Source organism: Providencia sp. M-27 (assembly GCF_011077905.1).
GTDB classification, from domain to species: Bacteria; Pseudomonadota; Gammaproteobacteria; order Enterobacterales; family Enterobacteriaceae; genus Providencia; species Providencia huaxiensis.
On record NZ_JAALBT010000013.1, the window covers coordinates 1 to 95,642 of the forward strand.

A 95,642-nucleotide genomic window follows, 5' to 3' on the forward strand; every position below is an offset into this window, starting at 1 on the left:
CATGTAAAACTAAACTCATTAGCATGTGAGTATGAATTATAATTCATTGTAATAACTAATTTTTTTGGATTAGGATCCAGTACTGATAGTACTCGAAGACGAATAAATGCTCAATGCGCGTTATATTTCGCACCGTCGCGTTGTTGGCTGCATTTGCCAACCCTAGTCACATACTTGTGTATGCTCCTAGGGATTGGCTCATTTTGCCGCCTAGCGACAGCACGAACTATTTAGCGCACTATATGAGTCATAACGTATTAAGATACTGAACAGATAATAACTTTGTGCAAATAACATGATTTGTTTATTATTTATACTGTGCGAAGTTAATTAGGTAAAAACTATTCGAATTGAATATTAAAAGGGCTTGCTAATGGGCCGGCCCGTTTTGAGGAACAGAAATGATTAATAGTACTTTAGGTAATCAAGTTGATAACTCACTGGTTTCTAACGCATTTGGTTTCTTACGTTTTCCGCTGAATTTTCAGCCTTATAGCTCAGATGCAGAGTGGGTGATCACCGGTGTACCGTTTGATATGGCAACCTCTGGTCGTGCTGGTAGCCGTCATGGGCCAGCTGCAATTCGCCAAGTTTCCACGAATCTTGCGTGGGAAAGCCACCGCTGGCCATGGAACTTTAAGTTAACTGAACGTTTAAATGTGGTTGACTGTGGTGACGTGGTATTTGCTTTCGGTGATGCACAAGATATGAGTGACAAACTGCAAGCCCATACTGAAAAACTGCTTGAATCAGGTAAACGTTGCTTGACCTTTGGTGGCGACCACTTCGTTACATTGCCATTGCTGCGTGCTCATGCGAAACACTTTGGGAAAATGGCCTTAGTTCATTTCGATGCACATACAGATACTTACGGTAATGGTAGCAAGTTTGACCACGGAACCATGTTCTATCATGCGCCAAAAGAAGGCCTAATCGACCCAACTCATTCAGTGCAAATTGGTATTCGTACTGAACATGACAGCGACAATGGTTTTACTGTACTGGATGCAGCTCAGGTGAATGATCGCAGTGTGGATGACATGGTTGCACAGATCAAAGAGATTGTTGGCGATATGCCTGTTTATCTGACTTTCGATATTGACTGCCTTGACCCTGCCTTTGCGCCGGGAACGGGAACCCCTGTTATTGGTGGTTTAACGTCAGATCGTGCATTGAAATTATTGCGTGGAATACAGTCATTAAATATCGTGGGTATGGATTTAGTGGAAGTCGCTCCCGCTTATGACCAATCTGAGATCACAGCATTAGCCGCCGCATCTATCGCATTAGAAATGTTATATATTCAAGCCGCTAAAAAATAAACAATTTAACGTTTACGCGAACAAAAGCCACCTACTCGGTGGCTTTTTTATATTCAAACCTCATTAAATTGTTTATTAATCGTACAAAGTTAAAGGAATAGCATTTTTTGTTTATCTTATTGAGAATGATTTTTATTAAAGATTATCTTCGAATTTCATTATTCATACCTTTTTCTTTGGTAAATAAAAAATATTCACAGCCCCAATAGTGAAATGTTTTTTATTAGTTAGGAATAGTAGGTAAAAATCATTACTTTGTAACTTGTTGTTATTATTGTTAACTTATGAGGATTGGTGGACTAGTCAATTTGGCTATTATTCAGTAGGAGATAAGTATGGCGTTAAATAATAAAGTTATTTTAGTTACTGGTGCAGCGCAGGGTATTGGTCGTGGTATCGCACTGCGTTTAGCGAAAGAAGGGGCTGATATCGCACTGGTGGATTTGAAAAAAGACAAACTCCAAGATGTTGCCAAAGAAATTGAAGCATTAGGCCGTAAAGTTACCACATTTGCTGCAGATATCAGTCAGCGTGACCAAGTCTTTGCCGCGGTGGCTCATGCAGAAGCGGAGTTAGGTGGTTTTGATGTAATGATTAACAACGCAGGGATTGCACAAGTTAAGCCAATCGCTGATGTTCGCCAAGAAGATATGGATTTAATCTTCAAAATTAACGTAGATGGCACCATGTGGGGTATTCAAGCCGCGAGCGAGAAATTCCAAGAACGTAAACATAAAGGGAAAATCATCAATGCATCCTCTATTGCAGGGCATGATGGTTTCGCGATGTTAGGTGTGTACTCTGCAACTAAATTTGCGGTTCGTGCGTTAACCCAAGCCGCGGCCAAAGAATACGCAAGCTCAGGTATAACGGTGAATGCGTATTGCCCTGGTATTGTTGGTACTGATATGTGGGTGGAAATCGATGAGCGCTTCGCTGAAATTACAGGCGCGCCAAAAGGTGAAACTTACAAAAAATATGTTGAAGGGATCGCGCTTGGTCGTGCTCAAACCCCTGATGATGTCGCGGGTCTAGTGGCATTCTTAGCAAGCGATGACTCTGACTATATTACTGGTCAATCTATTTTGACTGACGGTGGGATTGTCTATCGTTAATTCACTCATGTGAATTTAGGGTGTAAATAATAGCCGCGATGAATAACTCATCGCGGTTTTTGCTTATGCAGCATGCTGCTGAATATCGGCTAAAATAGCTTCCGCTTGTGTCCAAAGTAGTGAGCCTCCCTCATCGCTTAATAAATGATGTTGGCAATTGGGAAAACGGCTGGCTAATATTTTGCCAAAATCAGGGGAATGGACTGTGCTCATATCGAGTTCGCCATACCATAAAGAGACGGGCACGCAGGTCGTTTCAGGGGCGAATTCCCATTTCTGCAATGCAATTAATAAGTCTTGAACATATCCTTGGTTGCCTTGGGCGAAAGCACGTCGCATGCAATGGCTATATGCCTCAAGGAAATGTTCTTCATTGTAGAGTTGTTGGTCGATTTCTGCACTGCAATTAAGAATAAACGCCAATAGCCACTCACCAGTGACATTTTTTAATAGCCAGTCAGACAGCGCTTCAGGGCTGTTAAGGGCTTGCTCTTGCATGTTCACGATATCAGCACTGAGTATTGCGCGAGTTGCAGGGTATTCAAATTGGTCTTGCCCTGACACAATAGACAGTGAGATAGGTTGGCAATAGTGAGCGATAGCCATGGCAAAAACAGCACCTTGAGAAAAACCGATGACAGAATATTGAGTAATGGACTGCTTATCTAACAGTGCTTGAACATCCATAGCAAAATTTTTTAATGATTTTTCAGGGTGAAATGTTGACTCACCAAGCCCCGCACGTTCAGGAACAATCAAACGAATATTCAGTTGTTCGAGTAAATCCAAACCAAATCCTAATGAACCACTCATACCCGCACCGGTACAAAAAATAACAGGAAAGCCTGTTTTAGGGCCCGACTCAAACCAGCAAAATTGACGGCTATCAGGTAATTGCATCGTGTGTTGATGTGGGTTGGTCAGTGGCGCGTTATACATGGTGAATTCCTAACACAAAGCAGGTACAGATGGGTGATAAGATAGGTCAGTTAATAATTATTAAAACTGGCATTGTTATAGTTGCAATTTTAAAGTATTAAATAGGTAAAATGCAAAATATTCGCTTAATAAATATCAATTCATTCACAAGAGGATCGTCAAATGGCATTTTCCGAATCAGAAAAACAGATTTTATTGGCTGTCAAAGGTGTTGGCCCCATGGTGATTAGCCGTTTAGAACAAATGGGGTTTAGTTCACTCGCACAATTAAGTGAAGCCTCCTATGATGAAATTTTAATTTCTGGAGCCGCATTAACAGGCTCAAGCTGCTGGAAAAATAGCCCACAAGCAAAAAAAGCGGTAGAAGGGGCTATTTTAGCGGCTAAACAAGCGGTTAGATTGCCATCTTAATCAGTTTGGTTTCTGGTTTTCCATTTCTTACTGCGCAAGATATTGAGAACTTGCACTGCCATAGAAAAAAACATAGCAAAATAAATGTAGCCTTTAGAAACATGGACTTGAACACTTTCAAGCAGCAATGTGAAGCCAACTAAAATCAAAAATGATAAGGCCAAGATTTTTACGGAAGGGTAACGTTCAACAAAGTCGCCAATGGGTTTGGCCGCAAGCATCATAATGAGTACAGCGATGACCACTGCTGCCATCATGATAAATAAGTGGTCTGAAAGCCCCACTGCGGTGATCACTGAATCTAAACTGAAGATAATGTCTAATAAAGCAATTTGTACGATAGCGCCCCAAAATGAGCTCACTTTCTTATTGGCTAGATTATTTTCACCTTCTCTTTCAATGGTTTCAAAAATTTCTTGGCTTGCTTTCCAAATAAGGAATATTCCACCTGCGCATAATATGAGATCGCGTGCAGATACCACATGGTCAGCAACTGTAAAAAGTGGGGTGGTAAGGCGTGATAACCAAGCAATCGAAGCCAATAGCGCAAGGCGCATCACCATTGCTGCAATAAGGCCTGTCCGTCTGGCACTATTTTGCTGGTGGCTCGGAAGCTTGCTCACCACAATACTCAGAAAAATAATATTATCGATGCCTAGGACAATTTCTAATATGGTTAGGGTGGCAAGTGCCATCCATGCATTGGGGTCGAGTATCCACTCAAACATCTGTGCACCTTCTACAATGAAACAGTGATAAATTTTTATCGTCTGCTTTGGTACAGGCGACACCTTGTTGATTAAGATAAACTAAAATGCCGTGCTAACAGCGGGCCTGTAAAATCCTTTTTTAGATAAAAGCCACGAGGTAGCGTCATAATAGGTTGACCAAACTCACCAATAGCTTCAGTTAATGCTTTATTGTTCGCCGCTTTAGGGCGGATCTGTAATACCTGCCCATGACGTGCAGTGATACTTTCCACTTTGCCTAACACAATGAGATCCATTAACTCTTCCCAATCTTGTCGTAGTAACTGCTCTTCTAAGGGGGAGGGGCTCCAGATTAATGGGTTTGCGACTCGGCGCTGTGAGAGCGGAATTTGCCTTTCCCCTTCGATAGGAAACCATAAAATACGGGATAGTTTGCGGCGAACATGGCTATTTTCCCATGTTAAGCCGCTATTTCCCGTTAACGGTGCAACAGAAACAAAGGTGGTTTCGAGTGGAGCACCATGACGGTCAATAGGAATAGTTTTTAATTCAATACCAATATGGGCGAAATCTTGCTCTGCCTTACTTCCCGCGTTCGCGCCTAAATAATATTCCAATAACATGCCAACCCAGCCTTTGTCTCGCTTGAGATCAGGAGGAATAGGGATCGCTGCATGTTGGGCGAGTTCACCAAGCGTGTAGCCAGCAAGAGCTTGCGCTCGGGCCATTAAGGTCGCTTCGTTATCTGGTGGTGGCGGTGCAATAAATGGCGTCATGGTTTGAATAGTAATGTATAAAAAGTAGCTAGTGGAAATACATATAACTTAAGAAGTATAACACTTTTTCTATGGTATTTTTAACCATATGATATATATGAATATAATGTTATTTATTTATCTGAATTATAAATTATTACAGAGGTTATTCAAGTTCATCCCAAGATAATCACAGGATCATGCACTAGGTTATCCACAGGATTTCTGGATAACTGTGAAAAATCGAGATTACTGTGTGTATTTACAGCCTTGACGAAACGGTTTTTATGACGAGAGTCACAGAATATGAGTAAGTTAAGCACATATCTTGTGGATAAATACAACGTTGTTTGATCTTTGCTCAGTTGAAGTCTTAGGCATTTTAGTAAAAAAAATAGTCAGTGGATAAACTGATTTTTCGTTATTTATTTATTTGATTTATCAGTGATTATTTAATTTTTCTTTTTTCTGATAAAAAAGTGATTTGGGGATATACCCTGATTACCATGAGGTTGTTCACATGGATATCCACAGAAAAAGTGAATAACATCCTTATTATTCATTTTATCTGTTCATAACTATCAATATTTTGTTAGGTTATCCTCAGAAGGTTTAAACCAGGCGGATTTAAAATCAAACCAGCCAAAGGTGTTCATCCGTACACCGCGCATGGTGTTTTGGCCTTGCAGTTCGAGCCAATGATGAAAGATGGGGTGAAAAATTTGTGAGTCAATTAAGCTTTCACACCAAGCTTCAACATCTAATTGGTTATTACGCCATAGATTGAGTTCATCACTGAGGGGGTTATTAAGGCACTGACGTAACAACGGCATTTCGTACAAGGTTGCAAAAATGGAAAACTCAAGAGGTTTAAAAAAGTTAGCGGTTGTTAACCAGATATCACTTTGCCCATTGCCATTAAACCAATCATCGTAATCAATAATATTGATCTTGAGCTCCACACCTTGTTGCTGCAACACGCGTTTCATGATTTGGCTAATCGCATAGAACTCATGGTGGTTGCGATAAAAAGTGACAGTTAGCTCTGTTAAATCTTCAGGCTTAGGGAACAAGGTTAGCATTTTACTGTGGTGCCAATGGAGTAACAGGCCATAAGCAGGGGCCCAATGGCGCTGATAAAACGGCTCACAGTGGGCAAGCAGGTTAATTGGGGTTAAAAAGCTACACAACCATTTACGGACATCTTCACGCTGAGTAATGGTTGAACGCTGGTCCATTAACAGAAAATAACAGCCTTCTTCCATACGGCTTTCGAGCGAGCCATTATGGTGCTTATCACCATCCATTTTTAATGTCGTACAAACCATTTGTTCTGAGAGTTCAGGAACCACCCAAATAGTCACTTCATCAAGCAGCGCACGATAACCAAAATAGCGGTCAAAAGCCGTAATAGTGAGTTTTTGTGGCAAGTTTTTTTCCACTTGATAAGGGCCCGTGCCGATTGGGCAACGGCTAAAATTTTCTAAGCTCTCCCACTCCTTCGGTAAAATAGCCGCATGATGGCTGCCTAACAACCAAGGCAGTTGTTTATCAGGCTCACTTAACGTGATATCAATAACATAAGGGTGTGGTGAGCTGACGGATTGTATATGAGAGAACAGAGGCCAACAGGTTTTTAAGCGTAAAAGGGAATAGATAATATCGTCAGCAACCATTTCTCGCCCATGATGGAAATAAATAGCGGGGCGTAAATAGAAACGCCATTGGGTCTCATTGGCGGACTGCCAATGGTGGGCAAGGCCATTTTCCACTTCCCCTTTTTCCTCATTTATATGGGTAAGGCCATTAAATATTTGGCTCATTAAGTGAATTTCTGAGCGGCGCATTGGCGCACCGGGAAGCAGTGTCGGAAAATCACGATAATAAATAATCCGTAATAAGTTTTTACCTTGTCGATAGCTGCGTTCCAGTTCAGACAATACCATTTGGCGAATGGTTTCCTTATCACCAACCAGTGCAACCAATTTCTCAATACTTTCTTCTTTGAGTAATTGTTCAGCCTGTGCCTGTTGTAGCTCTAAGCCATTAACATGGAAAATAAGAGTGGAGCGCTTTCCTCGACCAGACTCTGCTTGCCAGCTAAGCCAACCGTGTGATTGCATATTATTAAGCAGTGTCCGAACATGACGGCGAGAGCAAAACAGCGTATCAGCGATATCTTGCAGCGTTGTTTCACTGTCTTGGCCCTGAAAATGTTGCCAGAGACGAATAAATTGGGTTTGTAATCGCGAATTAGACATAAAAGAGGAACTCCGGCAAAAAATACATCAATTTTAATTTCCTAAAATCTCACGATAATAGAAGGCAGTAAGTAGCTCGTTTGGTCTGCATGTTGCCGACCGACTCCCCCATTTAGAGTAATGGTGTTTATCACCGAGCCGGTTTTTACCGGCTTTTTTTTATTTTTTCGTCATATTTTGCGCCGTGGCTGTGTTGGCTTCACTCCGCTACCCTAGTCACATACTGGTGTATGCTCCTAGGGATATCCTCGTTTGCCGCCTTGCCACAACACAAACTATTTAGAAAAAATAGTTAAGCCAAAAGCCAAAAGTATGTAATTTGTAGTGGTATTGGTGTCGTCGAAAGATATTTGAGTTAATTATACAGGAAGAATTTAATGGGGAAGTACTTTTAGGTCGTAAATTTGTTAATAAGGATTAATTCCGCATTTTTGGTGCGAAGTAGGCGGTTTAGTTGGAGAATTAGAGCTAAAAGAGGAACTACGCCCACCAAAGTAGGCGTAGAAAAGAATTTACTGCATAAAAGATGGGATCTTGCTTTCGAAATCTTTGATTTGGTCGACATGTTGCAGTGTCAAACCAATGCTATCCAAACCATTCATCATGCAGTGGCGGCGGAAGCTGTCGATTTCAAAATGATAGGTTTTATCTCCTGCGGTCACGGTTTGGGCTTCTAAGTCCACCGTAAATTGGCAACCTTCATGGCTATTAACATAATTAAACAGCTCATCCACTTCGGTTTCACTTAATTTAATTGGTAATAATTGGTTATTGAACGAGTTACCATAAAAAATATCAGCAAAACTTGGGGCGATAACCACTTGAATACCAAAGTCAGTTAATGCCCAAGGTGCGTGTTCACGAGATGAGCCACAACCAAAGTTTTCGCGAGCTAATAAAATACTTGCCCCTTTGAAAACCGGTTTATTTAATACGAAATCAGGATTAGGCTGTTGCCCGTTCTCATCTAAAAAACGCCAGTCATTAAACAAATGTTGGCCAAAACCCGTCCGCGTGACTTTTTGTAAAAATTGCTTAGGGATAATGGCATCAGTATCAACATTTGCTGCATCTAAAGGAGCGACAATCCCGACGTGTGTAATAAACTTTTCCATCATTTTCTCCTTAGATTTGAATATCACGTACATCAGCAAAATGGCCATTAATCGCCGCAGCGGCTGCCATTGCTGGGCTAACCAAGTGAGTACGACCAGCACGACCTTGGCGGCCTTCAAAGTTACGGTTGCTGGTTGATGCACAGCGCTCGCCTGGGTTTAAACGGTCATTATTCATCGCTAAACACATGGAGCAGCCCGGCAAGCGCCATTCAAAGCCTGCTTCAATAAAGATTTTATCCAAACCTTCTTGCTCAGCTTGGGCCTTAACAGGGCCAGATCCGGGAACAACAATGGCTTGTACGCCATTCGCCACTTTTTTGCCTTTGGCAATTGCAGCGGCAGCACGTAAATCTTCAATACGTGAATTCGTACATGAGCCAATAAAGACTTTATCAATTTTGACGTCAGATAATTTAATGCCAGACTCTAATCCCATGTAAGCTAATGCTTTTTCAGCAGATGCTCGCTCAACGGGGTCTGCAAATGACTCAGGAGCAGGGATCGGTTGGTTGATGGCAATCACCTGCCCAGGGTTGGTTCCCCAAGTAACTTGTGGTGCGATGCTACTAGCCTGAATTGTAATGATTTTATCGAACTTAGCATCGTCATCGGTTTTTAATGTTTTCCAATAAGCAACTGCATCGTCCCATTGTTGGCCTTTAGGTGCAAATTGGCGGCCTTTCATATAGGCAAAGGTGGTTTCATCCGGTGCGATAATCCCGGCTTTTGCGCCTAACTCGATAGCCATATTACACACAGTCATACGGCCTTCCATACTCAAGTTTTCGATGGCTTCACCACAAAATTCAACAATATAGCCAGTACCGCCTGCGCTGCCAGTTGTACCGATAATGGCTAACACGATATCTTTTGCGGTAATACCTGCTGGAGCTTTGCCTACGACTTCAATTTTCATTGTTTTAGCGCGTGCTTGTTTCAGCGTTTGAGTCGCCATCACGTGCTCAACTTCAGATGTTCCGATACCAAAGGCTAATGAGCCAAATGCACCGTGGGTTGCGGTGTGGGAATCGCCACATACAATGGTCATACCGGGCAAAGTAATACCTTGCTCAGGCCCCATCACATGGACAATACCTTGGTATGGGTGATTCAAATCATACAAAGTTACGCCGAACTCTTTACAGTTCTTCATTAATTCTTGCATTTGAATGCGGGCCATATCACCACAAGCATTGATATCTTTGGTTTGTGTCGATACGTTGTGATCCATTGTTGCAAATGTTTTACTTGGCTGATGCAACGGGCGGTTTTTAGTTCTCAAACCGTCAAAGGCTTGAGGTGATGTCACTTCATGCACCAAATGGCGATCGATATAAATCAAAGGGATTTCATTTTCGACCTCACGGACAACGTGGGCATCATACAATTTTTGATATAAAGTCTTGGCCATGTTAAACCCCTTCTGCAATATAACGAGCAATAATATCGCCCATTTCACTGGTACTTATTGACTGACCTGCACCTGCTAAGTCTGATGTTCTATAACCTTCTTCTAAGGCTTTATTGACCGCATGTTCGATGGCATCTGCGGCATCGGCTTGGTCTAAGCTAAATCTTAGCAGCATGGAAGCAGATAAAATTTGTGCGATTGGGTTAGCAATATTTTTTCCAGCAATATCTGGTGCAGAGCCGCCCGCAGGTTCATACAAACCAAATCCTGCTTCATTCAAGCTCGCAGAAGGCAGCATGCCCATGGAGCCAGTGATCATCGCACATTCATCAGAAATAATATCGCCGAACAAGTTAGAACATAACACCACATCAAACTGAGATGGGGCTTTGATCATTTGCATGGCCGCGTTATCAATATACATATGGCTGACTTCAACATCTGGATATTCTTTTGCGATTTGATTGACCACTTCACGCCATAATACTGAGCTTTGCAATACGTTTGCTTTGTCAATTGATGTGACTTTGTTATTACGTTTGCGAGCCGATTCAAACGCAATACGTGCAATGCGCTCGATTTCATAGCGGTGATAAACTTCAGTATCAAATGCATACTCTTCTTGGCCTTCACCTTTACGGCCTTTGGGTTGACCGAAGTAAATCCCACCGGTTAATTCACGTACACAAAGAATATCAAAGCCTTGAGCTGCGATGTCTGCACGTAATGGGCAAAATGCTTCTAATGCTTGATATAAACGAGCAGGGCGTAAATTACTGAATAATTTAAAATGCTTACGTAAAGGTAATAATGCACCACGCTCAGGCTGGCTGTCGGGTGGCAAGTGTTCCCATTTCGGCCCACCGACAGAACCAAATAAGACAGCATCCGCTTCCTCACAACCTTTTACAGTGGCCTGTGGTAATGGCTCACCGTGTTTGTCGATTGCCGCACCGCCCACATCATACTCAGTGGTGTTGATTGTTACTGCAAAACGTTTGCTGATAGCAGCTAAAACCTTGTGAGCTTGCGCCATCACTTCTGGACCGATGCCATCACCCGGTAATACGGCAATTTTATAACTAGACATTGTTAAACAGCTTCCTTTGTGTTTGATTGTGATTCTTGATTTATTTTTTGTTTTTCTTTTTCAACTTGCTCTGAGCGCCAAATGCTATTCAACACATGCACCATGGCTTTTGCTGATGATTCGACGATATCTGTCGCTAACCCCATCCCGTGGAACTTACGGTTATGGCACTCAACCACGATATCCACTTGGCCTAATGCATTTTCACCGTGGCCTTTAGCCGATAACTGATAAGAGACTAATTTCATAGGGAATTGGGTAATGTTGCTGATGGCTTGATAGATGGCATCAACAGGGCCATTGCCGGTTGCCGCTTCAGATTTTACTTCATCGCCACACTGCATTTTGACTGTCGCTGTTGCGACGATACTTGAGCCTGATTGTGTACTGAAATAGTCCATGACGAAGTGGTCAGTTTCATCTTGTTGTTTTGTGAAGAAAGCCAAAGCTTCTAAGTCATAGTCAAAGACTTGGCCTTTTTTATCGGCTAAATTCAAAAATGCAGTATACAATTCATCCAATTTGAAATCTTTACCTTCGTGATACCCCATCTCCTCCATACGGTGCTTAACAGCGGCGCGGCCAGAACGTGAGGTTAAATTCAATTGCTGTTCTTTTAAACCAATGGACTCTGGCGTCATAATTTCGTAGGTTTCACGGTTTTTCAGCACACCATCTTGGTGAATTCCTGATGAGTGAGCAAATGCGTTGCTGCCGACAACCGCTTTATTGGCTGGGATTGGTGTATTACATAATTGGCTAACTAATTGGCTGGTACGGTAAATTTCTTTGTGATTAATATTGGTATGCACATTCAACATTTGTTCGCGCAATTTAATGGCCATAATCACTTCTTCTAATGCCGTATTACCTGCGCGTTCACCTAAGCCGTTGATGGTACCTTCTACTTGGCGGGCACCGGCTTGCACGGCACTGATTGAGTTAGCAACGGACATCCCTAAATCATCATGGCAATGAACAGAAATAACGGCTTTATCAATATTAGGCACTCGGTTATACAAATCAGTGATAATACCACCAAACTGGTAAGGTGTTGTATAACCGACAGTATCTGGAATGTTAATCGTGGTTGCGCCTGCATTAATCGCGGTTTCTACAATGCGGCACAAATTGTCGGGATCAGTACGGCCGGCGTCTTCACAGGAGAATTCAACGTCGTCGGTATAGCGTCTAGCGCGCTTGATGGAGTTGATTGCCATATCCATTACACCATCAAATGATTTATTTAATTTTTTCTCCATATGCAAGTTGGAGGTGGCTAAGAAAATATGAATACGGAAAGCTTCGGCAACTTTTAATGACTCGGCGGCCACATCAATATCATTTTCAATACAACGCGCTAATGCACAAATTCGGCTATTTTTTATTTCTCTCGCGATAGTTTGAACAGATTCGAAGTCACCCGGTGAAGAGACTGGGAAACCAGCTTCAATGATATCAACGCCTAAACGCTCTAATGCGAAGGCGATTTGTAATTTTTCTCTGACTGACAAACTTGCCTGTAATGCCTGCTCACCGTCGCGTAAGGTGGTATCGAAGATAATGACTTGGTTGCTCATATTGTGTTCCTCATATCGAATTTTGTTTTTACTTAGCGTTATGTTCTTCCAAAGCCGCAGGCATAAAAAAACCCGCGGGTTGCGCGGGTTCTTCATGTTTGTGGACAGTTTATTTCTATTTTTCGTCCATAAGCATACCGCGCAAATTTAATGCGAGTAGTAGTAGGCTTAGTAGGCGAATAGAAAATGTCATTTTAACTGTCTCTCTTGAGTATCTTAATCAAACTGTATTTATTGATACGTTATCTTAAAGTTAATGTCAATCATAGATTTTTAGCATATTTTTACCAATCATGAATTATGGCTCGCGCTTGGTGGTTGTTGCTATTTTTTTGGTGTATCTCTTCTGTTTTATCTGGATTTCTATGTAGTTATAAGGGTAAAATTCTTTCGTTAAGTGTGGTTGAGTGTTGTTTTGATTAAACTCATTGATTTTTATGTGGTTTTTATTGTTTTGATGTGAAATGAGACTCAATACAGGGAATAAATCATCTTCGCCAATGCTTTTTAATTAAGTTAATTATCTAATAAATGAGTATTTAAAAAATAATCTGATAATGAGAATATTTATTGATTCTAAATGCGATTTATTATGATTTCTTGCAAAAATTGCTTTATTATTTTTATGGTGAGTGAGCGAAAGGCTAATAAGTGGTTATCATTCATTATGTTGATGAATATTTACGTTTTATAATGATATTTATACTGCAAGTTTAATTAATAGGTTAAGTAATATAAACGTCGTTTTAATAAATGCAGGGAAAGCGAAATAGCTTATTATCTATAAGTTGTTTTAAGAATAATATTTAATGAATTTATATATTCGTCGGTTTTTAAGATGAATGACTCTTTTCGTTAATGAAAAATGATAAATATATTAGTGGAGTAAAAAATGACTGATTTTGATACAATTTCAACAGCTAAAAAAGACAGTAGCGATATTCATTTGCGTAATGTTGACCTCAACCTATTAACGGTTTTTGACGTAGTGATGCAGATGCAAAACGTAACAAAAGCGGCGCAAGTTCTAGGGATGTCTCAGCCAGCAGTGAGTAATGCAGTTTCACGTTTAAAATCAATGTTTAATGATGAATTGTTTGTGCGCTATGGGCGTGGTATTCAGCCGACATCTCGTGCTAAGCAACTGTTCGGGCCTATTAGGCAAGCATTACAATTAGTTCATAATGAGTTACCTAGTGCAGGCTTTAATCCGCAAAATAGTGAGCGAGTATTTAATTTATCTATTTGTTCGCCATTAGACATTCGTCTGGCTGCTATTATTGTCGAAAAATTTAAGGTAGTCTCGCCTAATATTAATATAGTTATCCACTCTTTCATGGATAATAAGATTGCTCATCAATTAAAATACCAAGAAATGGATTTTTTCCTTGGCTATAACCAATTAGAAAAGGCAGAGTTCCAACATCAAGTTTTATTTGATGATGAATTGGTCTTAGTAGTTGCAAATCATCATCCACGTATTGGTAATTCAATTTCTGAAATTGAACTAAATAATGAACGTCATGCCATTATGTCGATGGATAACATGGGGTCATTTAGTAAACCTTATTACAATAATACTGAGTTATCGCATACGATTAGCTATCAAGGTACTGACTTAAATAGTGTATTGAGCATTGTTGCTCAAACGGATCTCGTGGCTATTGTACCCAAATGGCTAGTAGGTCATTACTTTGGCCAACTGAAATTACGTACATTAACATTACCTTGGCTTAGGGACTCACTACCTTGCTATTTAACGTGGCATGAATCAACGGTTAGAGATAAAGGCCATCAATGGATGAAATCCCAATTTAACCAATTGATTGAAGAACTCCCTGAACAAGCCGCAGCAGCGTAGAACGCCTATTTAAACATTGTGAGAGGTTGTAGGCTGTCCTAGACATGATGAAAAATAAATAGTCATTTTGTTAAGGCTTACAATCTCTATGTTCTTGCAGACGCACTTATAAATATACACACCAACAAGGTAATTAACTCATTATAGTTAGCCCTATGATGTGTTTTGTTGCAGACATAACATTTGCAAAAAATTTACATATAAATGCTTTTCACGCATCTCTTTAGTCGATACACTGCGAATATTCAGCTAACACTTGTAAGCTGAAATAATAAGAATGGTTAAGTGCTTGTGAATGTGCCGGGTAACTTATATCGATAATGACTTATAGGGAATACACTTTGATTACTGAAAATCTATATCCATACCACTTGGTTAATCGCTTACGTAGCAGGGTCACTGCACACGAATCAGCGAACCGGATAGCTTTCAGTCAATGGGATAACGGGCAACGAAGCTCATTAACGTGGGGTGAGGTAGGCGATCGTACATCAGCGATTTCTCTGCGTCTCTTAGCATTAAACGTTATCGCACAAGAAAATATTGGGTTATTTGCCCATAACAGTATGAACTGGTCATTGGTTGACTTTGCCGCGCTACAAATTAGGGCAGTCACGGTGCCACTTTATGCAACTAGCAGTATCGAGCAAGCCGCGTATATTATTAATGACGCGAATATTAGAGTGCTGTTTGTTGGGGACGATGCGCAATATCAAGTTGCATGCCAATTACCCGCTCTTTGCCCTCAATTAACGACGATTGTTGTGATGAATGACAATGTTGAGTTAGCTGATATCTCAATCGACACATTGCATTTATCCACCTTTATGGCGCAATCACAAGCGACATACCAAGCAGAACTTGATGAACGCATCGCTGCACATAATCTCAGTGATTTATTCACCATCATCTATACATCAGGCACCACCGGAGAACCAAAAGGCGTTATGTTGGATTACTACAACATGGCTGCGCAACTGTATCTCCATGACGAACGATTACAACTAACTGCTGATGATGTCTCTTTAAGTTTCTTACCACTTTCACATGTTTTTGAACGTGCGTGGAGCTTTTACGTTATGCACGTTGGCGCACTAAACGTTTATTTAACGGACACGAATCAGGTCCGGGAGGCGTTAGCTGAGATAAAACCAACAGTGATGTGTGCGGTTCCTCGTTTTTATGAAAAAGTTTATTCAGCAATACAAAGTAAAGTAGCAAAAGCGCCTCTAGTGCGTAGAGCGCTATTTCGCTGCGCAATATCTCTTGGCAAGCAGCGTGTGAAAGCCTTAGCCAAAGGCCGCAAACCCTCTTTTATTAACCGCGCTATTTTCCCGATAGCCGATAAACTGGTACTCAATAAAATTCGTGAAGGATTAGGTGGACGAATTCGCTTCATGCCAGCCGCAGGCGCTCGTCTAGATGACGATGTGATTGCGTTTTTCCTTTCCGCAGGGGTAAACATCAAATATGGCTATGGTATGTCAGAGACCTGCGCCACGGTATCTTGCTGGGAAGAGGGCAAATACCCATTAGGCTCGATTGGTACACCGCTATCTTCTGTTTCAGTGCGTATTGGCAGGGACGATGAAATACAAGTGAAAGGGCCGGTGGTTATGAAAGGCTATTACAACCGCCCGATTGAAACCTTAGATACGTTTACAGCAGATGGCTGGCTTAAAACGGGTGATGCAGGGAAAATTGACGAACAAGGCAATTTATATATTACAGATAGACTAAAAGATTTAATGAAAACGTCTAACGGAAAATATATTGCACCACAAATGATTGAAGGCGTATTAGGGCAAGACAAGTTTATTGAACACATTGCAGTCATTGCTGATGCACGCAAGTTTGTTTCAGCGCTGATCGTACCTTGCTATGAGAGCCTAGAAGAATATGCGAACTCAATAAATTTGAAATATCGGGATCGTTTAGAACTCTTAAAAGACTCGAATATTGTGGCATTATTTGAAAACCGTTTAAGAGATTTACAGAAAAATATCGAAAACTTCCACCAAGTTAAGCGCTTTACTTTGTTACCCAAAACTTTTTCAATGGAAAAAGGCGAATTAACACCGACTTTAAAGCTGCGACGTAAAATTATTTCTGAGCGCTATCAATTAGAAATTGAATCAATGTACAAAGAATAATTTATAACTTAAGTAACCTGGCTTACCCGTATTATGGGTAGGTTGGGCCTTGTTTTTGTTCTATTTTTATCAATTTATTCAGATAATCGCTTAATATCACAATTTTAACGGTGCCAACTAATTAAATTGGCACTGTATTTTCATTCATACCAGTCATTTTTCCTCCCATTATTTTTATCTGCAGTCAATTTATCTATCAAATACCCATGTTCAAGATGATGTGAAAGTTTCGTGATCCTTGCACTGAAATGGTGTTTGCTTCGTTTCAGCCAGAGCGATATGTTAATAGCACGAATTTCATAATTTAAATGATAAAAATAAAGGGGTAGATCATACCTCTTCACTTGCAAATAATGTCTGGGGGCAAACTCATGGAGATGTTGTCGGGAGCGGAAATGGTCGTCAAATCGTTGATTGACCAAGGAGTAAAGCACGTGTTTGGTTATCCAGGCGGTGCAGTATTAGATATTTATGATGCACTTCATACAGTTGGCGGGGTAGAACACATATTAGTGCGTCATGAACAGGCTGCGGTGCATATGGCTGATGGTTATGCACGTTCAACAGGGGATGTGGGGGTCGTGTTAGTGACATCCGGCCCTGGGGCAACGAATGCTATTACTGGTATTGCGACCGCGTATATGGATTCTGTACCGATGGTGGTGTTATCGGGGCAGGTTGCAAGCTCGCTAATTGGTAATGATGCGTTCCAAGAGTGCGACATGGTTGGGATCTCAAGGCCAATAGTTAAACACAGTTTTTTAATTAAAAGCGCAGAAGAAATTCCTGAAACTATTAAGAAGGCTTTTTATATTGCGGCAAGTGGGCGCCCCGGTCCTGTAGTGATTGATTTCCCTAAAGACACCGTTAACCCTGCCTTAAAGTTTGCTTACCGTTATCCCGAAAACGTTTCTTTGCGTTCTTATAACCCAACGTTGCAAGGCCACAAAGGGCAAATCAAAAAAGCATTAACCAAATTGGTTTCGGCAAAAAAACCAGTTTTCTATATTGGCGGGGGTGCGATTAACGCGAATTGCTCTGCTGAACTTATTGAGTTGGCAGAAAAACTGCAATTACCAGTGGTATCAACCTTAATGGGGTTAGGGGCTTTCCCAGAAACTCACAAGCAGTCTGTCGGGATGCTTGGAATGCATGGAACATACGAAGCCAACAAGGTTATGCACAACTCTGATGTGATTTTTGCCGTTGGGGTTCGTTTTGATGATAGAACAACGAACAATTTAGAAAAATACTGCCCAAATGCGACAGTCATTCAAATTGATGTTGACCCAACGTCTATTTCAAAAACAGTTAATGCGGATATCCCAATCGTGGGTGATGCGAAACTCACATTAAAGCAAATGTTAGGTCAGTTAGACCAAGCTTCAGCTAAACAAGATAGCCAAGCACTCACCTCATGGTGGAAAGAAATTGAACAATGGCGTAGTAAACAATGCTTACGCTACGAAACAAGCCAAACCAAAGTTAAACCACAACAAGCCATTGAAATGATTTACCGTTTAACAAAAGGTGAAGCCTATGTGACGTCTGACGTTGGGCAGCACCAAATGTTTGCGGCATTGTATTATCCCTTTGATAAACCTCGCCATTGGATAAACTCAGGAGGGCTTGGAACGATGGGATTTGGTTTGCCTGCTGCATTAGGGGTGAAATTAGCGCATCCAAAATCGACCGTTGTCTGTGTGACGGGGGATGGCAGCATCCAGATGAACATCCAAGAGCTTTCAACCGCTCTGCAATATGGCTTACCGGTTTTGGTTCTCAATTTAAACAACGGTTTCTTAGGTATGGTAAAGCAGTGGCAGGATATGATTTATCAAGGCCGTCACTCACAATCCTACATGCAGTCATTGCCTGATTTCATCAAGTTAGCGCAAGCGTATGGCCACGTTGGTATTTCAATATCAACACCTGATGAACTGGAAGAAAAACTAAAACAAGCCCTTGTTGAAGTGAATGAAAATCAGCGATTAGTCTTCGTTGACGTCAATATTGATGAAACTGAGCACGTTTATCCAATGCAGATCCGTGGTGGTGCAATGGATGAAATGTGGTTGAGCAAAACAGAGAGGACCTGATCATGCGTCGTATTTTATCCGTTTTATTAGAAAATGAATCAGGTGCTTTGTCCCGTGTCATCGGTCTGTTTTCTCAGCGTGGTTATAATATTGAAAGTTTGACCGTTGCACCAACAGATGACCCAACCTTGTCACGTATGACTATCCAAACGAAAGGGGATGCAAAGGTTCTTGAGCAAATTGAGAAACAACTGCATAAATTGGTTGATGTGTTGCGTGTCAGTGAGCTGACGGCGTCAGCACATATCGAACGTGAAATCATGTTAGTGAAGCTACAAGCCTCTGGATATGGGCGTGACGAAGTGAAGCGTTGTGCGGATATTTTCCGTGGACAAATTGTTGACGTCACTCCAACGCTTTATACCGTTCAGCTAGCGGGAACAAGCGAAAAACTGGATGCTTTCATCGAATCAGTACGTGGTGTTGCTGAAATTGTTGAAGTTGTACGTTCAGGGATCGTCGGTGTTTCACGCGGTGATAAAATTATGCGATGAAAAATTTATCATCCGAAGGTAGAATAAACGCGTTTAAGGCCCCGAATGACTCGGGGCTATTCCCAAAATTGTAAAGAGGTTAACGTGAAACTGGATGAGATAGCCCGTCTAGCGGGTGTTTCCCGCACAACGGCTAGTTATGTGATCAACGGCAAGGCCAAGCAGTATCGAGTCAGCGATAAAACTGTAGAAAAAGTGATGGCAGTCGTCAGAGAACACAATTACCATCCAAATGCAGTTGCTGCGGGGCTACGAGCAGGGCGCACCCGTTCGATTGGGTTAGTGATCCCTGACTTGGAGAATACTAGCTATACCCGTATAGCAAATTACCTTGAAAGGCAGGCGCGTCAACGTGGTTATCAATTGCTGATAGCATGCTCGGAAGACCAACCCGACAATGAAATTCGTTGTGTTGAGCACCTTTTACAGCGGCAAGTTGATGCGATTATTGTCTCGACAGCATTACCGCCAGAGCACCCGTTTTATCAGCGTTGGGCGAACCGTTCGTTACCGATTATCGCACTTGATAGAGCCCTTGAAAAAGAACACTTTATTAGTGTCGTTGGTGATGACCAAGAAGATGCTTTCATGATTTCAGCAGAATTACGCAAATTTAAAGCTGAGTCAGTGTTGTATTTAGGGGCGTTACCTGAACTGTCAGTCAGTTATCTACGCGAACAAGGTTTCCGTAAGGCGTGGAATGAAGACCCGCGCAAGATTGATTACCTGTATGCAAATAGCTATGAACGCGATTCAGCCGCAGAGGTGTTTGCGCATTGGCTGGATAGCGGTAATGAGATGCCAGACGCGTTATTTACAACATCATTTTCCTTACTACAAGGTGTCTTGGATGTTGCGTTGAAGCGCAGTGGTCGTTTACCTGAGCACATGGTTGTTGCCACATTTGGTGATAACGAGCTATTAGATTTTCTTGAATGCCCAGTGTTGTCCCTTGCACAGCGTCATAGAGATATCGCTGAACGTATCTTAGAACTGGTACTTGCCAGCCTTGATGAAAAGCAAAAACCAGAAGCGGGTATTACTCGTATTCGTCGTGATTTATGTCGCCGCGGAAGCTTAGGTCGTAAGCAGTAATAAAATAGACTTAACTTTAATCGAATAGTGAATATTTACACGATAATGAGTGATGTTAGTCACAATAATGAGTAATATAACGGCCCCTATCTTGTAGGGGCTTTTTTTTTATAGGCTAAAAATAGGTAAATATTTAACTTTAGGATTTATCTTAATATATTTATTGCTGATTTTAAAATGAAAGCTAAATTGGATTATGAAATTAATACAAATTTATTGTGGGTGTATTATTGATTCGTGCGATAAATATTTAAAATTGAATACTGTTTATTAAAACAGTTATTTATTGTGTTGATATTTAATGATTTTATTTTTCTTTCGAGGTGATTTTATCATCACTAGATATTAACGATTATTTGAGGACTCAATAAAAGTAAATTACCGGTACAAGATATACTGATTAAAAATGAGACATAAGTTGAATTTATGATGATTTGTATGATTTTGCAGCAATCTATAGTGATCACGCTTATTTAAGTTGCACTCTATAAAATATATTAATTATATCAACCTGTTATTTCCCATTTTCTTTCCAAGTTATATTTTACCTATCCTTATTTTTTCTGAATTGTTCTGTAAATAAAGCTAAAGCTGAGTGCGACTGGCTTGACAACGTTTTCATACCATTCGTAAACTTTATATGTGGTGAATTGTGGGGTAAAGTGGGTGAGTTGAAAATAAAAGGGGTATAATCGGGTATGTTTCGTGGGGCAACACTGGTTAATCTCGACAGCAAAGGGCGTCTAACCGTGCCGACTCGTTACCGAGGTATGCTGAACGAGGAATCGAAAGGGCAAATGGTCTGTACCATTGACCTTCACCAGCCGTGCCTACTGCTTTATACCTTACCGGAGTGGGAGATTATCGAAGAAAAGCTTTCTCGGTTATCGACGATGAACCCAGCGGAACGACGCGTGCAACGGCTGTTACTGGGCCATGCAAGTGAATGTCAAATGGACAACGCGGGGCGTCTTTTGTTAGCCAATACATTGCGTCAGCATGCAGGGCTAACAAAAGAGGTCATGTTGGTTGGCCAGATTAATAAATTTGAACTTTGGGATGAACAAACTTGGTATCAGCAAGTGGAAGATGACATTGCCGCTGAGCGCCTTACCAATGAACCACTTTCAGCCCGCTTACAGGATTTGTCACTTTAATAATGACGCAACAGCAATTTAAACACGTAACAGTATTACTGGATGAAGCCGTGAACGGCTTAAACATTAAACCTAACGGTATCTATATCGATGGCACATTTGGGCGTGGGGGCCATTCAAGGCTGATATTAAGCCAGCTTGGCGAACAAGGGCGGTTGATCGCCATTGACCGTGACCCAGAAGCGATAAAAGCAGCTCAAGCAATTGATGACCTTCGTTTTATGATTAAACACGGCCCATTTTCTGCGATTGCAGAGTATGTGGAAGAAGAAGGTTTAGTTGGGCAAATTGATGGTGTATTGCTGGATTTAGGCGTCTCTTCACCGCAGTTAGATGACCCAGAGCGTGGCTTTTCATTTATGCGTGACGGGCCGTTAGATATGCGAATGGACCCAACCAAAGGGCAATCTGCACAGCAATGGTTGATGGACGCAGAAGCGGATGACATTGCTTGGGTTTTAAAAACTTTTGGTGAAGAGCGTTTTGCGAAACGAATTGCGAGAGCGATTGTTGAGCGTAACCATAACCCAGAAGAAGAGCCATTAACACGCACACGGCATCTGGCTGAATTAATCGCAAAAGTTAGCCCGATGAAAGATCGGCACAAACACCCAGCGACGCGTAGCTTCCAAGCCATACGGATTTATATCAACAGTGAATTGGAAGAGATAGAAAAAGCGCTAGAAGGCGCAATGAACGTTTTAGCTCCACAAGGTCGTTTATCGGTTATCAGCTTCCATTCTTTGGAAGACAGGTTAGTAAAGCGGTTTATCCGCAAAAACAGTAAAGGGCCATCAGTACCAGCAGGTATTCCGCTAACTGAAACGCAGATTAAAGCATTAGGCGCAGCGCAGTTACGTGACCTAGGCAAGATGAAACCTTCTGAAAACGAAATTGACGAAAATCCACGCGCACGGAGTTCTGTGTTGCGGTTTGCTGAAAAGGCGGCGGAATAATGGTTCCAGAAAGGCACAGCCTAGCACGCGTCATTGGGCGTGATTTATTTCGTTATGGCATCGTTCCTTTGATTTTATTGTCTGCAATTATAATTAGTGCCGTTTTTGTCGTGACTACCGCACATGAAACGCGTTTGTTAACGGCCGCAAAAGATAAATTGTATGAAGAAAAAGACTTATTAGATATCGAATGGCGCAATCTGATCCTTGAAGAAAATGCCCTTGCGAGCCATAGCCGAATAGAACGTTTATCGGTTGAAAAATTACAGATGGTACAAGTTGAACCATCACAAGAAAAAATTATTGTTTCTAAGCAATAAAAAGGTTCCTAATGAAAGCACCAAAAACAGCGAAAAATAAGAAACAAGAAGAAAGCACCAGCTTTGTCCGCTGGCGCTTTATTTTGCTGTGCGGATGCATTGTCTTGGCGTTAGCAGGGTTGCTAACTCGGGTGGCTTATCTGCAAATTATTGCGCCAGAGAAACTGGTGAAAGAAGGCGATATGCGCTCTTTACGAGTGCAAGAAGTTGCAACCTCTCGAGGTATGATCAGCGACCGAGAAGGGCGGCAACTGGCGGTAAGTGTGCCAGTCAATGCGATTTGGGCAGACCCCAAAGAGGTGTTTGAAAAAGGGGGGATTAGCAATGACGAACACTGGAAAGCACTGGCAGACGCACTTGAAATTCCACTAGAACAAATTACGAGCAAAATATCGGCCAATCCAAGAGGCCGTTTTGTGTATTTAGCGCGCCAAGTTAACCCCTCTATTGGTGACTACGTTAAAAAATTAAAAATACCAGGTATTTACTTACGCAAAGAATCTCGTCGTTATTACCCATCAGGCCCAGTTACCGCTCACTTATTGGGGGTAACAAACATTGATGGTGAAGGGATTGAAGGGGTTGAAAAAAGCTTTGACCGTTGGTTAAAAGGTGCTCCGGGCGAACGTACTGTCCGCAAAGACCGTAATGGGCGAGTGATTGAAACGATTTCGTCTATTGACAGCCAAGCTGCGCATAATTTGACATTAAGTATTGATGAACGAATTCAATCGATTGTTTACCGTGAACTAACACGTGGCGTGCAGGAAAACAAAGCTGAATCGGGTGTGGCAATTTTAGTGGATGTTCATACCGGTGAAATTTTAGCTATGGCGAATAGCCCATCCTACAACCCAAATAACTTAACCGGTACATCAATGGATGCAATGCGTAACCGCGCCATTACGGATATTTTCGAACCGGGTTCGACGGTAAAACCGATGGTGGTAATGAGTGCGCTACATAACAGAATTATTAAAGAAAACTCAGTAATTAATACTTATCCATATCGTATTAGCGGCCATGAAATCAAAGACGTAGCACGATATGCAGAGCTAACAATTACTGGGATTTTACAGAAGTCGAGTAACGTAGGTGTTTCAAAACTTGCGTTAGCGATGCCTGCCACTGAGCTGGTGGATGTGTATAGCCGCTTTGGGTTTGGCAAGCCGACTAATCTGGGGTTAGTCGGGGAAAGTAGTGGCATCTTTCCAAGTAAAAAAACACGGTGGTCTGATTTAGATAGGGCCACCTTTTCTTTTGGCTACGGGCAAATGGTAACACCGTTACAGTTAGCGCGAGCCTACGCAACCATTGGTAGTTTTGGTATTTATCGGCCGCTATCCATCACAAAAGTTGATCCTCCTGTGTCAGGAACACGCGTTTTTCCTGAACCAATCATGCGAACAGTGGTTCATATGATGGAAAGCGTGGCTTTACCCGGAGGCGGGGGAGCACGAGCGGCAATTAAAGGCTACCGTATTGCGATTAAAACAGGGACTGCGAAAAAAGTGGGTCCTGAAGGGCGTTATATTAATAAATATTTAGCTTACGCTGCTGGTGTTGCTCCTGCGAGCAATCCACGCTATGCGTTAGTGGTGCTTATTAATGAGCCAAGCGCGGGTAGTTATTATGGTGGTGCAGTATCTGCACCGATATTTGGTTCGATTATGGGAGGCGTTTTACGGTTGATGAACGTTGAACCCGATGCATTGCAACCAAATGAACAAAATGAAATTGTAAATAGTCAAAAAGAGGTTAAAAGTGGCAGATCGTAATCTTTGTGATCTACTCTCACCCTTTGGTGTGAGCACAACTCCAATCTCACTACGTGAGATGACGCTAGACAGCCGAAAGGCTGCCGCGGGCGATCTGTTTATTGCAATAAAAGGCCATCAATCGGATGGGCGACACTATATTCCTCAAGCGATTGCTCAAGGGGTTTCCGCTGTGATAGCGGAAGCAGAAGGTGAAGCCGTTGAAGGCGAAATTCGTTTTGTTCACGGTGTACCTGTTATTTATTTAAATGACCTGAATAACCGTTTATCAGCTCTTGCGGGTGAGTTTTATCAGCAGCCATCAGCAAATATGAAACTTGTTGGCGTGACCGGTACTAATGGCAAAACAACCACGACACAATTAATTGCTCAGTGGGCTCATGGACTAGGGGAAACTAGCGCTGTAATGGGAACTGTGGGTAATGGCTTATTAGGCCATGTATCACCAAGCGAAAACACCACAGGCTCTGCGGTAGATATCCAACTTGAATTGACTCAGTTATTAAACCAAAAAGCGACATTAACCGCGATGGAAGTGTCTTCTCATGGCTTAGTGCAAGGTCGTGTTGCCGCTTTACAGTTCGATGCCGCTGTGTTTACTAATTTAAGCCGTGATCACCTTGACTATCACGGTGACATGGAAAGTTATGAAGCCGCGAAATGGCTATTGTTTTCTACACATAATGCAAAATCGCAAATCATCAATGCAGATGATGTTATTGGCTTGAAATGGCTACAACGTTTACCACAAGCCTGCGCTGTTACGATGGAAAATCGTATCCCAGCAAACTGGCAAGGGCCATGGTTGAAAGCCACTGAAGTGGAATACCACGACAAGGGCGCGACCATTCATTTTGACTCCACTTGGGGCAAAGGCGCATTTGAAAGCCCACTGATGGGGGCATTTAATGTCAGCAACTTATTAGTTGCAATGGCAACCTTGCTAATGATGGAGTATCCATTGGATAAACTGCTTGCGGCGGCCTCTTCATTGTCACCCGTTTGCGGTCGAATGGAAGTGTTCAGTGCACCAAACAAACCGACCGTTGTTGTCGACTATGCACATACACCAGATGCGTTAGAAAAAGCCTTAGCGGCAGCGCGTTTGCATTGTAAAGGGCAACTTTGGTGCGTATTTGGGTGCGGTGGTGACCGTGACAAAGGCAAGCGCCCTCTAATGGGAGCAGCCGCAGAAGAGTATGCAGATAAAATCGTTATCACTGACGATAACCCACGCAGCGAAGACCCAATTGATATTATCAACGACATCATGGCGGGCTTATTAGACTCAAGCCGTGCTTTGGCCATTCCGGGTCGCCCAGAAGCCGTGACAAACACCATTTTACAAGCATCTCCTGATGATGTGATTGTGATCGCTGGTAAAGGTCATGAAGATTATCAAATTATTGGCAATCGTAAATTAGATTACTCAGACCGTTTAACGGTAGCACGTCTGCTGGGGGTAATCGCATGATCTCGCTAACACTCGCTCAATTGGCACAAGTAACTCAAGGGCAGGTTGAATCTGTTGCAGATACAACGCTCTTGATTAGCGCAGTGAGTACGGATAGCCGCAAAATTGCTGAAAATTGTCTCTTTATTGCTTTAAAAGGTGAACGCTTCGACGCCCATGATTTTGTACAGCAAGTGGTGGTTTCGGGAGCGAAAGCATTACTCGTTGAGCGCAAACTGGAAGTGGATTGCCCTCAAGTCATCGTAAAAGACACGCGTATTGCGATGGGCCAATTAGCAGCATGGGTTCGTCAGCAAAGTAGAGCTCGAATTGTTGGTTTGACGGGGTCTTCAGGCAAAACATCGGTCAAAGAAATGACCGCATCCATATTATCTGAGCGCGGTAAAACTTTATATACTGCCGGTAATTTAAACAACGATATTGGTGTGCCTTTGACACTATTTCGTTTAACCCATGATGATGACTTCGCGGTGATAGAAATGGGTGCTAATCACCCAAATGAAATCGCCTACACAACCAATATTGTTAAACCAGAAGCGGCGTTAGTTAACAATTTATTTGCTGCGCACTTAGCGGGCTTTGGTTCACCTGAAGGGGTTGCTAAAGCGAAAGGTGAAATTTATCAAGGCGTTCCTGAAGAAGGAACCGCGATTGTTAACCTTGATAGCTACAGTGAAAAATGGCAGTTTCAGCCACGCCAAACAGTGTGGCATTACTCGCTAACGCCACAAGCAAAAGCGGATTTCTATCCTTCTGATATCCAAGTGAAACAGCTGACTACGGATTTTGTGTTACATACCCCTGTTGGAAGCGTTGATATCACTTTGCCATTACCAGGGCTACATAATATCGCGAATGTATTAGCAGCGAGTGCATTGGCGATTTCAGTTGGCGCTAGCCTAGAAGACATCAAAAACGGCTTAGCAAAAACACAAGCAGTACCAGGGCGTTTATATCCAGTGCGCTTGAGTGAGCACAAAGTGGTATTAGACGACACTTATAACGCGAATGATGGCTCGATGATTGCGGCAATTCATGTCCTTGAAAAAATGCCGGGCTACCGCATCTTGGTGGTTGGGGATATGGGAGAGCTGGGCGATTATGCAGAAGATTGTCATCAGCGTGTTGGTGTTGCCGCTAAGCAGGCTGGTTTAGACAAAGTATTCAGTGTTGGTCAATTAAGTGAGTTGATCAGCCAATTTAGTGAGTGTGGTGAGCACTTCACAGTGAAAGCAGATTTATTAACCCGACTAATTCCGCTAGCACAGCAGAAGGACGTTGTTTCTATTTTAGTTAAAGGTTCACGCAGCTCCGCGATGGAAGATGTGGTGAATGCATTGAAGGAGTGCTTCGAATGTTAGTCTGGCTTGCCGAAATGTTGGTCCACAAGTTTTCTGTTCTGAACGTCTTCTCTTATTTGACGTTCAGGGCCATTGTCGGTTTGCTGACAGCACTCGCTATTGCATTGTGGATGGGACCTCATTTAATTGCTTACCTACAAAAAATGCAAATTGGTCAAGTCGTTCGTAACGAAGGCCCTGAGTCTCACTTTAGTAAGCGTGGAACCCCAACCATGGGCGGGTTATTGATTTTATTTTCAATCACCGTTTCAACGTTGCTATGGGCTCGCTTAGACAACCCTTACGTTTGGTGTGTTCTGCTTGTGCTCGTTGGGTATGGTATTGTCGGTTTTGTTGATGATTACCGTAAAGTGGTACGCAAAGATACTCGTGGTTTAATTGCCCGTTGGAAATATTTTTGGCAATCCGTGATTGCGTTAATTGTTGCCTTTTCCATGTACGCGATTGGTAAAGATACTCCGGCAACTCAGTTAGTTGTGCCATTTTTCAAAGACGTAATGCCACAGCTGGGCATGCTGTATATTTTGCTGACGTATTTTGTGATTGTTGGAACCAGTAACGCCGTAAACCTAACCGATGGTTTGGATGGCTTAGCTATCATGCCAACGGTATTTGTTGCCGCAGGTTTTGCATTAGTGGCATGGGCAACAGGTAACGTCAATTTTGCCAGTTACTTACATATTCCATTCTTACCCCATGCAGGTGAATTAGTGATTGTCTGTACTGCCATTGTTGGAGCAGGGTTAGGCTTCTTATGGTTTAACACTTATCCAGCGCAAGTATTTATGGGGGATGTTGGCTCATTGGCGCTTGGTGGTGCTCTAGGGACTATTGCGGTATTACTGCGCCAAGAATTTTTATTAGTGATTATGGGCGGTGTGTTCGTCGTTGAGACGCTGTCAGTTATTTTACAAGTCGGTTCATTTAAATTGCGCGGACAACGTATTTTCCGTATGGCACCAATTCACCACCATTATGAATTGAAGGGTTGGCCAGAGCCACGTGTTATCGTGCGTTTCTGGATTATCTCGCTAATGTTAGTCCTGATTGGGCTGGCAACCTTGAAGGTGCGTTAATATGGTCGATTATCAGGGTAAGAACGTAGTCATTATTGGGCTGGGTATCACCGGCCTATCTTGCGTTCACTTTTTCTTGGCACGTGGTGTTGTACCCCGTGTTATGGATACCCGTGCAGTGCCGCCAGGTGTAGACAAACTCCCAGCAAGTGTGGAATGCCATAGCGGTAGCTTGAATAATAGCTGGCTACAAGCAGCCGATTTAATTGTTGCTAGTCCAGGAATTGCGTTGGCAACGCCTCAGTTACAGCAAGCGGCAGAAAACGGCATCGAAATTGTGGGTGATATCGAACTGTTTTGCCGTGAAGCGGATGCACCGATTGTCGCCATTACCGGTTCAAATGGTAAAAGTACCGTCACGTCATTGGTGGGTGAAATGGCGAAAGTAGCGGGTATTTCAGTTGGTGTTGGTGGAAATATTGGTACGCCTGCGCTTTCATTACTCAATGCAGGGCATCGTTTATACGTTTTAGAGCTTTCAAGCTTCCAACTAGAAACCACATCAAGCCTAGAAGCGACCGCTGCGACAGTCTTAAATATTAGTGAAGATCATATGGATAGATATCCATTAGGTCTAGACCAGTACCGTGAAGCAAAATTAAAAATTTATCACAATGCTAAAAACTGCATTGTTAACGTACAAGATGCGCTGACCTTACCCGCAAATCATACTTTGGGTGAATGCATAAGCTTTGGCTTAAATAGTGGTGATTATTTCTTTGATACTCAAAAACGGGTGTTAGTGGCGAAAGGAAAAGAGCTGCTCGATGTCAACGAAATGCACCTAACGGGTCAACATAATTATCTCAATGGGTTAGCCGCGTTAGCATTGGCGGATGCCGTAAATATTCCTCGCCCTGCATGCCTTCAAGTCTTGAAAGAATATACGGGGCTAGCACATCGCTTCGAGTTAGTGTTATTCAACAACGGTGTGCGTTGGATTAATGACTCTAAAGCCACAAATGTTGGAAGTACGGAAGCGGCGTTAAATGGGTTACATGTGGATGGCAATATCTATTTATTATTGGGTGGTGATGGTAAGTCAGCTGATTTTTCACCACTAAAACAATATATTGCTGCGGATAACTACCGTCTATACTGTTTTGGTCGTGATGGGAAAGCATTAGCCGATATGGCACCTGAAAAATCCGTATTGACTGAAACTATGGAACAAAGCTTACGCCAAATTGCGCCACAATTAAAAGCGGGGGACATGGTGTTGTTATCCCCTGCATGTGCCAGCTTGGATCAGTTTAAAAGTTTTGAGCAGCGTGGGACCGTCTTTGCTCAATTAGCCCAGGAGCTAGGTTAATGACGATACCGGGTGCGATGCGTTTAAAAAATTGGGTCATTGGTGAAAAAAATGGCGTGATTTCAGGCTCAACGCTTTACGACCGTACATTGGTGTGGTTGGCATTCGGTTTAGCCGCGGTGGGTTTTATTATGGTCACATCCGCCTCCATGCCAGTTGGCCAGCGCTTAACGGAAGATCCTTTTTATTTTGCTAAGCGTGATGTGGTGTATATCGTCATCGCATTTATTTTAGCCCTAGGTGTCATGCGTATTCCGATGGCGGTTTGGGAAAAGTACAACTTCGTATTGTTGATGGTTTCACTTGGCATGCTTGTCGTGGTACTGGTGGCAGGGAGTTCAGTTAACGGGGCATCTCGCTGGATAGATATCGGTTTGGTTAAAATTCAACCGGCAGAAATCTCGAAATTTACGTTATTCTGTTACGTGTCCAGTTATTTAGTGCGTAAGTCTGATGAAGTCAGAACCCGTTTTCTTGGCTTTATCAAACCGATGTGTATTTTGATTGTGATGGCGTCATTGCTTTTATTACAACCTGACTTAGGGACCGTTATCGTATTAGTGGTAACTACTCTTGGTTTGTTGTTTTTAGCGGGAGCAAGGTTAGCCCCCTTTATTATTGGTATTGCCGCTTGTGCGGTGGGGGTATTGGCTTTGATTTGGTTCGAGCCGTACCGCTTACGTCGAGTGACGTCGTTTTTGAACCCGTGGGATGACCCGTTTGGCAGTGGTTATCAGCTAACCCAATCTTTAATGGCCTTTGGTCGTGGTGAAATGTTTGGGCAAGGGTTAGGAAATTCAGTACAAAAATTGGAATACTTGCCAGAAGCACATACTGACTTTATTTTCTCAGTTTTAGCCGAAGAGCTCGGGTACTTTGGCGTTGTATTGGTTCTGCTGATGGTCTTTATGCTGGCATTTAGGGCAATGATGATTGGCCGTCGCGCATTGATGTCGAACCAATTATTCGGTGGTTATTTGGCTTGTTCAATTGGTATTTGGTTTACCTTCCAAGCTTTGGTTAACGTCGGTGCTGCATCAGGCATGTTACCAACAAAAGGTTTAACACTGCCGTTAATTAGTTATGGTGGTTCGAGTTTACTGGTGATGGCTGCCGCCATTGCGATATTACTGAGAATTGATTTTGAAACACGCCTTGAAAAAGCGCAGGCGTTTGTAAGGAGCACTAAATGAGTCAGGCAAAGAAATTACTCGTCATGGCAGGTGGAACCGGAGGGCATGTTTTTCCGGGGTTAGCTGTGGCTCATTATTTGCAGGCTCAAGGCTGGGAGATCCGTTGGTTAGGTACGGCTGACCGAATGGAAGCCACATTAGTCCCTAAGCATGGTATCGATATTGAATTCATTCAAATTTCGGGACTCAGGGGTAAAGGTATTGCCGCACAACTGGGGGCACCATGGCGTATTTATAAAGCTATCCGCCAAGCAAAAACGATTATCAAACGTTATCAGCCAGATGCAGTATTAGGCATGGGGGGCTATGTTTCAGGTCCTGGTGGTATTGCGGCATGGCAATGCGGTGTACCCGTTGTGCTTCATGAACAAAATGGAATCGCGGGTTTAACGAATAAATGGTTATCGCGGATCGCAAAAAGAGTGTTACAAGCCTTTCCGGGCGCATTTCCTGACGCACCAGTTGTCGGGAACCCGGTACGTGAAGATGTTTTAGCACTACCGGCACCCCAGGTACGTTTAGCAGGCCGAGAAGGCGCTGTACGCGTATTAGTCGTTGGTGGTAGCCAAGGGGCACGGGTTTTGAATCAAGTGATGCCTCTTGTTGCTGAAAAAGTAGGCAAACAGTTAAATATCTGGCATCAAGCGGGAAAAGGCAGTAAGGAATCAACAGAAGCATTGTATAATGAGCATATGCAAGTTTCAGGCAATTCCGAGTATAAAGTTACTGAATTTATTGATGATATGGCGCAAGCTTACGCATGGGCAGATATTGTCGTCTGTCGGTCTGGTGCACTAACAGTAAGTGAAATTGCAGCCGCAGGTTTACCGGCTATTTTTGTTCCTTTTCAACATAAAGACCGTCAGCAGTATTGGAATGCATTACCGCTAGAAAAAGCAGGGGCGGCTAAAATTTTAGAACAGTCACAATTTACCGCAGATGCTGTGGCGAGCTTATTAGAGCAATGGGATAGAAACGAATTACTCTCAATGGCTGAAAAAGCGCATAGCTGTGCAATTACTGATGCAACAGAACGAGTTGCTGCCGTGATTTGTAAAGTGGCTAAATAATATTAGCCATAATTGATACCGAATTAATTAGAAGCGAAGAAATATAGTGAATACACAACAATTAGCGAAATTAAGAACATCAGTGCCAGAAATGAGAAGAGTCAGGCACATCCATTTTGTCGGCATCGGCGGTGCTGGCATGGGTGGTATCGCTGAAGTGTTGGCAAATGAAGGCTATGAAATTAGCGGTTCAGATTTAGCACCCAATGCAGTGACACAACAATTAACCGCATTAGGCGCAACGATTTATTTTAATCACCGCCCAGAGAACGTTGAAAATGCGAGCGTTGTCGTCGTATCAACAGCGATTTCAAGCGAGAACCCTGAAATTCAAGCCGCCAAAGAATTGCGTATTCCAGTTATTCGCCGTGCAGAAATGTTAGCTGAATTAATGCGTTACCGTCATGGTATTGCCGTTGCAGGTACCCACGGGAAAACCACCACCACAGCAATGATTTCTGGGATTTATGCACAAGCAGGCCTTGACCCTACATTTGTGAATGGGGGCTTAGTTAAATCAGCAGGAACACACGCGCGTTTAGGTAGTAGCCGCTACTTGATAGCAGAAGCTGATGAAAGCGATGCTTCGTTCTTACATTTGCAACCGTTAGTTGCCGTTGTGACAAATATCGAAGCAGACCATATGGATACTTACCAAGGCGACTTCGATAATTTAACGAATACGTTCATTAATTTCTTGCACAATCTGCCATTTTACGGGCGTGCAGTGATGTGTATTGATGACCCTGTGATCCGCTCGTTACTACCAAAAATTGGTCGTTACATTACCACTTATGGTTTTAGTGAAGACGCTGATGTGCGTATCACCCAATATGAGCAAAAAGGAAATCAAGGCTTTTTCACCATTGCCCGTGAAAATATGCCAGAGCTGACGGTGGTTCTAAATGCACCGGGACGTCACAATGCCCTTAATGCGACAGCTGCCGTTGCTGTTGCAACTGAAGAAGGTATTGATGACCTTCATATTTTATCTGCACTAGTTGAATTTCAAGGTACGGGTCGTCGCTTTGATTTCCTAGGGAATTTCCCTCTGCGTAATGTGAATGGTAAAGAGGGGGAAGTGATGCTAGTCGATGACTATGGTCACCACCCAACGGAAGTTGACGCAACGATTAAAGCAGCGAGAGCAGGTTGGCCAGATAAACGCATTGTTATGGTATTCCAACCGCACCGTTATACTCGTACTCGTGACTTATACGATGATTTTGTTAATGTTTTAGGGCAGGTAGATGTGCTGCTAATGCTAGATGTATATTCAGCGGGTGAAAAGCATGTACCGGGTGCAGATAGCCGCTCATTATGTAGAACAATTCGTGGCCGCGGTCAGATTGATCCTATTTATGTAGCAGATACTGAACAAATTCCACATATTTTAGCTCAAACTCTTGATGAAAATGATTTAATTTTAGTTCAAGGCGCAGGAAATATTGGTAAAATAGCCAAAAACTTGGCAGAAGCAAAATTACAGCCACCGATGGTTGAGGAATAAAAATGACAGAGAAAGTTGCGGTTCTATTAGGGGGCTCATCCGCTGAACGTGAGGTTTCACTTCAGTCAGGAAATGCTGTGCTGGCGGGGTTACGCCAAGCAGGCATTGATGCTCATCCTATTGACCCCCAAGATTTCCCTGTAGAAACACTGAAAGATGCAGGTTTCAATAAAGTTTTTATTGCATTACATGGCCGTGGTGGTGAAGACGGGACATTGCAAGGGCTGCTAGAAACATTAAATCTGCCTTATACCGGCAGTGGTGTTATGGCTTGTGCACTTAGCATGGATAAGCTGAGAACAAAACAATTATGGCAAGGTGCAGGGCTAAGTGTGTCGCCATATGTTTACTTAACAAAGCAGCAGTATAAGCAGGCTTCTCGTGAACAAATTGTTGCTAAAGTACAATTGCTAGGGTTACCGCTCATTGTGAAGCCGAGCCTAGAAGGCTCAAGTGTTGGCATGAGTAAAGTTGATAGCTTAGAGGCATTGCCCGCTGCATTGGATCTCGCGTTTCAATTTGATGAAACATTGTTAATTGAAAAATGGTTGAGTGGCCCTGAGTTCACGGTTGCAGTGTTGGGAGATAACGCTCTGCCGTCAATTCGTATTCAACCACCGGGTATTTTTTATGATTACGAAGCGAAATATTTATCTGATGAAACCCAATACTTTTGCCCAAGTGGCCTAGGTGAACAGCTCGAGTCTGAACTCACAGACTTAGCGCTGAAAGCATACCAAGTTGTTGGCTGCGAAGGTTGGGGACGAGTTGATGTAATGCAAGATAACGATGGTCAATTTTATCTGCTGGAAGTTAATACATCGCCAGGTATGACAAGCCATAGCTTAGTACCGATGGCAGCTCGTCAAGCAGGGATGAGTTTTTCACAGTTAGTTGTACAAATTTTGAAATTGGCTCGTTGATATGTCACAAGCAGCACTAAATGTTAGGCATCATAATCAGAAGAACGACGAGGACCCGCGTTCAGGGCCAAGTAATGGTGCGTTTTTAGGTGGGTTATTTTTCTTTCTATTTGTGGTTGGCACTATCATCTGGAGTGGTTGGATGGTGATGACTTGGATGAAAGATGCTGACAGGCTGCCGATGTCTAAATTGGTGCTAACGGGTGAACGCCATTACACCAAAAATGATGATGTCAGAAAGGCCATTTTAGCGTTAGGGCAGCCGGGAACGTTTATGACCGTCGATGTCAACGCTATCCAAAACCAAATAAGTATGATGCCATGGGTACGCCAAGTGACAGTGCGTAAACAATGGCCAGATGAATTGAAAATTCATATTGTTGAATACCGCCCATTCGCTAGGTGGAATGATCAAAACATGGTGGATGAACAAGGCCGAGTATTTAATTTGCCGGTTAGCGAAAATGGTAAAGGGGATTATGTGTTGCTTTATGGGCCACAAGGTAGCCAGAAAGAGGTTCTCAAAGAATATTCTATCTTTAAGAACACATTAGCGGCACATAACCTAAAGCTAAAATCACTATCGATGACAGCCAGACACGCATGGCAAATTATTTTAGACAACGATGTTAGAATTGAATTAGGTAAGAAAGAAGTGTCAGAGCGGTTAAATAGGTTCCTTGAACTGTATCCGCTTTTGCAGCAAACAACGGATAAACGTGTTGACTATGTTGACTTACGTTATTCCAGTGGTGCTGCGGTGGGCTGGGCGCCACTCTTGGTCGATGCTCCACCGGAGTTACAATAAAGACGATGACTAATAACAAAAATTAGGCAGAAAAAATGATTAAAGCAACGGACAGAAAATTAGTGGTAGGCCTTGAAATTGGAACTTCCAAGGTATCAGCCCTTGTTGGCGAAATTCTGCCCGATGGTATGGTTAATATTATTGGGGTGGGAAGTTGTCCATCTCGTGGAATGGACAAAGGTGGCGTAAACGACCTTGAATCAGTGGTAAAATGTGTACAAAGAGCCATTGATCAGGCGGAACTTATGGCCGACTGCCAAATTTCATCGGTTTACCTTGCACTATCGGGTAAGCACGTCAGTTGCCAAAATGAAATTGGTATGGTGCCAGTTTCAGAAGAAGAAGTGACGCAAGAAGATGTTGACAGTGTTGTGCATACAGCAAAATCAGTGCGTGTTCGTGATGAACACAGAATTTTGCACGTGATACCGCAAGAATTTGCAATAGATTACCAAGAAGGGATTAAAAACCCAGTTGGTTTATCGGGTGTACGTATGCAAGCTAAAGTTCATTTGATTACCTGCCATAACGATATGGCGAAAAATATTGTTAAAGCCGTTGAACGTTGTGGGTTAAAAGTTGATCAGCTTATTTTTGCTGGTCTCGCTGCAAGTTATAGCGTTTTAACGGAAGATGAGCGTGAATTAGGTGTATGTGTCGTCGATATCGGCGGCGGTACTATGGATATGGCGGTTTATACTGGTGGGGCTTTGCGTCATACGAAAGTGATCCCCTATGCAGGTAACGTGGTGACAAGTGACATCGCGTATGCGTTTGGAACACCTCCAAGTGATGCCGAAGCCATTAAAGTGCGTCATGGTTGTGCAGTCGGTTCTATCGTTAGTAAAGATGAAACTGTCGAAGTGCCAAGTGTTGGTGGGCGACCACCACGAAGTTTACAGCGCCAAACCTTAGCAGAAGTTATCGAGCCACGGTATACTGAGCTGTTAAACTTAGTAAATGAAGAAATTTTAAATTTACAGGAACAGTTGCGTCAACAAGGTGTCAAACACCATTTGGCAGCTGGTATCGTGTTGACGGGTGGAGCCGCACAGATTGATGGTCTAGTCGAATGTGCGCAAAAAGTGTTTCATACGCAAGTGCGAATTGGTACACCGCTCAACATCACAGGGTTAACGGATTATGCGCAGGAGCCATATTACTCAACAGCAGTAGGGCTTCTGCATTACGGTAAAGAAAGTCACTTAGGCGATGATACCGAAGTAGAAAAACGTGCATCAGTTAGCGGATGGTTTAGTAAAATAACCAGTTGGCTGAGAAAAGAATTTTAATTTTGATAAAGAAGCATATTATTAGCTTCGAAAGTAGTAAGCACAAAACGGAGAGACATTATGTTTGAACCAATGGAGCTAACCAACGATGCGGTGATTAAAGTCATCGGCGTTGGCGGCGGCGGCGGAAATGCCGTTGAACACATGGTGCGTGAACGTATTGAAGGCGTCGAATTCTTCGCTGTCAATACAGATGCACAAGCGCTGCGTAAAACCGCAGTTGGACAAACTATCCAGATCGGTACAGGTATTACCAAAGGTCTGGGTGCAGGTGCAAACCCTGAAGTTGGCCGTAATGCCGCTGAAGAGGACCGTGAAGCGCTGCGTAATGCTTTAGATGGCGCAGATATGGTCTTTATCGCAGCCGGTATGGGCGGTGGCACAGGGACTGGCGCAGCTCCGGTTGTTGCCGAAGTTGCCAAAGAATTGGGTATTCTGACAGTTGCTGTTGTGACTAAACCTTTCAATTTCGAAGGGAAAAAACGCATGGCATTTGCAGAAGCGGGTATCACTGAGTTGTCAAAACATGTTGACTCACTGATCACTATCCCAAATGATAAATTATTAAAAGTACTTGGTCGTGGTATCTCATTACTGGATGCTTTCGGTGCGGCAAATGACGTACTAAAAGGTGCAGTACAAGGTATCGCTGAACTGATTACTCGCCCAGGTTTAATGAACGTAGACTTTGCTGACGTACGTACTGTGATGTCAGAAATGGGCTACGCGATGATGGGGTCAGGTGTTGCTCGTGGTGAAGATAGAGCAGAAGAAGCGGCAGAAATGGCTATTTCTAGTCCACTTCTTGAAGATATCGACCTGTCTGGTGCACGTGGTGTATTAGTTAACATCACGGCTGGCTTCGACCTGCGTTTAGATGAGTTTGAAACGGTAGGTAACACTATTCGTGCCTTCGCATCTGATAATGCAACAGTGGTAATCGGTACATCTCTTGACCCAGAAATGCACGAAGAACTGCGTGTCACTGTTGTTGCTACAGGTATTGGTATGGACAAACGTCCAGAAATTACTTTAGTTAGCAACAAAATGTCTCAGCAGGCGTCAATGGAGCAACGCTATCAGCAAATGCAAAATAGCATGTCTTCATTAACAGAAGAGAAACCAGCTGCTAAAGCAGTTAACGACCAAAATACGCAAACAAACAAAGAACCAGATTATCTTGATATTCCTGCGTTCTTGCGTAAGCAGGCCGATTAATTTTATTTATATTGGTTTCTCCGCTTTTTGTGCTAAAATTTCCTACTGATTATCTTGTATGATGATCAGTAGGACTTATAACATTGCGAGAAAAATACGATGATCAAACAACGGACACTAAAACGTATTATTACAGCGACTGGTGTTGGTTTACATACCGGCAAGAAAGTTACGCTTACATTACGTCCAGCGCCGGCCAATACCGGGGTCATCTACCGTCGTACTGACCTTAATCCACCGGTTGATTTTCCGGCAGATGCGAAATCAGTTCGTGACACCATGTTATGTACATGCTTAGTTAATGAAGATAACGTGCGTATTTCGACTGTTGAGCATTTGAATGCTGCCTTAGCAGGGTTAGGTATCGATAACATTGTTATTGAAGTCAATGCGCCTGAAATCCCTATTATGGATGGCAGTGCAGCACCATTTGTATTCTTACTGCTTGATGGCGGTATTGAAGAGTTAAATTGTGCGAAGAAATTTTTACGTATAAAAGAAACTGTACGCGTTGAAGATGGTGATAAATGGGCTGAAATGCGACCTTATAATGGGTTTAGCCTTGATTTCACAATTGATTTTCAACACCCAGCAATTGATAGTAGCACACAACGCTACTCACTTGATTTCTCAGCGGAATCATTTGTAAATCAAATTAGCCGTGCGCGTACTTTTGGCTTTATGCGTGATATTGAATATCTGCAATCAAAAGGCTTATGCTTAGGCGGTAGTTTCGACTGCGCCATCGTTGTTGATGACTATAAAGTTCTTAACGAAGATGGTTTACGTTTTGAAGATGAATTCGTTCGTCACAAAATGTTAGATGCAATTGGTGATTTATTCATGTGTGGGCACAACATTATTGGCGCATTCACTGCGTTTAAGTCAGGTCATGCATTGAATAACAAGCTGTTACAAGCAGTTTTAGCGAAAGAATCTGCTTGGGACCTCGTCACATTTGAAGACGAAGCTCAATTGCCTGTCGCATTCAAAGCACCTTCAACGGTGTTTGCATAATACTTGATTATGCAGCTACCTTCGAAAGCTAATCGAAGCTAGCCTTTTCTGTTGGTTGCACTAGTACTCTCTCCGGCTAGTGCAGCCAGCCGCTCAAACCTTTCTTTTAATCCTTTCGGGCTATTTTCCGCTAATTTCAAAAGTGTTTGCGCTGTTTGTGTGCTTATCTGACGTTCGTTCATTTTTTGACTTGTTGAAGCTGTTTGCTTAGTTACTGAGCTATTTTGCTTCGATTTTCGCACAAGATCGGGATTGATTCTGATGTCGATAGAAGATAAAGATGGTAGAATAGATGTTCTTAATGCAGAAAGAAGATTGATTTTTTCGTAATTAAGTCGGGTCATCCAACTGGCATTTGCCACTTCAATGACCATAATATTATTACGGTAGTTTGCAACACGGCACATGGGTTTAATTTCAGCCGGTAGTAACCCTTTTACAGCCCGATTCAGTTTGATAATTGCTTTTGCATTACGCTGAATAGTTTGTAAAGTGTTCGATGATGTTGCCAATGATCCTTCAAGAACATCAAAAAGTGCTTGTGGATGACTATCTCTCATTTTTAGCTCCAGCTGAGAATGAAACAACGAATTACAAATAATAATTTTGTCACTTATTTATTATATAAGAGTTTGATGGGCATTTTAAATTTTTGGCGACAACTTGGTAGAAAATACTTTTGGTCCCACCTGTTATTAGGTGTGGTTGCCACGGGTGTCGGCTTGCCTACAATTTTAAATGCGTTATCAGAGTCTCAACATACACAGGTTAACTCTTCACCAGTTAATCGCCAAAACCAAGCTGTTAATGCTTTTGACAATTTATTTGCTCAACAAAATTCCCAACGCTCTTCGTCATCATCGTCATCTTATTCAGTAAATTACTGGCAGCAACATGCGGTAAGGAATGTCATTCGGCAGCTAACTTTTGCTTTTTCGGCAACGGAAGACGATGATGTAAACGCTGCAACAAAAGAGACTGAACAGCTTATTGTTCCACAATTGATGTTAGATACGCTGTATGCCATGTTAGCACAGCGCTCACTTCAGTGGGATGAAAGTGTTATCCAATTTAGTCATTATAACTATCCTCATATTATTGCCTACCAACCTGCAATTTGGATTGCCCAAGTTCACGGTATTCGTGCCGGTCCGTTAACAGCCTAATCTTCATTCATGACAAGCCAGCTTATTGCTGCGCTGTTTTATGTCATAAAATTTATTAAAATTTAAAACAATTAATTGATTATTAGAGATTAGAACATGTTAACAAAGATTTTAACCAAAGTTTTTGGTAGTCGTAATGACCGCACGTTACGCCGCTTACGTAAAGAAGTTGAAAAAATTAACCGCCTTGAGCCAGACTTCGAAAAATTATCTGATGATGAGCTAAAAGCAAAAACGGTGGAGTTTCGTGAACGTTTAACGAAAGGTGAAAGCTTAGAAAGCATCATTCCTGAAGCATTTGCAACTGTTCGTGAAGCCAGTAAACGTGTATTTGGTATGCGCCACTTTGATGTACAGCTTATCGGTGGGATGGTACTGAATGAACGCTGTATTGCTGAAATGCGTACAGGGGAAGGTAAAACATTAACGGCAACATTGCCCGCTTATATCAACGCGTTAAGTGGCAAAGGGGTTCACGTAGTTACGGTGAATGACTACTTAGCCAAACGTGATGCTGAAAATAACCGTCCATTATTTGAATTTTTAGGCCTAACGGTAGGTATCAACCTGCCAGGTATGGCTCCTCCTGCAAAACGTGAAGCGTACGCGGCAGATATCACTTACGGTACGAATAATGAATTTGGTTTCGACTACTTACGCGACAACATGGCATTTAGCCCTGAAGAGCGTGTTCAACGCAAATTGCATTATGCATTGGTGGATGAGGTCGACTCCATTCTTATCGATGAAGCACGTACACCGCTGATTATTTCAGGCCCTGCAGAAGACAGCTCTGAATTGTACCAAAAAGTAGATAAACTTATTCCACATCTACAACGTCAAGAGAAAGAAGATTCAGACACTTTCCAAGGGGAAGGCCACTTCTCTGTTGATGAAAAAGCACGTCAAGTGACCATAACTGAACGTGGGCTGGTATTAATCGAAGAGCTTCTGGTAAAAGAAGGTTTAATGGATGAAGGTGAGTCCCTATATTCGCCTTCTAACATCATGTTAATGCACCATGTAATGGCAGGTTTGCGTGCACATGCGTTGTTTACCTTAGACGTTGATTATATTGTAAAAGATGGTCAAATCGTCATTGTTGATGAACACACCGGCCGTACAATGGAAGGGCGTCGTTGGTCTGACGGTTTACACCAAGCAGTTGAAGCGAAAGAAGGGGTTGAAATTCAAAATGAAAATCAAACCTTAGCTTCTATTACTTTCCAGAATTATTTCCGTTTATATGAAAAACTTGCAGGTATGACGGGGACTGCAGATACCGAAGCATTTGAATTTAGTTCAATTTATAAACTCGATACAATTGTTATCCCAACTAACCGCCCAATGGTTCGTAAAGACTTACCTGATCTCGTTTATATGAACGAAACTGATAAGTTTGCAGCAATTATTGAAGATATTCGCGAAAGAACCGCCAATGGACAACCAGTTCTTGTTGGTACGATTTCTATTGAGAAATCTGAATTGATTTCTAATGCATTGAAAAAAGCCAAAATTGCTCATAATGTTTTGAATGCTAAATTCCACGCAATGGAAGCGGATATCATCGCGAATGCAGGTCAAGCTGCTGCCGTGACGATCGCAACTAACATGGCAGGTCGTGGTACTGACATTATGTTAGGTGGTAGCTGGCAAACTGAGGTTGCAGCATTAGAAGAGCCAACTCAAGAGCAAATCGATGAGATCAAAGCAAACTGGAAAGTACGCCATGATGCAGTATTAGCGGCGGGTGGTTTGCATATTATCGGTACAGAGCGTCATGAGTCACGTCGTATCGATAACCAGTTACGTGGTCGTGCGGGTCGTCAAGGGGATGCGGGTTCATCTCGTTTTTACCTATCTATGGAAGATGCGCTGATGCGTATTTTTGCCTCAGACCGCGTTACTGGAATGATGAAAAAGTTAGGTATGAAACCGGGTGAAGCTATCGAGCACCCATGGGTGACTAAGGCTATCGCTAATGCACAGCGTAAAGTTGAAAGCCGCAACTTTGATATTCGTAAACAGTTACTTGAATATGATGATGTTGCAAGTGACCAGCGTCGTGCTATTTATACTCAACGTAATGAATTACTTGATGGCGGTGATATTAAAGAAACGGTTGATAGCATTCGTGAGGATGTGTTAACCACAACTATGGATGCCTATATTCCACCTCAATCACTTGAAGAAATGTGGGATATTGAAGGTTTACATCAGCGTTTAGTCAATGATTTTGACCTCGATTTACCAATCAAAGAGTGGTTAGACAAAGAGCCTGAGTTACACGAAGAAACATTGCGTGAACGCATTATGGCAAAAGCGATTGAAGTTTATGGTCGTAAAGAAGAAATTGTTGGCGCAGAAGCGATGCGTAATTTCGAAAAAGGTGTCATGTTGCAAACATTAGACACGTTATGGAAAGAGCACTTAGCGTCAATGGATTACTTACGCCAAGGCATTCATTTGCGTGGTTATGCGCAAAAAGATCCTAAGCAAGAATACAAACGTGAATCTTTCAGCATGTTTGCTAACATGCTTGAAGCCTTGAAATATGAAGTGATTAGCACTTTATCTAAGGTACAAGTTCGTTTACCTGAAGAGGTTGAAGCATTAGAGCAACAGCGTCGTGAAGAAGCTGAGCGTTTAGCGAAAAGGCAACAATTAAGCCATGAAGCAGGTGCTGAATCTTTAATGACTGAAAATGAAGCTAAAATTGCAACTCAAGGTCATAAAATTGGTCGTAATGATCCTTGTCCTTGTGGTTCAGGTAAAAAATATAAGCAATGTCACGGTCGCTTAAACTAGTTCATCATTAACTCTAATATAAAGAAAAGGCGGGGTAACCCGCCTTTTTGACGAAAAAATTATGGAAAAAAAACATTTACATATCGCAGCTGGGATCATTCGTAATTCTCAGGAAAAAATTTTTATTACTAAACGGCCTGAAGGCTCACATATGGCTGGTTTTTGGGAGTTTCCTGGTGGAAAACTTGAAACTAATGAATCTCCTGAAGCAGCATTAGTTCGTGAGCTTGAAGAAGAAGTTGGAATTATAGTGACTAAGAGCGAGTTATTTCATCGCGTTGATCATGAGTTTGATGATCGTTTCATTACACTCTATTTTTTCATAGTTTCTTCGTGGGAAAATGAACCGTATGGTAAAGAAGGGCAAGACTCGCGTTGGGTTTATCAACATGATCTTATTGCAAATGAATTCCCTCCAGCAAATCGTATCATTGTTGATTTATTAACGCAGAGAAGTGATCAACATAATAGCTGATATTGATATTAAGTGGAAAATACACAATGATATATTTTCCACTTAATTTTATGCTGTCGCGACTTAACGTATTATTTATCTGGTTGTTCGCTCCAATCATCGCTGTCAGATATATCCCCTTGGCTAGCAATTCGTTTCTCTTCACTAGCCCACTCACCAAGGTCAATAAGTTGACAACGTTTACTGCAAAATGGCCGGAAAGGGCTATTTTCATTCCAAACAACGATCTTTTTACATGTAGGGCAATTTACTTCAATGATTTCACTCATAAATATATATCTCTAGCTAGCAACAGGATAACTCAAAATTAATAACATCTGGAAGTATACCATTCTCACTGTCGATATGTAGAAAGCGTAAGGCAAATCGTGTTTTATGGCCTGAAATTTGCGGGTAAATGAGATGTTCAATGGATAATTTGATGCGTAGTAACTCTTTACCCTCGACATTATCTTGATAGAAACCATTATGAGATTCTTTTATCTCAAAATTTCCACTTTGTCGAATTAATGTAAGAACGGTGTTTAATGCATTCTTCAGTGGGTCGAGGCTTTGTAGCCATCCATTGATGGACTTATTTCGCTCGATCTGTGAAATGTTCAACCAAAGCTGTAGTGTGGGGAGATCAAAACTACAGCAGCCACCAGGGATGCTTAAACGTTGACGTACCATACTGATAATTTTATCTGTTCGTAAATGGTGGCCAAAACGTGGGGCTGACATTAATTTGGAGATTGTTTCAGATAATTGTTCAAGCAATGTAGAAATTAATTGGTTATCGGCATTAGGCGCTTCGGCCCAATTCGCTAACTGGATCCGTTGTTTTTCGAGCTCTTTCATGAGCTCAGAACGTACCTCTCCTCTATCTAGAATTTCAATTAGTTCTGAAACAGAACGGAAAAAGGCAATACCAGTAGAGTAGGAAGTAATATTACTTAGCTCATAAATTTGAGATAAAAGTGTTTCAAGGCGCAGCCACGAACGAATTTTTTCATTCATTGGGTATTCATAAGTAATAAAATTTGTTGCAATTAATTCGCCCATTTTAATTCCTATTTTTTTATTTTTGCTAGCGTTAAGTACTGGTTATGAAAAGCAGCGACCTTGCCTGAGAGATCCGTATCATGAGAATGGTTTGTTATTATATCATTGGCATAATTAAGTCGTTTTTCACGGCTAACTTGTGCATTAAGTATATTAGTAACTTGTTCTAAACTGGTCTTATCTCTTTTTAATGTACGCTGAATTTGCTCTTCAGTAGTAACATCAACAACTAATACCCTATCGGCCAAATGATGAATATTATTTTCAATTAATAAAGGGACTACCCATAACACATAAGGGTAATTTATTTGCTGAAATTGCTTTTGTGTTTCTTGCTGGATCAATGGATGAAGCAAAGCATTCAGCCATTTTTTTTCATCGGGCTTGGAAAAAATAATTTCCCTTAAGCGTTGTCTATTTAGCTCTCCGTTCGGAAGAATAACACCCTTACCAAAGTGGCGTGTAATGCTTTCTAAGGCAGGGGTATTTGGCTCAACAACCTGCCGAGCAATCACATCTGCATCAACTAGGGGGACTCCAAGTTTAGCAAATTCATTTGCAACGGTTGTTTTACCACTTCCAATACCACCAGTTAAAGCAACTATATAAGGCATATGATTATTCATTTACTCGTTGAAAAAAAATAGATTACACTGAAATAAATCATTTGTCTTCATCCAAAGTAATATTACGATGAATAGGTTAAAAAACAAATTTTTATATAAAATATTTAAGGTGAAATACCATATTCATATCTACATAAAATTATTTATAACTCAGTTATAACATTTCCTAAGTTAAATATCGGTAGATACATTGCTAACATGATCATTCCTACCAGTATAGCAATTAAAAGGAGTAAAATAGGTTCAAGATTTTTTAAGTTTCTTTCTGTAATAAAAACATATTGCTCTGAATAATATTTGAATAAATAATTTGAGAAATAGTGTATTTTTCCAGATTCTTCGGCAATAGACATTAGCTGTACAGATAAATCAGGGAAAAATTTGGTTTGCTTCATTGCACAGGACAGTAGTTCTCCTTTATGTACCGACATATGTACGTATTTACAGTCTTTTTGGTATTGAGGATTGCTGATAGTTTGAATTGTACATTTTAAGCATTCAGATAATGACAATCCTACGTTAATAGTTGAGTGCATCGTTAAGAAATATAGGCTTAAATTATGAAACTGTAATGATTTTTTGAATATGGGGAGGTGCATGATTGTTTTTTTCAATAAAACTAATGTTTTCATCTTAAATTTAAATGCTATAAAGGATGCAAATAGTAAAGTAATAAATAAATAGGAGGAATAATCTCGTAGGGAGTTAGAGATAAAGGTTATTATTTTTGTGATGAGAGGTAATTCATGTGTAACATTTTCATAGATGCTCTCAAATTGGGGGACGACATAGAACATCATAATGAATAATAATATTATTGAGAATACAGAAAGGATTATTGGGTATCGTATTGACTTGTTGATAAGTAGTGATGTTCTATTATTATGCTCTAAAATTTTGTTGATTGTACTAAAGCTTTCCTCATATTGACCTGTTTTTTCTGCAATGGTAATAATACTTATTACTGTGTCATCAAAGATTATTGGGTATTTTTGTAAGTACTGTGAGAGTTTTTCTCCTTTTTCAATATGAATTATTGAGTTCTCAATAATATCAATCCAAAAGGGGAGTTGGCAGTTGGTCTGTAATATTTTCAAACATTGTACAAGATTAATACCGGATGAGGATAATAAAGATAACTGATGAAAAAAATGAATTCTATAATTAATGTTGTTTTTGTCTAAAGTGAATATTGTTTTTAGCTTTATGTGTATAGGAATTAAGTTCCTTTCAGATATGTTGATGAAAGCCTGCTTTTTACTCTTCGCTATTAGCGTACTATGTGTTAGTTGATCGTTAAAATCAATGGCGCTATATGAATAAATAAACATGTTAACTCACTCCATTTCCGATAATGGAATAGATTTCTTGAAGAGTTGTTTCACCCATTTCAACAAGTTCTATACCTGCATTAAAAAGACTAATAAAATTATTTGGATTCTCAAGTGTATTCTTTGTGAGTATTTCACAGATGCTTTTATGGTCGATATATTCATAAACTGCGGTTCTCCCCATAAAACCAGAAAAACAGAGTTCACACCCTTTTGCTGACCATTCATTTATTATATGGTTAGCGTGTAGTTTGGTTTTCTTAGGTATTGCTTCTTTGCAGTGAGGACAAAGTTTTCGTACCAATCTTTGTGCAATGACCATTTTGAGACAAGATTTTAGTTGGCTATTTTCTATCCCTAGTTGGTTCATTCTCTCTATTGCACTGAATGTACAATTTGTGTGTAATGTAGACAAAACTAGATGGCCAGTTTGAGCTGCTCTAGTCGCTATTTTGGCTGTTTCTTCATCACGAATTTCACCGATCATAATGACATCCGGGTCTTGTCGCAGAAGTGCTCTTAAAATAAAAGAGAAATTAAGTTTGTATTTTTCATTAACTTGGGTTTGATTAATTCCTTGTAGTGGAATTTCAATTGGGTCCTCAATGGTTGTTATATTTCTTGAGGACTGATTTAAATATTCTAGGTAACTATAAAGAGTTACTGTTTTACCGCTTCCTGTGGGCCCTGTAACTAAGATTAGCCCTTGTGGTCGATTTAAATATTCTTTTAATGAATCAAGAAGGGAAGAGCACATCCCTATGTGCTCTAAAGAATATTTTAATTGTGTATTCAAAATACGTAGGACTAATTTTTCACCGTGAATTGTCGGAATACTTGAAAGACGAATGCTATAATTTTGCCCGTCAAAGTACCAACTCATTTGGCCATCTTGTGGAAGTCTTTTTTCCGCAATATTCATTTTTGCGAGTATTTTTATACGAGCAATAACTTCACTATTAATCTCATAAGGAGGAGAAGGAATAAAATATAGTTTTCCATCGACTCGTAATCTAATTTTCAACCCATGCTTAGTCGGTTCAAGGTGTATATCCGATGAACGTTTATGAACCGCTGTTTTTAGTAATTCATCCACAAAGTTAATCGCAGGGGATGAAGTATTTAATGGCTCGGGTTCTTTTGGTTGATAATGTGCCTCCTCCTCTTTTATTTCATGTGTTGTATTATTGAAATAATGGTCTATTTTTTCTTTCGGCCAAATGTCATAGCATACAGGGACACTGGCAATAAATTTTAATGTGGCTATTAAATTATCATCCGGCTTTTTAACTACAGCTATAGATAACCGTTTTTGATTATAGTCGATGATTATAATGTAATTCCTATCACATAGACTCTTAAGTTCTTTATAAATGAATTGATCGTTTCTAGCTATATTCATATGTATATTTCCAATTAAAATACAAAGGTTTTTTCGCACAATGACTTTAATTTGATATTATTTTTGTTTTCACAAGCAACTGCCCAATTAAAGGGAGTATTTAAGGATGGAATGGTTGGTGTCAATATAACCTTTAAGCCTGCTAGTGATTTATCTGTGGAAAATGTAATAACGCCTGATTTAACCTCTATTTTACTAATATATCTCCCGGTTATATTGGTAGGGATATCATCATTGCCTCCGTTGCATTGTGATAAACTACCCCGGTTAAAACTACATATTTCTACACTGTTTTTATAAGGGATGACGGTTTGGAGCACATCAGTAATCGCTGCTTTTTGCATATAGCTTTGATAGCCAGGGATCGCAATAGCACTTAAAATTGATATGATTGCAATGACTACCATAATTTCAATGAGTGAAAAGCCTTGTTGATTCATAAATAAAACCTCCGTTGTTAAGTGAGGCTTTATCATAATTAGATTTTTAATTTGAAATTAGAGGTTAAAAAAGAGAGTGCGAAGCAATTTGTAAATGTTTATTGAAATGTAGGTTAGGTTGCATTTTTCTTCGAGCAGCTTCGCAATAAATAACAAGAATAAAATAGAAGCTGGGGTTTTAGGATGAATTAGGTGAAAATAAATGTATCTATATTGCATTAGCGGATAATTTTAATATGGATATTATCCGCTAATAATTATTAAACTAATAATTCTTTAACTTATTCTTATAATATAGCCAATCAAAGAATGGACCAGGATCTGTTTTACGGCCAGGGGCGATATCACTGTGACCAGTAATATTATTTTTAATTAGTGGGTATTCAATTGTAAGCAAATTAGTTAAATAAGTTAGGGACTGATACTGTTCTTCTGTAAATGGATCAAAATCAGTACCTTCTAGTTCAATACCAATAGAGAAATCGTTACATTTTTCATGGCCCTGGTAAGAAGACTGGCCTGCATGCCAAGCTCGTAAATGAAAAGGGACATATTGAATAATTGTACCATCACGGCGTATTAGGCAATGAGCTGAAACACGAAGGTGTTTAATTTCATAAAAAAATGGATGTTCATCAGGGTTTAAAGTCCCTGTAAATAATTGATTTATATAAGGTCCACCAAATTGACCCGGTGGAAGGCTGATATTATGAATGACTAGAAGAGAAGGTATGGCATTAGTGGGGCGCTCATCATGATGTGGAGAAGGGATATGAGTCACATTATTTAGCCAACCATTATGTATTTTCATATCGTTATCCATAGTATTCTCTTTTCTTTTTTGTTAGCACTCGTTATCTGCAAACGGAAAGATTAGCATAGATGAAACGAAGCGAGTGTATATTTTGGAGTTAAAAATGACTATACGGCGATATGATGAACAACAAAGACGCGAAAAACTTTTTGAGCGGTTACAGATTGATATTCCTTTTATGGTCAGTGTGGCTTTGAAAGAGGACTTAGGTCAATCTGTTGATTATAAAAAGGATATTACTGGTCAGTTGTTAAATGCGGATAGGCAAGCGAGTGCTCGAATTATTACTCGTGAACAAGGTGTTTTTTGCGGTAAGCAATGGTTAGATGAAGTCTTTCTTCAACTTGGCGGGCAAGTCAAAATTGATTGGAAGGTCCAAGATGGTGAAGCCGTGGCTCCTAATCAAGTTCTTTGTGAGATGCATGGCCCATCACAAATTTTATTAACTGGTGAGCGCACGGCTTTGAATTTTATTCAAACGCTTTCTTCTGTTTCAAGTATAACTGCTGAATATGTAAAACAAATCACAGGTACAAGAGCGAAGTTACTTGATACACGTAAAACTATCCCAGGCTTAAGGACCGCTTTAAAATATGCAGTGTTGATGGGGGGAGGGTTTAACCATCGCCTAGGTTTATCTGATGCTTACTTAATAAAAGAAAACCACATTATATCGGCCGGTTCAGTTGAACGAGCTGTTGAACTAGCACGTAACGCACATCCTGATGTCCCAATTGAAATTGAAGTTGAAAGTTTAGATGAGCTATTACGAGCCCTGAAAGCGCAAGCTGATATCATTATGTTAGATAACTTTACTCCAGTTATGATGAAAGAAGCTGTCGTGTTAACCGCAGGAAAAGCCGCACTTGAAGTTTCCGGTGATGTCACATTAGCAACGATAAAAGAATTCGCAGAAACAGGGATTGATTTTATTTCTGTTGGTGCGTTAACCAAGCATATTAAAGCCATGGATTTGTCTATGCGTTTTATTGATAAGAATGGGTAATTGATCTAATTAATTCGGGATGCCTTAGCCATAGTATTGCTAATAAAGCTTTAATACACGTTATCTATTCGTGTTAAGTCGGATGTGGGCATCCTACTTACTTATCGCCTAACTGTACTTTGATATTGATTTAAATATCTAAGGGGTTGCAACGAATTAAGGGATTACCACGAAATATTTGTAGTTCCTCATCAATCGAAACATTATTGCATTTTTTTTGTTCATCAATAAATTGAAACATTACAGCGCTATTTTATTTTCTACATCAATTTTATTCTAAGGTAATGGATAGGCTTGAATGTAAATCTATCAAATAAATTTTAGTTAAGTTTGGGTTAAACTGTTTTGTTAACATAAAATTAACACACTTGCAGTCTTGGAGAGTAAAAATTGCTATTAAGGGGGTTGTTTGTTTTTAAATTCATTAATTGTGAATTTGAATTCACTCAACTGGTTGCTTTAACGGTTCAGTTTTTGCGTTTTAGCATAAAAAATCGTTTTTAATGTTAAAATATGTCATGCTAAATTACATATTAGGTTATCAATTCATGCTAAATTTTAAAAAAAATTGTTAAGATTTGCAGGATTTTATGATTTAGCGCAAGGTCTTTATGGACAGATAGTGAATACTTTGTTACTTTATTAACCCATAAATAAATTGGTATTACCAATTAACACTGGGTAATACGTAATCAATAGTTACTCACTTATGAATATGGCAGATTATGACTTACGGTAAAATTCGCCAACCAAAGTTATCAGATGTAATAGAGCAGCGTCTCGAACATCTTATTTTCGAAGGGACATTACGCCCTGGCGAAAAGCTGCCCCCTGAACGCGAACTTGCAAAGCAGTTTGACGTATCTCGACCATCAGTGCGTGAAGCAATTCAAACGTTAGAGGCGAAAGGCCTTTTATCTCGCCGCCAAGGTGGCGGAACCTTCGTACAAAAGAAAATGTGGCAAAGCTTTAGTGACCCTTTGGCTCAGCTACTTGAAGGCAATCCTGAATCTCAATTTGATCTCCTTGAAACTCGCCATGCCCTTGAAGGTATTGCAGCTTACTATGCAACACTTCGTGGCACAGATGAGGATCTTGAACGGATTCGCCAAAGCTATGAATTAATTAAGACAGCGCAAGAAAATGGCGGGCTAGAAGCAGAGTCAGACGCAGTATTACAATATCAACTCATTGTGACTGAAGCTGCTCATAATGTCGTTTTATTACACCTTTTGCGTTGTATGATCCCGATGTTAGAACAAAATATTCGTCAGAATTTCGAGTTCTTATATACCCGTAAAGAAATGTATAAAGCAGTTAGTGAACATCGAGCACAGATTTTTGCCGCTATAATGGCAAGAGAACCTGAAAAAGCACGTGAAGCTTCTCATCGTCATTTAGCCTTTATCGAAGATCTACTGTTGGATATTAGCCGAGAGCAAACTCGCAGAGAACGTTCTTTACGTCGGTTACAGCAACATCCTGATTTGAATTAATAATATAGATCCTGACTGCTGCGTCTATATTATTGTGAGTACTCTAATTAAGAGTTAAAGCGGCAACTACATCAGGGCCTATCTTCCTGCTGTTTTACAGCAATGAGGAAAATAGCAGGAAGATAGGCTCCACATAAACATATAAAATAGATAACAGATAAGGAATACACCATGTCAGATATGTTAAAAAATGACGTGGATCCGATTGAAACTCGCGACTGGCTACAGGCGATTGAATCGGTCATCCGTGAAGAAGGTGTTGATCGTGCTCAGTTTATTATCGAACAGGTATTAAGCGAAGCACGTAAAGGCGGTGTTAATATTGCCGCTGGTGCATCTGGTCATTCTGATTACATCAACACAATAGCTGTTGAAGATGAGCCGGCATACCCTGGTAACATGGATTTAGAGCGCCGTATTCGCTCTGCAATTCGTTGGAACGCAGTGATGACTGTTTTACGCGCTTCCAAAAAAGACTTAGAACTGGGTGGCCACATGGCTTCTTTCCAGTCATCAGCAACTTTATATGAAGTGTGCTTTAACCACTTCTTCCGTGCACATAATAACAATGACGGCGGAGATTTAGTCTTCTTCCAAGGTCATATCTCTCCTGGTATTTACGCACGTGCGTTCTTGGAAGGCCGCTTAACTGAAGAGCAAATGAACAACTTCCGTCAAGAAATTGGTGGAAATGGTCTGTCTTCTTATCCACACCCTAAATTAATGCCTGACTTCTGGCAGTTCCCGACTGTGTCAATGGGGCTGGGGCCAATTAATGCTATCTATCAAGCTAAATTCCTGAAATACCTTGATAACCGTGGGCTGAAAGATACATCAGCTCAGCGTGTATATGCATTCCTTGGTGATGGTGAGATGGATGAGCCAGAATCTAAAGGTGCAATTACTATCGCAACTCGCGATAAATTAGATAACTTAGTTTTTGTTATCAACTGTAACCTGCAACGTTTAGATGGCCCAGTTACTGGTAATGGTAAAATTGTTAATGAACTAGAAGGTATCTTTAATGGTGCTGGCTGGCAAGTTATCAAAGTTATGTGGGGCGACCGTTGGGATGAATTACTGCGTAAAGATACGAGCGGTAAACTTGTTCAACTGATGAACGAAACCTTAGATGGCGATTACCAAACCTTTAAATCACGTGACGGTGCATACGTTCGTGAACACTTCTTTAATCGTTACCCAGAAACTGCAGCATTAGTTAAAGATATGACTGATGATGAGATTTGGGCTCTGAACCGTGGTGGTCACGATCCGAAGAAAGTGTATGCTGCATTCCAAAAAGCCAAAGAAACTAAAGGCAAACCGACTGTTATTTTAGCGCAAACCATCAAAGGTTATGGTATGGGTGAAACTGCAGAAGGTAAAAACATTGCTCACCAAGTGAAGAAAATGAACATGGATGGCGTTCGTCATTTCCGTGATCAGTTCAATGTGCCTGTTGCTGATGAGCAAATTGAAAAACTGCCATACATTACGTTTGAAAAAGATTCCGAAGAGTACAAATATCTACATGAACGCCGTCAAGCGTTAGGTGGTTATTTGCCAGCTCGTCGTTCAACCTTTGATGAAAAATTAGATATTCCTGCACTGGCAGATTTCAGCCAATTATTGGAAGAACAATCTAAAGAAATTTCAACAACTATCGCGTTCGTTCGTGCGTTGAACGTCATGTTGAAAAACAAATCGATTAAAGAACGTTTAGTACCAATCATCGCTGATGAAGCGCGTACATTTGGTATGGAAGGTCTATTCCGCCAAATCGGTATCTATAGTCCTAAAGGTCAGCAATATACTCCGCAAGATCGTGAGCAAGTTGCTTACTATAAAGAAGACTCTAAAGGTCAAATTCTGCAAGAAGGTATCAATGAGCTGGGTGCGGGTTCTTCTTGGTTAGCGGCTGCGACATCATACAGCACTAACAACCTGCCGATGATCCCATTCTATATCTACTACTCAATGTTTGGTTTCCAACGTATTGGCGACTTGATGTGGGCAGCGGGTGACCAACAAGCACGTGGTTTCTTAATTGGTGGTACTTCAGGCCGTACAACACTGAATGGTGAAGGTCTACAGCATGAAGATGGCCATAGCCATATTCAATCACTGACTATTCCTAACTGTATTTCTTATGACCCAGCTTTCGCTTACGAAGTTGCGGTGATCATGCAAGACGGCTTAGAGCGTATGTACGGTGAGAAACAAGAAAACGTTTATTACTACATCACGACGCTGAATGAAAACTACCACATGCCAGCAATGCCAGAAGGCGTAGAAGAAGGTATCCGTAAAGGTATCTATAAACTGGCTTCTGTTGAAGGTAGCAAAGGTAAAGTTCAGCTATTAGGTTCAGGTTCGATGATGCGCCACGTGCGTGAAGCAGCGGATATTCTGTCTGCTGAATATGGAATCGGTTCTGATGTCTATAGCGTGACTTCATTCACTGAATTGGCACGTGATGGTCAAGATTGTGAGCGTTGGAACATGCTGCACCCATCTGAGGCACCACGTGTTCCTTATATTGCACAAGTTATGAACGATGCACCAGCAGTCGCATCAACTGACTACATGAAACTGTTTGCAGAACAAGTTCGTACTTATGTTCCTGCAAGTGATTACCGCGTTCTGGGTACAGATGGTTTCGGTCGTTCAGATAGTCGTGAAAACCTGCGTCACCACTTTGAAGTGGATACATCCTATGTGATTGTTGCAGCGTTAGGTGAATTAGCTAAACGTGGTGAGATTGATGTAAAAGTCGTTGAAGAAGCGATTAAAAAATACAACATCAACCCAGATAAAGTTAACCCACGTTTGGCATAAGAGGTAAAAATCAATGTCTATTGAAATCCAAGTGCCTGATATCGGTGCTGATGAAGTTGAAGTCACCGAAGTGATGGTTAAAGTTGGCGACAAAGTAGAAGCTGAGCAATCGCTTATTACCGTTGAAGGTGATAAAGCTTCTATGGAAGTCCCATCTCCACAAGCGGGTGTGGTAAAAGAAATTAAAATTGCTGTTGGCGATAAAGTGACAACAGGCAAATTAATCATGGTATTCGAAGCGGAGGCGGGTGCAGCAGCGCCAGCTCCTGCAGAAGCCCCAGTAGCTCCAGCGGCAGCACCAAGCGCAGCGGTATCGAAAGATGTTGCTGTACCAGATATCGGTGGCGATGAAGTTGAAGTTACTGAAATTATGGTTAAAGTTGGTGACACGGTTACGGCTGAGCAATCTTTAATCACTGTTGAAGGCGATAAAGCCTCAATGGAAGTTCCTGCACCATTTGCGGGAACCGTTAAAGAAATTAAAATTGCAACCGGTGATAAAGTGAAAACTGGCTCACTGATTATGGTCTTTGAAGTTGCAGGCGCGGCTCCTGTAGCGGCTCCGGCTGCTCAAGCTGCAGCGCCATCAGCGCCAGCTGCTTCAGCGGTTAAAGATGTCAACGTACCAGATATCGGTGGTGATGAAGTTGAAGTCACTGAAGTGATGGTAAAAGTGGGTGATACCGTTTCTGCTGAGCAATCAATCATTACCGTTGAAGGCGACAAAGCCTCAATGGAAGTTCCTGCACCATTTGCGGGAACCGTTAAAGAAATTAAGATTGCGACTGGCGATAAAGTGAAAACTGGCTCGCTGATCATGACCTTTGAAGTGGCAGGTGCAGCTCCAGCAGCGGCTCCAGTAGCTCAGTCATCTGCTCCGGCTCCTGCGGTCACTCCAGCACCAGCAGCGCCAGCAAAAACAACTGACAGCAAAACTGAATTTGTTGAAAACGATGCATACATCCATGCAACACCAGTTATTCGCCGCTTAGCGCGTGAATTTGGTGTTAACTTAGCGAAAGTTAAAGGCACAGGCCGTAAAGGCCGTATCCTGCGTGAAGACGTTCAAGCTTACGTGAAAGATGCCGTAAAACGTGCGGAAGCTCCTGCAGCAGCAGGTGGCGGTTTACCTGGTATGCTGCCATGGCCGAAAGTGGACTACAGCAAATTTGGTGAAGTTGAAGAAGTTGAACTGGGTCGTATCCAAAAAATCTCGGGTGCTAACCTGAGCCGTAACTGGGTAATGATCCCACACGTTACGCTGATGGAAGAAGTGGATACTACTGAAGTTGAAGAATTCCGTAAGCAACAAAATAAAGAAGCTGAAAAGAAAAAACTGGATGTGAAAATCACACCATTAGTTTTTGTCATGAAAGCGGTTGCTCGTGCTTTGGAAGAAATGCCGCGCTTTAATAGCTCTATTTCTGAAGATGCGCAGCGTCTGTTCCTGAAAAAATATATCAACATCGGTATTGCGGTAGATACACCAAATGGCTTAGTTGTTCCAGTCTTCAAAGACGTAAACAAAAAAGGCATTTTAGAGTTATCTCGTGAACTGATGGAAGTTTCTAAGAAAGCGCGTGCAGGTAAATTGACTGCGTCTGATATGCAAGGTGGCTGCTTCACGATTTCAAGCCTTGGTGGTATCGGAACAACCGGTTTTGCACCAATCGTGAACGCACCAGAAGTTGCAATTATGGGGCTGTCACGTTCTTCAATGAAACCTGTTTGGAATGGTAGCGAGTTTGTTCCTCGCTTGATCCTGCCAATGTCACTGTCCTTCGACCATCGTGTAATCGATGGTGCTGATGGAGCTCGCTTCATCACCCTAGTAGGGCAATTAATGAGCGATATTCGCCGTTTAGTGATGTAAATAATAAGACCGGCGAATAAGCCGGTCTGTTTTATTTAGGCTGGGGCAGAATTTTTTGCTGCCGCTACGAAAGGTTGGGAGTTACATCACGAAATGAGCCTTTTCAGGGTGTTAACAATTCTGTAAACTGCTCTCGGTGTGTACTTTTCCAGTGGAAGATCGTTTATTCAGCAGTACCGCTGGACAAAACAAAAAGAGGTCATGATGAGTACTGAAATTAAAGCCCAAGTGGTTGTGCTTGGTGCAGGCCCTGCAGGCTATTCTGCGGCTTTCCGTTGCGCTGACTTAGGTTTAGAAACTGTTTTAGTAGAACGTTATTCAACCCTTGGTGGTGTTTGTTTAAACGTTGGTTGTATTCCTTCTAAAGCGTTATTGCATGTTGCAAAAGTGATCGAAGAAGCAAAAGCTTTAGCAGAACACGGTATCGTTTTTGGTGAGCCAAAAACTGACATTTCCAAAGTTCGCTTATGGAAAGAAAAAGTCATTAATCAGCTGACGGGTGGTCTGGCTGGTATGGCTAAAGGCCGTAAAGTTACCGTAGTTAACGGCTTCGGTAAATTCACAGGTGCCAACACGCTGGTTGTTGAAGGTGAAAATGGTAGCACAACTATCAATTTCGATAACGCAATCATTGCTGCGGGTTCCCGTCCAATTCAATTACCATTCATTCCACATGAAGACCCACGTATTTGGGATTCAACAGATGCATTAGAACTGACTGAAGTTCCTGAGCGTCTGCTGGTTATGGGTGGGGGTATCATCGGTTTAGAAATGGGGACTGTGTATCATGCACTGGGTTCTCAAATCGATGTGGTTGAAATGTTTGACCAAGTCATCCCAGCGGCTGACAAAGATGTGGTTAAAGTATTCACCAAACAAATCAGTAAAAAATTCAATCTGCTGTTAGAAACTAAAGTAACGGCAGTTGAAGCGAAAGAAGACGGTATCTACGTTTCTATGGAAGGTAAAAAAGCTTCTGCAGAACCACAACGTTATGATGCAGTATTAGTGGCAATCGGTCGTGTTCCTAACGGTAAAAACTTGGATGCAGGCAAAGCAGGCGTTGAAGTTGATGACCGTGGCTTTATCCGTGTGGATAAACAAATGCGCACTAACGTTCCACACATCTTCGCTATTGGTGATATCGTTGGTCAACCAATGTTGGCTCACAAAGGTGTTCACGAAGGTCACGTTGCCGCAGAGGTTATCTCTGGTCTGAAACATTACTTTGACCCGAAAGTTATTCCATCCATCGCCTATACTGAGCCAGAAGTTGCATGGGTTGGTTTAACTGAGAAAGAAGCGAAAGAACAAAATATCAGCTATGAAGTTGCAACTTTCCCATGGGCTGCGTCAGGCCGTGCAATTGCATCTGACTGCTCAGAAGGTATGACTAAACTGATTTTCGACAAACAATCTAACCGTGTTATCGGTGGGGCGGTTGTCGGCGTGAACGGTGGTGAATTACTGGGCGAAATCGGCTTAGCAATTGAAATGGGTTGTGATGCAGAAGACTTAGCATTAACTATCCATGCTCACCCAACACTGTACGAATCAATCGGTATGGCTGCTGAGATTTACGAAGGTAGCATTACTGATTTACCAAACGCTAAAGCGAAAAAGAAAAAATAATTTTCTTTAATCGCATAGATAAACAGTATCTCTAGTATGCTGTTTATCAGCAAAGCGAATGAAGCCAATGTGGAAACACGTTGGCTTTTTTTGTATTTATCTAAAAATAAAGACAAAGTTTTATTTAATTCATTAATGCTTGTTTTTAATAACTAACTAAGAAATTTAGTATCTTTGATATGATTATTTAATTCAGTATTTTTATATTATTTGAATGATACTGTTTAGTTGACTATAAAAATATTAAATTTTATTTTCCTTATTGTGATATTTAAATGCTAATAAGGAAATTAGATTATGACAAATATGAGTCATGTGGATTCAATGACTGTAATAGGAACTCGATTACCTGTTGAGAATAATACCGCTTTATATTTCGGTGATGGATATTATGATGGATATAATAGTTATCTTGAAAGTTATAGACATGAAGTTTCACCTGAATGGTATCACGCTCTAAATGATTTTATGGATTACATGTCATATTGTGAATATATGGCTACTCCTATAGATATTGAGTCTTTATTAGATAAAAATGGAAAGGTTGATTTATCATCAAAAGAAAATATTGAGACTAAAAAGGAAATAATTAAAGAGCATATCGAGAAACAAAAATTATTTTTGGAAAAAGTTGAAGGATTTAATGAATGGAAATTTTTAAATAATCCAGAGAAATACCCTTTTGTACAAGAGATAATGATATCTGGCAGATTAATCAGCAAAGAGTATAAAACCTCAGCTGAGCTAGATAGCTTTTTAATTGGGTATAATGAGAATACCTATCTAGACAGTTTGAATGACAATTATAAATATGGAGATGGAGATGAAGAGATACTTGATAAGTCGGCAAGAGGAAGTATTACTTCTGTTAAATATTTACATAGCAGATTAATTAATGCCATTGATGTTAATACAGAGAATTTGAATAAACTCAACTTTACTCAAAGTAGTATATTTGCTATTCCGTCTCCGAATGTTCCTACATTACCTCATGGTGTTGGTTCAAATTCACAAGTAACACAAACAGCAGATAGCAGTATTGCAAAAGGTATCGAAAAGGCATTAGGTAATATTCGTGATGGTCTAGCGGAAACGTTTGATTGTACTTTCGGAATGAGTTGCTCAAATGATATAGATAAAGCAGCAAAAAATCCAAATGTTGGAATGGAGTTAGGGGTAGAAGAAAAAGGTGCTTTAGAGACTTCTGGTGGTAGCGTAAGTGGCACTCCTAATGGACTTGAGCCCGATGATCAAAGGCTTAAACAACAAACAATTCAAGTTTCTAATAGAAAAAATGAAATTAAAGAATTATTTGAATATGATAATAGTAGATCTGGCATTCAAATAGGAAATAGGACTTTAATTGAAACGCCAAACAAAGGTAACGCAAAGATTTTTAATGGAGCATCAGAAGTAGAAATTAAGCAGTATTTTGTTGAGTTAACAGGTAATAGAGTTTTACCGGAAGTAAGGGCTGTTCCGGGAAAAGGAAATATTTATACTGTTAAAACCCCAAATGGGAGCTTCAATCTACGTGATTTTTCTCATTCTGCAAGTGAAACAGGGAAGGCTTGGACGATTGATATTCCAAGAGGTATTGCTAAGGATGCTGCACCAGCAGAAATAAAATTTTTAAAGTGAGTCTATAATGGAAAAAACTCTACATTTTGATGAGATTATTGGTGATGCAAAAGGGCTATGGTTATCAGGGTTGTTTGGTTCCATAGTGAGTTGGAATCCAAACAAGTGTTTCTATGAACATAGGGGGATATTCTTTTCTATGATAAAAGAGTTATTAGAGAAGCAAATAATTAGATTCTGTTCTCCTGATGATCCTTTAGGCAAAAACATTCCGTATTGGAATGCTAATAGTCAAGAAATTGTTAATCATCTTGAACAATACTGGCCTGAAAATGCTAAAGCAGAGGATGATGATGACTTGAACTTCTATTTTTATGAAATGCCAGCGATTTTATGGATGGATGGATCCGGAAAATATGTGGGTTCTTAAATTTTCTATCTAAATAGGTTTAGGTCAATACAATAATTTCCTTAGATGATTCTGTAAGACCCTGTAAATAATTCTGTATATTTACAGGGTCAAATGATCTGACTTGATGATGCTCAAGGCGTAAGCAATCGCTGGTTTGGCCATTGTTTACACCTTATCTACATTTACTAACTTTCAATCATTGGTGTAAGCTAAAACAAAATAATACCTATTAATAAGAAAGCGCTATGGAACTAAAACCCACTGCAATTTTAATTCATGTCCCTGATGTTCAAGCGGGTTTGGCTTGGTATCAGCAAGCTTTTCCACAAGCAAAGGCAGAATACTTGCCTGATTTTGATTTCACCTTACTGAATGTCGGAGACTTCACGATAGAAGTGGTGCAAGCGGATGAAAAAGTTAGTGAGGGTAAAAAGGGAACGGTATTGTATTGGCAAGTCGATAATTTTGATTTGGCTTTTGAGCATTTCACTCAACTAGGGGCAAAACTGTACCGCGGGCCAATGTTAATAGATGGTAACAACCGAATGTGCCAACTTGAAGACCCGTTTGGCAATTTAATTGGTTTAAAAGGGCGGTAAAATCCATTAAAACCTTTAAAGGGATTAAAACCAATCGCAATGATTTACCTTATCAATTAGTAATATAAATAAAATTGCGATAAAAAATATAATTTGTGATAGCTGATGAAAAAAGGCACTAATTAGGGTGCTTTAAATTTTAAAATGCATTATAAAAAGTATGGTTTTTTCGGCGTTTTACGATGATTAATAGTATCTTAAGCTGAAAAATAACCAGTAATGAAGTGTTAAGGCGTAAAGTTAGTAGTTAAATGTTGCTTTCTTGTGAATGAATTAACATTACGTTTAAATTCTGCTATGCTGATCGCCCGAAGCTGGGCATAATTTTACCGCCATTGAGATTATGCGAGCAAATTCCTCTGACCTGGCACCGGATGATAATTTTGTCAGTATGGTGCAGACAGCCGGGTATACAAATTACAATGAAGCGAGGAGAACGTCGTGCTAGAAGAATACCGTAAGCACGTAGCCGAGCGTGCCGCTCAAGGGATTGTCCCTAAGCCATTAGATGCGTCACAAGTAGCTGCACTGGTAGAGTTACTCAAAAACCCACCCAAAGGTGAAGAAGATTTCCTGTTAGACCTGCTGACCAACCGCGTCCCCCCTGGTGTTGACGAAGCAGCGTACGTAAAAGCTGGATTTTTAGCCGCGATAGCTAAAGGCGAAACTTCCTCTTCTCTTATCTCCCCTGAAAAAGCCATTGAACTGCTAGGGACTATGCAGGGCGGATATAACATCCATGCACTAATTGAAGCGTTGGATGACGAAAAACTTGCGCCAATCGCCGCTAAAGCACTTTCCCACACCTTACTGATGTTTGATAACTTCTACGACGTAGAAGAAAAAGCGAAAGCGGGAAATGTTCACGCGAAACAAGTTATTGAGTCATGGGCAAATGCCGAGTGGTTCAAAGAGCGCCCTGCGTTAGCTGAAAAAATGACCGTAACTGTGTTCAAAGTGACTGGTGAAACTAACACAGATGACTTATCGCCAGCCCCTGATGCATGGTCACGTCCAGATATCCCATTACACGCATTAGCAATGCTGAAAAACGCACGCGATGGTATTGAACCAGACGATGCGGGTAATGTTGGCCCAATCAAGCAAATTGATGCGCTGAATAAGAAAGGTTTCCCACTAGCTTACGTGGGTGACGTTGTCGGTACTGGTTCTTCTCGTAAATCAGCGACTAACTCCGTGCTATGGTTTATGGGTGACGATATCCCATTTGTGCCAAATAAACGTGGCGGTGGGGTAGTATTGGGCGGCAAAATTGCACCCATCTTCTTTAATACAATGGAAGATGCGGGCGCATTACCAATTGAAGTGGACGTTTCTAAACTGAATATGGGGGATGTGATTGACATCTATCCATTTAAAGGTGAAGTGCGTAACCATGAAACGGGTGAGCTACTCGAAACATTCGAATTAAAAACAGATGTGCTGATTGACGAAGTCCGTGCGGGTGGTCGTATTCCACTGATTATCGGCCGTGGTTTAACCAGCAAAGCACGTGAATCTCTGGGCTTAGAAGCAACAGATGTATTCCGTCACGCGAAATCCGTTGCACAAAGCAACCGTGGTTTCTCATTAGCACAAAAAATGGTTGGTCGTGCTTGCGGTCGCCCAGGTATTCGCCCTGGTGAATACTGTGAGCCAAAAATGACCTCTGTAGGTTCACAAGATACAACTGGCCCAATGACCCGTGATGAGCTGAAAGACTTGGCTTGTCTTGGTTTCTCTGCAGATTTGGTTATGCAGTCATTCTGCCACACTGCTGCGTATCCAAAGCCTGTTGACGTCACAACGCACCATACTTTACCTGATTTCATCATGAACCGTGGTGGTGTTTCTCTGCGTCCAGGCGATGGTATTATTCACTCTTGGTTAAACCGTATGCTATTACCTGATACCGTCGGTACAGGTGGTGACTCACATACGCGCTTCCCAATTGGTATTTCATTCCCTGCGGGTTCTGGTTTGGTCGCATTTGCTGCAGCAACAGGGGTGATGCCTCTGGATATGCCTGAGTCAGTACTGGTTCGTTTTAAAGGTGAAATGCAGCCGGGTATCACATTACGTGACCTTGTTCATGCAATCCCACTGTATGCAATCAAAGATGGTTTACTGACCGTAGAGAAAAAAGGTAAGAAAAACATTTTCTCTGGCCGTATCTTAGAAATCGAAGGTTTGCCTGAGCTGAAAGTTGAACAAGCGTTTGAATTAGCGGATGCGTCAGCAGAGCGTTCAGCAGCGGGTTGTACTATCAAATTAGATAAAGCGCCAATTATCGAATACCTGCAATCGAATATCGTTCTATTAAAATGGATGATAGCAGAAGGCTATGGTGATCGTCGTACTATTGAACGCCGTATCAAAGGGATGGAAAACTGGTTAGCAGATCCACAACTGCTAGAAGGTGATGCAGATGCGGAATACGCAGCAGTCATTGAAATTGACCTGAATGACATCAAAGAGCCAATTCTGTGTGCACCAAATGACCCAGATGACGCACGTTTATTGTCTGATGTTCAAAACGAGAAAATTGATGAAGTCTTCATCGGTTCTTGTATGACAAACATTGGCCACTTCCGTGCAGCAGGTAAGTTATTGGATTCCCACAAAGGCCAATTACCAACGCGTTTATGGGTTGCGCCACCAACTAAGATGGACGCAGCACAATTAACTGAAGAAGGTTACTACAGCGTCTTTGGTAAGAGTGGTGCGCGTATTGAAGTTCCAGGGTGTTCACTGTGTATGGGTAACCAAGCACGTGTAGCTGATGGAGCGACGGTCGTTTCCACTTCAACGCGTAACTTCCCGAACCGTTTAGGGACAGGTGCGAATGTTTACCTCGCATCAGCAGAACTGGCAGCGGTAGCCTCTTTATTAGGTCGTTTACCAACACCAGCAGAGTATCTGCAATTTATGGATAAGGTCGATGAAACAGCAGCGGATACCTACCGTTACTTGAACTTTGACCAGTTATCACAATATACCGAAAAAGCGGATGGCGTGATTTTCCAAACAGCCGTGTAACAAGGTAATATTAATCATGGAGGCTCCTAATGTTAGGGGCCTTTTTTAATTGGGTGTATTCGCTAAATATATTCAGAAATTTCGATTAAATTTAAATCGACATCACGTAAGTAAATAGATCTAATTGCTCCAGTAGCACCAGTCCGATTCACCGGCCCTTCGATAATTTTTATACCTTGTTGTTCAATATGCTTTTGCACGTCATTACTCAATTTTATTTTTTCTGTTGGTAATACCTCTCAACAAAGCGGTTTGACTCGCGTTATACTAGCGTCAATAACGCAAGAGTAGAGGGACTGCATATGGACTACCAATTTTTCCAAGATATCACCGGAGCTATCTCCGCTAAATTCTCGATGGATCATGAGGCTATTGGATATTGGCTTAATGAAGAGGTCAAAAATGACCTTAGTCTGTTAGATGCTATTGAAGAAAATTACGAAAAAATCAAAGGCAGTGAAAAACAATGGGAGCTTATTGGCCACGAATATACATTGTTGCTTGATGATGAAGAAGTGATGATCCGCGCCAACCAATTATCATTTGAAACTGAAGGGTTGGAAGAAGGAATGAGTTATTATGATAATGAAAGTGTTGCATTTTGCGGCACTGATGACTTCTTATTAATGCTAAAGGATTATCGAATTTTTGTTATAGAAAATAGATAGAATAATTTTATTTAGTGATTTGTTTTGTGTTTTAATAAATCATCGCTATTATTTGCAATGTACGGCCAGCCATTAAACGTTTTTTTAAAGATTTACTGGTTGGGGTTAATATTGATAATTGGATCCTAAAGGGTATATATATATGAATACTGATGATGTTACAGGCGCGTTGAATGATGCAACGAATTGGTTTGTGGCAAACCAAGATCTGTTAGTTCAGTATGCTGTGAATATCGTGTCTGCAATTGTTATCTTGATTGTCGGGATGATGATTGCAAAATGGGTTGGGCGTGGTTTACATCGCGTGATGACCATGAAAGGTATTGATTCAACAGTCAGTGACTTTTTATCAGCGATAGCACGTTATACCATTGTTGCATTCACCTTCATTGCGGTATTAGGGAAAATTGGCGTACAAACTGCTTCTGTGATCGCGGTAATGGGTGCGGCCGGTTTAGCTGTTGGCTTAGCATTACAAAACTCGCTGGGTAACTTTGCGGCAGGTGTGTTGCTGGTGGTATTTAGGCCACTAAAAGCGGGGGAGTATGTCTCAATCGGTGCTGTTGAAGGCACTGTGCAAAATGTACAAATATTTTCAACGACGTTAAGAACCGCAGATGACCGTATTATTGTTATTCCTAATGGGAAGATAATTGCTGATAACATCATTAATACCAGTCGTGAGCCTAATCGCCGTCAAGATATTATTGTGGGTGTTGCTTATGATTCTGATATTGATGTGGTGAAAAAAGTATTAGGTGATATCGTCGCTGCGGATAGCCGTATTCAGCATGCTAAAGGCGTCACTATCCGTTTACATGATATGGCTCCGTCATCATTAAATTATTTAGTGCGTTTTTGGACCACTAACGGTGATGCATGGCCTGTATATTGGGATTTGCTAGAAGAGTTTAAGCGCGCTCTGGACAAACATAATATTGGTATCCCATTCCCACAAATGGATGTTCATGTTCATAAGCAAAATGCGCCTATCAAGCAAGATGCTGCAGAGTAATATTTAGAAAGTCATATTCAGCAGTTTCACTGAAAATAAGAGCCTGTCTTCGATGGGCTCTTATTCATTTCTCACTCCTATATTTCCACCCCGATATTTTTCTTACCGATGCATTTTTGGTTATAAGTGATACTTATGACCCATTAGACTTAATCATTTCCACTAATAATTTTTTATCGCTAATATTCATGCATATTAATTGAATAAAAAATTGGAATTAATGCATGTTTTCGATCTATTTACAGGGTGCGCTATTAGGTGCTGCAATGATATTACCTTTAGGACCACAGAACGCATTTGTCTTACAGCAAGGAAGCCGAAAGCAGTTTCATTTAATGAGTGCATTATTATGCGCTTTAAGTGATACCGTTTTAATTATCGCAGGTGTGTTTGGTGGCAGTGCTTTACTCAGCCAGTCTGAAATATTAATGCAATTGATCACGTGGGCTGGCGTAGCATTTCTTATGTTGTATGGCTATGGTGCGTTTCGTACAGCGCTCAGCCCTGATGAGGTCATACTTCAAACGGAAAGCCGGGCTATCACAAGGTGGAAAGTGATTGTTACACTGTTTGCCGTCACTTGGCTGAATCCTCATGTTTATTTAGACACCTTTGTGGTTCTAGGTAGTGTCGGTGGACAGTTAGAAAACCAGTTACGACCTTGGTTTACGGCTGGAGCACTAACGGCGTCATTTGTGTGGTTCTTTGCATTGGCGATACTTGCTGCTTGGTTTTCACCCGTGTTAAATAAACCGCGTTCACAGCGCATTATTAACATTTTCGTGGGGAGTGTGATGTGGTTTATTGCATTTCAACTTGCGATACAGGGGCTTAAGGGACTCGGTTTGATTTCTCAATAACAATATATCTTCAACAGACAAGCAATAAAGTTCAATTTCTCATTATTCTGACTGTACTTTTTGTTTCATGTGTTACTGTTAAATTGAGCTCAGGGATAGTTTATTACCAATTATCCCTTTTTTAGCGATAAATAATTTTCTTGGGAGGTTCTGTGAAATTAAAATCTTTAGTTTTAGCTGCGATGGTAGCAGGTGCTGCGGTTCCTACCATGTCTTTGGCTGACCCGTTACCCAATGGCCCACACATTACAACTTCGGGTAATGCAATAGTGAAAGCGACTCCAGATATGGCGACGCTGAACATTCTTGTGACAGTCACTGCAAAAGATGCGGCAGCTGCGAAAGCTGGCGTCGATAAGCGAGTTGCAGAGTATTTTGAGTTTCTTAAGAAAAATGGCATTGAAAAAGAAGATATCAACGCGGCAAATGTGCGAACTCAGCCTAAATATGATTACAGTAGCGTGAAGCAAAAATCAACCATCGAAGGCTACACGGCAACACGTTCTGTTGAAGTGAAAGTGAAGAAATTAGACCAACTTAATGTCTTGTTAGATGGTGCTTTAGCCGCAGGTCTCAATGAAATCAACTCAGTACAGTTTGGTGTGGCTAACCCGCAACAGTATCGTGATGAAGCACGGTCTCAAGCGATTAAAAATGCGACAGAACAAGCCAATATCTTAGCAAAAGGCTTTAATGTCCAGTTAGGTCCTGTGTATAGCATTAACTATAATGCGCCAGCTGCGGTGCCATACCCAATGGCTGCAAGAAATTATGGTGGGGCGATGAAAGCCTCTGTTGCTCAAGACCTCAAGATTGATGAGACCTATGAACAACAGAGTATTGATTTTAATGACCAAGTCGATGTGGTATTTGAATTAAAACGCTAGCTTTTTGCGGGTTCATCTTCTTGTTTTAACATCTGGCGCCCCGTTTTTAATAGGGCGTCAGTCACATTTTTCATTGTACGGCTTTCAGGTGCGAAGCGGTGCCAGTAGAGCATCCGCCGCTGACATAACCCCGGGGTTAAATCAACCAATTCACCATTCGCTAATTCACTGGCTATCTGCAAATGTGGGATCATACAGCAGGTAGAACCTTGTTTCGCTAACTGCACAAAGGCTTCCGAGGAGTTCACGATATGGCATGGAACACTGCCCGGTGACAAACCAAAGTTTTGTTGTACGAAGGCTTGGTGCATATCGTCTAGATGGTCGAAAGCAACCGCAGGTGCTTTTAATAACGAAGAGCGAGTCACACCATCAGGGAAGTATTTTGCCGCAAAGCCAGGTGACGCAACAAAAATATAGTCCAGTGCGCCAAGTTTATCGACTAAACAACCCGGTAAGGCTTGGGGTTGAATACTGATAGCGCCGACCACCTCGCCGCGTCTTAAACGTTCTTGAGTCCGTGTTTCATCTTCAACCTGAATGTTTAGCCGAATAGGGCTATTGCCTAATACAGGGTTTAGGGCAGGAAGAAACCAAGTTGCCAAGCTGTCAGCGTTGACGGCAAGTGAGAGTAACAACGGGGTTGAGCCACTATTTTCATCACCTAACCATTGCTCTTCTAATAATTCAACTTGATGAAGCAGTGCTAGCAGTTTTTGCCCTTGTTCAGTTGGGTGCGGCGGAACGGTACGCACAAGTAGTGGTTGCCCAAACAGGTTTTCTAACTGCTTTATACGTTGTGACACAGCAGATTGCGTGATGCAGAGCTTTTGAGCCGCACGCTCAAAGCCGCGTTCACGGATAACGGCATCCAGTGCTTGTAATGCGCGATAGTCAGGGCGCTTCATCAAAAAAATCTCCTTGTTGTTATTCTACCAAGCACTATGCCATATTTTTACACGCAACACTTAAAAATATTATTGTTGTGGCGTAAATCCCAAGAACCGTGACATAAATACAGCGAACAAAGCTGCAACTTATTGGGTGTCCGGTATATACTAGTTATTAATAACCTTAATCACGACTCAATTAAATCTTAAAAGGCATGAGTATGACTCAGGACGAATTAAAAAAAGCGGTAGGTTGGGCAGCACTTGATTACGTAAAACCGGGCACTATTGTTGGTGTTGGAACGGGTTCAACGGCTTCACACTTCATTGATGCATTAGCCACAATGAAAGGCCAAATAGAAGGTGCGGTATCAAGCTCAGAAGCATCAACTCAAAAATTAAAATCACTGGGTATTACAGTATTTGATTGTAATGAAGTGGATTCATTAGATGTTTATGTTGATGGCGCTGATGAAGTTGACCACCATATGAATATGATCAAAGGCGGTGGTGCGGCTTTAACACGTGAAAAAATTGTTTCCGCAATTGCAAAAACCTTTGTCTGTATCGTTGACCAATCTAAGTTAGTTGATGTACTAGGTAAATTCCCACTGCCTGTTGAAGTGATCCCAATGGCGCGTAGCTATGTGGCACGTGAATTGGTTAAACTGGGTGGTACGCCAGAGTACCGTCAAAATGTGATTACAGACAACGGCAATGTGATTTTAGATGTCCATAATTTAAATATCGTTGACCCTGTGACATTAGAAAATACGATTAATGGGATTGCGGGGGTTGTGACCGTTGGGTTATTCGCCAATCGCGGTGCTGATGTTGTATTGATGGGGACTGCAAACGAAGGCGTTAAAACCATCAAGTTATAATCTATATCATATTTAATTATTCCAATAAGCCAGTGGAGTTATACCCGCTGGTTTTTTTGTTTTACTGGTATTTTGTCATTAGTCTATGATTTGATAGAAGCTAAATTAATTAACCAGTTTTATAAATATCATCAATTTGAAATTTATTTTATTTTTTTTAATGTCTGGCTATTTTGGTGATATATCTCACACAAATAGGCATTGTACAGGAAAAATCCTTATTTTGTGTTACCACCCCTGATTTTCTACCATTTTACTTCTTTTTCTTCGCGCTTTTTAGCATCCATTAAGCAAACGGTTGTATTGCTACTGCGCTATTTTTTGCTATGTTGGTATACGCTTCATAGCTCAAGGTAGATGGATGTTATCTCTCTTGAGCTATGTTAGGCAAACACATAGGTTCATCTGTTATAAATCTTAAGTACGTTCACGATAGGGTAGGGAAATGGTTAAGGTATCTTTGCAAAAAGACAAAATTAAATTTTTACTGCTAGAAGGTGTGCACCAAAGTGCGGTTGATAACTTAAAAGCCGCGGGCTACACCAACATTGAATATCACAAAAGTGCGTTATCCGACGAAGAATTAAAAGAAGCGATTAAAGATGCACGTTTTGTAGGTATCCGTTCCCGTACTCATCTTACTGAAGAAATTTTCGCTGCAGCAGAAAAACTCGTTGCAGTGGGTTGCTTTTGTATTGGCACCAACCAAGTTGATTTAGATGCTGCGGCAAAACGCGGTATCCCTGTATTTAACGCGCCATTTTCAAATACACGTTCCGTTGCAGAAATGGTATTAGGCCAATTATTACTTTTACTACGTCGTATTCCTGAAGCCAATATGCAAGCACACCGCGGTATTTGGGAAAAACAAGCTAAAGGCTGTTTTGAAGCGCGTGGTAAGCGTCTTGGGATTGTTGGATATGGCCACATTGGTACTCAGTTAGGGATCTTAGCTGAAGGTATCGGTATGAATGTTTTCTTCTATGATATTGAAAACAAACTGCCTTTAGGTAATGCAACTCAAGTTCGTTCTTTAACTGAACTTCTGAACATGAGCGATGTGGTTAGCTTACATGTGCCTGAAACCCCAAGTACGAAGAATATGTTTGCTAAAGAACAATTCGACCGTATGAAGCCTGGCTCTATATTCATTAACGCATCACGTGGAACAGTCGTGGATATCCCTTCACTGGCAGCCGCGTTGGAAAGCAAGCATTTATCAGGTGCTGCGGTGGATGTATTCCCAAGTGAACCCGCTGCGAACAATGACCCTAATGACCCATTTATCTCTGAATTGATTAAGTTCGACAATGTGATTTTAACACCGCACATTGGGGGCTCGACAGAAGAAGCTCAAGAAAATATTGGGTTAGAAGTGGCAAGTAAACTGGCTAAGTATTCAGATAATGGTTCAACATTATCTGCGGTTAACTTCCCTGAAGTTTCTTTGCCAGTGCATACTGAAGATACCAACCGTTTCTTGCATATTCATGAAAACCGTCCAGGTATTTTGAATAGCATCAACCAAGTCTTCACGGAAAATAACATTAACGTTGTCGGCCAGTACTTACGTACATCAGGCAACGTAGGTTATGTGGTTATTGATGTATTAATGCAAACGCCAAACCAAACAGATGAAGCACTCCAGAAATTAAAAGATTTACCTGGAACCATTCGTGCGCGTTTACTGTTCTAAGTAACGCTAAAAAGTGTGTGAAATGATGGCGCGGGTGTTTATGACCAGCGCCATATTTTTTGCGGTGTAATAATTTCGGGTAAAGGAATATCCCAATGAGCTATGGGGAGTTTTTCTACTTGCTGGCAATTATGGGCAAGGCCAATGGGATAAAACCCGGTTTGTTGCCAATTAGCAAGCGTTCTATCATAAAACCCACCTCCCATCCCTAACCGTTGCCCTTGAGTATCAAATGCCACTAATGGGATAAGCATGATATCCAATTTTTCGAGTGGTAGCACATCTCTGACATCAAGCGGTGGCTCATCAATATTAAATCGATTTTTAACGAGTTGGCTATCGGGGCGATAGTGAAGAAACAATAAATGGTGGCGACTAAAGGGGTGCAAAACAGGGAGATAGACTTGTTTACCTTCAGCCCAGAGCGCATGAATGAGTGGCCTTGTGTCAATTTCGCCATCAAAAGAAAGAAACAAAGCAATAGTGTTGGCTTGTGCAATTTTCGGGTGGCTTAATGCATTATGCATGAGTTGTTCTGCTGCGTCATATTGCTGCTGAGCGCTTAATTGACGACGTGCTTGACGGATTGTTTGACGTACCTGCTGGCGTTGTGTCGAGAGGGAGTCTTGCATGTGATAACCTGTTGTATATGCGATAAAAAACAGTTAACCAAGAAAGTAAATTACTTAAAGTATATCGCAAGATGAGAGGTTATGTAGGAAACAAATGAAAAATAAGCAGGAACTTAATTGGGGGTCTCCAAGATGCCGTTGTAGGCTGTAACCCTTGAACCCTTGGTTCAAGGTGAACGCAGTTTAGCAACCTTTAGGCTTCCTGAGCGAATCAGGCATGCTCACCAGCGCCATAACCACATTCTGTTTAGTTGAAATATCGGCTCAGGGGACTCGCCCACTCACGCGCATCTCAGAGAAATTTGGTTTGAGAACTTATCGTTACTCAGTGATTTCATTGTACGAAACTAGATTTAAAATGCAACCTTAATTTTGTATATTTTTTTCTACTAGTGTCTGATTAATAAGCAGATTTACTCTAGGGGCAATACCTGCCTCTCAGTAATTTTCACCTGATCGTGCAACGCTTGTTCGATTGTGAGCTGCAACATTTTTATTTTCTCTTCCATATTATAAGCATAATCACGCGTTTTTGTCTTTTCTTGTGCTAATTCGTGACAGACGTTCAATGCTACAATAAAAATAAGTTGTTCCGTGTTGGTCACACCGCTTCTATCTTTCAGATTTTGCAAGCGTTGTTCTAATTCTTTAGCCGACTCAAGAAGGGCTTCTTTTTGTTCTGCTGGGCAATTGACTCGCATTGAGCGCCCGAAAATCTGGATGTCGACAGGTTGTGCGGACATTATACCTCCATACTGAATAATACTCGCCGTAAATACATCATATTTGGCGCAATTAATAGATAAGACAAAAGCATACTGGTCTAGCGGCTATCCTTGATGGTAGCATATCACGAATCATAAGCTAACATGACGAATTCAGATGTCTATACAAAAATCTTTACCAAACTATGAATCACTGGACAAATTACTGCAACAGCACTCAATCGCACTTACTGCTGCGGAGATCCATGGTCTAATAACTGGGTTGATCTGTGGCGGGGGCCGTGACCATAGCTGGCAAACGTTGGTCCATGACCTTGCTAACGATGGCTTAGCGTTTCCACAAACGGTTTCGCAGCCACTGCGAGAGCTCTTCGATACCACATTCGAAGCACTTGATGACAGCGAATTTGCATTTACTATGCTATTTCCTGACGAAGACGCTTCTGTTTTTGACCATGCTGATGCGCTAGCTGGCTGGGTAAATCACTTTTTATTAGGTGTCGGGGTTACACAACCGAAACTGGCTGATAAAAAAGAGATAAGCGAAGTTATCACAGATTTACGCAATATTGGTATGCTTGGTTATGACGAAGACGAAGACCAAGAAGAACTTGAGCAAGCGTTAGAAGAAGTGGTTGAGTATGTCAGGGTGGCGGTGCAATTATGTTACATTGCGTTGATTGAGCCGACTAAAGGCCCAACAGCCGTGGAAAATGATAAACCGGTTCTTCATTAATTTCTATTAATGTGAGTTTTCAAAGCACTTAACTTTATCAATCAATATTTTATTATTGATAAATTAAGTGCTTGAAAGCGTGATGTATCCAGATTTAAGTCATTTCGCCAGTGTATGTTGCTATGTGATTGGTTAAACACAAGCAATATATTCAGCAATCTAATTATTCTGATAATAAGGCAAAAACGGTATGAATAAACAGGAATTTATTTCTCGTCGCAATGCATTATTGGCTCAAATGCAATCAGGCAGTGCTGCAATTATTTTCTCTGCGCCTTCAGCACAACGTAATGCGGATTGCGAATACCCGTATCGTCAACACAGCGATTTTCTTTATTTAACGGGGTTTAGTGAGCCAGAAGCTGTATTAGTCCTGATTAAAAGCGATGAGAAACATAGCCATACTGTTCTTTTTAACCGTGTCCGTGATTTAACTGCTGAGATTTGGTTTGGTCGCCGCCTTGGGCAAGACGCCGCACCTGAAAAATTAGGTGTTGATAAAGCGTTACCTTTCAATGAAATAGAAGAGCAACTTTATCAATTACTAAATGGCCTCGACGTGGTTTATCATGCACAAGGTGAGTTTGCCTATGCCGATAAATTGGTATTTGATGCCTTAGATATTCTACGTAAAGGTAGCCGTCGTAACTTACGAGCGCCACAAACATTGGTCGATTGGCGGCCGATTGTCCATGAAATGCGTTTATTTAAGTCGGAAGAAGAAATTAATACCCTGCGTATGGCTGGGCGAATTTCTGCTCTAGCACACGTCAGAGCTATGGAAACTTGCCGACCGAATATGTATGAATACCAACTTTGTGGTGAGTTAGAACATGAATTTACTCGCCATGGTGCACGTTTTCCTTCGTACAATTCCATTGTAGGTAGTGGTGAAAATGCCTGTATTTTGCATTACACCGAAAATGAGAGCCTAATGAAGGATGGCGAATTAGTCTTAATTGATGCGGGTGCAGAGTTTGAAGGTTATGCAGGGGATATCACACGGACTTTCCCTGTTAATGGCAAATTTAGCCAAGCACAACGAGAAATTTACGATATCGTCCTTAAGGCGTTAAATACCGCGTTAGCGCTATATCGTCCGGGAACCAGTATCCATGAAGTGACTCGTGAAATTGTTCGTATCAAAACTGAAGGCCTGGTCGCACTTGGAATTTTACAAGGCGATGTGGATCAATTGATCGAAAACAAAGCATATCATCCATTCTTTATGCATGGTTTAAGTCATTGGTTAGGGTTAGATGTACATGACGTAGGTTTTTACGGCACAGACCGAGACCGTATACTTGAAGTGGGGATGGTATTAACTGTCGAACCTGGTTTATATATTGCTCCAGATGCAGATGTGCCGCCACAATATCGCGGTATTGGTGTACGTATCGAAGATGATATTGTGATCACCGAAAACGGAAATGAAAACTTAACGGATTTAGTCGTGAAAGACCCTGATGAAATTGAAGCTCTAATGGCGGCTGCAACGCACAATTTAGGGTAGCTGTCAGTCATCATAGAAAGGTAATAAACAACGCATGAATGTGATCATCGTGGGGGGCGGTATGGCGGGTGCAACATTAGCACTGGCGATATCATCCCTTAGCCAAGGAAAATTATCGGTTTCACTAATCGAGGCAGCTTTGCCTGATGGCAAACATCCGGGATTCGACGCACGTGCGATTGCGTTAGCCCACGGTACTTGCCAGTCATTAGCAAAAATAGGCGTTTGGTCCGCTTTAGCGGATTGTGTGACCCCCATTAATCATGTTCATGTGTCTGATAGAGGCCATGCTGGTTTTGTGAATATCGCTGCCGATGATTATCATATCGATGCTCTAGGCAATGTTATTGAACTACACGAAGCGGGCGCCCGTCTGTTTTCATTGTTACGTAAAGCGCCCGGAGTCACTCTTTATTGCCCTGCAAAAGTAGAAAATGTTCATCGTGAACAAGATGCCGTTACGGTCACCTTGGATAATGGAGATAAGGTGACAGGAGAATTACTGATTGCTGCGGATGGCAGCCATTCTGCGATTGGCAAAGCCTGCCATATGCAATGGCAACAGGACGATTATGGGCAAGTGGCCATTATTGCCAATGTGAAAACTGCTATTGACCCAAAAGGCCAAGCCTTTGAGCGCTTTACTGAATTCGGTCCTTTGGCATTATTACCCATGTCACAAGGGCGCAGTTCTTTAGTATGGTGCCATCATCAGGAGCAGGCCGAAGACATCAATGCGTGGGATGATGAAACATTTATTAGTAAGTTACAGCAAGCGTTCGGCTGGCGGCTAGGCGAAATCGTCATGGCCGGTAAGCGTCATTGTTATCCGCTGGTATTACGTAAAGCGCTTAACCCAGTTAGTCACCGAGTCGTGTTAGTGGGGAACGCTGCTCAGACCCTGCATCCTATTGCGGGGCAAGGCTTTAATTTAGGTATCCGTGACGTGATGCAATTGGCTCATATTGTGGTAGAGGCAAACGCGAAGGGGCAAGATATCGGTCGTTATTCGCTACTAAGCCAATACCAGCAAGCTCGGGTACAAGATAGAGACAAAACGGTTACGATAACCGACGGTTTGGTTCGTTTATTTGCGAATCGCTGTTTACCGCTTATTGTCGGGCGTAACTTAGGTTTAATGGCAATGGAAATGTTGCCACCAGCTCGTGATGTTTTGGCTCGCCAAACATTGGGCTGGGTTGCACACCAATAACCACGAAATAAAGAGGAATAAAAAATATGCAATCATTTGATGTGGTTATCGCCGGTGGTGGTATGGTTGGGTTAGCGCTCGCTTGTGGGCTTGAGGGGAGTGGGCTACGTGTTGCGGTCATTGAAAATCATCCACCGCAGGTGCCATTCAGTGCAGCAGAGCCACATGCATTAAGGGTATCTGCCATTAATGCGGCAAGTGAGAAGTTACTGACCCACTTAGGTGTATGGTCAACCATTAAAGGAATGCGAGCTTCTGCTTATAATGGCATGGAAGTTTGGGATAACGACAGTTTTGGGCGAATTACGTTTACTGCTCAAGAACGTAACCTAACGCATTTAGGGCATATTGTTGAGAACAATGTTGTACGTGATGCCCTATGGCAAAAAGCATCGCAACTTCGCGATGTGACATTATTAGCCCCCGCAACGATTAAAAAAGTGGTGTGGGGGGAAAACGATGTTTTCATTACATTAGATGATGAAAACATGTTAACAGCGCGGTTAATTGTGGGGGCTGACGGGGCAAACTCGTGGTTGCGTAGCCATGCAGATATCCCATTAACCTTTTGGGATTATGAACATACCGCGTTAGTTGCTACGATCCGAACTGAAAAACCTCACGAAGGCGTTGCTCGCCAAGCTTTTGATGGCGAAAGTATTTTGGCATTTTTACCATTAAGTGACCCACATCTTTGTTCGATTGTCTGGTCTCAACCGGCTACTGAAGCAGCAAGGCGCAAGTCTTTAGAACCTGCTGATTTTAATAAAGAACTGGCGGTTTCGCTTGATGTTCACCTTGGCCTTTGCCAAGTTGAAAGTGACCGATTAACTATTCCTCTTACGGGGCGCTATGCAAGGCAATTTGCGGCTCAACGTTTAGCGCTGTTAGGGGATGCGGCACATACCATCCATCCATTAGCAGGCCAAGGGGTTAACCTTGGGTTTATGGATGTCGCCATGCTAATCGGTGAAATTAAACGTTTGCACCGTGAAGGTAAAGATTTTGGTCAATATTTATACTTGCGTGATTACGAGCGCAGCCGTAAACACAGTGCAGCACTGATGTTAGCGGGCATGCAAGGTTTCCGTGAGTTGTTTGATGGTAATAACCCTGCGAAGAAATTGCTCCGTGATATTGGGCTTGTCTTAGCGGACAGTTTGCCGGGGGTTAAACCGCAATTATTAAACCATGCGATGGGGCTATTTGATATGCCTAAGTGGTTGGAACAATTACAAGTCGAAGACACCCTCTAAATCCTTTTCTCAAAAGGCACAGTTCATAAAATTGTGCCTTTTTCTTATATCAAAATACAGAGCGTCATTATTGAACTCTGCATAAAAATAATTCTTATTATTACGTTTTAGTATAAAAAGCGGAACTTTCCCTTTCCTTCATGACTGAAAAAAACTAATTACATTCATTTTTCGCATTAGTTTTATTTATATTGCTGTGATGGATTTTATTGGCAAAGCTATCATTCAAATTCTGTTTTTGGTTATATTTTGCGCCATTTGACCCTGTATGTAAGGATTTTGAGTGATCATTCTCAATTATTTAACAAAAAGCGCTGGCAAAATCAGAGCGCAATCAGTAATACAGAGGAATGGTAGCCCTATTTTTTTTTATAGGATAGAACAGCAAACAGTGGTAGGTTTTTAAAAAGTTATCGTTTGCGTTGGGTTAAAATTACCAAGGTATTTTGTTGTAGATGGGTAATTTTCACCACGCAATCACCCTGTCATATTAATAATGTAAAGAGGGTATTCATGGTAAAGCAAACAACACTATATGATGAACATATAGCCTGCGGTGCAAAAATGGTCGATTTTCATGGTTGGATGATGCCGTTGCATTATGGTTCACAGATCAATGAACATAATTTTGTCAGAACCGAAGCAGGGATGTTTGATGTTTCCCATATGACTATTGTCGATTTACACGGCGAAGGCTGTCGTGACTTTCTGCGTTACCTTCTCGCCAACGATATCAATAAACTCACAGAACAAGGTAAAGCTTTATATACAGGTATGCTGAATGCTTCTGGTGGTGTTATTGATGACCTGATTGTGTATTACTTTGCTGATGACTTTTATCGCCTCGTTGTAAACTCAGCAACACGTGATAAAGACCTCGCTTGGATTGAACAGCATGCTAAAGGTTATGCGGTTGAAATTCGTGTCCGCGATGATTTAGCGTTACTGGCTGTTCAAGGGCCGCAAGCGCCAGAAAAGGTTCATTCGTTACTCAGTTCGGAACAAAACAGCGCCATCGAAGGAATGAAACCCTTTTATGGTGTTCAAACCGGGGATTTATTCATTGCAACCACTGGGTATACGGGTGAAAAAGGTTATGAAATTGCCATGCCTAAAGAGCAAGTCATTGAATTTTGGCATAAGTTGCTCAAGGCAGGGGTTCACCCAGCGGGCTTAGGGGCACGGGATACTTTGCGCCTTGAAGCCGGTATGAACCTATATGGGCAAGATATGGATGAAACAATTTCGCCATTAGCCGCGAATATGGGATGGACGGTAGCTTGGAAACCCGAAGATCGCCAATTTATTGGCCGTGAAGCATTGGAAAAATTACGCGAACAAGGTACTGAAAAACTTGTCGGTATTGTGATGCGTGAAAAAGGTATACTGCGTGCAGGGCAAGTTGTCCGCTTTACTGATGAACTGGGGAAACTACAAGAAGGGGTGATAACCAGTGGCTCTTTCTCGCCAACCCTAGGTTTTAGTATTGCGTTAGCGCGTGTCCCGAACGGAATTCAAGACAAAGCAATTGTTGAAATCAGACAAAGAGAAATGCCAGTTGAAGTCGTTAAACCTGGCTTTGTCCGTGAAGGTAACTGCTTAGTGTAATTTGGGCGAATCTAATTAATAAATTTAAAAATTGAGAGGCTAGTGATGAGCAATACACCTAAAGAATTAATGTACACCCGTGAACATGAGTGGCTGCGCGATGAAGGTAATGGTGAATTTACAGTTGGTATCACCGAACATGCGCAAGAGACGTTGGGTGACATGGTGTTTGTTGATTTACCCGAAGTGGGTACTGCGGTAAGTGCAGGCGATGACGTTGCAGTCGTCGAATCAGTTAAAGCGGCATCCGATATTTACGCACCACTGAGTGGCGAAATTGTGGCGGTTAATAGCGAGTTGAATGACGCACCAGAGCTCGTGAATGAACAACCGTATCAAGAAGGTTGGATTTTCCGTATTAAAGCATCAGATACCGCAGAGCTGGCGGATTTGATTGATGCGGCGGGGTATACCTCTATGATCGAAGCCGAAGAATAGTTTATTCGTCATATTTTGTGTTGTGGCGGTGTTGGCTTCGCTCTCTCGTCCTAGTCACATACTGATGTATGCTCCTAGGGTCTCATTTGCTTGCCGCCTAGCCACAACCTCGTCATATTTCATCTTGTGGCGGTGTTGGCTTCGCTCATTCGCCCTAGTCACAAGATGAACTATTTAGAGGGTTGAACAAATATAATTAGTAAGAAACAAGAAACAAGAAACAAGAAACAAGAAACAAGAAACAACCGCAATATTATTGATTTTAAGCGTTATCTCGCAAGTTCCGTAATAGCCGCCCTACAACTTATGCATAGCAGACAAAGGATGGGAACACAGATATGTCGATGTCACTGAGTCAATTAGAAAACCGTTCAGAATTCATTTCGCGCCACATTGGTTCATCAGAACAACAATTAAAAACCATGTTAGACACCGTGGGTGCAACGTCATTAGATACCTTGATGGACAAAATTGTCCCCAAAGCCATTTTGCTTGCAGAACCGCCAAGAGTGGGTGGTGGAGCAACTGAGCAAGAAGCTTTAGCTGAATTAAAAGCGATAGCATCACTCAATAAGCGCTACAAAAGCTATATTGGTATGGGCTATGCACCCGCAGTGCTTCCGCCAGTTATCTTGCGCAATTTATTAGAAAACCCGGGTTGGTATACCGCTTATACGCCATATCAACCGGAGGTGTCTCAAGGCCGTTTAGAATCATTATTGAATTTTCAACAGGTCACTATCGACCTTACCGGCTTAGACCTCGCTTCTGCGTCGTTATTGGATGAAGCTACTGCGGCAGCGGAAGCCATGGCGATGGCAAAACGGATCAGCAAACTGAAAGATGCAGAACGCTTCTTTGTTGCAGATGATGTTCATCCGCAAACCCTAGATGTTGTTCGCACACGTGCGGGGACTTTTGGTTTTGAAGTGATTGTGGATAGCGCAGAGAAAGCACTCGAACACGAAGGCGTTTTCGGTGTGCTACTTCAACAGGTCGGTACGACAGGTAACGTCCATGATTACAGTTCACTATTTGCTCAACTAAAAGAGCGCAAAATTGTCAGCTGCGTTGCTGCAGATATGATGGCTCTTGTGCTGTTAGCTGCTCCGGGTAAACAGGGCGCTGACATTGTATTCGGCTCAGCTCAACGTTTTGGTGTACCAATGGGCTACGGTGGCCCACATGCAGCATTCTTTGCTTGTCGTGATGAGTTTAAGCGGGCAATGCCGGGACGTCTGATTGGCGTTTCACGGGATGCGGCAGGTAATACCGCGCTGCGTATGGCGATGCAAACTCGTGAGCAACATATTCGTCGCGAAAAAGCGAACTCGAATATTTGTACATCCCAAGTGTTGTTAGCCAATATTGCCGCCATGTATGCGGTTTACCATGGGCCAAAAGGGCTGAAAATGATCGCTGAGCGTATCCATCGTTTCAGCTCTATTTTTGCCAAAGCATTAGCAGACGCAGGGGTTACTTCACGTCATAAAACCTGGTTTGATACATTATGTATTGAAGTGGCAGACAAAACAGCGGTGCTAGCACGTGCTGAGAAAGCTAAAGTGAATTTACGCACTGATATTCGTGGTGCAGTTGGCGTGACGTTTAGTGAAATCACGACTCGCCAAGATTTAAATGAATTATTTGCGGTGATCACAGGCATTGAAACTAAGTTGGATTTTGAAAAACTAGACCAATCGGTTTCAGCGACAGAGCAAGCGATCCCAAGCACTATGTTACGTAATGATGAAATTTTAGCGCATCCAAATTTTCACCGTTACCATAGTGAAACCGAAATGATGCGCTACATGCATAGTTTAGAGCGCAAAGATTTAGCCTTAAACCAAGCGATGATCCCACTGGGTTCTTGTACGATGAAGCTCAATGCGGCAGCGGAAATGATCCCAATTACGTGGCCTGAATTTGGCGAGTTACACCCATTCTGCCCACCTGAGCAGGCTCAAGGTTATCACCAAATGATAGAGCAGCTTTCTCATTGGTTAGTGCAATTGACCGGTTATGATGCGGTTTGTATGCAACCTAACTCAGGAGCACAAGGTGAATATGCAGGTTTGTTGGCTATTCGTCGTTATCATGAAAGTCGCAATGAAGGGGAACGAAATATTTGTTTGATCCCGGCTTCTGCTCATGGTACCAACCCAGCCTCTGCACATATGGCAGGTATGGAAGTGGTGGTAGTGCGTTGTGATGATGAAGGTAATATCGATTTAGCGGATTTACGTGAAAAAGCTCAGCAACATAGCGAAGCACTTTCTTGTGTGATGGTAACTTACCCATCGACACATGGGGTATATGAAGAAAGTATTCGTGAAGTGTGTGAAATTATTCACCAATATGGTGGCCAAGTATACCTTGACGGCGCAAATATGAATGCTCAGGTTGGGTTAACAACGCCGGGCTTTATTGGTGCGGATGTTTCTCACCTGAATTTACATAAAACATTCTGTATCCCTCACGGCGGTGGTGGCCCTGGTATGGGGCCTATTGGTGTGAAAAAACACTTGGCACCGTTCGTACCGGGGCATTCTGTGGTTGAGCAAGAAATGTTAACCGACCAAGGTGCGGTATCTGCGGCTCCATTTGGTAGTGCATCCATTTTGCCAATTAGCTGGATGTATATTCGTATGATGGGCTCTTATGGTTTACGTAAAGCTAGCCAAGTGGCTATTTTAAATGCGAACTATATTGCTAAGCGCCTTTCTGGTCGTTATGACATTTTATATACAGGGCAAGACGGTTATGTGGCTCACGAATGTATTGTTGACTTGCGCCCAATTAAGAAAGACACCGGTATTAGTGAGCTCGATATTGCTAAGCGTTTAATTGATTATGGTTTCCATGCGCCAACCATGTCTTTCCCTGTCGCAGGGACATTAATGATTGAGCCGACTGAGTCTGAAAGTATCACGGAAATTGACCGTTTTATTGATGCGATGTTAGCTATACGCGATGAAATTGACCAAGTAGTGAAAGGCCAATGGACACTCGAAGATAACCCTCTCGTGAATTCGCCTCATGTGCAAACAGAGTTAGCCGGGGAGTGGCCACATCGTTATAGCCGTGAGCTTGCCGTGTTCCCGACAGCACAAACGAAAGCGAATAAATACTGGCCAGCGGTTAAACGCCTTGATGATGTGTATGGTGACCGCCATTTACACTGCTCGTGCGTACCGATTGAAGATTATATGTAGGAATAAATCACGCTTTTCATTAAATAGTGTGAATTAAATGTTTTTAGGCTTGATTTCGGTAGTTTACTGAGATCAAGCCTTTATTATGGGTATCTCTAGCCCGAATATTGTGAAATACCCGTGTAATTTTTACCTTGATATAGTTTTTCCACTTCGCCTGTTTCCATAACGACTTGGTAAACACCCCCATTAAGGTCGGCGACATACATTAGTTGTGCTGATTTATCATATGTGAGCCCAATCGCCTCTTTAAAACCACGGCTTATTACTTTGTAATGGCTCAATCCATCAGAAGCAATAGTGGCACAATTTAAGCTATTGCCATCGGGCTCAGCGCCTCTATCTGTCCAATATAAAATATGGATTTCTTCATCAAGCAATAAATCAATAGGCTCGGGTAGGTATTGAAGGAGCAATTGAATATCAGTGCGTTGATTGGCTGGTTGCTGGGTTTTAGGTGTTAATGGTGCCCTAAAAATACGGCCTAAATTGCCTTTAGCGGTGCCTTTTTGTGTCCAGTAGAGCCAGTTATTTGCAACATCAACAGTAATACCAACGCACTGGTCTAATATATCTACGTTATTGTGTTTATCTCGGGGCCTTGCTACATGGATTAATAAATCAGAACCATCGACATGACATGATGAAACCATACCGCCTTCACGGTCACACCAATATAATCGTTGATTCACTAAATCAAGGTGTAATTGTTTTGGCGTTCTTACTTTTCCATTGCCTAATAGCGTTTTTCTGCCTGTACCATCAAAATTCATCACATTGATGGAGCCATCGTCAGCGTCATAATCATCCCCCATATTGCTCCAATAAATTAATCGATTAGTAGGGTCAATGGCAATGCCGTCAGGAGTTCCACCGAGTCCTTCGATAATTGGGATTGTTTGATGTGTTGATTTATTGAATTGAATTATTGCGGGTGAATGGACATCTAGTAGCAAAAGGTAAGGGGTTGAATATTCATTGAATTTTTGCATTTTAAACCTCTCAGGCAAATGTTCAATGATAAAGATAGGAGTGATATTAATAATTAGCAAGTTATTAATATTGATATTTCTTTATTAGTCGAGATTAATAATTATATATAGAATATAAAGTAGTTTATTATTTAAATTAAAATAATGAATTAGTGAAAAGTATATCTTGTCACGGACAATATAAATTAGATGAGTGTAACACGTTAAATAAAGCGGCTTTTCAGCCGCTTTTGGCTAAAATTACAACAACCAACCTTTTTGTTGGGCGAGTTCTAACTGTAATTTTAACTGCTGATAAAATTCAGGCAGAATTTGCTCGATATAATCACACTTACTGAGTACTTGCTCAAGGCGGATATTATTTTCAACCCAACTTTGTCCTTGATTGTGCAAGTTCATTAGCATTGGCATCGCTCGGTCAATGGCATTTGCATAGACAGACTCTGGCGTTTCTAATGCATCGTACTCATTCCACAATGCTAAAAGGGTTTCAGCTTGTGGGCTAGGCAACAAGTTGAAGATACGGTTAGCGGCTTTAACTTCTTCTTCATGAATAGCATCACGAGCTGCATTATCAAAGACCAATACATCACCTGCGTCAATTTCAACAATGTCATGCACAAGGGCAAGCTTTATCGCATGTTCGATATTAATGCCTTGTACATAAGGTGCAAAACTCATTGCTGCAACCGCAAATTGCCAACTGTGCTCTGCCGTATTTTCTTGGCGTTCACGGTTCAATAACTTATTTTTACGATAAACGCTTTTGAGTTTATCTAATTCCATTAAAAATTGGACGACTTCGGTAAAAGCCCCAAAATTAACCACCTCTACGGGCTTGCTACCTAATGCAGATGACATAAAAACTCCAATTAATTCTCTTCTAATGAATAAGGTAATGGTGCGATGGTTAGGTGACTTTGCTCATCACCCATAACACGGAAAACGCTATCGGCTTCCATATCGTTATTCATAATGACTTGTACATAAATTTCACCACTACCTAAGCGGATAGCTGCTAAAACAGTTCCTGTGCGACGCCATTTATCACCAAGCTGCCATTCCACACCTTCGCCGATAACAGGAATAGTGGTGCCTGTGCCTTTCAAGGTGTACATCGCGCGTTTATTTGCACCACGGAATTTTGCACGTGCAACCATTTCTTGCCCGGTATAACAGCCTTTCTTGAAGCTGATACCGTGAGGTAGGGCTTGCAAATTAGTGGCTTGAGGTAAATGTTGGGCACTATTTGCTTGATCGATAACGGCAAAACCCGCTTCGATATCAAGGGCTAGCCATTGTTCATCATTAACTTGAATAGCGTCTAAGGTTTGAGCCATTTTTTGTGCGGTTTCTTCGTTGGTGATCACCAAAAAACGCTCTGTGGGTAATGCAAAATGCAATATTGTGGAAGCACCGTCTGTAATGACTTGGTTTTGCTCGTCAGGTAATGCAGTAAATAATGTTGCCAGCGCTTCTCTTGCACCTTTACCTGCGACCCCGATTAATTTTAGGTCCGGTTTTTTTTCAAAGGTGACTTTTGAGAAAACTGCATATTTTTTCAGCTCAGCAAGTTGTGAATCGGCAACGCTGGTTCTCAATAAATATGAATAACCGTCTAAGTGATGGAATAAGCGGAGATCACTCCACATTTTACCTTTGGGATCACAGTGTGCTGTTAATGCATGTGACTGAGTGAGTATGGCAATATCCGCGGTCACTTGGCCTTGCAGGTATTTCTCTGCATCAGCACCGTGGAGATGAATAAGTTCCCAGTTTTCCAGTGAAATCAAAACGAGTGGTAAAGACTGAGATCCGAGAGGAAACTGCTGTGTACTATCAATGTGGTTAGTCATGATTTCACCTGTTGTTCTTTGATAGATAAAGGTGCCTAATGGTAAAATAGCTAGATAACATTGCAAGTAGTTATTATGATGAAGCTGTATTATCTAATAGTTTTTTATCATCTGTTTGTAGAAAAACGGTATTTTACTACTAAAATTACAACAATGTAGTCTATAACATGTTTTCTTAGCGGATAATCTGTTAGAGTATGGAAAATAATCAATCTAATCAGTTAACTGCAAAAAAGGCCGTAGTAGAATGGATATTGAGAATAAAGCGCGAATTCATTGGGCATGCCGTCGTGGTATGCGTGAATTAGATATTTCAATCATGCCGTTTTTTGAGTATGAATATGATGACCTAACAACTCACGATAAGCAGGTATTTGTCCGTTTATTAGAATGTGCGGACCCTGATTTATTCAATTGGTTAATGAATCATGGTCGCCCAGATGATGACGAACTTTTTCGTATGATTAAACTGATTCAGGAAAAAAATAAAAATCGTGGTCCTGTGGAAATCTAATCTCTCCATTTCATGGAAAACTCAATTGTTCTCAACCTGTGTTCATGGGGTTGTTGGGATGTTTTTACTATTGGCTCCATGGTCCCCTGATAACTCAATGATATGGTTGCCGCTATTAGTGGTTGTCGTTGCGAGTTGGGCAAAGAGCCAGAAAAATATCAGTAAAATAAAAGGGGTTGCTGTACTGGTTAATGGCAATAAGGTTCAATGGAAGAAAAATGAGTGGAGAATACTGAAAGCGCCTTGGCTTAGCCGTTATGGGGTATTGCTGACACTAGAAGCTTTGCAAGGTAAACCGCAAAAGGTTCATTTATGGATAGCGAAAGATGCTGTGTCAGAAGAGAATTGGCGTAATTTAAACCAGTTATTACTGCAATACCCTGATATCTAGGCTACCAAGATCACTGGCGATAAACCGCATGGGTAGCCTGAGAGTATGTAGATAACCCTCACTTTGGGTTATCAATAAGCAAGCTAATATAAGCTTGCGCCATACTTGCATTATAACAACGCTTCAATTTCCTCAAAAATCTGTACACACCACTGTGCGATGCGCTCATCAGTTTGTTCAAACTGGTGGACTTCATCTAATGCAAGGCCAACAAACATATCACCGGTGTCATTGAGTGGTTTAGGGCTATCAAAGGTATAGCCTTCAGTTGGCCAGAAGCCAACAAATTTAGCACCGGTTGGTTTCAGTTGGTGGTAGAGCATCCCAAGGGCATCAAGAAACCACTCGCCATAATCTATTTGGTCACCCAGCCCATACATCGCAATAATTTTATTTGCGAGGTTAAGATTGGGAAGCGCTTCCCAAATTTCAAGCCAATCTTCCTGTATTTCACCAAAATCCCACGTAGGTATTCCCAAAATAAGAACATCATACTGTTCCATTTCTGCCGGCGGTGTATCGTTAACGTTATGAAGTGTGACTAAATCATCGCCGAGAATATCACGTATTTTTTCTGCAACCATTTCGGTATAACAGGTACTAGAACCGTAAAAAAGACCTATTTTCATATATATTATTACTATGTCCAGCTATGGTTTTCATCACAAGGGATGTATTGTAACAGAAGCAGCCACATTCAGGCATAATAGAATCGTGTGGTATTATCTAAAGGAAGCTTATCTGTCGTGGAAATAAAACAACTTAATCCATTAATTGAACAATTTCTTGATACAATTTGGCTTGAACAAGATCTAGCCGAAAATACATTGGCTTCTTATCGTAATGACCTTCAACTATTAGATAAATGGCTTGATGCACATCAGTTGCATTTAGAAAATGTTCAATCAATTGACCTACAATCTTTTTTTGCTGAACGCATTGATTGTGGATATAAAGCAACGAGTTCAGCACGTTTATTAAGTGCGATGCGTCGGTTGTTTCAATATTTGTACCGGGAAAAAATCCGTTTGGATGACCCTTCAGCGGTGATTGCTGCTCCCAAAATTCCGCAGCGTTTGCCCAAAGATTTAAGTGAAAGACAAGTTGAAGATTTATTGAATGCCCCTGCTACCGAAGATGCTTTAGAGCTACGTGACAAAGCGATGCTGGAAGTGCTATATGCATGTGGTTTGCGTGTTTCTGAATTAATTGGTTTAACTTTTTCAGATATTAGTTTGCGGCAGGGGGTTATTCGTGTTGTCGGTAAAGGCGATAAAGAAAGATTGATTCCCTTGGGGGAAGAGGCAATATATTGGCTAGAGAAATATATTGATGAAGGTCGCCCAGATTTATTAAATGGCAAAACGAGCGATATTCTATTCCCGAGTAAGCGTGGCACGAAAATGACTCGGCAAACGTTTTGGCACCGAATAAAATATTACGCAGTACTTGCACATATTGATAGCGAGCTACTCTCACCGCATGTTTTAAGACACGCATTTGCAACTCATTTACTTAATCATGGGGCAGACTTACGCGTGGTACAAATGTTGTTAGGTCATAGTGATCTATCAACCACACAAATTTATACTCATGTAGCGACTGAGCGGTTACGAGTATTACATGAGCAGCATCATCCAAGGGGGTGATGCATGATTAAAGGACTATTTATGAAACGCAAATTGATATTATTGGCTGCTGCATGTATTGCAACGTTGACTTCCTCAGTCTATGGGGCAACAGAAGAAAAAGTTATTCGTGATACGTTGGAAAAATACAACATGGTTGTTGAAGTGATTAAACCTTCACCCATTGTTGGGCTGAATGTTGTTGAAACATCAACGGGTGTTGTATACATCACTGATGACGGCAAATATTTATTGCAAGGGCCAATTTATGATATGAGCGGTAAAAACCCAGTTAATATCAGTAATCAGCCATTAATGAAAAAAGTAGAAGCGCTCAAAGGTGAAATGATTGTTTTTAAAGCGCCGCAGGAAAAGCATGTTGTGACCGTTTTTACCGATATTAGCTGTGGTTACTGTAAAAAATTACATGAATCTGTTGGTGAACTAAATAGCCAAGGTGTCACGGTGCGTTATCTTGCATATCCACGTCAAGGTGCGGACAGTGACGTAGGGAAAAAAATGGCGTCTATCTGGTGTAATGGCCTACCACAAAAAGCGCTAACTCAAGCGTTTAAAGGTGAGGAAATTGCCATGATTGAAGATTGCAGAATTGACCTAAGTAAACATATGAGTGTGGGTAATTTATTTAAAGTGACGGGAACACCAGCGATCATCCTACCGGATGGGCAATTACTACCTGGCTACATGAAACCGGATGCCCTTGTTCAATTACTCAACGAAAAATAGTTAATTATTGTGAATGTAGAAACACTCTTACAACAAAGGCAGCAGCAAAGTTCTGCTGCTCAACTTCCTGGCTTGCCTGAACTATTACAACGGATTTATCAACACCGAGGCGTCACCGATATCACTCAGTTAGAGCGTAAAGCGGCCAATTTATTGGATTATCGGACATTATCGGGTATTGATAAGGCATTACCGCTACTTTATCGTGCTTTAAATGAACATGAGGCTATCACCATTGTTGGGGATTTTGATGCCGACGGAGCAACCAGTACTGCGTTAGCTATTAGAGCCTTAAAATCAATGGGATATAGGAATATCAATTATATCGTTCCGAACCGCTTTGAAAATGGTTATGGTTTAACGCCTTTGGTGGTTGAAGAAGCGCGTAACCAAGGAACGAATCTCATTATTACCGTTGATAATGGCATTTCATCCCATGAAGGCGTTGAAGTAGCTAGCCATTATGGAATAAATGTCATTATTACTGATCACCATCTGCCGGGGGAAACTTTGCCTGCTGCGGATGCGATAATCAACCCGAATTTAAACGAGTGTGGCTTTGCCTCTAAATCATTAGCAGGGGTTGGTGTCACATTTTATTTAATGTCGGCATTACGTGCGTATTTACGCCAGCAAGGTTGGTTTGTGCAACAAGGCGTGGCAGAGCCTAATTTAGCCGAATACCTTGATTTGGTTGCGTTGGGAACTGTCGCAGACGTGGTTCCTCTTGATGTAAATAACCGTATTTTAGTTCATCAAGGGCTTAATCGTGTTAGAGCGGGGCGTTGTTGCGCGGGTATTAAAGCCCTCGTTGAGGTTTCCAAGCGGGATTTATCAAGGCTAGTGGCAAATGATTTTGGTTTTGCACTTGGTCCTAGATTAAATGCGGCAGGTAGGTTAGATGATATGTCGGTGAGCATTGAATTATTGCTGACTGACGATATGGCCTATGCGCGGGAACTAGCAAATGAGTTGGATGGGCTAAATCAAACTCGCCGTGAGATTGAAGCGGGTATGCAGCAAGAAGCTCTCGTGCTTTTTAACCAATTCGAATACGGTGAAAACCAGTTACCAAATGGCCTAGCCATTTACCACCCCGAATGGCATCAAGGCGTTGTAGGGATATTGGCTTCTAGGATCAAAGAACAATACCATCGTCCGGTTATTGCATTTGCCCCTGCTGGTGATGGCTTATTAAAAGGTTCAGGGCGCTCTATTCAAGGGGTGCACATGCGCGATGCACTTGAACGCTTGAATACCTTACAACCGGGGTTAATGCAGAAGTTCGGTGGTCATGCGATGGCGGCAGGTTTGACGCTTGAAGTGGATAAATTTGATGCTTTTAAACATCACTTTGAGCTATTGATGGGGGAACTTATTCAGCCTGAACAACTTGCTGGAGTGATATGGAGTGATGGTGAGCTTTCTCGCAATGAATTTTGTTTAGAAACAGCGGAACTTATTCGAGAGAGTGGCCCTTGGGGACAATCATTCCCCGAGCCAGTATTTGATGGTGAATTCCAATTATTACAGCAAAGGCTAGTGGGTGAGCGTCATCTAAAACTCATGTTAGAGCCGGTGAATGGCGGGCCAATGTTAGATGCAATAATGTTTAATATTGATGTGCGCCGATGGCCAGATAATAGTATCAAAAAAGCTAAAATAGCCTTTAAATTGGATGTAAACGAGTTTCGAGGGCAAAAAAACGTACAATTAATGATTGAACATATTTGGCCGGATTAAACGGGTAATTAACACACTGAATAACGATGAAATAGCGTTTTATGGCGCTATAAACATGAGATAAATTCCGCTATACTAAGCGGTTTGTGAACAAAAAAATATTTTTGACTAACCATAAGATATTGAAAAATGACGTTTGAAATAAACCCAATAAAAAGTAAGATTCAGGACCTGTCTGAGCGGACAGTGGTTCTGAGGGGGTATCTTTGACTATGATGCCAAGAAGGAACGCTTAGAAGAAGTCAACGCTGAGCTTGAACAGCCTGATGTTTGGAATGAACCCGAAAGAGCGCAAGCCCTTGGTAAAGAACGTTCATCACTTGAGGCAATTGTTGAAACAATTGACCAGATGACGCAAGGCCTTGAAGATGTTGAAGGTTTATTAGAGCTTGCGGTTGAAGCGGATGATGAAGACACATTCAATGAAGCAGAAGCTGAGTTAGAGCAATTACAAGGCAAATTAGAGCAACTTGAATTTCGTCGTATGTTCTCAGGCGAATATGATAGTGCAGACTGCTACATTGACTTACAAGCGGGTTCTGGCGGTACTGAAGCGCAAGATTGGGCAAGTATGTTATTGCGCATGTACTTGCGTTGGGCTGAGTCAAAGGGCTTTAAAACCGAGATTATCGAAGAGTCTGATGGTGATGTTGCTGGGCTAAAATCGGCAACGGTCAAAATTATTGGTGACTATGCCTACGGGTGGTTAAGAACGGAAACAGGTGTTCATCGTTTAGTCCGTAAGAGTCCATTTGACTCAGGTGGGCGTCGTCATACTTCTTTTAGTTCTGCGTTTATTTATCCTGAAGTTGATGATGATATTGATATCGAAATCAATCCAGCGGATTTACGTATTGATGTATACCGTGCTTCTGGTGCTGGTGGTCAGCACGTTAACAAAACAGAGTCAGCGGTTCGTATCACACATATTCCAACGAATATTGTGACGCAATGCCAAAATGACCGTTCACAGCATAAAAACAAAGACCAAGCGATGCGCCAGTTAAAAGCGAAGTTATACGAACTGGAAATTCAGAAGAAAAATGCAGACAAGCAAGCGATGGAAGAGAATAAGTCCGATATTGGCTGGGGAAGTCAAATTCGTTCTTACGTCCTTGATGATGCAAGAATAAAAGATTTACGTACTGGTGTGGAAACGCGTAACACGCAAGCCGTACTGGATGGTGATTTGGATAAATTCATTGAAGCTAGTTTAAAAGCTGGCCTGTGAGGAAAAAATGTCTCAGGAACAACAAGGTGTTGAACAAGCACCTGATTTGAATAACGAACTTAAAGCCCGTAAAGAAAAGTTAGCGGCACTGCGTGAAAAGGGTATTCCATTTCCAAATGATTTTCGTCGTGAAGATATTTCCGATAAAATTCATGCGCAATATGATGATAAAACATCCGAAGAGCTTGAAGACCTAAATATTGAAGTGTCGATTGCTGGCCGTATGATGACTCGTCGTATCATGGGTAAAGCATCATTCGCAACGTTACAAGACGTTGGTGGGCGTATTCAGATTTATGTTTCCCGTGATGATTTAGCGGAAGGCATCTATAACGAACAGTTTAAAAAATGGGACTTAGGCGATATTTTAGGCGCTAAAGGCCGTTTATTTAAAACCAAAACAGGTGAGTTGACTGTTCATTGTCATGAAGTCCGTTTATTGACCAAAGCATTGCGCCCATTACCTGACAAATTCCACGGTTTATCAGACCAAGAAACACGTTACCGTCAGCGCTACCTTGACTTAATCGCGAATGATGAATCTCGTCATACTTTTATTGTTCGTTCTAAGATCCTCGCTGAAGTGCGTAATTTTATGGTTGGTTACGGTTTTATGGAAGTCGAAACCCCAATGATGCAAGTCATTCCAGGTGGTGCTTCTGCGCGTCCATTTGTGACTCACCATAATGCATTAGATATCGATATGTACTTACGTATTGCGCCTGAACTGTACTTGAAGCGCTTAGTTGTTGGTGGTTTTGAACGTGTATTTGAAATCAACCGTAACTTCCGTAACGAAGGCTTATCTCCACGTCATAACCCAGAATTCACGATGATGGAACTGTACATGGCGTATGCGGATTACCGTGATCTGATCAAGCTAACAGAAGATTTGTTCCGTACATTGACACAAAATGTTTTAGGTAACACGGTTGTTCAGTATGGTGAGCAAGAGTTTGATTTTGGTAAACCTTTTACCAAACTCACTATGAAAGAAGCGATTTGCAAATATCGTCCTGAAACCAACGTTGCTGATTTGGATGATATGGATAAAGCGGTGGCAATTGCTCAATCAATTGGTATCAAAATTGAGAAAAGCTGGGGGCTTGGCCGCATTCAGTGTGAAATCTTTGAAGAGGTTGCAGAGAGCCACTTAATCCAGCCGACATTCATCACTGAGTATCCTGCAGAGGTTTCACCATTAGCGCGTCGCAATGATGATAACCCATTCATTACTGACCGTTTTGAGTTCTTCATTGGTGGTCGTGAAATCGGTAACGGTTTCTCTGAATTAAACGATGCAGAAGACCAAGCTGAACGTTTTGCAGAGCAAGTTCGTCAAAAAGATGAAGGCGACGACGAAGCAATGTTCTATGATGAAGACTATGTTACCGCATTAGAGCATGGTTTGCCGCCAACTGCAGGTTTAGGTATCGGTATTGACCGTATGGTGATGTTATTCACTAATAGTCATACTATTCGCGATGTTATTTTATTCCCAGCTTTACGTCCTAGCAAAGCTTAAATGCCATTATGCCCGGTTAATACCGGGCATATATTAACATTTGTAAGCTATCAATATTGACTCCTCTTATGTTTCATTCAAGCAGTTCATTTTAGTTATAAGATAAAACACTATTTACTAGACGCGAAATGAGTAAGGTGAAATAAAATCACTGAAAAGTGTTTTTTTAGTGATTATGGCTATGTAATCAATGTATTTTATTAAAAATAGATTTGAGTTACGAATCGTATCAATTTAATATAAGTAATTATGGCAGATAACTGCTATGCTCTATTACGCATTTTTAGCATCAATAAATACGTATTTTGATAAAAACTTGATCCTATTTATAATTTTTAATTATTGTTAGCCTGTAGAATTGAATTAAGCAGGTTACTCATTTTTTGTATGATGACGTTTATTGTTATATCACAAGTTTAAAATGTGTTAGCAGCTTGAAAAATGGAAAAAGGTTTATTTTTTTGTGAGTGAATATTTTATTTGTTAACAATTGTTACAGGTGACAGAACTAAAATAAGAATTTACTTGGAAAGAATTGGGTCGCTTACAAGGTTTATAGAGTAACTCGACCGTTCTCTGACATAAAATAATAAAAAATTACGGCAAAGGTGTAGAATTATCCCTTTATAGGGTGACTAGTGGGAATTAGCTCATAAAATTAATGAAAATGTGGCAATAAAATAATTTTAAAACTAAAGTTAAGCTAATCTAAATTTATGAGATGACTCTATTTCTACATTCGGACTTATAGAAAATAGCTAATTTTTAGCTTACACTAGGTTTTTTTGACATCATTATAATAGCGAAGAAAAGTGCTGGTAAGGTAACCATATGTTTTTAAAAAATAAATTTTATGTTGCATCTTTGCTTATAGCAGGTACAGCTCTTCTTTCAGGTTGTACATTTGGCTCAGACTCATACAATACAGCAACACCGAATACCCCAAGTAAACAGGTAGTCAATACAAGTACCACTCAGCCGGTAACACAATCGACTGTTGATACCAATCCAGGTCAGGCTGATAACTCTTATCCTGAATCTCAAAAAGTTTTAAACAACGCAATTAACCGTACACCAGTTGCTTCTACAACTTATGGTGAAGCGGGTGCTGATCAGCAAACATTTGCTCATTTGAATACGTGTGTTAAAGAATTAAACGCGCTCAAAACACTCTCACCAAAAGATTACAATCGCTTAGTAGGTTCATTTAAAGAAGTTAGCGAAATCAACCGTCTATATCGACAAGTTGAAGGGACTGCTAGCCCTGACACAATTGAATTATTACAAATGGCGATAGAATCTAAAACCAAAGTATTGTGTGCAAAAGTTCGTTATAACTCAGTATTGTCTACCGAATCAACATTGAAGAAAATTAGTGGATTATGAGAATAAACCTTAGGCTTTGTGTGTCACTGGCACTTGTTACGACTTTTTTTAGTCATGCTCCAAAAGCAGAGCGCTTTAACAATGTAATTGATGATTTTGATACTTATCTTCAAATGGAAAAAGAAGGCAAAGTACAAGAACAAAAGCAACAATTGCCAGTTAATACACAAAACCAGGGTTATGAAATCTTTTCTTCGCTATCTACTGTTCCTGCTCCAAAAGAGAAACAAAAATCTGCGGCAGCGAATAAAGGAACGAAAGGCAAAGCTACAGGGAAGAATAAATCTGCTGCGGCATCAACGAAGAAAGTAGATGTTGCGAAGGCAGAGCCTGCTGAACCGGAAAAAACGACTTTTTCTGAAGTGTGTGCGGTGACGACAGAAAATGGGGCATCCCCTATTTTGTTGTCGTCTTACCCTTATTTCTTCCAAAGCAATCAATGGGATCCTGCTTATCTAGCCAAAGATTTTGCAAAATATCAATTGGTTCTTGACCCACTCGGCTTATATGCATCTAAATTTGCCAAGCCAACAGGTATTAATACCTCTGCTTATCTTGAGCAATTGGCGCAATTAATTGAACGTCAGCAATTAGCACATCTATATAAGTTTGGTATTGCTCAAGGTGTAGGCCAACTTATTGCCTATAATCATTTGCTCAATGATGAACAACTCGTTTCTGAACTCATTAATCATAATAAGAGTATCGCGCAATTAACGCATACAATTACGGAAAAACAATTTGAGATTGATAAACTAAATGATGACGTTCTGAAAAGTAAAGAGCAAATCGCGCAATTACAGGCAATTGTCAATTCATCAGATGACCAATCTTTAATTGACACATTAAAGACTAAACTGGCGGATGCTCAAAAGACAATTGAGCAAAAGCAAAATAGTCTTGATCAATTGAGTCAAGAAAATCAGCAAACCCAAGAAACCATTGCTCAACTTGAAAAACAATTAAATGAAAGTGTCGTTGAACAAGCCCAACTTAAACAGCAATTAGCAGATAAAGAACAGCAATTTGCTGCTGCAAATTTGAAAATTGAGCAACTAACTGCGGATATTGCAAAATTAGAGTTGGAATCTAAAAATCAACTGCAAGTCGCGGGTAACGCTGATGAGCTGATGAAATCAGTGACAGCTGAACTTTTACAGCAAAAAGAACTGTTGAAACAGAAAGAAAATGAATTAGCGACCGTTAAAAGTGAAAAAGATGGTGTTGCATCGTCTTTAGTCGCCCAGCAAGAAAAAAGTAAATTATTAGAGTTACAAAACCAGCAATTACAAACTCAGTTGGTAGAAAAAGAACAATTAGCAGAAAAAATTCAAGTTTCTCTGGCGAAGAAAACGGAACAAGCAGAGCAACAAGTTGCATTAGAGAACGCCTTAAAAGCCGAACTGGCTGAGGCGAAAAAACAGTTAGCCGAGCACCAAACTGCGCAAAATGCGTTGTCCAAACAGTTTGCGAACAGTGAAAAACTGCAGGCAGACTTGCAGGCGAAACTCCTTCAACAAGAGCAAAATTACACCACAGCACAGGCGCAGCTGAAACAAGCGAATGCGGATTTACAGAAGCTCCAAGCTGATATGGAAAAACAAACCGCCTTGATGAGCCAAGCGAGCGATCAGCAAGTTAAAGCACTGACCGCCGATTTAAACAAACAACTTGCCTTGTTGAAGCAAAAAGAAGACGGTTTGAAGAAAGCGGAAACGGAAAGCCAAACCACCCGTGAGGCTTTAGCGAAGCAGCAAGCGGATGCAAAAGCATTAGCGGAGAAAAACCAGCAACTGACGGCTGAGCTGCAACAAAAAGCGCAACAAGCAGACAAAATTCAAGCCTCTTTAGCCGAGCAGACCGCGAAGGCGGCTCAGAAAGTGGCGTTAGAAGCCGAACTGGCTGAGGCGAAAAAACAGTTAGCCGAGCACC

General features: G+C 41.3%; 80 protein-coding genes, 1 other RNA gene and 2 pseudogenes. 58 read left to right on the forward strand and 25 right to left on the reverse strand.

Annotated elements, in window-relative coordinates; all coding sequences use genetic code 11:
* The first annotated feature begins 401 nt into the window (after positions 1-401).
* A complete protein-coding gene (gene speB / locus G6Q48_RS16480; RefSeq protein ID WP_102137371.1) occupies positions 402-1,322 on the forward strand; it encodes an agmatinase in 921 nt (306 codons plus the stop codon).
* A gap of 335 nt (positions 1,323-1,657) precedes the next feature.
* Positions 1,658-2,437, forward strand: coding sequence for an acetoin reductase (locus tag G6Q48_RS16485; RefSeq protein WP_102137372.1), 780 nt, complete (start codon positions 1,658-1,660; stop codon positions 2,435-2,437).
* A 63-nt stretch (positions 2,438-2,500) separates the two neighbouring features.
* On the opposite strand, the gene G6Q48_RS16490 is transcribed toward G6Q48_RS16485, so the two are convergent.
* Positions 2,501-3,376 (reverse strand): alpha/beta fold hydrolase, encoded by an 876-nt coding sequence (locus G6Q48_RS16490; protein ID WP_102137373.1) that lies wholly within the window; start codon positions 3,374-3,376, stop codon positions 2,501-2,503.
* Positions 3,377-3,538: 162 nt separating this feature from the next.
* Here G6Q48_RS16490 and G6Q48_RS16495 point away from each other — a divergent pair, with 162 nt between their 5' ends.
* A complete protein-coding gene (locus G6Q48_RS16495; RefSeq protein WP_166267618.1) occupies positions 3,539-3,787 on the forward strand; it encodes a helix-hairpin-helix domain-containing protein in 249 nt (82 codons plus the stop codon).
* On the opposite strand, the gene G6Q48_RS16500 is transcribed toward G6Q48_RS16495, so the two are convergent.
* The 7 genes from G6Q48_RS16500 to leuA all read right to left on the reverse strand — a co-directional run bounded on the left by G6Q48_RS16500 (position 3,784) and on the right by leuA (position 12,712).
* Positions 3,784-4,515, reverse strand: coding sequence for a TerC family protein (locus G6Q48_RS16500; RefSeq protein WP_166267620.1), 732 nt, complete (start codon positions 4,513-4,515; stop codon positions 3,784-3,786). The genes G6Q48_RS16495 and G6Q48_RS16500 overlap by 4 nt on opposite strands.
* A 71-nt stretch (positions 4,516-4,586) precedes the next feature.
* Positions 4,587-5,273, reverse strand: coding sequence for a DNA mismatch repair endonuclease MutH (mutH, locus tag G6Q48_RS16505; RefSeq protein WP_166267622.1), 687 nt, complete (start codon positions 5,271-5,273; stop codon positions 4,587-4,589).
* A 560-nt stretch (positions 5,274-5,833) separates the two neighbouring features.
* On the reverse strand, positions 5,834-7,513 hold the full coding sequence (gene sgrR / locus G6Q48_RS16510; protein ID WP_166267624.1) for an HTH-type transcriptional regulator SgrR: 1,680 nt from the start codon (positions 7,511-7,513) through the stop codon (positions 5,834-5,836).
* Positions 7,514-8,025: 512 nt separating this feature from the next.
* Positions 8,026-8,631 (reverse strand): 3-isopropylmalate dehydratase small subunit, encoded by a 606-nt coding sequence (leuD, locus tag G6Q48_RS16515; protein ID WP_166267626.1) that lies wholly within the window; start codon positions 8,629-8,631, stop codon positions 8,026-8,028.
* A gap of 7 nt (positions 8,632-8,638) precedes the next feature.
* Positions 8,639-10,042 carry a 3-isopropylmalate dehydratase large subunit gene (gene leuC / locus G6Q48_RS16520; protein WP_102137379.1) on the reverse strand — a complete coding sequence of 468 codons (1,404 nt, stop codon included), beginning with the start codon at positions 10,040-10,042 and terminating at the stop codon, positions 8,639-8,641.
* Position 10,043: 1 nt separating this feature from the next.
* Positions 10,044-11,132, reverse strand: coding sequence for a 3-isopropylmalate dehydrogenase (leuB, locus tag G6Q48_RS16525; RefSeq protein ID WP_166267628.1), 1,089 nt, complete (start codon positions 11,130-11,132; stop codon positions 10,044-10,046).
* Positions 11,133-11,134: 2 nt separating this feature from the next.
* Positions 11,135-12,712, reverse strand: a complete 1,578-nt coding sequence (gene leuA / locus G6Q48_RS16530; RefSeq protein ID WP_166267630.1) for a 2-isopropylmalate synthase — start codon at positions 12,710-12,712, stop codon at positions 11,135-11,137.
* Between the two features lie 892 nt (positions 12,713-13,604).
* Between leuA and leuO the strand changes: the two genes are divergently transcribed.
* From leuO to lpxC, 21 genes are all read left to right on the forward strand, one after another.
* Positions 13,605-14,573 (forward strand): transcriptional regulator LeuO, encoded by a 969-nt coding sequence (gene leuO / locus G6Q48_RS16540; RefSeq protein ID WP_102137382.1) that lies wholly within the window; start codon positions 13,605-13,607, stop codon positions 14,571-14,573.
* Positions 14,574-14,893: 320 nt separating this feature from the next.
* Positions 14,894-16,726 (forward strand): AMP-dependent synthetase/ligase, encoded by a 1,833-nt coding sequence (locus tag G6Q48_RS16545; RefSeq protein ID WP_207393051.1) that lies wholly within the window; start codon positions 14,894-14,896, stop codon positions 16,724-16,726.
* A gap of 371 nt (positions 16,727-17,097) precedes the next feature.
* Positions 17,098-18,825: an acetolactate synthase 3 large subunit gene (gene ilvI / locus G6Q48_RS16550; protein ID WP_102137786.1), complete on the forward strand. Its 1,728-nt coding sequence runs from the start codon at positions 17,098-17,100 to the stop codon at positions 18,823-18,825.
* 2 nt (positions 18,826-18,827) lie between these two features.
* On the forward strand, positions 18,828-19,319 hold the full coding sequence (gene ilvN, locus G6Q48_RS16555) for an acetolactate synthase small subunit (RefSeq protein ID WP_004262045.1): 492 nt from the start codon (positions 18,828-18,830) through the stop codon (positions 19,317-19,319).
* An 84-nt stretch (positions 19,320-19,403) separates the two neighbouring features.
* A complete protein-coding gene (cra, locus tag G6Q48_RS16560; RefSeq protein ID WP_166267632.1) occupies positions 19,404-20,414 on the forward strand; it encodes a catabolite repressor/activator in 1,011 nt (336 codons plus the stop codon).
* A gap of 698 nt (positions 20,415-21,112) precedes the next feature.
* On the forward strand, positions 21,113-21,571 hold the full coding sequence (gene mraZ, locus G6Q48_RS16565; protein WP_102137385.1) for a division/cell wall cluster transcriptional repressor MraZ: 459 nt from the start codon (positions 21,113-21,115) through the stop codon (positions 21,569-21,571).
* A 2-nt stretch (positions 21,572-21,573) separates the two neighbouring features.
* On the forward strand, positions 21,574-22,527 hold the full coding sequence (gene rsmH, locus G6Q48_RS16570) for a 16S rRNA (cytosine(1402)-N(4))-methyltransferase RsmH (protein WP_166267634.1): 954 nt from the start codon (positions 21,574-21,576) through the stop codon (positions 22,525-22,527).
* A complete protein-coding gene (gene ftsL, locus G6Q48_RS16575) occupies positions 22,527-22,847 on the forward strand; it encodes a cell division protein FtsL (RefSeq protein WP_102137387.1) in 321 nt (106 codons plus the stop codon). Before rsmH ends, ftsL begins: the two co-directional genes overlap by 1 nt.
* A gap of 11 nt (positions 22,848-22,858) precedes the next feature.
* Positions 22,859-24,625, forward strand: coding sequence for a peptidoglycan glycosyltransferase FtsI (ftsI, locus tag G6Q48_RS16580; protein ID WP_166267636.1), 1,767 nt, complete (start codon positions 22,859-22,861; stop codon positions 24,623-24,625).
* Positions 24,612-26,099 carry a UDP-N-acetylmuramoyl-L-alanyl-D-glutamate--2,6-diaminopimelate ligase gene (gene murE / locus G6Q48_RS16585; RefSeq protein ID WP_166267638.1) on the forward strand — a complete coding sequence of 496 codons (1,488 nt, stop codon included), beginning with the start codon at positions 24,612-24,614 and terminating at the stop codon, positions 26,097-26,099. Before ftsI ends, murE begins: the two co-directional genes overlap by 14 nt.
* Positions 26,096-27,460: a UDP-N-acetylmuramoyl-tripeptide--D-alanyl-D-alanine ligase gene (gene murF / locus G6Q48_RS16590; RefSeq protein WP_166267640.1), complete on the forward strand. Its 1,365-nt coding sequence runs from the start codon at positions 26,096-26,098 to the stop codon at positions 27,458-27,460. Before murE ends, murF begins: the two co-directional genes overlap by 4 nt.
* Positions 27,454-28,536: a phospho-N-acetylmuramoyl-pentapeptide-transferase gene (gene mraY, locus G6Q48_RS16595; RefSeq protein ID WP_004262035.1), complete on the forward strand. Its 1,083-nt coding sequence runs from the start codon at positions 27,454-27,456 to the stop codon at positions 28,534-28,536. Before murF ends, mraY begins: the two co-directional genes overlap by 7 nt.
* Before the next feature lies 1 nt (position 28,537).
* Positions 28,538-29,848, forward strand: coding sequence for a UDP-N-acetylmuramoyl-L-alanine--D-glutamate ligase (murD, locus tag G6Q48_RS16600; RefSeq protein WP_166267642.1), 1,311 nt, complete (start codon positions 28,538-28,540; stop codon positions 29,846-29,848).
* Positions 29,848-31,041 (forward strand): cell division protein FtsW, encoded by a 1,194-nt coding sequence (gene ftsW / locus G6Q48_RS16605; RefSeq protein WP_102137392.1) that lies wholly within the window; start codon positions 29,848-29,850, stop codon positions 31,039-31,041. The genes murD and ftsW overlap by 1 nt, the downstream gene beginning before the upstream one ends.
* Positions 31,038-32,111: an undecaprenyldiphospho-muramoylpentapeptide beta-N-acetylglucosaminyltransferase gene (gene murG / locus G6Q48_RS16610; protein WP_166267644.1), complete on the forward strand. Its 1,074-nt coding sequence runs from the start codon at positions 31,038-31,040 to the stop codon at positions 32,109-32,111. The genes ftsW and murG overlap by 4 nt, the downstream gene beginning before the upstream one ends.
* Positions 32,112-32,157: 46 nt before the next feature.
* The gene (murC, locus tag G6Q48_RS16615; RefSeq protein ID WP_102137394.1) at positions 32,158-33,621 is read left to right on the forward strand and encodes a UDP-N-acetylmuramate--L-alanine ligase; all 1,464 of its coding nucleotides are present in this window, start codon (positions 32,158-32,160) and stop codon (positions 33,619-33,621) included.
* Positions 33,622-33,623: 2 nt separating this feature from the next.
* A complete protein-coding gene (locus tag G6Q48_RS16620; protein ID WP_102137395.1) occupies positions 33,624-34,544 on the forward strand; it encodes a D-alanine--D-alanine ligase in 921 nt (306 codons plus the stop codon).
* A 1-nt stretch (position 34,545) separates the two neighbouring features.
* The gene (gene ftsQ, locus G6Q48_RS16625; protein WP_102137396.1) at positions 34,546-35,352 is read left to right on the forward strand and encodes a cell division protein FtsQ; all 807 of its coding nucleotides are present in this window, start codon (positions 34,546-34,548) and stop codon (positions 35,350-35,352) included.
* A gap of 35 nt (positions 35,353-35,387) precedes the next feature.
* The gene (gene ftsA / locus G6Q48_RS16630; RefSeq protein WP_004262024.1) at positions 35,388-36,644 is read left to right on the forward strand and encodes a cell division protein FtsA; all 1,257 of its coding nucleotides are present in this window, start codon (positions 35,388-35,390) and stop codon (positions 36,642-36,644) included.
* A gap of 60 nt (positions 36,645-36,704) precedes the next feature.
* Positions 36,705-37,862, forward strand: a complete 1,158-nt coding sequence (gene ftsZ / locus G6Q48_RS16635; RefSeq protein WP_004262022.1) for a cell division protein FtsZ — start codon at positions 36,705-36,707, stop codon at positions 37,860-37,862.
* A 99-nt stretch (positions 37,863-37,961) separates the two neighbouring features.
* Positions 37,962-38,879, forward strand: a complete 918-nt coding sequence (gene lpxC, locus G6Q48_RS16640; RefSeq protein WP_004262020.1) for a UDP-3-O-acyl-N-acetylglucosamine deacetylase — start codon at positions 37,962-37,964, stop codon at positions 38,877-38,879.
* A gap of 38 nt (positions 38,880-38,917) precedes the next feature.
* On the opposite strand, the gene G6Q48_RS16645 is transcribed toward lpxC, so the two are convergent.
* Positions 38,918-39,439, reverse strand: a complete 522-nt coding sequence (locus tag G6Q48_RS16645) for a DUF721 domain-containing protein (RefSeq protein ID WP_166267646.1) — start codon at positions 39,437-39,439, stop codon at positions 38,918-38,920.
* Between the two features lie 75 nt (positions 39,440-39,514).
* Between G6Q48_RS16645 and secM the strand changes: the two genes are divergently transcribed.
* The 3 genes from secM to mutT all read left to right on the forward strand — a co-directional run bounded on the left by secM (position 39,515) and on the right by mutT (position 43,328).
* A complete protein-coding gene (gene secM / locus G6Q48_RS16650) occupies positions 39,515-40,045 on the forward strand; it encodes a secA translation cis-regulator SecM (protein ID WP_102137398.1) in 531 nt (176 codons plus the stop codon).
* Between the two features lie 96 nt (positions 40,046-40,141).
* Positions 40,142-42,853, forward strand: a complete 2,712-nt coding sequence (gene secA / locus G6Q48_RS16655; protein WP_102137399.1) for a preprotein translocase subunit SecA — start codon at positions 40,142-40,144, stop codon at positions 42,851-42,853.
* A 61-nt stretch (positions 42,854-42,914) separates the two neighbouring features.
* Entirely contained in the window at positions 42,915-43,328 is a 414-nt protein-coding gene (mutT, locus tag G6Q48_RS16660) for an 8-oxo-dGTP diphosphatase MutT (RefSeq protein WP_166267648.1), read from the forward strand.
* Positions 43,329-43,399: 71 nt separating this feature from the next.
* Here mutT and yacG read toward each other — a convergent pair whose 3' ends face one another.
* The 7 genes from yacG to ampD form a co-directional block, all read right to left on the reverse strand.
* Positions 43,400-43,597 (reverse strand): DNA gyrase inhibitor YacG, encoded by a 198-nt coding sequence (gene yacG / locus G6Q48_RS16665; RefSeq protein WP_004262008.1) that lies wholly within the window; start codon positions 43,595-43,597, stop codon positions 43,400-43,402.
* Between the two features lie 16 nt (positions 43,598-43,613).
* Positions 43,614-44,372, reverse strand: coding sequence for a cell division protein ZapD (gene zapD, locus G6Q48_RS16670; RefSeq protein WP_102137401.1), 759 nt, complete (start codon positions 44,370-44,372; stop codon positions 43,614-43,616).
* Between the two features lie 8 nt (positions 44,373-44,380).
* Positions 44,381-44,986 carry a dephospho-CoA kinase gene (coaE, locus tag G6Q48_RS16675; RefSeq protein WP_102137402.1) on the reverse strand — a complete coding sequence of 202 codons (606 nt, stop codon included), beginning with the start codon at positions 44,984-44,986 and terminating at the stop codon, positions 44,381-44,383.
* Between the two features lie 155 nt (positions 44,987-45,141).
* Positions 45,142-46,329, reverse strand: a complete 1,188-nt coding sequence (locus tag G6Q48_RS16680) for a type II secretion system F family protein (RefSeq protein WP_166267650.1) — start codon at positions 46,327-46,329, stop codon at positions 45,142-45,144.
* 1 nt (position 46,330) lies between these two features.
* Complete coding sequence (locus G6Q48_RS16685) at positions 46,331-47,731, reverse strand: ATPase, T2SS/T4P/T4SS family (protein WP_166267652.1); 1,401 nt, start codon at positions 47,729-47,731, stop codon at positions 46,331-46,333.
* A 14-nt stretch (positions 47,732-47,745) separates the two neighbouring features.
* Positions 47,746-48,171 carry a prepilin peptidase-dependent pilin gene (gene ppdD / locus G6Q48_RS16690; protein ID WP_166267654.1) on the reverse strand — a complete coding sequence of 142 codons (426 nt, stop codon included), beginning with the start codon at positions 48,169-48,171 and terminating at the stop codon, positions 47,746-47,748.
* 265 nt (positions 48,172-48,436) lie between these two features.
* Positions 48,437-48,982, reverse strand: coding sequence for a 1,6-anhydro-N-acetylmuramyl-L-alanine amidase AmpD (gene ampD, locus G6Q48_RS16695; protein ID WP_166267708.1), 546 nt, complete (start codon positions 48,980-48,982; stop codon positions 48,437-48,439).
* A 106-nt stretch (positions 48,983-49,088) separates the two neighbouring features.
* Here ampD and nadC point away from each other — a divergent pair, with 106 nt between their 5' ends.
* The 9 genes from nadC (at position 49,089) to acnB (ending at position 63,461) form a co-directional block, all read left to right on the forward strand.
* Positions 49,089-49,991 carry a carboxylating nicotinate-nucleotide diphosphorylase gene (nadC, locus tag G6Q48_RS16700; protein WP_166267656.1) on the forward strand — a complete coding sequence of 301 codons (903 nt, stop codon included), beginning with the start codon at positions 49,089-49,091 and terminating at the stop codon, positions 49,989-49,991.
* A 725-nt stretch (positions 49,992-50,716) separates the two neighbouring features.
* On the forward strand, positions 50,717-51,487 hold the full coding sequence (pdhR, locus tag G6Q48_RS16705; RefSeq protein ID WP_166267658.1) for a pyruvate dehydrogenase complex transcriptional repressor PdhR: 771 nt from the start codon (positions 50,717-50,719) through the stop codon (positions 51,485-51,487).
* A 171-nt stretch (positions 51,488-51,658) separates the two neighbouring features.
* Positions 51,659-54,325 (forward strand): pyruvate dehydrogenase (acetyl-transferring), homodimeric type, encoded by a 2,667-nt coding sequence (gene aceE / locus G6Q48_RS16710; protein WP_102137407.1) that lies wholly within the window; start codon positions 51,659-51,661, stop codon positions 54,323-54,325.
* Between the two features lie 13 nt (positions 54,326-54,338).
* Positions 54,339-56,198: a pyruvate dehydrogenase complex dihydrolipoyllysine-residue acetyltransferase gene (aceF, locus tag G6Q48_RS16715; protein WP_166267660.1), complete on the forward strand. Its 1,860-nt coding sequence runs from the start codon at positions 54,339-54,341 to the stop codon at positions 56,196-56,198.
* Between the two features lie 204 nt (positions 56,199-56,402).
* A complete protein-coding gene (gene lpdA / locus G6Q48_RS16720) occupies positions 56,403-57,830 on the forward strand; it encodes a dihydrolipoyl dehydrogenase (protein WP_102137409.1) in 1,428 nt (475 codons plus the stop codon).
* Positions 57,831-58,127: 297 nt separating this feature from the next.
* Positions 58,128-59,471: a hypothetical protein gene (locus tag G6Q48_RS22280; RefSeq protein WP_241098669.1), complete on the forward strand. Its 1,344-nt coding sequence runs from the start codon at positions 58,128-58,130 to the stop codon at positions 59,469-59,471.
* 7 nt (positions 59,472-59,478) lie between these two features.
* Positions 59,479-59,841 carry a hypothetical protein gene (locus tag G6Q48_RS22850; RefSeq protein ID WP_166267662.1) on the forward strand — a complete coding sequence of 121 codons (363 nt, stop codon included), beginning with the start codon at positions 59,479-59,481 and terminating at the stop codon, positions 59,839-59,841.
* A gap of 227 nt (positions 59,842-60,068) precedes the next feature.
* Positions 60,069-60,422 (forward strand): VOC family protein, encoded by a 354-nt coding sequence (locus G6Q48_RS16735; RefSeq protein ID WP_166267664.1) that lies wholly within the window; start codon positions 60,069-60,071, stop codon positions 60,420-60,422.
* 441 nt (positions 60,423-60,863) lie between these two features.
* Complete coding sequence (gene acnB / locus G6Q48_RS16740) at positions 60,864-63,461, forward strand: bifunctional aconitate hydratase 2/2-methylisocitrate dehydratase (RefSeq protein ID WP_166267666.1); 2,598 nt, start codon at positions 60,864-60,866, stop codon at positions 63,459-63,461.
* Between the two features lie 62 nt (positions 63,462-63,523).
* On the opposite strand, the pseudogene G6Q48_RS22285 reads toward acnB, so the two are convergent.
* Positions 63,524-63,667: pseudogene (locus G6Q48_RS22285) on the reverse strand (VOC family protein); the annotation flags it as partial.
* A 96-nt stretch (positions 63,668-63,763) separates the two neighbouring features.
* Between G6Q48_RS22285 and G6Q48_RS16750 the strand changes: the two are divergent.
* The 4 genes from G6Q48_RS16750 to G6Q48_RS16765 all read left to right on the forward strand — a co-directional run bounded on the left by G6Q48_RS16750 (position 63,764) and on the right by G6Q48_RS16765 (position 66,891).
* Positions 63,764-64,129, forward strand: coding sequence for a YacL family protein (locus tag G6Q48_RS16750; protein ID WP_102137416.1), 366 nt, complete (start codon positions 63,764-63,766; stop codon positions 64,127-64,129).
* A gap of 142 nt (positions 64,130-64,271) precedes the next feature.
* A complete protein-coding gene (gene mscS / locus G6Q48_RS16755) occupies positions 64,272-65,144 on the forward strand; it encodes a small-conductance mechanosensitive channel MscS (protein ID WP_166267668.1) in 873 nt (290 codons plus the stop codon).
* A 224-nt stretch (positions 65,145-65,368) separates the two neighbouring features.
* Positions 65,369-66,004, forward strand: coding sequence for an arginine exporter ArgO (gene argO, locus G6Q48_RS16760; protein WP_166267670.1), 636 nt, complete (start codon positions 65,369-65,371; stop codon positions 66,002-66,004).
* Between the two features lie 152 nt (positions 66,005-66,156).
* Positions 66,157-66,891 (forward strand): oxidative stress defense protein, encoded by a 735-nt coding sequence (locus tag G6Q48_RS16765; protein WP_166267672.1) that lies wholly within the window; start codon positions 66,157-66,159, stop codon positions 66,889-66,891.
* Here the strand turns inward: G6Q48_RS16765 and G6Q48_RS16770 are convergent.
* The gene (locus tag G6Q48_RS16770) at positions 66,888-67,799 is read right to left on the reverse strand and encodes a LysR family transcriptional regulator ArgP (RefSeq protein ID WP_102137420.1); all 912 of its coding nucleotides are present in this window, start codon (positions 67,797-67,799) and stop codon (positions 66,888-66,890) included. The two genes, G6Q48_RS16765 and G6Q48_RS16770, sit on opposite strands and share 4 nt — an antisense overlap.
* Positions 67,800-68,002: 203 nt before the next feature.
* Here G6Q48_RS16770 and rpiA point away from each other — a divergent pair, with 203 nt between their 5' ends.
* Both rpiA and serA read left to right on the forward strand, forming a co-directional pair.
* Positions 68,003-68,665 (forward strand): ribose-5-phosphate isomerase RpiA, encoded by a 663-nt coding sequence (gene rpiA / locus G6Q48_RS16775; RefSeq protein WP_166267674.1) that lies wholly within the window; start codon positions 68,003-68,005, stop codon positions 68,663-68,665.
* Between the two features lie 445 nt (positions 68,666-69,110).
* Positions 69,111-70,361, forward strand: a complete 1,251-nt coding sequence (gene serA / locus G6Q48_RS16780) for a phosphoglycerate dehydrogenase (protein WP_004261923.1) — start codon at positions 69,111-69,113, stop codon at positions 70,359-70,361.
* A 38-nt stretch (positions 70,362-70,399) separates the two neighbouring features.
* Here serA and G6Q48_RS16785 read toward each other — a convergent pair whose 3' ends face one another.
* The 3 genes from G6Q48_RS16785 to zapA all read right to left on the reverse strand — a co-directional run bounded on the left by G6Q48_RS16785 (position 70,400) and on the right by zapA (position 71,736).
* Complete coding sequence (locus G6Q48_RS16785) at positions 70,400-70,993, reverse strand: 5-formyltetrahydrofolate cyclo-ligase (RefSeq protein ID WP_166267676.1); 594 nt, start codon at positions 70,991-70,993, stop codon at positions 70,400-70,402.
* A 120-nt stretch (positions 70,994-71,113) separates the two neighbouring features.
* A non-coding RNA gene (gene ssrS, locus G6Q48_RS16790) (6S RNA) lies at positions 71,114-71,295 on the reverse strand.
* Positions 71,296-71,406: 111 nt separating this feature from the next.
* Positions 71,407-71,736 (reverse strand): cell division protein ZapA, encoded by a 330-nt coding sequence (zapA, locus tag G6Q48_RS16795; protein WP_102137423.1) that lies wholly within the window; start codon positions 71,734-71,736, stop codon positions 71,407-71,409.
* Between the two features lie 139 nt (positions 71,737-71,875).
* Here zapA and G6Q48_RS16800 point away from each other — a divergent pair, with 139 nt between their 5' ends.
* From G6Q48_RS16800 to gcvP, 7 genes are all read left to right on the forward strand, one after another.
* Positions 71,876-72,454 carry a YecA/YgfB family protein gene (locus G6Q48_RS16800; protein ID WP_102137424.1) on the forward strand — a complete coding sequence of 193 codons (579 nt, stop codon included), beginning with the start codon at positions 71,876-71,878 and terminating at the stop codon, positions 72,452-72,454.
* Positions 72,455-72,644: 190 nt separating this feature from the next.
* The gene (gene pepP, locus G6Q48_RS16805; protein WP_102137425.1) at positions 72,645-73,967 is read left to right on the forward strand and encodes a Xaa-Pro aminopeptidase; all 1,323 of its coding nucleotides are present in this window, start codon (positions 72,645-72,647) and stop codon (positions 73,965-73,967) included.
* Between the two features lie 34 nt (positions 73,968-74,001).
* The gene (ubiH, locus tag G6Q48_RS16810; protein ID WP_166267678.1) at positions 74,002-75,180 is read left to right on the forward strand and encodes a 2-octaprenyl-6-methoxyphenyl hydroxylase; all 1,179 of its coding nucleotides are present in this window, start codon (positions 74,002-74,004) and stop codon (positions 75,178-75,180) included.
* Positions 75,181-75,206: 26 nt separating this feature from the next.
* A complete protein-coding gene (gene ubiI, locus G6Q48_RS16815; protein WP_166267680.1) occupies positions 75,207-76,436 on the forward strand; it encodes an FAD-dependent 2-octaprenylphenol hydroxylase in 1,230 nt (409 codons plus the stop codon).
* 513 nt (positions 76,437-76,949) lie between these two features.
* On the forward strand, positions 76,950-78,044 hold the full coding sequence (gene gcvT, locus G6Q48_RS16820; RefSeq protein ID WP_102137428.1) for a glycine cleavage system aminomethyltransferase GcvT: 1,095 nt from the start codon (positions 76,950-76,952) through the stop codon (positions 78,042-78,044).
* 45 nt (positions 78,045-78,089) lie between these two features.
* Positions 78,090-78,482, forward strand: a complete 393-nt coding sequence (gene gcvH / locus G6Q48_RS16825) for a glycine cleavage system protein GcvH (RefSeq protein WP_036958523.1) — start codon at positions 78,090-78,092, stop codon at positions 78,480-78,482.
* 338 nt (positions 78,483-78,820) lie between these two features.
* Entirely contained in the window at positions 78,821-81,697 is a 2,877-nt protein-coding gene (gene gcvP, locus G6Q48_RS16830; protein WP_166267682.1) for an aminomethyl-transferring glycine dehydrogenase, read from the forward strand.
* A gap of 95 nt (positions 81,698-81,792) precedes the next feature.
* Here gcvP and G6Q48_RS16835 read toward each other — a convergent pair whose 3' ends face one another.
* The 3 genes from G6Q48_RS16835 to ygfZ all read right to left on the reverse strand — a co-directional run bounded on the left by G6Q48_RS16835 (position 81,793) and on the right by ygfZ (position 84,545).
* Positions 81,793-82,689, reverse strand: a complete 897-nt coding sequence (locus tag G6Q48_RS16835; protein ID WP_166267684.1) for a hypothetical protein — start codon at positions 82,687-82,689, stop codon at positions 81,793-81,795.
* Between the two features lie 240 nt (positions 82,690-82,929).
* Positions 82,930-83,550 (reverse strand): HD domain-containing protein, encoded by a 621-nt coding sequence (locus G6Q48_RS16840; RefSeq protein ID WP_102137431.1) that lies wholly within the window; start codon positions 83,548-83,550, stop codon positions 82,930-82,932.
* 11 nt (positions 83,551-83,561) lie between these two features.
* Complete coding sequence (ygfZ, locus tag G6Q48_RS16845; protein WP_166267686.1) at positions 83,562-84,545, reverse strand: tRNA-modifying protein YgfZ; 984 nt, start codon at positions 84,543-84,545, stop codon at positions 83,562-83,564.
* Positions 84,546-84,792: 247 nt separating this feature from the next.
* On the opposite strand from ygfZ, the gene sdhE reads away from it, so the two are divergent.
* Both sdhE and G6Q48_RS16855 read left to right on the forward strand, forming a co-directional pair.
* Positions 84,793-85,059, forward strand: a complete 267-nt coding sequence (sdhE, locus tag G6Q48_RS16850) for an FAD assembly factor SdhE (RefSeq protein ID WP_004261864.1) — start codon at positions 84,793-84,795, stop codon at positions 85,057-85,059.
* Complete coding sequence (locus G6Q48_RS16855; RefSeq protein ID WP_102137433.1) at positions 85,040-85,450, forward strand: protein YgfX; 411 nt, start codon at positions 85,040-85,042, stop codon at positions 85,448-85,450. Before sdhE ends, G6Q48_RS16855 begins: the two co-directional genes overlap by 20 nt.
* A gap of 110 nt (positions 85,451-85,560) precedes the next feature.
* Here G6Q48_RS16855 and fldB read toward each other — a convergent pair whose 3' ends face one another.
* On the reverse strand, positions 85,561-86,079 hold the full coding sequence (gene fldB / locus G6Q48_RS16860) for a flavodoxin FldB (protein ID WP_166267688.1): 519 nt from the start codon (positions 86,077-86,079) through the stop codon (positions 85,561-85,563).
* Positions 86,080-86,196: 117 nt separating this feature from the next.
* Between fldB and xerD the strand changes: the two genes are divergently transcribed.
* The 7 genes and pseudogenes from xerD to G6Q48_RS16895 form a co-directional block, all read left to right on the forward strand.
* Entirely contained in the window at positions 86,197-87,099 is a 903-nt protein-coding gene (gene xerD / locus G6Q48_RS16865) for a site-specific tyrosine recombinase XerD (RefSeq protein ID WP_102137435.1), read from the forward strand.
* Positions 87,100-87,120: 21 nt separating this feature from the next.
* A complete protein-coding gene (dsbC, locus tag G6Q48_RS16870; RefSeq protein ID WP_166267690.1) occupies positions 87,121-87,825 on the forward strand; it encodes a bifunctional protein-disulfide isomerase/oxidoreductase DsbC in 705 nt (234 codons plus the stop codon).
* Positions 87,826-87,834: 9 nt separating this feature from the next.
* Positions 87,835-89,568, forward strand: coding sequence for a single-stranded-DNA-specific exonuclease RecJ (recJ, locus tag G6Q48_RS16875; protein ID WP_102137436.1), 1,734 nt, complete (start codon positions 87,835-87,837; stop codon positions 89,566-89,568).
* 129 nt (positions 89,569-89,697) lie between these two features.
* A protein-coding gene (gene prfB / locus G6Q48_RS16880) for a peptide chain release factor 2 (RefSeq protein WP_102137437.1) occupies positions 89,698-90,799 on the forward strand; the annotation gives its coding sequence in 2 pieces (ribosomal slippage) (positions 89,698-89,775 and positions 89,777-90,799; 1,101 coding nt in all).
* Positions 90,800-90,806: 7 nt separating this feature from the next.
* Positions 90,807-92,324, forward strand: coding sequence for a lysine--tRNA ligase (lysS, locus tag G6Q48_RS16885; RefSeq protein ID WP_102137438.1), 1,518 nt, complete (start codon positions 90,807-90,809; stop codon positions 92,322-92,324).
* An 831-nt stretch (positions 92,325-93,155) separates the two neighbouring features.
* A complete protein-coding gene (locus G6Q48_RS16890; protein ID WP_102137439.1) occupies positions 93,156-93,710 on the forward strand; it encodes a hypothetical protein in 555 nt (184 codons plus the stop codon).
* Between the two features lie 20 nt (positions 93,711-93,730).
* Positions 93,731-95,642, forward strand: a pseudogene (locus G6Q48_RS16895) (hypothetical protein); the annotation flags it as partial.

Excerpts from the sequence above, each read along its gene's own strand:
- speB (WP_102137371.1), top strand. The coding sequence starts at position 402 with ATGATTAATAGTACTTTAGGTAATCAAGTTGATAACTCACTGGTTTCT.
- G6Q48_RS16485 (WP_102137372.1), top strand. The coding sequence starts at position 1,658 with ATGGCGTTAAATAATAAAGTTATTTTAGTTACTGGTGCAGCGCAGGGT.
- G6Q48_RS16490 (WP_102137373.1), bottom strand. The coding sequence starts at position 3,376 with ATGTATAACGCGCCACTGACCAACCCACATCAACACACGATGCAATTA.
- G6Q48_RS16495 (WP_166267618.1), top strand. The coding sequence starts at position 3,539 with ATGGCATTTTCCGAATCAGAAAAACAGATTTTATTGGCTGTCAAAGGT.
- G6Q48_RS16500 (WP_166267620.1), bottom strand. The coding sequence starts at position 4,515 with ATGTTTGAGTGGATACTCGACCCCAATGCATGGATGGCACTTGCCACC.
- mutH (WP_166267622.1), bottom strand. The coding sequence starts at position 5,273 with ATGACGCCATTTATTGCACCGCCACCACCAGATAACGAAGCGACCTTA.
- sgrR (WP_166267624.1), bottom strand. The coding sequence starts at position 7,513 with ATGTCTAATTCGCGATTACAAACCCAATTTATTCGTCTCTGGCAACAT.
- leuD (WP_166267626.1), bottom strand. The coding sequence starts at position 8,631 with ATGATGGAAAAGTTTATTACACACGTCGGGATTGTCGCTCCTTTAGAT.
- leuC (WP_102137379.1), bottom strand. The coding sequence starts at position 10,042 with ATGGCCAAGACTTTATATCAAAAATTGTATGATGCCCACGTTGTCCGT.
- leuB (WP_166267628.1), bottom strand. The coding sequence starts at position 11,132 with ATGTCTAGTTATAAAATTGCCGTATTACCGGGTGATGGCATCGGTCCA.
- leuA (WP_166267630.1), bottom strand. The coding sequence starts at position 12,712 with ATGAGCAACCAAGTCATTATCTTCGATACCACCTTACGCGACGGTGAG.
- leuO (WP_102137382.1), top strand. The coding sequence starts at position 13,605 with ATGACTGATTTTGATACAATTTCAACAGCTAAAAAAGACAGTAGCGAT.
- G6Q48_RS16545 (WP_207393051.1), top strand. The coding sequence starts at position 14,894 with ATGACTTATAGGGAATACACTTTGATTACTGAAAATCTATATCCATAC.
- ilvI (WP_102137786.1), top strand. The coding sequence starts at position 17,098 with ATGGAGATGTTGTCGGGAGCGGAAATGGTCGTCAAATCGTTGATTGAC.
- ilvN (WP_004262045.1), top strand. The coding sequence starts at position 18,828 with ATGCGTCGTATTTTATCCGTTTTATTAGAAAATGAATCAGGTGCTTTG.
- mraZ (WP_102137385.1), top strand. The coding sequence starts at position 21,113 with ATGTTTCGTGGGGCAACACTGGTTAATCTCGACAGCAAAGGGCGTCTA.
- rsmH (WP_166267634.1), top strand. The coding sequence starts at position 21,574 with ATGACGCAACAGCAATTTAAACACGTAACAGTATTACTGGATGAAGCC.
- ftsL (WP_102137387.1), top strand. The coding sequence starts at position 22,527 with ATGGTTCCAGAAAGGCACAGCCTAGCACGCGTCATTGGGCGTGATTTA.
- ftsI (WP_166267636.1), top strand. The coding sequence starts at position 22,859 with ATGAAAGCACCAAAAACAGCGAAAAATAAGAAACAAGAAGAAAGCACC.
- murF (WP_166267640.1), top strand. The coding sequence starts at position 26,096 with ATGATCTCGCTAACACTCGCTCAATTGGCACAAGTAACTCAAGGGCAG.
- mraY (WP_004262035.1), top strand. The coding sequence starts at position 27,454 with ATGTTAGTCTGGCTTGCCGAAATGTTGGTCCACAAGTTTTCTGTTCTG.
- murD (WP_166267642.1), top strand. The coding sequence starts at position 28,538 with ATGGTCGATTATCAGGGTAAGAACGTAGTCATTATTGGGCTGGGTATC.
- ftsW (WP_102137392.1), top strand. The coding sequence starts at position 29,848 with ATGACGATACCGGGTGCGATGCGTTTAAAAAATTGGGTCATTGGTGAA.
- murG (WP_166267644.1), top strand. The coding sequence starts at position 31,038 with ATGAGTCAGGCAAAGAAATTACTCGTCATGGCAGGTGGAACCGGAGGG.
- G6Q48_RS16620 (WP_102137395.1), top strand. The coding sequence starts at position 33,624 with ATGACAGAGAAAGTTGCGGTTCTATTAGGGGGCTCATCCGCTGAACGT.
- ftsQ (WP_102137396.1), top strand. The coding sequence starts at position 34,546 with ATGTCACAAGCAGCACTAAATGTTAGGCATCATAATCAGAAGAACGAC.
- ftsA (WP_004262024.1), top strand. The coding sequence starts at position 35,388 with ATGATTAAAGCAACGGACAGAAAATTAGTGGTAGGCCTTGAAATTGGA.
- ftsZ (WP_004262022.1), top strand. The coding sequence starts at position 36,705 with ATGTTTGAACCAATGGAGCTAACCAACGATGCGGTGATTAAAGTCATC.
- lpxC (WP_004262020.1), top strand. The coding sequence starts at position 37,962 with ATGATCAAACAACGGACACTAAAACGTATTATTACAGCGACTGGTGTT.
- G6Q48_RS16645 (WP_166267646.1), bottom strand. The coding sequence starts at position 39,439 with ATGAGAGATAGTCATCCACAAGCACTTTTTGATGTTCTTGAAGGATCA.
- secM (WP_102137398.1), top strand. The coding sequence starts at position 39,515 with ATGGGCATTTTAAATTTTTGGCGACAACTTGGTAGAAAATACTTTTGG.
- secA (WP_102137399.1), top strand. The coding sequence starts at position 40,142 with ATGTTAACAAAGATTTTAACCAAAGTTTTTGGTAGTCGTAATGACCGC.
- mutT (WP_166267648.1), top strand. The coding sequence starts at position 42,915 with ATGGAAAAAAAACATTTACATATCGCAGCTGGGATCATTCGTAATTCT.
- yacG (WP_004262008.1), bottom strand. The coding sequence starts at position 43,597 with ATGAGTGAAATCATTGAAGTAAATTGCCCTACATGTAAAAAGATCGTT.
- zapD (WP_102137401.1), bottom strand. The coding sequence starts at position 44,372 with ATGGGCGAATTAATTGCAACAAATTTTATTACTTATGAATACCCAATG.
- coaE (WP_102137402.1), bottom strand. The coding sequence starts at position 44,986 with ATGCCTTATATAGTTGCTTTAACTGGTGGTATTGGAAGTGGTAAAACA.
- G6Q48_RS16680 (WP_166267650.1), bottom strand. The coding sequence starts at position 46,329 with ATGTTTATTTATTCATATAGCGCCATTGATTTTAACGATCAACTAACA.
- G6Q48_RS16685 (WP_166267652.1), bottom strand. The coding sequence starts at position 47,731 with ATGAATATAGCTAGAAACGATCAATTCATTTATAAAGAACTTAAGAGT.
- ppdD (WP_166267654.1), bottom strand. The coding sequence starts at position 48,171 with ATGAATCAACAAGGCTTTTCACTCATTGAAATTATGGTAGTCATTGCA.
- ampD (WP_166267708.1), bottom strand. The coding sequence starts at position 48,982 with ATGAAAATACATAATGGTTGGCTAAATAATGTGACTCATATCCCTTCT.
- nadC (WP_166267656.1), top strand. The coding sequence starts at position 49,089 with ATGACTATACGGCGATATGATGAACAACAAAGACGCGAAAAACTTTTT.
- pdhR (WP_166267658.1), top strand. The coding sequence starts at position 50,717 with ATGACTTACGGTAAAATTCGCCAACCAAAGTTATCAGATGTAATAGAG.
- aceE (WP_102137407.1), top strand. The coding sequence starts at position 51,659 with ATGTCAGATATGTTAAAAAATGACGTGGATCCGATTGAAACTCGCGAC.
- aceF (WP_166267660.1), top strand. The coding sequence starts at position 54,339 with ATGTCTATTGAAATCCAAGTGCCTGATATCGGTGCTGATGAAGTTGAA.
- lpdA (WP_102137409.1), top strand. The coding sequence starts at position 56,403 with ATGAGTACTGAAATTAAAGCCCAAGTGGTTGTGCTTGGTGCAGGCCCT.
- G6Q48_RS22280 (WP_241098669.1), top strand. The coding sequence starts at position 58,128 with ATGACAAATATGAGTCATGTGGATTCAATGACTGTAATAGGAACTCGA.
- G6Q48_RS22850 (WP_166267662.1), top strand. The coding sequence starts at position 59,479 with ATGGAAAAAACTCTACATTTTGATGAGATTATTGGTGATGCAAAAGGG.
- G6Q48_RS16735 (WP_166267664.1), top strand. The coding sequence starts at position 60,069 with ATGGAACTAAAACCCACTGCAATTTTAATTCATGTCCCTGATGTTCAA.
- G6Q48_RS16750 (WP_102137416.1), top strand. The coding sequence starts at position 63,764 with ATGGACTACCAATTTTTCCAAGATATCACCGGAGCTATCTCCGCTAAA.
- mscS (WP_166267668.1), top strand. The coding sequence starts at position 64,272 with ATGAATACTGATGATGTTACAGGCGCGTTGAATGATGCAACGAATTGG.
- argO (WP_166267670.1), top strand. The coding sequence starts at position 65,369 with ATGTTTTCGATCTATTTACAGGGTGCGCTATTAGGTGCTGCAATGATA.
- G6Q48_RS16770 (WP_102137420.1), bottom strand. The coding sequence starts at position 67,799 with ATGAAGCGCCCTGACTATCGCGCATTACAAGCACTGGATGCCGTTATC.
- rpiA (WP_166267674.1), top strand. The coding sequence starts at position 68,003 with ATGACTCAGGACGAATTAAAAAAAGCGGTAGGTTGGGCAGCACTTGAT.
- serA (WP_004261923.1), top strand. The coding sequence starts at position 69,111 with ATGGTTAAGGTATCTTTGCAAAAAGACAAAATTAAATTTTTACTGCTA.
- G6Q48_RS16785 (WP_166267676.1), bottom strand. The coding sequence starts at position 70,993 with ATGCAAGACTCCCTCTCGACACAACGCCAGCAGGTACGTCAAACAATC.
- zapA (WP_102137423.1), bottom strand. The coding sequence starts at position 71,736 with ATGTCCGCACAACCTGTCGACATCCAGATTTTCGGGCGCTCAATGCGA.
- G6Q48_RS16800 (WP_102137424.1), top strand. The coding sequence starts at position 71,876 with ATGTCTATACAAAAATCTTTACCAAACTATGAATCACTGGACAAATTA.
- pepP (WP_102137425.1), top strand. The coding sequence starts at position 72,645 with ATGAATAAACAGGAATTTATTTCTCGTCGCAATGCATTATTGGCTCAA.
- ubiH (WP_166267678.1), top strand. The coding sequence starts at position 74,002 with ATGAATGTGATCATCGTGGGGGGCGGTATGGCGGGTGCAACATTAGCA.
- ubiI (WP_166267680.1), top strand. The coding sequence starts at position 75,207 with ATGCAATCATTTGATGTGGTTATCGCCGGTGGTGGTATGGTTGGGTTA.
- gcvT (WP_102137428.1), top strand. The coding sequence starts at position 76,950 with ATGGTAAAGCAAACAACACTATATGATGAACATATAGCCTGCGGTGCA.
- gcvH (WP_036958523.1), top strand. The coding sequence starts at position 78,090 with ATGAGCAATACACCTAAAGAATTAATGTACACCCGTGAACATGAGTGG.
- gcvP (WP_166267682.1), top strand. The coding sequence starts at position 78,821 with ATGTCGATGTCACTGAGTCAATTAGAAAACCGTTCAGAATTCATTTCG.
- G6Q48_RS16835 (WP_166267684.1), bottom strand. The coding sequence starts at position 82,689 with ATGCAAAAATTCAATGAATATTCAACCCCTTACCTTTTGCTACTAGAT.
- G6Q48_RS16840 (WP_102137431.1), bottom strand. The coding sequence starts at position 83,550 with ATGTCATCTGCATTAGGTAGCAAGCCCGTAGAGGTGGTTAATTTTGGG.
- ygfZ (WP_166267686.1), bottom strand. The coding sequence starts at position 84,545 with ATGACTAACCACATTGATAGTACACAGCAGTTTCCTCTCGGATCTCAG.
- sdhE (WP_004261864.1), top strand. The coding sequence starts at position 84,793 with ATGGATATTGAGAATAAAGCGCGAATTCATTGGGCATGCCGTCGTGGT.
- fldB (WP_166267688.1), bottom strand. The coding sequence starts at position 86,079 with ATGAAAATAGGTCTTTTTTACGGTTCTAGTACCTGTTATACCGAAATG.
- dsbC (WP_166267690.1), top strand. The coding sequence starts at position 87,121 with ATGAAACGCAAATTGATATTATTGGCTGCTGCATGTATTGCAACGTTG.
- lysS (WP_102137438.1), top strand. The coding sequence starts at position 90,807 with ATGTCTCAGGAACAACAAGGTGTTGAACAAGCACCTGATTTGAATAAC.
- G6Q48_RS16890 (WP_102137439.1), top strand. The coding sequence starts at position 93,156 with ATGTTTTTAAAAAATAAATTTTATGTTGCATCTTTGCTTATAGCAGGT.